The organism is Paraburkholderia sp. MM6662-R1 (genome assembly GCF_050436245.1).
Classification (GTDB): domain Bacteria; phylum Pseudomonadota; class Gammaproteobacteria; order Burkholderiales; family Burkholderiaceae; genus Paraburkholderia; species Paraburkholderia tuberum.
Window position 1 is genome coordinate 971,411 of sequence record NZ_JBNDLV010000001.1, and the last position, 115,343, is coordinate 1,086,753.

85 protein-coding genes and 5 pseudogenes (2 of these 90 running past the window's edge) are annotated in these 115,343 nt (G+C 62.8%); 43 read left to right on the forward strand and 47 right to left on the reverse strand.

The annotated features are described in order from the left end of the window. Positions 1-902 carry the 3' end of a hybrid sensor histidine kinase/response regulator gene (locus OKW39_RS04670; RefSeq protein WP_429562173.1) on the forward strand. Its footprint begins 2,527 nt before the window's first position, so only the last 902 of its 3,429 coding nucleotides appear in the window; the start codon falls outside the window, past its left edge; it ends in the stop codon at positions 900-902. 10 nt (positions 903-912) lie between these two features. Beyond that, positions 913-1,872, forward strand: coding sequence for a response regulator (locus tag OKW39_RS04675; protein ID WP_429336631.1), 960 nt, complete (start codon positions 913-915; stop codon positions 1,870-1,872). Positions 1,873-2,095: 223 nt separating this feature from the next. On the opposite strand, the gene OKW39_RS04680 is transcribed toward OKW39_RS04675, so the two are convergent. Then, positions 2,096-2,842: a response regulator gene (locus OKW39_RS04680; RefSeq protein WP_429336224.1), complete on the reverse strand. Its 747-nt coding sequence runs from the start codon at positions 2,840-2,842 to the stop codon at positions 2,096-2,098. 634 nt (positions 2,843-3,476) lie between these two features. Here OKW39_RS04680 and OKW39_RS04685 point away from each other — a divergent pair. Beyond that, positions 3,477-4,223, forward strand: coding sequence for a response regulator (locus OKW39_RS04685; RefSeq protein ID WP_429336223.1), 747 nt, complete (start codon positions 3,477-3,479; stop codon positions 4,221-4,223). Positions 4,224-4,757: 534 nt separating this feature from the next. Here the strand turns inward: OKW39_RS04685 and OKW39_RS04690 are convergent. From OKW39_RS04690 to OKW39_RS04730, 9 genes are all read right to left on the reverse strand, one after another. Continuing rightward, positions 4,758-5,117, reverse strand: a complete 360-nt coding sequence (locus OKW39_RS04690) for a hypothetical protein (RefSeq protein WP_429562174.1) — start codon at positions 5,115-5,117, stop codon at positions 4,758-4,760. Between the two features lie 10 nt (positions 5,118-5,127). Beyond that, positions 5,128-5,574: a glycine zipper domain-containing protein gene (locus OKW39_RS04695; protein ID WP_090804059.1), complete on the reverse strand. Its 447-nt coding sequence runs from the start codon at positions 5,572-5,574 to the stop codon at positions 5,128-5,130. Between the two features lie 119 nt (positions 5,575-5,693). Continuing rightward, a complete protein-coding gene (locus OKW39_RS04700; RefSeq protein WP_429563452.1) occupies positions 5,694-6,155 on the reverse strand; it encodes a MipA/OmpV family protein in 462 nt (153 codons plus the stop codon). A 421-nt stretch (positions 6,156-6,576) separates the two neighbouring features. Then, complete coding sequence (locus tag OKW39_RS04705) at positions 6,577-7,995, reverse strand: efflux transporter outer membrane subunit (protein ID WP_429562175.1); 1,419 nt, start codon at positions 7,993-7,995, stop codon at positions 6,577-6,579. Beyond that, the gene (locus OKW39_RS04710) at positions 7,992-11,144 is read right to left on the reverse strand and encodes an efflux RND transporter permease subunit (protein ID WP_429562176.1); all 3,153 of its coding nucleotides are present in this window, start codon (positions 11,142-11,144) and stop codon (positions 7,992-7,994) included. The genes OKW39_RS04705 and OKW39_RS04710 overlap by 4 nt, the downstream gene beginning before the upstream one ends. Continuing rightward, complete coding sequence (locus OKW39_RS04715) at positions 11,141-14,215, reverse strand: efflux RND transporter permease subunit (RefSeq protein ID WP_429562177.1); 3,075 nt, start codon at positions 14,213-14,215, stop codon at positions 11,141-11,143. The genes OKW39_RS04710 and OKW39_RS04715 overlap by 4 nt, the downstream gene beginning before the upstream one ends. 12 nt (positions 14,216-14,227) lie before the next feature. Further along, on the reverse strand, positions 14,228-15,226 hold the full coding sequence (locus OKW39_RS04720; protein WP_429562178.1) for an efflux RND transporter periplasmic adaptor subunit: 999 nt from the start codon (positions 15,224-15,226) through the stop codon (positions 14,228-14,230). Between the two features lie 265 nt (positions 15,227-15,491). Further along, entirely contained in the window at positions 15,492-16,793 is a 1,302-nt protein-coding gene (locus OKW39_RS04725) for an ATP-binding protein (protein WP_244144873.1), read from the reverse strand. Between the two features lie 475 nt (positions 16,794-17,268). Next, a complete protein-coding gene (locus OKW39_RS04730) occupies positions 17,269-17,586 on the reverse strand; it encodes a hypothetical protein (protein WP_429336218.1) in 318 nt (105 codons plus the stop codon). 337 nt (positions 17,587-17,923) lie between these two features. Between OKW39_RS04730 and OKW39_RS04735 the strand changes: the two are divergent. Beyond that, positions 17,924-18,166 (forward strand): annotated as a pseudogene (locus OKW39_RS04735) (transposase); the annotation flags it as partial. A 216-nt stretch (positions 18,167-18,382) separates the two neighbouring features. Here OKW39_RS04735 and OKW39_RS04740 read toward each other — a convergent pair. Next, positions 18,383-18,571 carry a hypothetical protein gene (locus OKW39_RS04740; RefSeq protein ID WP_429336217.1) on the reverse strand — a complete coding sequence of 63 codons (189 nt, stop codon included), beginning with the start codon at positions 18,569-18,571 and terminating at the stop codon, positions 18,383-18,385. A gap of 574 nt (positions 18,572-19,145) precedes the next feature. On the opposite strand from OKW39_RS04740, the gene OKW39_RS04745 reads away from it, so the two are divergent. The 13 genes from OKW39_RS04745 (at position 19,146) to OKW39_RS04805 (ending at position 36,956) form a co-directional block, all read left to right on the forward strand. Continuing rightward, the gene (locus tag OKW39_RS04745) at positions 19,146-19,649 is read left to right on the forward strand and encodes a hypothetical protein (RefSeq protein WP_429562179.1); all 504 of its coding nucleotides are present in this window, start codon (positions 19,146-19,148) and stop codon (positions 19,647-19,649) included. Continuing rightward, the gene (gene otsA, locus OKW39_RS04750) at positions 19,646-21,079 is read left to right on the forward strand and encodes an alpha,alpha-trehalose-phosphate synthase (UDP-forming) (protein WP_429562180.1); all 1,434 of its coding nucleotides are present in this window, start codon (positions 19,646-19,648) and stop codon (positions 21,077-21,079) included. Before OKW39_RS04745 ends, otsA begins: the two co-directional genes overlap by 4 nt. A 175-nt stretch (positions 21,080-21,254) precedes the next feature. Next, on the forward strand, positions 21,255-21,617 hold the full coding sequence (locus OKW39_RS04755) for a hypothetical protein (protein WP_429562181.1): 363 nt from the start codon (positions 21,255-21,257) through the stop codon (positions 21,615-21,617). Between the two features lie 500 nt (positions 21,618-22,117). Then, complete coding sequence (locus OKW39_RS04760; RefSeq protein WP_429562182.1) at positions 22,118-24,490, forward strand: DUF2345 domain-containing protein; 2,373 nt, start codon at positions 22,118-22,120, stop codon at positions 24,488-24,490. A gap of 4 nt (positions 24,491-24,494) precedes the next feature. Next, positions 24,495-26,987 (forward strand): M23 family metallopeptidase, encoded by a 2,493-nt coding sequence (locus OKW39_RS04765; protein ID WP_429562183.1) that lies wholly within the window; start codon positions 24,495-24,497, stop codon positions 26,985-26,987. Then, positions 26,987-27,586, forward strand: coding sequence for a hypothetical protein (locus tag OKW39_RS04770; protein WP_184060555.1), 600 nt, complete (start codon positions 26,987-26,989; stop codon positions 27,584-27,586). The genes OKW39_RS04765 and OKW39_RS04770 overlap by 1 nt, the downstream gene beginning before the upstream one ends. Positions 27,587-27,605: 19 nt before the next feature. Continuing rightward, entirely contained in the window at positions 27,606-28,385 is a 780-nt protein-coding gene (locus OKW39_RS04775) for a hypothetical protein (protein WP_429334227.1), read from the forward strand. A gap of 96 nt (positions 28,386-28,481) precedes the next feature. Further along, the gene (locus tag OKW39_RS04780) at positions 28,482-28,742 is read left to right on the forward strand and encodes a PAAR domain-containing protein (RefSeq protein WP_429562184.1); all 261 of its coding nucleotides are present in this window, start codon (positions 28,482-28,484) and stop codon (positions 28,740-28,742) included. Further along, positions 28,742-30,019 carry a hypothetical protein gene (locus OKW39_RS04785; RefSeq protein WP_429562185.1) on the forward strand — a complete coding sequence of 426 codons (1,278 nt, stop codon included), beginning with the start codon at positions 28,742-28,744 and terminating at the stop codon, positions 30,017-30,019. Before OKW39_RS04780 ends, OKW39_RS04785 begins: the two co-directional genes overlap by 1 nt. Continuing rightward, entirely contained in the window at positions 30,000-33,560 is a 3,561-nt protein-coding gene (locus OKW39_RS04790) for an ImcF-related family protein (RefSeq protein WP_429562186.1), read from the forward strand. Before OKW39_RS04785 ends, OKW39_RS04790 begins: the two co-directional genes overlap by 20 nt. Beyond that, positions 33,557-35,416 carry a type VI secretion system baseplate subunit TssF gene (gene tssF, locus OKW39_RS04795; protein ID WP_429562187.1) on the forward strand — a complete coding sequence of 620 codons (1,860 nt, stop codon included), beginning with the start codon at positions 33,557-33,559 and terminating at the stop codon, positions 35,414-35,416. The genes OKW39_RS04790 and tssF overlap by 4 nt, the downstream gene beginning before the upstream one ends. Next, entirely contained in the window at positions 35,416-35,931 is a 516-nt protein-coding gene (gene tssJ / locus OKW39_RS04800) for a type VI secretion system lipoprotein TssJ (RefSeq protein WP_429562188.1), read from the forward strand. Before tssF ends, tssJ begins: the two co-directional genes overlap by 1 nt. 191 nt (positions 35,932-36,122) lie before the next feature. Then, on the forward strand, positions 36,123-36,956 hold the full coding sequence (locus OKW39_RS04805; RefSeq protein WP_429562189.1) for a hypothetical protein: 834 nt from the start codon (positions 36,123-36,125) through the stop codon (positions 36,954-36,956). Positions 36,957-37,158: 202 nt separating this feature from the next. On the opposite strand, the pseudogene OKW39_RS04810 reads toward OKW39_RS04805, so the two are convergent. Beyond that, positions 37,159-37,776: pseudogene (locus tag OKW39_RS04810) on the reverse strand (transposase); the annotation flags it as partial. 96 nt (positions 37,777-37,872) lie between these two features. Here OKW39_RS04810 and OKW39_RS04815 point away from each other — a divergent pair. From OKW39_RS04815 to OKW39_RS04830, 4 genes are all read left to right on the forward strand, one after another. After that, positions 37,873-39,425, forward strand: a protein-coding gene (locus tag OKW39_RS04815) for an IS3 family transposase (protein WP_244168772.1) whose coding sequence is annotated in 2 segments (ribosomal slippage) — positions 37,873-38,335 and positions 38,335-39,425 — 1,554 coding nt in all. Because the reading frame shifts where the segments join, the coding sequence is not laid out codon by codon here. Positions 39,426-39,661: 236 nt separating this feature from the next. Next, positions 39,662-39,883 carry a hypothetical protein gene (locus tag OKW39_RS04820; RefSeq protein WP_184044188.1) on the forward strand — a complete coding sequence of 74 codons (222 nt, stop codon included), beginning with the start codon at positions 39,662-39,664 and terminating at the stop codon, positions 39,881-39,883. A 334-nt stretch (positions 39,884-40,217) separates the two neighbouring features. Continuing rightward, positions 40,218-41,342 carry a mechanosensitive ion channel family protein gene (locus OKW39_RS04825; RefSeq protein ID WP_429562190.1) on the forward strand — a complete coding sequence of 375 codons (1,125 nt, stop codon included), beginning with the start codon at positions 40,218-40,220 and terminating at the stop codon, positions 41,340-41,342. Between the two features lie 256 nt (positions 41,343-41,598). After that, on the forward strand, positions 41,599-42,843 hold the full coding sequence (locus tag OKW39_RS04830; RefSeq protein ID WP_429336205.1) for a cation:proton antiporter: 1,245 nt from the start codon (positions 41,599-41,601) through the stop codon (positions 42,841-42,843). Between the two features lie 94 nt (positions 42,844-42,937). Here OKW39_RS04830 and OKW39_RS04835 read toward each other — a convergent pair whose 3' ends face one another. Continuing rightward, positions 42,938-44,578 (reverse strand): peptidoglycan D,D-transpeptidase FtsI family protein, encoded by a 1,641-nt coding sequence (locus tag OKW39_RS04835; RefSeq protein ID WP_429562191.1) that lies wholly within the window; start codon positions 44,576-44,578, stop codon positions 42,938-42,940. A 563-nt stretch (positions 44,579-45,141) separates the two neighbouring features. On the opposite strand from OKW39_RS04835, the gene OKW39_RS04840 reads away from it, so the two are divergent. After that, the gene (locus OKW39_RS04840; protein ID WP_429562192.1) at positions 45,142-45,549 is read left to right on the forward strand and encodes a BspC domain-containing protein; all 408 of its coding nucleotides are present in this window, start codon (positions 45,142-45,144) and stop codon (positions 45,547-45,549) included. 71 nt (positions 45,550-45,620) lie between these two features. On the opposite strand, the pseudogene OKW39_RS04845 reads toward OKW39_RS04840, so the two are convergent. Both OKW39_RS04845 and OKW39_RS04850 read right to left on the reverse strand, forming a co-directional pair. After that, a pseudogene (locus OKW39_RS04845) lies at positions 45,621-45,843 on the reverse strand (putative Na+/H+ antiporter); the annotation flags it as partial. A 389-nt stretch (positions 45,844-46,232) separates the two neighbouring features. Then, the gene (locus tag OKW39_RS04850) at positions 46,233-46,982 is read right to left on the reverse strand and encodes a peptidase S11 (RefSeq protein WP_316251978.1); all 750 of its coding nucleotides are present in this window, start codon (positions 46,980-46,982) and stop codon (positions 46,233-46,235) included. 1,761 nt (positions 46,983-48,743) lie between these two features. On the opposite strand from OKW39_RS04850, the gene OKW39_RS04855 reads away from it, so the two are divergent. The 5 genes from OKW39_RS04855 (at position 48,744) to OKW39_RS04875 (ending at position 59,172) form a co-directional block, all read left to right on the forward strand. After that, the gene (locus OKW39_RS04855) at positions 48,744-49,256 is read left to right on the forward strand and encodes a hypothetical protein (RefSeq protein WP_429562193.1); all 513 of its coding nucleotides are present in this window, start codon (positions 48,744-48,746) and stop codon (positions 49,254-49,256) included. Between the two features lie 788 nt (positions 49,257-50,044). Then, positions 50,045-50,890: an IclR family transcriptional regulator gene (locus tag OKW39_RS04860; protein ID WP_090804023.1), complete on the forward strand. Its 846-nt coding sequence runs from the start codon at positions 50,045-50,047 to the stop codon at positions 50,888-50,890. A 432-nt stretch (positions 50,891-51,322) separates the two neighbouring features. Next, entirely contained in the window at positions 51,323-52,684 is a 1,362-nt protein-coding gene (locus OKW39_RS04865; RefSeq protein ID WP_429562194.1) for an MdtA/MuxA family multidrug efflux RND transporter periplasmic adaptor subunit, read from the forward strand. Between the two features lie 23 nt (positions 52,685-52,707). Further along, positions 52,708-55,842, forward strand: a complete 3,135-nt coding sequence (locus OKW39_RS04870) for an MdtB/MuxB family multidrug efflux RND transporter permease subunit (RefSeq protein WP_429361704.1) — start codon at positions 52,708-52,710, stop codon at positions 55,840-55,842. Positions 55,843-55,845: 3 nt separating this feature from the next. Next, positions 55,846-59,172, forward strand: coding sequence for an efflux RND transporter permease subunit (locus OKW39_RS04875; protein ID WP_429562195.1), 3,327 nt, complete (start codon positions 55,846-55,848; stop codon positions 59,170-59,172). A 17-nt stretch (positions 59,173-59,189) separates the two neighbouring features. Here the strand turns inward: OKW39_RS04875 and OKW39_RS04880 are convergent, their stop codons facing one another. From OKW39_RS04880 to OKW39_RS04890, 3 genes are all read right to left on the reverse strand, one after another. After that, a complete protein-coding gene (locus tag OKW39_RS04880) occupies positions 59,190-59,654 on the reverse strand; it encodes a hypothetical protein (protein ID WP_090804017.1) in 465 nt (154 codons plus the stop codon). Positions 59,655-59,721: 67 nt separating this feature from the next. Then, a complete protein-coding gene (locus tag OKW39_RS04885) occupies positions 59,722-60,285 on the reverse strand; it encodes a peroxiredoxin (protein ID WP_429562196.1) in 564 nt (187 codons plus the stop codon). Between the two features lie 171 nt (positions 60,286-60,456). Beyond that, positions 60,457-61,821, reverse strand: a complete 1,365-nt coding sequence (locus OKW39_RS04890) for an EAL and HDOD domain-containing protein (protein WP_429562197.1) — start codon at positions 61,819-61,821, stop codon at positions 60,457-60,459. A gap of 290 nt (positions 61,822-62,111) precedes the next feature. Here OKW39_RS04890 and OKW39_RS04895 point away from each other — a divergent pair, with 290 nt between their 5' ends. Both OKW39_RS04895 and OKW39_RS04900 read left to right on the forward strand, forming a co-directional pair. Further along, complete coding sequence (locus OKW39_RS04895) at positions 62,112-63,926, forward strand: putative bifunctional diguanylate cyclase/phosphodiesterase (RefSeq protein ID WP_090804014.1); 1,815 nt, start codon at positions 62,112-62,114, stop codon at positions 63,924-63,926. Positions 63,927-64,021: 95 nt separating this feature from the next. Then, positions 64,022-65,479, forward strand: coding sequence for an HDOD domain-containing protein (locus tag OKW39_RS04900; protein WP_187612028.1), 1,458 nt, complete (start codon positions 64,022-64,024; stop codon positions 65,477-65,479). A gap of 100 nt (positions 65,480-65,579) precedes the next feature. On the opposite strand, the gene OKW39_RS04905 is transcribed toward OKW39_RS04900, so the two are convergent. From OKW39_RS04905 to OKW39_RS04975, 15 genes and pseudogenes are all read right to left on the reverse strand, one after another. Next, the gene (locus OKW39_RS04905; protein WP_429562198.1) at positions 65,580-66,956 is read right to left on the reverse strand and encodes an EAL and HDOD domain-containing protein; all 1,377 of its coding nucleotides are present in this window, start codon (positions 66,954-66,956) and stop codon (positions 65,580-65,582) included. Between the two features lie 250 nt (positions 66,957-67,206). Next, entirely contained in the window at positions 67,207-68,001 is a 795-nt protein-coding gene (locus OKW39_RS04910; RefSeq protein WP_090804009.1) for an ABC transporter substrate-binding protein, read from the reverse strand. Between the two features lie 146 nt (positions 68,002-68,147). Next, the gene (astE, locus tag OKW39_RS04915) at positions 68,148-69,230 is read right to left on the reverse strand and encodes a succinylglutamate desuccinylase (RefSeq protein WP_429562199.1); all 1,083 of its coding nucleotides are present in this window, start codon (positions 69,228-69,230) and stop codon (positions 68,148-68,150) included. Beyond that, entirely contained in the window at positions 69,214-70,554 is a 1,341-nt protein-coding gene (gene astB / locus OKW39_RS04920) for an N-succinylarginine dihydrolase (RefSeq protein WP_429563453.1), read from the reverse strand. The genes astE and astB overlap by 17 nt, the downstream gene beginning before the upstream one ends. Positions 70,555-70,566: 12 nt before the next feature. Next, a pseudogene (gene astD, locus OKW39_RS04925) lies at positions 70,567-72,031 on the reverse strand (succinylglutamate-semialdehyde dehydrogenase). Beyond that, entirely contained in the window at positions 72,028-73,071 is a 1,044-nt protein-coding gene (astA, locus tag OKW39_RS04930; protein WP_090804003.1) for an arginine N-succinyltransferase, read from the reverse strand. The pseudogene astD and the gene astA overlap by 4 nt, the downstream one beginning before the upstream one ends. Continuing rightward, positions 73,068-74,120: an arginine/ornithine succinyltransferase subunit alpha gene (gene aruF / locus OKW39_RS04935; protein WP_429563454.1), complete on the reverse strand. Its 1,053-nt coding sequence runs from the start codon at positions 74,118-74,120 to the stop codon at positions 73,068-73,070. The genes astA and aruF overlap by 4 nt, the downstream gene beginning before the upstream one ends. Before the next feature lie 67 nt (positions 74,121-74,187). Further along, positions 74,188-75,423 (reverse strand): aspartate aminotransferase family protein, encoded by a 1,236-nt coding sequence (locus OKW39_RS04940; RefSeq protein WP_429336191.1) that lies wholly within the window; start codon positions 75,421-75,423, stop codon positions 74,188-74,190. A gap of 157 nt (positions 75,424-75,580) precedes the next feature. Then, a complete protein-coding gene (locus tag OKW39_RS04945; RefSeq protein WP_429562200.1) occupies positions 75,581-76,624 on the reverse strand; it encodes a GlxA family transcriptional regulator in 1,044 nt (347 codons plus the stop codon). A gap of 28 nt (positions 76,625-76,652) precedes the next feature. Continuing rightward, on the reverse strand, positions 76,653-77,444 hold the full coding sequence (locus OKW39_RS04950) for an ABC transporter ATP-binding protein (protein ID WP_090803998.1): 792 nt from the start codon (positions 77,442-77,444) through the stop codon (positions 76,653-76,655). A 91-nt stretch (positions 77,445-77,535) separates the two neighbouring features. Next, complete coding sequence (locus tag OKW39_RS04955; protein ID WP_184044231.1) at positions 77,536-78,249, reverse strand: ABC transporter permease; 714 nt, start codon at positions 78,247-78,249, stop codon at positions 77,536-77,538. Between the two features lie 5 nt (positions 78,250-78,254). Next, positions 78,255-78,944, reverse strand: a complete 690-nt coding sequence (locus OKW39_RS04960) for an ABC transporter permease (RefSeq protein ID WP_090805677.1) — start codon at positions 78,942-78,944, stop codon at positions 78,255-78,257. A 355-nt stretch (positions 78,945-79,299) separates the two neighbouring features. Further along, positions 79,300-80,253, reverse strand: a complete 954-nt coding sequence (locus OKW39_RS04965; RefSeq protein WP_090803995.1) for a patatin-like phospholipase family protein — start codon at positions 80,251-80,253, stop codon at positions 79,300-79,302. A 59-nt stretch (positions 80,254-80,312) separates the two neighbouring features. After that, entirely contained in the window at positions 80,313-80,864 is a 552-nt protein-coding gene (bamE, locus tag OKW39_RS04970) for an outer membrane protein assembly factor BamE domain-containing protein (protein WP_090803993.1), read from the reverse strand. A 499-nt stretch (positions 80,865-81,363) separates the two neighbouring features. Continuing rightward, positions 81,364-82,965, reverse strand: a complete 1,602-nt coding sequence (locus OKW39_RS04975) for a rhodanese-related sulfurtransferase (protein ID WP_184062057.1) — start codon at positions 82,963-82,965, stop codon at positions 81,364-81,366. Positions 82,966-83,290: 325 nt separating this feature from the next. On the opposite strand from OKW39_RS04975, the gene OKW39_RS04980 reads away from it, so the two are divergent. Further along, the gene (locus OKW39_RS04980; RefSeq protein ID WP_429562201.1) at positions 83,291-84,286 is read left to right on the forward strand and encodes an LLM class flavin-dependent oxidoreductase; all 996 of its coding nucleotides are present in this window, start codon (positions 83,291-83,293) and stop codon (positions 84,284-84,286) included. Between the two features lie 126 nt (positions 84,287-84,412). Here the strand turns inward: OKW39_RS04980 and OKW39_RS04985 are convergent, their stop codons facing one another. Continuing rightward, positions 84,413-85,204 carry an SDR family NAD(P)-dependent oxidoreductase gene (locus OKW39_RS04985; RefSeq protein ID WP_429563455.1) on the reverse strand — a complete coding sequence of 264 codons (792 nt, stop codon included), beginning with the start codon at positions 85,202-85,204 and terminating at the stop codon, positions 84,413-84,415. A gap of 357 nt (positions 85,205-85,561) precedes the next feature. Here OKW39_RS04985 and OKW39_RS04990 point away from each other — a divergent pair, with 357 nt between their 5' ends. Continuing rightward, complete coding sequence (locus tag OKW39_RS04990) at positions 85,562-85,762, forward strand: hypothetical protein (RefSeq protein ID WP_090803988.1); 201 nt, start codon at positions 85,562-85,564, stop codon at positions 85,760-85,762. 51 nt (positions 85,763-85,813) lie between these two features. Here OKW39_RS04990 and OKW39_RS04995 read toward each other — a convergent pair whose 3' ends face one another. Then, on the reverse strand, positions 85,814-86,731 hold the full coding sequence (locus OKW39_RS04995; protein WP_429562202.1) for a LysR family transcriptional regulator: 918 nt from the start codon (positions 86,729-86,731) through the stop codon (positions 85,814-85,816). A 129-nt stretch (positions 86,732-86,860) separates the two neighbouring features. Between OKW39_RS04995 and OKW39_RS05000 the strand changes: the two genes are divergently transcribed. Then, a complete protein-coding gene (locus OKW39_RS05000; RefSeq protein WP_429562203.1) occupies positions 86,861-87,793 on the forward strand; it encodes a DMT family transporter in 933 nt (310 codons plus the stop codon). Positions 87,794-88,081: 288 nt separating this feature from the next. Here OKW39_RS05000 and OKW39_RS05005 read toward each other — a convergent pair whose 3' ends face one another. The 6 genes and pseudogenes from OKW39_RS05005 to OKW39_RS05030 form a co-directional block, all read right to left on the reverse strand. Next, positions 88,082-89,212: an IS110 family transposase gene (locus tag OKW39_RS05005; RefSeq protein ID WP_090803864.1), complete on the reverse strand. Its 1,131-nt coding sequence runs from the start codon at positions 89,210-89,212 to the stop codon at positions 88,082-88,084. 287 nt (positions 89,213-89,499) lie between these two features. Next, positions 89,500-89,775 (reverse strand): annotated as a pseudogene (locus OKW39_RS05010) (alpha/beta fold hydrolase); the annotation flags it as partial. Positions 89,776-90,209: 434 nt separating this feature from the next. Next, the gene (locus OKW39_RS05015; protein WP_429562204.1) at positions 90,210-92,468 is read right to left on the reverse strand and encodes a filamentous hemagglutinin N-terminal domain-containing protein; all 2,259 of its coding nucleotides are present in this window, start codon (positions 92,466-92,468) and stop codon (positions 90,210-90,212) included. 61 nt (positions 92,469-92,529) lie between these two features. Next, positions 92,530-94,082 (reverse strand): IS3 family transposase gene (locus OKW39_RS05020; protein WP_244168772.1). Its coding sequence is split into 2 segments (ribosomal slippage): positions 92,530-93,620 and positions 93,620-94,082, totalling 1,554 coding nucleotides; the frame shifts between segments, so codons are not numbered across the junction. 540 nt (positions 94,083-94,622) lie between these two features. After that, positions 94,623-94,946, reverse strand: coding sequence for a hypothetical protein (locus OKW39_RS05025; RefSeq protein WP_429562205.1), 324 nt, complete (start codon positions 94,944-94,946; stop codon positions 94,623-94,625). 402 nt (positions 94,947-95,348) lie between these two features. Beyond that, positions 95,349-95,552, reverse strand: coding sequence for a hypothetical protein (locus OKW39_RS05030; protein WP_429562206.1), 204 nt, complete (start codon positions 95,550-95,552; stop codon positions 95,349-95,351). Between the two features lie 547 nt (positions 95,553-96,099). On the opposite strand from OKW39_RS05030, the gene tnpA reads away from it, so the two are divergent. From tnpA to OKW39_RS05055, 5 genes are all read left to right on the forward strand, one after another. Further along, complete coding sequence (gene tnpA / locus OKW39_RS05035) at positions 96,100-96,555, forward strand: IS66-like element accessory protein TnpA (protein ID WP_429354897.1); 456 nt, start codon at positions 96,100-96,102, stop codon at positions 96,553-96,555. Beyond that, positions 96,552-96,908: an IS66 family insertion sequence element accessory protein TnpB gene (gene tnpB, locus OKW39_RS05040; RefSeq protein ID WP_165572787.1), complete on the forward strand. Its 357-nt coding sequence runs from the start codon at positions 96,552-96,554 to the stop codon at positions 96,906-96,908. The genes tnpA and tnpB overlap by 4 nt, the downstream gene beginning before the upstream one ends. 92 nt (positions 96,909-97,000) lie before the next feature. Next, a complete protein-coding gene (gene tnpC / locus OKW39_RS05045; RefSeq protein WP_429562207.1) occupies positions 97,001-98,596 on the forward strand; it encodes an IS66 family transposase in 1,596 nt (531 codons plus the stop codon). Positions 98,597-98,693: 97 nt separating this feature from the next. Further along, the gene (locus OKW39_RS05050; RefSeq protein WP_429563456.1) at positions 98,694-99,575 is read left to right on the forward strand and encodes a phosphoribosyltransferase-like protein; all 882 of its coding nucleotides are present in this window, start codon (positions 98,694-98,696) and stop codon (positions 99,573-99,575) included. After that, a complete protein-coding gene (locus OKW39_RS05055; protein WP_429562208.1) occupies positions 99,575-100,234 on the forward strand; it encodes an NADAR family protein in 660 nt (219 codons plus the stop codon). The genes OKW39_RS05050 and OKW39_RS05055 overlap by 1 nt, the downstream gene beginning before the upstream one ends. Before the next feature lie 497 nt (positions 100,235-100,731). Here the strand turns inward: OKW39_RS05055 and OKW39_RS05060 are convergent, their stop codons facing one another. Beyond that, positions 100,732-101,844, reverse strand: a complete 1,113-nt coding sequence (locus OKW39_RS05060; RefSeq protein WP_429562209.1) for an alpha/beta fold hydrolase — start codon at positions 101,842-101,844, stop codon at positions 100,732-100,734. 476 nt (positions 101,845-102,320) lie between these two features. Here OKW39_RS05060 and glgC point away from each other — a divergent pair, with 476 nt between their 5' ends. The 5 genes from glgC to OKW39_RS05085 all read left to right on the forward strand — a co-directional run bounded on the left by glgC (position 102,321) and on the right by OKW39_RS05085 (position 108,495). Beyond that, positions 102,321-103,583 carry a glucose-1-phosphate adenylyltransferase gene (gene glgC / locus OKW39_RS05065; RefSeq protein ID WP_090803975.1) on the forward strand — a complete coding sequence of 421 codons (1,263 nt, stop codon included), beginning with the start codon at positions 102,321-102,323 and terminating at the stop codon, positions 103,581-103,583. A gap of 128 nt (positions 103,584-103,711) precedes the next feature. Beyond that, complete coding sequence (gene glgA, locus OKW39_RS05070) at positions 103,712-105,172, forward strand: glycogen synthase GlgA (protein WP_184032883.1); 1,461 nt, start codon at positions 103,712-103,714, stop codon at positions 105,170-105,172. Positions 105,173-105,440: 268 nt separating this feature from the next. Then, positions 105,441-106,307, forward strand: coding sequence for a pyridoxal kinase PdxY (gene pdxY, locus OKW39_RS05075; protein ID WP_090803972.1), 867 nt, complete (start codon positions 105,441-105,443; stop codon positions 106,305-106,307). 145 nt (positions 106,308-106,452) lie between these two features. After that, the gene (locus OKW39_RS05080) at positions 106,453-106,914 is read left to right on the forward strand and encodes a hypothetical protein (RefSeq protein WP_429562210.1); all 462 of its coding nucleotides are present in this window, start codon (positions 106,453-106,455) and stop codon (positions 106,912-106,914) included. Between the two features lie 429 nt (positions 106,915-107,343). Then, positions 107,344-108,495: a branched-chain amino acid ABC transporter substrate-binding protein gene (locus OKW39_RS05085; RefSeq protein ID WP_090803969.1), complete on the forward strand. Its 1,152-nt coding sequence runs from the start codon at positions 107,344-107,346 to the stop codon at positions 108,493-108,495. A 58-nt stretch (positions 108,496-108,553) separates the two neighbouring features. Here OKW39_RS05085 and OKW39_RS05090 read toward each other — a convergent pair whose 3' ends face one another. Both OKW39_RS05090 and OKW39_RS05095 read right to left on the reverse strand, forming a co-directional pair. Further along, positions 108,554-110,482 carry a DUF3857 domain-containing transglutaminase family protein gene (locus OKW39_RS05090; protein WP_429563457.1) on the reverse strand — a complete coding sequence of 643 codons (1,929 nt, stop codon included), beginning with the start codon at positions 110,480-110,482 and terminating at the stop codon, positions 108,554-108,556. Positions 110,483-110,669: 187 nt separating this feature from the next. Beyond that, the gene (locus OKW39_RS05095) at positions 110,670-111,332 is read right to left on the reverse strand and encodes a hypothetical protein (RefSeq protein WP_090805671.1); all 663 of its coding nucleotides are present in this window, start codon (positions 111,330-111,332) and stop codon (positions 110,670-110,672) included. A 343-nt stretch (positions 111,333-111,675) separates the two neighbouring features. Between OKW39_RS05095 and OKW39_RS05100 the strand changes: the two genes are divergently transcribed. Continuing rightward, the gene (locus tag OKW39_RS05100) at positions 111,676-111,810 is read left to right on the forward strand and encodes a hypothetical protein (RefSeq protein WP_279613323.1); all 135 of its coding nucleotides are present in this window, start codon (positions 111,676-111,678) and stop codon (positions 111,808-111,810) included. Positions 111,811-112,088: 278 nt separating this feature from the next. Here the strand turns inward: OKW39_RS05100 and hutG are convergent, their stop codons facing one another. The 3 genes in view from hutG to hutI are tightly spaced (at most 51 nt apart) and all read right to left on the reverse strand, a layout consistent with a single transcriptional unit that may run on beyond the window. Further along, positions 112,089-112,901 carry an N-formylglutamate deformylase gene (hutG, locus tag OKW39_RS05105; protein ID WP_429562211.1) on the reverse strand — a complete coding sequence of 271 codons (813 nt, stop codon included), beginning with the start codon at positions 112,899-112,901 and terminating at the stop codon, positions 112,089-112,091. Between the two features lie 51 nt (positions 112,902-112,952). Further along, positions 112,953-114,338 (reverse strand): formimidoylglutamate deiminase, encoded by a 1,386-nt coding sequence (locus tag OKW39_RS05110; protein ID WP_429562212.1) that lies wholly within the window; start codon positions 114,336-114,338, stop codon positions 112,953-112,955. Positions 114,339-114,353: 15 nt separating this feature from the next. Continuing rightward, positions 114,354-115,343 carry the 3' portion of an imidazolonepropionase gene (hutI, locus tag OKW39_RS05115; protein WP_429562213.1) on the reverse strand. 240 nt of this gene lie beyond the right edge of the window, so 990 of the gene's 1,230 nt are visible here — the last part of the coding sequence; the start codon falls outside the window, past its right edge; its stop codon occupies positions 114,354-114,356.

Sequence of the window (115,343 nt, forward strand, 5' to 3'; positions counted from 1 at the left end):
CCGGCCCCGGAATTCCTCCGGCCGAGATGGAGCGCCTGTTCCTGCCGTTCGAGCGAGGCGAAGCGGCGCATGCGCACGATCACGGCGCGGGACTGGGGCTCACGATCTGCCGGCTTCTCACGCAGGCACTCGGTGGCAGTCTGGAAGTGGACAGCGAGGTCGGGCGCGGCACGCGCTTCATCGTGCGACTGTTCGCGCCAGCAGTGAACAGCGCAGCCGACGCGCGCACTGAACTCGCGGCGATCCGCGGCTATACCGGGCCGAAGCGCGCGATTCTCGTCGTCGACGATCTCGCGGATCAGCGCGGCATCGTCGTGCAACTGCTGACGCCGCTCGGCTTCGACGTCGCCGAGGCGGAGAGCGGCCCCGACGCGTTGCGCTGGCTGGCGACACACAGCGTCGACGTGATCATCATGGACATCTCAATGCCGCTGATGGACGGCTACGAAGCCAGCCGGCTGATCCGCGAAAACCAGTTGTCGAACGCCCCGATCGTGCTGCTTTCGGCTAATGCATTTGCCGACGATCGGGAACGCGCGAGCGCGACCGGATGCGCCGGATATCTCGTGAAGCCGCTCCAGATCAATTTGTTGCTCGACAAGCTCGCGCAGTTACTCGTGCTCGACTGGATCGCATCCGAGCCGTCCACGTCCGCGCAAGCCACGCCGCCCGTCAGGCACGCGTCACTGGACCTCGCGTGGCCGAAAGCGGTGCTCGAGCGGCTGCGCGCACACCTCGAAGTCGGCTACCTGCAAGGCGTGATCGAACAACTCGACTCGGCGCGCGCGACCTGGCCCGCGCTACAGGAGCAGATCGACGTGTTGCGCGCTTTGGCGGAACGCTTTCAGCTAAGGGAGCTTGAGCATGAACTCGACCGACTGTCTCGCGCCGCGGACGTCTGAGGCGCGCGCGATGAACTCCACCGATGCGTCGCCCGAGTGGCTGCGCGAGCGTCCCGTCGTGTTGATTGTCGACGACACGCCGGACAACCTCGCATTTCTCTCCGATACGCTTCAGGCACATGGTTACGCGGTGCTGGTCGCGCTTTCGGGCGAAGATGCGCTCAAGCGCCTCGCACGCGTGACGCCCGACGTCGTGTTGCTCGACGCGATGATGCCTGGCATGGATGGCTTCGAGACCTGCAGCCACCTGAAGCAGGACGTTCGCCACGAACATCTGCCCGTGATCTTCATGACGGCATTGACGGAAAGCGAGCATGTGGTGCGCGCGTTTCGCGTCGGCGGCATCGACTATGTGACGAAACCCGTGCGTCCCGAGGAGGTTTGCGCGCGCATTGGCGCACACGTGCAGCGCTCACGTGCGCAACTCTATGCGCACGCGGCACTGTCGCTCGATGCGCGGGCGGCGCTGATCGTCGGCGCCGATGGCGCGATCCGCTGGCAGAGTCCGCAAGCGGCACGGCAAATTTCTGCCTACCGGGCCAGCCACGCCGATGACCTCGTGCAAGCGGTTGCGCACCCCATGTTGCCGCCGCTGTTGCGCGACTGGTTTGCGGACTGGCTCGGGCGCGGGAGTCCGGCCGGCGCCGTCCTCGAATTCACCGCGGGACACGTGCGGCGTTCTGCGAGCGCAACCTCCGCTCCCGATCCTGGAGAGTGGATCCTCACCCTCAAGGAGACCGATGACACTGTGCACAGCAGCGCACTCGCGGCGCGCTTCAATTTGACGGCGCGCGAGGCCGAAGTGCTGCTCTGGGTCTCTCGCGGCAAGACGAATCGCGATATCGGCGACATTCTCGGCATGGCGCCGCGCACGGTGAACAAGCACCTCGAACATCTGTTCCGTAAGCTGCACGTCGAAACGCGCGCGGCTGGCGCTGCGCTTGCGATCAAGGCGCTGGACAGGGCCTGACATAGCTGAACGGTCGCGCAAGCGATGACGGAAACTACCCTGCCTTGTTGTTTTACCCGAGCAGCCGCGGCACGCTCGACGCTTCGTCGGGAGCCACACGAGTTGCGGGAGTTGCAGCGCAAGAGACCCGATGAACGCTGTAGCCACGGCGTTGCGCGCGGTGTACACGGAAAGCAGAGGAAGCGGCTTGAATGTCACTTTCGAGCGTCCAACAGGTGACGCTTTAGTTTGAGGTTGCAACGAGCATGTAGCCGAGGCCCCACACCGTGCGGATATGTCGGGGCGAGCTTGCCTCTGTCTCAATCACCTGTCGTAAGCGAAGTACTTGCACGTCAACGCTGCGGGCACTCGCCTCATATTGAGACCCACGCGCGCGCTCTATCAGATTTGCGCGGCTTACGGGACGGTTTGGCGTCTCCGCAAGCGCACACAGGAGACGCATTTCAGCTGCGCCGAGTTCGACGATGCCCGCTTCGTCCGACATCAATTCTCTACGCCGAACGTCCAGCCTGAAGGCGCCGAACCGCAAGCATTGCGACTCGCCTGCGAGCAGCATCTCGCCCCGCACGTTTTGCAGGCGCACCTGAAACTGCTGCCGACGTAACATCGCCCGAACCCGCGCTATCAGCTCGCTCGGCAGAAACGGTTTCGCGAGATAGTCGTCGGCGCCAATCTCCAAACCTACGACCTTGTCCGCGGGATCGCCACGCGCTGTTAGCATGAGGATGGGGATTGTCTCTCTCCGAGCACGCAACCGACGGCAGATGGACAGGCCGTCTTCGCCTGGCATCATGATATCGAGAATCAACAGGTCGAACGGGTAGCGCTCGATCAAAACGTCCAACTCAATGCCTGTCTTCACCGCGCGCACCGAGAAACCTTGTGCCGTCAGAAAGCGTTGCAGCATATTGCGGATTTCAACATCATCGTCAAGCACGATGATGCGACCGGTTGGCAGATCATCTGACATGTGATTAAGCAGACACCTCTAATAACGCCTGTCTTTTAGTTCCTGTTTCCGATGCTACGCGGCGAACCGCTTGGCTTTGCTACAGCCGTCACGTGCCTCGGTGGGCGGCGACAATCTCGTCGAAGCGGGCTGCGCCGGGCGGCCTGCCGGCCTGCAGTTGCGCCTGCACTGCTTACCAATCCGCTTGATGTCTGCGGCGATACGTTGCACCTCAGACAGTACCAGTGCGGCATGCAGTTCCGTATGGTTCGACGAACGGAATATACAAGGATTTCCGCACTGGATGTGTTGGAGAGGTATGTCAAAAGATGTCATCGATTGTGCTGGCCACAACACTGACTGGCGAAAGCCCACGACCGCCCGGCGCCACCCTATGTACCGGGCATGCCATCCTGACTGCTCATATTACAGCGGTCGCTCGTGGTCAGCGAGAAAGCGAGCGCACCCGTGCGTTTGCGGACAGAAAAACAGGCCCCGTCGATGACATTTCCTGACATGATTTGCTAACACCTGGCGTTATGAAATTCGCCTACATTTCTTCGATCGATCGTGTGCTGCAGCTTCTGCGATGCGCTCGCATTGCGGTTAGTCGCGGCCCCGGTCATCACTCGTTTGTGAGCGTTATTCTCTTCCTATGTCAGCTCAGATTCTTCTAATCGACGACGACGCCGAATTGTGTGATGCGACTCGCCGCTACCTGGTAAGGTGGGGTTTCGACGTGTCAGTGCTACATGACGCGCGTTCGCTCGAACACCGGCTCAAACACGAACGCCCGGACCTGATAGTGCTCGATCTTATGATGCCGGGCGTCGACGGCTTGACGGCACTACGTAGGTTGCGCGCATCAGGCGACGACATTCCAGTCTTGATGCTCACCGCCCGCGCCAACGAAGAGGACCGCATCGCTGGCCTTGAATTGGGTGCCGATGACTATCTCCGCAAACCGTTTAACCCGCGTGAGCTGGTAGCACGGATTCAGTCAGTGCTGCGGCGCCAGCGCGCCGTCCCCGATGCGGGCATTCCCCAACGACGGCAACCTTACACATTCGGCGCGTTCACGCTGGACTTTCAGTCGCGCACTCTGAATAGCGGAGAGACGTCTCTTACCTTATCTGCCAGTGAGTTTGCGCTGCTGCAGATTTTCGTTAATTCTCCCATGTGCACACTCACCCGCCGGCGTCTGCTCAAGTCACTTCATGGCGCGGAATCCGAGTCCGCCGATCGCGGCATCGACGTTCAGGTCTATCGTCTGCGCCGCATCGTGGAAACTGACCCGTCGACACCACGATTCATCCAGACCGTTCGCGGGTGCGGATACATCTTCGTGCCGGACCTCGAAGAGCATGCTGCCGGCACATCGACTCACCATTCGCATAACTGAGGTCTCTGGTTGCCCTCATGCTGCTGTTGCGCCTTTCGCGGAATATGCGCTTATTGCTTCGAGCGCGACCAGTCGCCAAACTACTATACGGTAGCAGCGGCCAAGTGGTGACCACCGCGAACGCCATGGCAAGGGTAATCGAAGATAAGTCGAGCGCCGGCTCACTGACTCACTCAGATAGACGATTTTTGAGCGGCCGTTATATCCTGGTCGCTATCCGTGAACTGGACGCAGTTGCGCATCGTCCCTGCGGCGAGCTTCGGACAGGATGCAAAGCGGCCGCTATGCATCCCGCCCGCCCCCGGGGCGGACACGAATAGACTCAGGTCAATAGTACGCGGGAGCGACGATCAGTGGCGGTCGAGGGACTACAACCAGTGGCCGGGCCATTATTGGACGACCCACCGGAACGACTACACAGCCGCTCCGGAGCGCGCAGCAGCCCCATCTTTCGACGTGATGAGGCGACCCGATGGGACATATTCAATACACGGTTAAACCACCCGAGGGTATTGAAGCTTGCCTTGCAAGCGCTTACTGCCGATGCTGCGCAGCGAACTGCTCGATCTGCTCAAGCGTCACGTACCCTTGATGCGTAGTATCGATCTCATCGAAATGGGCTGCGACGCGCGGCATACCTGCCTCCGCCTGTTCTTTCGTGAGCTTGCCGTCATGAGTTGCATTCGCGGCAGTAAAGCGCGCTTCCAACATCTGCTGCATGCTGCTCTGCGCGAACGCGGACGACACGGCGAACGTTGCAGCCAGAATAATGAATAAACGTTTCATCAAAGACTCCGTTAAGAAATGAATGGCGTGCACGGAATAGCCAGGGGACAAAGCTCCACCGAAGATTTCCAGCCGGCAGAATTCCAGGTCAAGCCATGCCACGACCATATGAGCGAAATCAGTACGGTGCGTAGTAGTAAGGTGGGGGGGCGCCATAGATTACGGCGCGGGGCGGCACGGGGCGTACAGGCACGACGATCGCTGCCGGACGAGGTGTTTCGATCGTATCTCCCTTTGCCGTGATGCATTGCGCGTACGCGTTGTCGTATTGCTGCTGCAACGACGCTTCGGTCTGATTGTGCTGCGCCGAGCCCGTCATGCTGCCGAGCAGCAGTCCGGCACCCGCACCGATTGCGGCGCCGGCACCGGCGTTGCCTGCCCCGGCGCCGATCAGAGCCCCGGCCGCAGCGCCTCCAGCTGTGCCGACGGCGGTAGCAGCAAGTCCGGAGGTTGCCGCCTGATGCGAGACCGCCGCCGGATTCACGACCTGCGTCGCGTAGGTGCGGCAGCTATAGTCGTCCTGCTGGAACTGGTTGAGGGTCTTGCCGTTCGCTGGGACCGCCATGACGGTAGGCGCACTCGGCGGCGTAACCGCACACCCCGCCATGCCCAACCCAACAGCGAGGCTGACAAGCAGTGGCGCGATACGAGTCGATGTCAGATTCTGGTTCATTGATAGTGCTCTCAAGATGATGCGGCGCGAAGTAAGCGCTCAGAAGTGGTAAGCAGCGCCCACCGATCCAAATAGTGCCAGCGCGCGAACGCACCGAAGTCGAAGGACGTTGCGATATCTCCGATGCCGTTGAGCACCGCCGCATAGTCCTGGTTGCGGCCCAGCTGAACGCCGATCAGCGGGCCCACCGCAACACTCGGCCCCAACGGGTAGGCGACGCCGCCCGTGAGCCCCTGCACGAAGATTGCCCCGTTCAACAGCGACAGCATGGGCAACGGCAGCACACGATGGGACTTGCTGCCTTCATAGTTGGGCAATGCGGTCACGTTGATGTTCACGCTATTGCCCGGCGACGACTGCGCCAACGCTGGTGAGTAAGGCAGGCACTCAGTGGCGATGACGGCGAGCGCGCCCAGCCACCGTCGTGTGCGGCCTCGCTTGAGAACCGCGGCGACAAAGCGATAGTCATGCATGTTCAAGCCCATCTATCGATGGTTGCCCGGAGAACCGCAACGCCCACGCTGATATCAATCGCCAGGGACCCCGCAGGCGCCTTGCCAACAGCCATAGAAATTGCCGCACTGGCAGCAGACACGAGAACAATTTTAAATTTCACTGCACACTCTCCATGTGATGGATTCGCCCCACTGGCGAACCCCGCATGACACAGCCGCCAATGTAGAGAACCTCTGCGCTACATGTTGTTGGAAATGTGTTCCATGTCATGTCAAGCCACGTCGCGGGGAAGCGATACCGCACGAGTGGACATAACAGGGCCTTGCACGCAGTTCGAGACACGGACTTTGAAAAACGGTCGTGGGCGCTACCGGACTCTGGACCGCGCAGATCGGCGGACGACGTCACAACGGCGCGCCCGCCATCATGGGATCGAGCCTAACTCTTCGACGACATCCAGCCGCCGCCGAGGTTTTTCACCAGCCCAACGCCGCTTTTCACCAGTGCCCCCTGCGTGTCGTTCAGGTTCTGTCTGGCCGTCAGTAGCGTCACTTGCTGAGTCAAATCGGACTGCTCGCTCGCGGTTCCGGCCGTCAGTTGCGCGGCGACGCTCTCCAGCAACTGCCGGTTGCGCTGGTAAATGTCGGCAAACGCGTGCTCCTGCTGGCGCAGATGGTTCAGCGACGACAGGCTGTCTTCCACGTTCTGGAACGCCGTGAGCACGGCTTCGCGGTAAGATGCGACGTCTTCGTCATAGGTCGCCTGCGCCTTGTGCACGGCGGCCACGCGGGCACCACCGTCAAACAGCGTGGCGGCAAGTGAGGGACCGAGCGACCACATCCGGGTCGGCAATGAGAACAGCGTCGCGAAGGTGTTGTGTTGCACGAGACCCTGTGCCCGTAGATCGAGGTCGGGAAAGAATGCGGCCTTCTCTACCCCAATAAGCGCGTTCGCAGCAGCAGCGGTGCGTTCCGCGCTGACCACGTCAGGCCGTCTTTCCAGCAACGCAGACGGCAGCACGGATGGCACCTCGGGCTCGCGAAACACATAATCGAGCCGCGGTGCAATCGACAACGAAGCCGGCGGCACACCCGTGAGCGCCGCTATTGCGTGCTCGTCCTGCTCGCGCGAGGTCTGTGAAATTTGCAGGTTCGCGACAACCGCCTCCTGCGTGTCCTGCGCATACAGCAGATCGACTTGCGACGCGGTCCCCTGTGCCAGCGCTGCGCGCGTGATCGCGAGAATCCGCCCGTTGACCGCCTCCTGCTGCCGCAACAGGTCGATGTCGATATCAAGCTGGCGGATGTCGAAATAGTCGGTCGCCAGCGTCGCGGCAATCGACAAGCGCTCGCCGGCAAGCGTCGCATCCGCGCTCTGCGCGTTCGCCTTGCCCGACTCGATCTGCCGGCGCACGCCGCCCCACAGATCGACTTCCCAACTCGCGTAGGCCTTCGCGTATTCCGCCGTCGTGCTCGAGCTGTGCGAGGCCGACGCGTCGACACCGAGCGTCGGAAACAAGCTCGCCCGGTCTGCAGCGACGGTGGCCTGCGCGAGCCGATAGGCGGCCGCCGCGCCTGCAATCGACTGATTCGACTGCAGCGCTGCGTCGACGAGCCGGGACAGCTCGGGATCGTCGTACGCGTCCCACCACCGGGTTGAGAGCGAAGCCTGCGGATTGGGCGCCGCAAGTCGCCACTGTGTGCCCGCTTCCTTGAACTGCGTTGGAATCGCTACGGCCGGCTGGTGATAGTCCGGGCCGACCGCGCAGCCCGAAAGCCAAAGCGTGGCGCCGAGTGCACAGACGCAGCAGCGCATGCCGACCGACACGGCCGACAGGTATCCGATGGGCGATGTCATGCGTGTTTCCTTCGGCGCCGCAACCGCTGCGAAGCCCGATCGAGCCAGAGATAGATGACAGGGGTGGTATAGAGCGTGATGACCTGGCTGAACACCAGACCGCCGATGATCGAGATACCGAGCGGCTTGCGGAATTCGGATCCGTAGCCTGACCCCAGCACGAGCGGCAGCGCGCCGAAAATTGCGGCGACCGTCGTCATCATGATCGGACGGAAGCGGATCAGGCCCGCGCGCACGATCGCCTCCTCCGGCGGCAGTGCATGCTGACGCCCTTCGGCAATCGCGAAGTCGATCATCATGATCGCGTTCTTCTTCACGATGCCGATCAGCATCAGCACGCCGATCAACGCGATGATCGACAGCTCCGTGTGAGTGAGCAGCAGCGCGATCAAAGCGCCGACGCCCGCAGAAGGCAGCGTCGAGAGAATCGTCAAAGGATGAACCAGATTCTCGTACAGCATGCCGAGCACGACGTACACCGACAACAGCGCGGCGAGGATCAGCAGCGGCTCGCTCGCCATCGACTCACGAAACGCTGCTGCCGTGCCCGCGAACGCGCCGGAGATACTCGCCGGCATTCTGAGCGCAGCGACGGCCTGACTGATCTGCTGCGTCACGGGTCCGATCGATGCACCGGGGCGCAGATTGAACGATACGGTAATGGCGGGGAACGTAGCCTGGTGATTGATCGAAATGGCGCTGGGGCCGGTCGAGAACCGGGCCATCGCGGCGAGCGGCACCAGCGCTGAACCGTTCGCCTGGGCCGCGGCCGACGGCGTAGCGGCGCTTGCGCCGGTTGCCCCCCCGGCGGCGGTCGTCGACGCGCCGCTCGTGGCGAGCGTCGGGCTCGCCGGAACATGGATGTCCTTCAGTACCGAAGGACTTGTCCAGTACTCGGGTGCCACCTCCATCACGACGTGATATTGATTCGCGCTCCCGTAGATGGCCGAGACCTGCCGTTCGCCGAACGCGTCATAAAGCGCCTCGTCGATATCTTTGAAGCTCACGCCCATTCGCGCGGCGCAGTCGCGGTCGACGTCGATGCCGACCTGCATGCTCTTGTCCTGCTGGTCGGTGTTGATGTCGGCCAGCGCCGGCATCTTATGCATCTGCGCGACCAACTTCGGCACCCATTGATCGAGTGTCGCCTGGTCGTCCGCAGTAAGGGTGTACTGGTACTGCGCGGCGCTCTGTCGGCCACCGGCCGCGAGGTCCTGCAACGACTGCAGATAGAGCTGTGTCCCCGGCATATCGGCAAGCCGTCGGCGCACCTGAGCGATCACCTGATCGGCCGTCGCGCGACGCTCACCCAGGGGCTTGAGCGTGACGAACAGCAGTGCGTTGTCGAGCGCGTTCGCTCCCCCCACGAAGCCACCCACGAACGCGACGTTCGGATTCTCCTGCACCGCCTTGTTGACCATCTGGAACTGATGCTGCATCTCGTGCCAGGAGATGCTTTGCGACGCCTGCAGCGTGCCAAGCAGCAGCCCCGTGTCTTCCTCCGGGAAGAAGCCTTTCGGAACCACGGTGAACAGCCAGAGGTTCAGCACGAACACCAGCACCGTCACGCCACCCATCAATAGCGGATGCCGGATGACCCAGCGCAACGACGTGCCGTACAGGCGAGAAAATCCGCTCTCGTGATGCTCGTCGCCGTTCCCGGCTTGCGGTCCTGCGCGCAGGAAAATGCTCGTCAGCATCGGCGTGACCGTGAGCGAAATCAGCATCGACATCACGATCGCAACGGAAAGCGACACCGAGAACTCACGCAGCAGCCGGCCCATCAGGCCACCCATGAACAGCAGCGGGACGAATACCGCGATCAGCGAAACGCTGATCGAAAACACCGTGAAGCCCACTTCCTGCGCCCCTGCGAGTGCCGCCTCGATGGGCCTCTTGCCGCGCGCCAGATGCCGCATGATGTTTTCGACGACGACGATTGCATCGTCGACCACGAAACCGGTCGAAATGGTCAAGGCCATCAGCGAGAGGTTGTTCAAGCTGTAGCCAAGGACGTACATGACCCCGAACGTACCCAGCAGCGACAGCGGTACGACGATCGCCGGAATGAGCGTCGCGCGCCAGCTGCGGAAGAACGCGAACGTGACGGCCGTCACGAGCACGATGGATACAAGCAGCGTCATTTCGACGTCGAGCAGCGAGCCACGGATCGTCTTCGTGCGGTCCACCGAAATCGCCAGCTTGATGGACGACGGGATCGCCGCTTCGAGCGCCGGGAGTTCGGCCTTCACGTTGTCGACGGCGTCGATCACGTTCGCGCCCGGTTCCTTATAGAGGACCAGCAACACGGCCGGCTTGCCGTTCGACAGGCCGTAGTTCTCAAGCTGCTCGACATCCTGACGTACATAGCCGAGGTCCGACACACGCACGATGTTGCCGTTGTTCTGCCTGACGATCAGCCGTCCGTAGTCGGCGGGCGAATACAGCATGTCGTTCGCGCCGATCGAATAGTTCTGCCCGCTCGCCGACATCGATCCCTTGGGCAAATCGACATTCGCATTCCCGATCGTGCTGCGGATTTGCTCCAGACTGATGCCGTAGTGGCTCACCCGATCTGGATTCAGTTCAACCCGCACCGCCGGCAGCGCGGCGCCGCCCACCACCACGTTGCCCACGCCGGTTGTCTGCATCAGCTTCTGTTGCAGCACCGTCGACGCGGCGTCGTAAAGCTGGGCTGGCGTGGCCGTGTCGGAGGTCAGACTGATCACGAGGATGGGCGAATCCGCGGGATTGACCTTGCGATACGTCGGGCTGCCGTCCATGTTGGGCGACAGGTTGGTTTTCGCCGCGTTGATCGCGGCCTGCACGTCGCGTGCCGCGCCGTCGATATTCCGGCTCAGGTCGAACTGCAACGTGATCTGCGTTTGCCCGCGCGAGCTGACCGACGTCATCTGGGCCAGGCCCGCAATGTGGCCGAACTGCCGCTCGAGCGGCGTCGTGACCGAGGTGGCCACCGTCGTCGGATCGGCGCCGGGCAGTTGCCCCTGCACCAGGATCGTAGGAAAGTCGATTTCGGGCAGCGGCGCAACCGGCAGCAGCCTGAATGCCAGGATACCGAACAACGCAAGGGCGACCGCCAGCAACGTCGTCGCGATGGGCCGCCTGACGAATGGGCCAGACAGGTTCATTGCACATACTCCGTTACGATCGGCTCGTCCGCGGCAAAGCGTCTTTCCAGACGATGCATCGCCAGATAGATCACCGGCGTCGAGAACAAGGTCAGCAACTGGCTGACGCACAGGCCGCCGATAATCGCGATGCCAAGTGGATGCCTCAACTCGGAGCCCATGCCGGAGCCGAACGCGAGCGGCAGTGCGCCGAACAGCGACGCCATCGTCGTCATCAGGATGGGACGGAAGCGCTGTTCAGCCGCACGCCGGATCGCAGCGTGTGCGGACAGGCCGTGGTTGCGCTGCCCGTCCAGCGCGAAGTCGATCATCATGATCGCGTTTTTCATCACGATGCCGATCAGCAGCACGATTCCGATCAGGCCCATGATGTCGAACTGGGTTCCGGTCATCAGCAGCGCCAGCAGCGCGCCAAGCGCCGCCGAGGGGAGCGTGGACAGGATCGTGACGGGATGAATGAAGCTCTCGTACAGGATGCCGAGCATCAGATAGACCACGATCACGGCAGCGGCGACCAGGTACCCTTCGCTCGCCAGCGACGACTGAAAGGTCGCGGCCGATCCTTCCAGCGACACCTGGACGGACTGCGGCAACCCTATCTGCTCCTTGACCCGCTCAAGACGGGCGATCGCCGTGCCGAGGCTGTATCCGGGAGCGAGATTGAACGACACGTCCGCATACGGGAACTGGCCCTTGCGATCAATCCGCAACGGCACCGGCATCACCTTCATCGTCGCCATCGACGCGAGCGGCGCGAGGCTGCCCGACGACGTATCGACATAGAGTCCTGAAAGCAGATGCGCAAGGTCGTCGGCGTTGTTTCTCGCGACCAGCACCACGTGATACTGGTTCAGCTGCGTGTAGATCGTCGACACCTGGCGCTGACCAAACGCGTCGTACAGCACATCGTCGATCGCCTGCGGCGTGATGCCAAGGCGCGACGCGGTATCGCGGTCGAACGTGAGTTGCACCTGATTGCCTGACTGCATCGCCTCGCTCTGCACGTCGGCAAACGCCAGATCGCCGCGCAACGCGCCAACCAGCTCGCCAGTCCAGCGAGTGAGCAGCGCCGGATCGGTCGACTGCACGCCGAGCCGGTAGCTCGTCGTCGAGACGGTGTCGTCGAGCGTCAGATCCTGCACCGGATGCAGAAACAGGCGCACGCCCGCGAGGCCTGCGGTGTCATCGGTCAGTCGGCGAATCACCTCGTCGATGCGCGCTCGCTCGCCCTTGTCCTTCAGATTGATCAACAGGGTGCCCTGATTGATCGTCGGTCTCGTCTGGTCGATGCCGACGAACGACGAGAGACTTGCGACTGCCGGATCGCGTGCGATCCGGTCGACGACCTGCTGCTGTTGGCCGATCATGCGCTGGAACGAAATGGTCGGCGCGGCCTGCACGACACCTTCGATCAGACCTGTGTCCTGCTCGGGAAAGAAGCCCTTCGGCATCAGCATCAGCACGACGAACGTCAGCGTGGCCGTCAACACCACCGATGCGATCGTCAGGCGCCGATGCGACAACACCCAGTCGAGACCGCGTATGTACCTGCTGTTGAGCCGGTCGAAAAAATCGACCCGATGCGAGTGTGGCTGCGCTTTTAACATGCGCGAGCACATCATCGGCGTAAGCGTCAGCGACACCAACGCCGACAGGACGATCGCGACCGACAGCGTCAGCGCGAACTCGCGGAACAGGCGCCCGACCACGTCGCCCATGAACAGCAACGGGATCATCACCGCAATCAGCGACACGGACAACGAGACGATCGTAAAGCCGATCTCCTTCGCACCCTTGATCGCGGCCCTCAGGGGCGTTTCCCCAGCCTCGATGTAGCGCGTAATGTTCTCGATCATTACGATCGCGTCGTCGACGACAAAGCCTGTCGCGACAGTCAGCGACATCAACGTGAGGTTATTCAGCGAAAAGCCGAGCCCGTACGCGACCGCGAGCGTGCCAACGAGCGAAAGCGGCACGGTGACAGCGGGAATCACGGTAGCGGGCACATTGCGCAGGAATACGAAGATCACCATCACGACGAGCGCCACGGCGATTGCCAGCTCCGTTTCGACGTCGGCAACCGACGCGCGGATCGTCTTCGTGCGATCCGTCAGCACGGCGACCTTCACCGATGCGGGCAAGCTCGCCCGCAGTTGCGGCAACAGCTTCTGCACGCTATCGACCACATCGATCACGTTGGCGCCCGGCTGCCGCTGGATGTTCAGCACGATAGACGGCGTGCTGTTGGTCCACGCCGCCTGTTGCAAATTCTCGGCGCTGTCGATCGACCTGGCGATCTGCGCCAGCCGAACCGGTGCGCCTTGCCGGTACGCGATGATCAGGTCGCGATAGTCCGCCGCCGATTGCAGCTGGTCGTTCGCGCCGATCGAATACGACTGGTATTTTCCGTCGAGACTGCCCTTCGCCTGGTCAACGTTGGCACTGCCGAGCGCGGTACGCACGTCGTCGATCGACATGCCGAGTGCGTTGAGCGCGCCGGTATCGGTCTGCACCCGCACGGCCGGCCGCTGACCGCCGCTGATCGTGACGAGGCCCACGCCTGAAATCTGCGAGATCTTCTGCGCAAGCCGGGTATCGGCCAGGTCCTCGATCTTCGTCAGCGGCAGCACGTCGGATGTCAGCGACAGCGTGAGCACCGGGGGGTCGGCAGGGTTGACCTTGCTGTAGACAGGCGGATACGGCAGATTAGCCGGCAGAAAGCTCGACGACGCATTGATCGCGGCCTGCACTTCCTGCTCGGCGACGTCGAGCGAGAACGACAGATCGAACTGCAACGTGATCACCGATGTGCCGTTCGAACTCGTCGAGTTCATCGCCTTCAGCCCCGACATCTGGCCGAGCTGTCTTTCGAGCGGCGAGGTGATGGACGAACTGACCACATCCGGGCTTGCGCCGGGATACTGCGTGTAGACCTGGATCGTCGGATAGTCGATTTCCGGTAGCGCCGAAACAGGCAGCAGGATGTATCCCAGCACCCCGGCCAGAAACAACGCGATCATCAACAGCGCGGTCGCAATGGGTCGCTCGATAAAGATTCGTGAAGCGTTCATCGTCGGCTCCGCTCAGTGCGCCACGACTTTCACGAGCGAGCCGGTATCGAGCCTGTCTGCACCGTCGGTCGCGACCCGCTCTCCTTCCTTCACCCCGCCATCGAGAATCGCCGTGTCGTCGCCTTTTACCGGTCCGGTCTTCACGTTGCGCAATGCCACTGCGCCTGCGCCGCCGATCACGAAAACGAAATCGCCGTTCGCGCCATGCTGGATTGCCGTAGTCGGCACGACCGGAATCCGCTGCAGCGTGTCGACCTGCATCCTGACATTCACGAATTCGTTCGGAAACAGCCCGCTGCCGGAATCGGGGAAAACGGCCTTGACGTTGATCGTGCCGGCGCTCGTATTGACGAGGTTGTCGACCGCAAGCAGCGAGCCCTTCGCGAGCAATGATTTGCCGTCACGGTCATAGGCCAGCACCTGAACCTTCCCGTGCGACATCGCCCGCCGGATCCGTCCCAGGTCGTCTTCCGGCACCGAGTAGGTCACGGTCGCCGGCTGCAGTTGCGTAACGACCGCGATACCGGTCGTGCTGGTGCTGCTCACGTAGTTGCCGGGGTCGACGAGGCGCAGGCCCACGACGCCATCTACGGGAGATGCGATGGTGCAATAGCCGACCTGAACCTGCAGATTGTTCACGTTGCCCGTGTCCGCCAGCACGGTGCCTTCGTCCTCCTGGACGGTAGCAACTTGCGTATCGAGCGTCTGCTGCGTAATCGAGCCCGCTTTGATCAGCTGCTGATAACGTTGCAGGTCCAGTTTCGCGTTTGCGAGTACAGCCTGGTCATGACGCAGCGTACCCTGTGCCTGCAGCAACTGCGCTTCGAGCGCCCGCGAATCGATGCGTGCAATCACCTGTCCTTTCCTGATCGTCTGCCCCTCGCTGAAATCGACGGAACGCAGTATCCCGTTGACCTGCGTGATGACCGTGACGGTACGTGTCGGTGTCACGGTGCCGAGCGAGTCGATATAGACAGGAACATCGGTAACCGAAGCCGCAACCGCGCTCACGGGGATCGGATCTGGTGCGACAGCCGTCTGACGGTGACCGTGAGCCTGGTGGAACCACCCAACGGCCACGACGCCGGCCATGAATATACTAAGTATCGCAAAGTATCTTGTAAGGTTTTTCATCACACAACCATGAAAAATGGCCATCTCATCAAATGCTCACGCTGCCCTGCCAGCCCCTTTGGGCGGTGCTCGAGCATCACATTAAGTCGAAGGCCGTGCGACACCGCGACGACGGCGCAGTCATCGCGCCGACAAGCGCCCATTAAGGAATGGGAATTTGCACCACGGCCTTGAGTCCGGACGGCGCATTCTGGAAGAGATCGAGCGTGCCGCCATGCTGCTGTGCGACGTGCTCCGCTATCGCGAGGCCGAGGCCGCTCCCGCCCTTTCGATCCGCCTCTGAGCCGCGCCGGAATGGTTGCTTTATTAACGACAGAAGCTCTTGAGGCAGGCCCGGCCCCCGATCCTCAACCGCAATCGTGACACTTCGCGCGTCCACGGTAGTCCGGACTGCGAGCCCGACCTGACCGTACACGACCGCGTTTTGCATCAGGTTCATCAATAGGCGCTGCATGCCGACCGGTCGGAACACAATAGGTGGCAATTCCGCGAGCGACAGTTCGAACGTGCGACCGAGACCTGCATAGTCGGCGGCGAGCTGTTCGATCAGCGCGTTCAGATCGCCGTGCGTCGCCGGTTCGCTATCCCACCCACGGGCGAAATCGATAAACTGCTGGACGATCGTGTCGATCTCCTCGACAAAGCGTTCCGCACTGGCGGCCGGGGCCTCGAATGACTCCGGTGCGAAGATGGCCATGCGCAGCTTGGTCAGCGGCGTGCGGATATCATGCGATATGCCCGCAAGCATTTCGGCGCGCGTCGCTTCGAGATCTTCGAGCGTCGACGCCATCCGGTTGAACGCCTCCGCTACTGTTGCCAGCTCGCGCGGGCCGCTCACGGGAACCGCTTCGGGCCAAACGCCACGCTCGATGGTGCCGGCAGCGCGCGCCAGCCGGCGCAGCGCCTGTTCGACCGGCCGGTGGATCAGATAGGCCCCAAGAGCAGGAAGGGTGGCCGCACTTAACAACAGGCCGATCAGCGCCCAAGGCAGCGTACTGCTCATGGCCGACGTTCCACGCAGCGCCACCCAGTACCGCACGTCCTGCACATGGAGACGCACCCAGATCCGGTGCCCGTCGCGCTCCCAGCGAAGCTGTTCGTCCGGGGCGAGTTCCGATGCCAGTCGACCGAAAAAGCGGTGCGCCATGTAGTCGGGAGGCAACCCGTCGCGAGCCTGTGGCGGCGGCAGTTCGCCTTGGGGCGCTCCGTTCATTTCGAGCAGTTGCCGGTTTCGCTCGTCGTCCGGCAGGACTGACAACAGCCGGTCCAGGATCCGGATCTGCGATGCCACGAGCGCTGCGCCATCGTCAACTCTTGGCTTCTGGATAAAGTTCAGATAGACGGCAAAGACCAGGATCTGACTTGTCAGCATCAGTACAATCAACAGCAATACGTTGCGCGCGAAAAGGGAACCCCGCCATACCGACATACCGCTTCCTTTCATCTCGCTCTCTCGATGACCTGCTACGCAGGTATACATAAAACAGTCAGATGCCTTTTGCATTCGATTGACCGGCCCCGGGATCGCAGCGGGTCCTCTGCATCCTTGCCCGGGAAAGGCACTCATCCACTTGCGCGGTCATGCCGTACAGCGCGTCCAAAAGGATGGCGGACGAATAACCATAGCGTCGCGCGAGCTCCGCCAGGTTCATTAGCGCCGCATACGGCACTGTGCACTGCTATGCCAAGCTGTTAAACGATGGTGAATTATCGCTGCGGGGGACAATCGTTTGGGTGCACGTCCATTCAGCCTCATGCACCCTCCAACCGTAAGTGCACCGAGGACGCCCAGCAGCACAAAGTCGGCAACCATTAGACCGCGGCGAGCAGCGTTGGCGCCGAAGCGATGTGCAACATGGCTTTGCTGCTTTGATGGACCGGGGTGATGTATTGCACGAGACGGGTTCGGCGCAGGGATTTCACGACCAGTGACCGGCCACCCAAACCCCACCTACCCAGTGACCAGGCATCCAGACGCGACGCGGCATGACGACGACCGCCATGGGAGGTGGGGGCGCTGGCGCAACCGTCACAACCGGTGCGACTGCCGCCGGCACGGCGGCTGCTGCGTAACCGTTTTGCACGACCACGGTCGGCGGCGCATAGACAGGTGTCGCCGGAACGACAGCGACGGGGGCCGGCACGGCGACACCGACGACCACGCCGGCGAATGCGGAAGCAGTCATGGATGTGAGCAAAGCCCCACCCACCAGCATGGCAAACGTTCGAATTTTCATGAGCATCCTCCTTTACACAGAGGGCGCACGAAGTGGATCGCGCGCCGAGAGAAGAGAATGTACAGAGATCGCGACCTCAAATCTGTTGGAAAGGTGTGTCAAAAGATGTCACTTTGGCACTGGCGGGTGCATGACGATGATTGATTGCTCATGTAGCACTACGACACCTATCCGCCCCTGTTGGGACGAGGATATGGAGTTCTTTTCGAACTTCACAGCTACTGCTGCTGATCGCATGGCGGCGCCAGAAGTGGCGCCGAGAGAATTCGGACAGGTCGGTAAGTGGAAAAGCCGGGACGTGAGTCGGTCATCATGGCCGGCAACAAGGAACCAGAAGATGACGAAACGCAACCGACGGACACACTCACCGGCGTTCAAGGCAAAGGTGGCACTCGCGGCGCTCAAGGGCGACAAGACGCTGGCCGAGCTGGCCCAGCAGTTTGATGTGCATCCGAACCGGATCACGGACTGGAAGAAGCAACTGCAAGAGCGTGTTGCCGAAGTGTTCGAGACGGGCCAGACATCGGCCAAGCCCCCGGTCGATGTGAAGGTGTTGCACGCGAAGATCGGGCAATTGACTCGTAAGCGGCTCAGCTGGGCCGTTCGTCCCGTTCGTCCATTCGCGCGCGTGTGAGGCATGATGGCGAACTCGAGCTGGCGGTCAACACGCAGATCAGCCTGAACTCGCTGACAGCCTCGTGCCCTTGCGCCTGCCGGACAGCCAGTTGCTCGCGCACGACGAAAGCTCGGTCGACGTCGACGGGATCTGAATGCGTTGCTTCGATCCGATGCCTAATCAATTTCTCTGGGGCTCGGAAGCCACGCATTCGGCGCTCAACTCGGCGTTGCCGGCGGCGACGACCAACGCCTCGTGAAAGGCTTCGTCGAGTGCCACCATCTCGCGGCCACCGCGAACGCGCTGTTCGCGCACGCTGAAATAAACATGGTCAGCGCGCGATGAGGGAGATTCGGTTGTGTCTTTCACGCATGAGCCTAGAATTAACGGGTCTTTTCGGCAGTGACTATCGGCTAGCCCCAAAACATATGTCGAGAAGCTGGGTAATACGGATGCTGAAAAGCTGAGGGCGCATGGAGTACTCCGCAGTCCGGGGCGCGCCAGGCGCGCTTCTGGGCCTTCGGCGACGTCGATGAGATCGCCGGAGTGGCTGTCATGCTGGCTTCGTCGGCGAGCGCAAAACTGAACGCGAAGGGAGTAACTCTCCATGAAGACCGAAATATCCAGCGATCACTCGCGCGGGCTACGTGACTTGGCGAACGACGCTCTGCCGAGATGAATCGCCGAAATGTATGGGACTGGCTGATGTCCTTCCCAAGGATCCCATTACCGAGAGGTTGACGCATGATCGTGACGCCATCCTTCCCGATTAGCGAAGCAGCAAGGCGCGAAAGTAGTCGAGACTAACGACCAGGACGACGATTCCACCGAACGATTTGTCTGACTCGGATATCCGCTTGCTCAGGGCTATGCTGGGCGTGCCCAAACGCAATGGGGAAGAATAGGGATCACTGATATAAAAGCCCGCGTGCGGATCGTCTCGTTGAACGATGAAGTATTTTTGACTCGCCACACTTACCTGTTCAGGCGTCGCATCATCCGAGTCGAGCAAAACGCGACCCGAGCGATCGACGACCAGGACGGTTCCAAGCGATCCCGCGGTTGCCATGCGATCGAAAAGAACCTGCCGCCGTACCGCCAGCGGCAAGGTCATGATGCGAGGTTGCCGCAGCCGCTCGATGAGCGTTTGCAACGACAATTGATACAGTGCAAAATTTCTCTCGATGTCCCGCTCTGCAATCAGGGCGATATTGCGAAGGTTGATTCGAGTAATTCGCCGTTTGCCAAGCGTGAAGTGAACTTCGCGGCTTTGAATAGCGCTGACACTACTGTGTTACGATTGCTTACACACTGTAGTAAAGAACGGACGCTTGGTAAAGGCGGTTTTGTCCTCGCGACAAGCGGTAGCGCTGGGCAAATCGGACCTGCTGATAACACGCTCACGCCCTTGCCTTGCGCTGCGGTATCCAACCGGGGGATTGAGTGAGCCGTCTTGTTGTTGTTTCGAATCGCACTGCTGACCTCCGGAAGGCCGCAGCGGGAGGTCTCGCTGTAGCGGTAAAAGAGAGTCTGCAACAGACAGGTGGGATGTGGTTTGGCTGGAGCGGCAAGATTCGCGACGCGGCACCCGAATCTAACAGCGAGACCAGCGTCAAACTGCAAACAATCGGGAACATACAACTGGCGACGCTTGACCTGAACCAGCAGGATTACGATAGCTACTATCTGGGATACGCGAACGATGTCTTATGGCCGGTATTCCACTACCGGCTGGACCTTGCGAATTTTGATGTACGATTCGCAGCAGGGTACCGGCGGGTCAACCAGCTGTTCGCGCGAGAGCTGCTACCGTTGCTCAGGCCCGACGACATCATCTGGGTCCATGACTATCACCTGATCCCCCTTGCTGCCGAACTCAGAGCGATGGGGTGCGGCAACCGGATCGGATTCTTTCTGCATGTCCCGATGCCACCGCCTCTCATCATGGCGGCCATTCCAGAGCACGAATGGCTCATGCGTTCACTATTCGCCTACGATCTGGCCGGCTTCCAGAGCGAAGCGGATGTAACGCATTTTACGCACTACGTAGAGTCCGAAGCCGGTGCTGACGCGCTACCCGGCGCACAGCTTCGGGCCTTCAATCGCACGTTGCGGGTCGGGGCGTATCCGATAGGAATCGACGTCGATGAGTTCGCCGCTCTCGCGCAGGACCGGGAGGGTGTCGAAATGTTCGATCGTATGCGACAGGAGTACTCCCGACGCCGCCTGCTTCTCGGCGTCGACAGGCTGGATTACTCAAAGGGTCTACCGCAGCGCGTGCACGCGTTTCGTGAGCTTCTCGCGAACTACCCCGAGAACCGCAACAGTGCAACACTCATCCAGATCGCGTCCCCGAGCCGGGAAGACGTGGGTGCCTATGACGATCTGCGCCGCGAGATGGACAGCCTCTGCGGCGCGATAAACGGTGACTTCGGCGAACTTGACTGGATGCCGGTTCGTTATATTCATCGCAACGTCGCCCGTAAGCGGCTACCGGGACTATATCGCGCAAGCCGCGTCGCGCTTGTCACGCCACTGCGCGATGGGATGAACCTGGTCGCCAAGGAGTTTATCGCCGCGCAGGACCCAGGCGATCCCGGCGTGCTGGTTCTCTCCCGATTTGCCGGCGCAGCGGAACAATTGAAAGAAGCTCTTCTTGTGAATCCGTACGATACGCACGGGACAGCGCAGGTCATTCAGCGTGCGCTGACGATGTCAATCGAAGAACGGATCAGTCGTCACGCAGCATTGATGGGGCGGATCCGCCAGTTCGATGTGCACTGGTGGAGTTCGAGTTTTCTGAGGGATCTCTCGGCTGCTGAGCGCAGTGACGACCGTGAACCGGTGCTGGGACATTCAGCCGATCGCGCGAGCTAACCGACGGCGATTGGCGCATCGTGCCGCCCTACGCCGACGACGCAATCGGCTCGAGTACCCACGCGACATCGCGTTGCAGCCCCGCTGAAGAGCACATGCAGACTCGGGCCTGCCGGTTTGGTGTTGCACCGGTTTTCCAGCCCTGTCATGTGCCCGCTCACCCACGCTCATAGGTGTGACCGGGCCATCCTTAACCATAACCCGGACCGCGTATGACCAAAGCTACCAGGCAACAGCCTTCTTCCCGCCCGCCCCCCCCGTAGATGCGCTTCAGTATGAACGTCTCGCGCTGGCTGCCTTCCATCTTTGTGAAAGGCAGGGACAGCAACTTCAACACCTGATTACGCTTGCGACTTCATTGTTCCGGAATCCTTCTGTAACGCCTGAGGAAAGACACGACCGGCGGAATCTGCTTGAGGTCATGATCCATATCGGCGAGGACTACAGGCGCATGAACAATTGCGATCATGAACTGTTCACGGTTCTGGCGCTCGACGCCAAGGGTATTCCGGACCGCAATCCAATGAAGGCGGCTTGATGCCGCCTTTTTCAATTGCACGGCGAGAAGCAGACGTTTATTCGTTTTGCATATTGTGTCTGCATATGTTGTCACGCGCGTCCATCAGATAAATCATGTGCCTCCCGACCCGACCCGACCCGACCCGAACGAAACGCGCGAGGAGATGCTGGCCATGATTGAGCGCATCGCCGAACTTCTGGAGGCGCGCGCTCGCGGCGACGCCACGCTTCTCTCTACCACACTGCGCTATCACGAGCAGCAAGGCTGACCGTTTCCCGCGCGCGATCGACTCGCATGCGTCGTTCGCCATTAGGTGTTGCTGCACCCGTTTATCACGCATTTCCATCTCGAAAAAGCAAAGGATTCCGATTTAACGATCATTCACAAAATCGTTGGCAATTTCGCACAGGGTGAGTGGAGTGATTGACGGGCAGCGGGTACCGCCCTAGATTTTTTCGGTTGAAGGTTGCTGATGCAACAGTTGTGCCTCGTTTCTTTAACCATACAGGGATGTGTGGATGAATGCTGTCACGAAGAATTTTACCGCCGCGCTCAGCCACCCGAGCGCGCGCCTGACCCAGCACCTCAGGATCTGGATCGGCTCCCAGCCCCATGACCTCGACGTGCTCGATTTCAAGGCCAGCGGCGGCTTCTGCAAGGACTACCGCGTCGACGTCACGGTTACGTCGCCACGGCTGGAGATCGACGGCAAGCAGTATGTGGGCCGTCGCGCGGGCCTGCAGATCGACGAGCAGGCGGCGGTGCCCTCGGTGAGCTACGTGCAGCCCGTCAGTCACGACGCCGCCACCTTCAACGGCGTGGTGACGAGCTGGAAGCGCATCCGCACGAGCCGCGACGAGTCGGCTTACCAGATGCGCATCGAGCCGCGCTTTGTGGCCCTCTGCAAACGCATCATCAAAAGCGACACATTTAAAGATGTGACGTTGCAGGAGCTGATCACCCAGGCGCTGGTCGACCGCAAGAATTTCGATGCCTTCGATGTCGAATTCCAGATCGAAGGGCTGCAGGAGAAGATGGAGCAGGTGGTGATGCTGGAGGAGTCGCTCTGGAATTTCATCGCCCGCCATTGCCGCCGCCTCGGCGTTTTCTGGTTTTACAAGCAGGGACGCGGCAAGGATGGCAAGCTCGACACCATCGTGTTCGCCAACAATCCGCGCGCCTATATCCGCTCGGTCGACGTGCCGCTGCTGGATGCCTCGGGCCTGCACGCGAGCTGGCACGAAGCGGCCCAGGCCGTGCATGAGCAGCGCGCGCTGGTGCCGGCCACCATCGAACTGTGGGAGCGCAACTACTGCACGCCGGACGATCCCCTTCGCGCCACGGCGAATGTCTCCATCGAAACGGATGACCGCTCGTCGTTCGGGCAGATCAGTCGCAGCGTCGAAGGCCATCTGACGCCAGCGCAGGGCGAAGCATTCGCGCAGACGCGGCGCGATGAGCAGATCGCGCGTCAGGCGACGCTGGCGGGCAGGACCGACGCCAAGGGCATCGCGGCGGGCGTGGTAATGAAGCTCACCAATGCGAAGATGCCGAGCGCCGAATACGGCTTCGTGATCACTTCGTTCAAGATGAAGGGCAGCCGCACCAAGCCGGCCTATACGCGCTTCAAGGCGATGCCGGCGAACCTGACCTACCGGCCGAGGTTTGACTTTGAGCGGGACTGGCGTTTTCTGCCTGGTCCCGCCGTGGGCGTGGTCACGACGAGCGACTCCGCCCCCTACGGCGACATGGACGACCACGGGCGTTATAGCGTGCTGCCGAAGTTCCTGCAGGACTCGGGCAACACCGACAACAAGCTGCTGAAGCTGCGCCTGCTGCGTCCGTCATCGTCCTACCAGGGCGGCTTCCACTCGCCCCTGCTGCCGGGGACCGAGGTCCTGCTCGACGCCGAAAATCGCGACGTGGACCGCATCTACATAGCGGGGGCCATGCACGACTACGCCCACCCGGACGTGGTGCGCGGAGACCAGTCGCTGTTTAGCTATGCCATCTGGCGCTCGCCGCTGCTGGGGGCCGAGGTCATTTTTAACGATCTGCAGGGCAAGGAAAGCGCGCGGATCGCGACGGTGTACAGCCAGTCGGCCGTCAATCTCGGTTATCTGCTCAACAGCAAAAAGCTCCTGCGGGGTGAAGGGTCCGAAATGACGACCCAGGGCTGGGGCACGATGCGTGCGGCGAAGGGACTGTTCCTCTCGGCGGATGCGGCGGCCGCAGCCGATACGCCGCACCTCGACATGCCCACCGCCGTCGCGCAGCTCAAGGCGGCATTGCAGCGCGTGACGGACCTTGCGGCGGCGACGGCGCAGGCTGGGGCCGACCCTGCCGACAGGGCCACGCAGGCGGCGCTGCTCGACGGGCTGAACCAGTTGCGCGACGCGGGGCTGCTCGCGAGCGCCCCCGGTGGCATGGCGTTCGTGACGCCCAAATCGATGCAGCACTCGGCGGGGCAGAACGCGATCGTGACGGCGGGGCAGGACATGGACGTGAGCGTCGTCCAGCGCCTGCGCATGGCGGTGGGCGGCATGATCTCGCTGTGCGCGCACAGGCTCGGCATCAACCTGACTGCAGCAAAGGGCAAGTTCACGGCCTCGGCGCTTACCGACGGGATGGACCTGTTCGCGCAGAAGCAGTTGCGCGTCGCCAGCGAAAGTGCGGATGTGCAGGTGTCGGCGAGGTCGAAGATCACGCTCAACTGCGGCGGGGCCTCGGTTGTCATGGAGGGCGGCGACATCACGTTCCACTGCCCCGGCGCATACACCATCAAGGCCGCCTCGTTTACGTTTGTCGGCCCCGACAACGTGCCGACCCAGTTACCGTCCCTGCCGAAAAGCAGCCTGAAGATTTCCGACCCGTATTCGTCATCCCACTGAAGCCATGATCATCAGCCCTCCCTTCCTTCCCGCGTCGGGCCTGACGGCCAGCGACGCGTCGAAACCGGACCCCATGATGGACCTCGTCGACCCGTTCGAGATCGGCCATCACGGGGTCTGGCCGGTCACCTTCGACCGGCGTTCTCATTGCGGCATCCATCTGAACCCGGGTGAGCAGACGGAACCTGTCCGCGCGATCGCCGATGGGGAAGTGGTCGCGTACCGGGTCTGCAAGAACGGCATTTCGGACGGCACCACCAATTCGACGACCGGGCAACCGGAGCTGAATTCGAATGCCGGTTTCGTCCTGCTCCGGCACAAGACCGACACGGGCGACGGACGCACGATCACGTATTACTCGCTCTACATGCACCTGCTGGACATGATCAACCAGGAGCACATCGTCCCCCAGCCTAACGATCCGCCAGAGACCGGCTCGGCGAATGCGCTGCCCCGATGGCTACTCGATACGGCAGGGGGCAAGGATGGGGTGGTCCAGGCGGGCGGCACGAAGAAGGTGTATCGCAAGGACATGCTTGGCTATGTCGGCCAGCATCAGGGCGTGGCACATCTGCACTTCGAAGTCTTCATGGCGGACGGCGATTTCACGACCTGGTTCGACAAGGTACAGATCGGCGTGAAAAAGCCAACCCAGCCGACCACGGGCGACTATTGGGGGCACAGCTATTTCATCATTTCCGGCCCGCAGGAGTTCTATCCCCAGCCGGCGGGCATGGATGAGAAGTGGTTTCCCAAGGTGCAGGGCGGCTCGCTTGGCGCAGGCGACACGCTCTATGTCGAGGCGTGGTTCAACAAGGGGCAGCGCTTTACGCGGGCGTGGATCGATAACGGCGATAGTGGCAACGTGACGCTGCTCACGCCGGACCCGGTCGCAGACCCCTATGACAGCGGCACCGACAGCCACCACAATCCAAAGCGCTATGAATATGATCTGTATGAGCGTGCAATGGCGCTCTATCCGACGTGCCCGAGCGATGGCTACGAAATGCTTCGGTTTGGACGCATTCTCTCGGACCATCCGACGCTGACGGGGACGGCTTGTGCCACCTGGATCGCAGTGCCGTTCGACGGGAACGGCACGCTGGGCTATGTCAACATCGCGCCGGACGCGATCAAGAAGTTGTCTGACGCGGATTTCCCGTTCTTTACGGGGTGGCAAAAGGTCGATGGCGACAACACGCCGTTCAACGATGCGGGGCGATGTGATTACGCCACGCTTTGCGGGCTGACCGGCATTCAGGATTCACTGCCGTCGGCGCAACCGCTCGAAGCCGACCCAAACAACAACAATGAGGTCAACCTTCAGCTTGCCGGCTACGTGCAGAACACGGACGGCGTGGATGAAAAGCTCCGTGGGATGGTGTTCAAGGCGCGCAGCGAGTGGGATCCGTCCAACAACGACGAACGCTACAAGGACCTGAACGATCCGTACGGCTTCTTTGGCAAGCAGAAGGATACCAACCCCGATGGGTACGCCAAGTTCACCGATTTCCTGAGCAAGTTCCAGTTTCTGGACAAGACGCCGCTCGTCGGGCAGAAACTCTGGTTTTTTCATCCGTTGGCGCTTATCCGGCATTTCAGGAAGTGTGGGTGGCTCTCGGCAGACGAGTTTAGACAACTCCTTCCAAAAGAAGTACTTCGGGAGAGGACACATCACGCTGTTTACTATGAGACAGTGAGCCATACGCAGAGCCGGAGGTATTTTGCAGAGAACAGCCTTATACCGCTTAACTATGCATTAAGAAAATATAATTTGAGCACACCGTCCCGAGCGTCAACTTTTTTTGGGAACTCAGCGGAGGAAACGGGATGGTTTGGTTCCCTCTATGAAAATAATGCCGGTGAGTGGTATCACCCTTGGGATGGTCGGGGCTTTCTTCAACTTACTGGCCCGGAAAACTACATGCACTATTGGGACTTTAGGGGGCGAAAGAGCCAAATATCCGATGCGACGCGAGTTAGACTAAAAGAGAGCTATCGTAACGCGAGTAACAGCCGATCTAACGCTGCACATTATCTGTCTGATTCCGTTAGCGGTGTAACGGCGCAAATGATTGCGTGGCGAGCGCAAGTTTCTGCGAACTCGATGCCTCCTTCGGATGAAGATGTAATCGCGCCATCAGATAGCGCGGGATTCTATTGGATTTTTTCTGGCATGGGTGTTTACGCCGACAAGCAAATTGCCCTCGAACGGCGAGGGGTTGCGGCGACACGCCCACCCGTCCACCACCAACAGAATTCGAGTAGTCCGCCAGTTAGCAAAGTTTACTATCATTGTGCCTCATTTAGAGATGCATCGGCGGCGGTCAATCTCCCGGCGGCAGTTGGGCATCCAGAGAGGCCATTCAATGGGTATATCGCGAGATGCGTAGGCTACGCTCAAGCGCTAGCCGTCTTGGGGGATATGTTTTTCCCAGATGCGCAAGGTGCAATGACATTGGGATTTCCAGAAGGGCGCGAGCCGAGGAGAAGTTGATGGTCAAATCTAGTGCTGCTTTGAGGGCTGTCTTCGGGATATGTATCTATTTCTCGCTGGGATTTTCGGCGCATGCCGGTCAAGAAATAGTTTATGTCGATATGGGGGGCGGGTGTCATATCGGCATTGAAGATATTTATGAAGGGCATTTCTCAAGCAAGATGCCACTGAAAGCGGGATATTGGACAGACACTCCACCACACAAAACTGATATGGAAAATTTTGGTGTCCCGTTTGAGTGCCAAATTTTGGATGGTTCCACGGTTGATCAAGTTTCCATGCGATTTGGCGCAGTTCCCGATAAAACGGCAGACGAGGGTTGGTCAGTCTATTACGAGTCTGATGAGGATCGCGATAATTTGCACAGTTTGACTAAAGTCTATGCATTGAAGGCGGTAAATGCGAGCGGATTTTATATGGTGCAGGATGATAACGATGGTGATGAAGCTACACGCCAACGTTATTTCTCGTATTGCCTTTTCCACGATCATTCGGCGGTTTGCGGTTCCCGATCTGTTACGCGCCTACAAAACCCGCGGGGTAGTATCTTGCCCGAAATTGTTAATATTTTGAAATCTGTAAGATTTGTCGACAATTGATAATATAGCGGGGTGATGTATGACGGCCAAGGTAATCGCAAAAACACTTATTTCAATCGTATTTCAGACCTTTTTTCTGGCAGCATGGTCGAATGTGCTGGCAGACGAGGCTTCTCCTATGCTTGCCGATCTTGGTATTAATGAGGCATACAACGATTGCAGATTATTTGTATTTGACAATAAAAATGATGGGGTACTCTTTTCTAGTGTGAGTCACTTTTCTAACTTGTCAGAAACCTATGGGAATCACGATGTACACGATCAATGCATAGTAGGGCTAAGGTCTAAAGTGTTAATGCCTATGTCGTCAACCGACGCCCATCAGGATGGAGAATTTGTGAATATCATGATTGTGCGCGGAGCTTATCTTTCTCCGAGTTATCTTTGCGAAGGAAAGCCCGACTATGACGAATGCTTAGAAAAGGCTGTACTTAATTACAACGGATTTTACGAGGGATATCAAGGTCGCTGGAAAAGGAGGGTCTATAATTTGGGTGATGCTGGAGGCGAGTTGGAGAAGTCCATGTCGGAAACCATTAATGGAACCATACGAAATTCTGATGGAATTACAGTTGTCAGCGAATGGAAGCGTCCGTATCATTTTCCGGATCAAACGGGAAGTGATTTGATAATTTTTGACGTAATAAGACGCACCCCCTTCGGATACGTCTTCGCCGGCGGAAAATACGGTATTGCTATTCCGGTTGACAAAACGGAAGAATCGCAAATAAAAGCCACCGAACTTATCAATCGAGTGATTGATGTTGTTCAAAGTGTTCGCATGAAAAATGGTGGCTGATGCTGTCTAATAAAATTACGGCATTCGCAATGCAAGCGGCATTTTTATTTGATCTTAAAGCGCTAGAAAAATGGAACAGAATGTGTTGGTGACGCGATGACATTTCCCATCCGCAAAGGCGACATACTCGAACACGGCGGGGAAGTGACGGGCGGCTCGCCATGGATGAACTTCATGGGCAGGCCGCTTGCCCGCAAGGGCGACGAGGCGATCTGCGCGCAGCACGGTCCGACTGTCATCGACGAAGGCTACGCGAAGTTCCCCGACCGCGACGGCAAGGAGGTTGCCTTCCATCATTACCGCTGCGCGTGCGGTTGCCGCCTGATCTCGTCGCTGCAGAACGTCAATATCGCGTAATGCCGGTCGATCTTTCTCCTGCCGGACACTCCAGCGCGTATCCGCCAAGGATGCGCTTCTGGCCATGGGCGGTTACCTGCTTCGTCTGTAACGTGTTCGGCCCCGTGATCGTGCTGCTTGTGTGGCCGAAGGGCGAGTCTGCAAACGGCCTCAAGTTCTGGAGCTGGGTGGTGGGGGCGCCGAACGGGTTGTTCCTGGTCCTGCTCGGGTTTGCTCGCGCGGGCTACGAGGCGTTGTGGTATCGCGCGTACTGGCGCAACCATCATCGTGATCGCTGGCTGGCGGAGAAAATCCGATTCGCGCAGCGCCCGCTGCACGTACTCGAGGCAGGCTACTGCCTGCCGCTCGCGCGCAAATCCCTGGCCGAAGTTCTCGCTGGCAAGCAATCGCTCCTGAAGATGCAGAGCGCCCGCCATGGATCGGGCAAGGTCTTGTGCAACCGCTTCGAGGATCATGATCCGCTGCTGGCCGGGCTGCCCATAGCGGGTGAAGAGGAAAGCGAGGGCGACGCAGGCGTGCTGACGGAGACCGCTCCCGCTGTCCAGATGATCCGTGCTGTGCTTGAGCCGCTGGCCGGAAGTATCCAGGCACTAACCCGATACGAAAAGGCGTACTGGCCGCAGGTGCGCGTGCTGGCCGGGCCGAAGATTGCGGGCCTGCGCGTGGCTCAGGTCCGCGACGCGTTGCGGCTGGCGGCGCTGCCGCCGCTTGAGGTACAGATTGTCCCGGCATCTGACGGGCTGCTGGTGGCCGATGCCTGGCTCGATGCGCGCGAGTGCCGTCCGCTTCTCGCCGTCGCGGCAGCGTGGTACGACGATGCCATCGACGAAGGCTGTGCCGAAGGATGCGCTGCAGTGCTCTTCGGCCCCGGCTACTTCAGGCTCCCCCCGGAGGTCAGCCCGAAAGCGGCGCTGCACCGGCCCGTCCAGGGGATCGACGGTGAGGTTGAATACGGCTTCGCGAATGCCGCCATATGGGGCAAGGCCAGTGCAGCAGCAGTGACGCGCGCGTGGATTACGCGCCCGGTTGAGCACTGCGACCGGGCTCTGGCTGCTGCCGGTTTTCAGGCCGCTTCGAAGGATGCCGCGCAGTGCCGCCTGGATCGTATTGTTGGCGACGCCGGCGCAGCCAACGGCCTGCTGGCGATTGCTGCGGCCATCGAGGCTGGCGCAGCAGACGGCCCGCAACTGGTTGTCGACGGTCTGCAGTCGGCCATCCTCCACGTCATACCCGCAGAACAAACCAACGCTTCCACGCATGACGACTCACAAAAATAACCTGCAGTACACGGAGCCTGAAGCCGCCGCCAGCAAACCGGCGCCGAGCCGTGCGGCGATCTGGGGCATGCCCCTCGCAGCGCTCGTCCTCGCCATCGCCGCACTCCTGCTGGTCTGGTTCGGGAGTGACCGCCTTGGCATCGCGGATGGCGCGCCTCGCACGCGGCTATTGATTGGCATCCCGATCGTGCTGGTCATCATCGTGATCGCCCATCTGTTCGCGGTATCGACAGGCGCATACGGCGGGGCCGCCAGACTGTTCCGCTCTGAAACCGGCGATCACGCAAAGGCAGCAAAACCGCTCAAGCGCGATGTGCGGCTGCAGCGCGTGTATGAGGAGCTACGCATCTCGCACGGCTGGCGCTGGCAACGCCGCCTGCGCTGGCTGCTGGTGAACGGCCCGGACGAACGCATCGATCAGGTGGTGCCCGGTCTCAAGCAGGCGGGCGTCATGCACGTGGACGAAACCATCCTCGTGCATGTGTCGCCGGACGGGATCGAGGCGGCGAAGTGGCTCACACAGATCCGGCAACTGCGCCGCCGCTACCCGGTTGATGGCGTCGTTCATGTCGCACGCGCGGACGATACGGATACCGAACTGCCCCGTGCACTTTCGGGCATCGCCACTGCGCTTGGCTGGGCCGCGCCCGTTACGTTCCTGCATCCGGTCGAGGCGCACGGTAGCCCGTCGGAGCGCTTCGATGCCGTCGGCACCTTCATGCCGAACGAGTGGCGCAGGCAGGCGCAGGAGGCCGCCGCCCTTGCGCCGGAACTGCTGAACGAGGTCGAGCAGCGGTCTGCGGACGCGGGCGTACACCTTTGCACCCGCAACAACCTCCGGATGACCTGGCTGATGGAGATCTCGCAGTACGTCGGCGACCATTGCGAGCGCATCGTCGATGGCCTTCGGCGACTGGCTGCATCGAACTGGCTGCGCGCGCCGCTTGCGGGCGTCATGTTCGCGCCGGTTTTTCCGGGGCCGACCGTCGTACCGGTGCCGGTAGCCAACGGCGATGGGACGCCCGGCGAGCCTGTCGACATGCCACCAGCAATAACCGTCATGCGCGCACAGCCCGCCGCGTTGCTGCCGGTATGGCGCGAGATCGCGGCGGGGGCGCCCAACTACCGGGGCCGGCGCGTCGGCTTCTACTGGCCCAACGCGCTCGCCACGCTCGTCACGGCTGCGGCGATCCTGTGGTGCGTATGGATGACGGTGTCCTTCATCGGCAACCGGCAGTTGATGCGTGAGGCCAGTCAGACAGCGCAGGCCGCTGTCGATGCAAAACCGCAAACCGCCGAGGCCTGGCGAGCCCAGCTCGCGCTCCAGCAGCTGATGGAAAAGCTTGCGTACCGTCGGGAACATGGCGCGCCCTGGTACCTGCGCGCGGGCGTTTCTTCGAACGACGCCCTTCTCGCTGCGATGTGGCCGCCATACCGTATCGCCACGACCCGCAATCTGCAGGCGCCGGTCGTGCAAACCATCACCGACCTGCTGAAGGCTGCGGGCGAAGCGCGGGCCGACGCGCTGCAGTCACAGGAGGCTCGCGGCAGCACCTACAACGCGCTCAAAACGTACCTGATGCTTGGAGACCCTGCCCGCGCCGACGCCGCATTTCTGCGCCGCTCGCTTGTCGCGTTGTGGCGACGCCCGGTGGACATGCCCGAGGGCGAGCGCGACGACACGGGCCGCCGACTCGCCGCGTTTTACGCCGACCACCTGAAGGCCCACCCCGAATGGCGCATCACACCCGACGCGAGCCTCGTGAGCACGACCCGCAACATGCTGGTGACTCAGATGGGCCTCGCATCGGCCGACGACACGGTGTACCAAAGCATCCTCGACGAGGTCAAAGGCAAGTACGCTGACGCATCACTCCAGACGTTGCTCAACGGCGCGGACGCGCAGGGGCTTTTCAGCACGTCGCAGGCGGTGCCTGGCATCTACACGCGCGCGGCGTGGGACGGCATGATCGCGGACGCGATCGACAGGGCCGCAAGCGAGCGACGCGTGAGCGGCGACTGGGTGCTGACCGGCGCGCAGCCATCGCAGACCATCGGCAATACGCTCGCACAGGGTGCGGTCCACACCGATGCCGCGATCGACGAAAAGCGCGCGGCGGAGCAACTGAAGCAGCGCCTCACCGCGCGCTATTTCGCGGAATACACAGCGGCCTGGCAGACCATGCTCAACAGCCTCCAGTGGCAGCCGGCATCCAATCTGAACGGCGCGATCGACCAGCTCACCCGTCTCGCCGACGCGCAGACCTCGCCGCTGATCGCGCTGATGAAGTCAGTGCAGTATCAGGCGCAGGCGGGACGGCCGTCGCAGGCGCTGACCGACACGCTGGTGCGTAAGGCGCAAAGTCTGATCGGCAACGACGACGACGTGCAGAGACCGACCGTCAGTCCGCTGGACAAATCATTCGGTCCGCTGCTCGCGCTGATGGGTGAGACCGGTGTTGCGGCGACGAACGGCGCAAACAGCAAGGCGGGCGCGTCGGCGAACGTCGCGCTCAGTGGCGTCAGCCTGTCGCGCTATCTGACGGCGGTCACCACGATGCGACTGAAGCTGCAGCAGATCGCAGGCAGTCCCGACACACAGGCGATGGCGCGCTCGCTCGCGCAGGCGGTCTTCCAGGGCAAGCTCTCGGAGCTGTCTCAGGCGCGTGACGATGCGGCGCTGACAGCCGCAAGTCTCGGCTCCGCATGGGCAGGCTTTGGCAATGCGGTGTTCGCGCAGCCGCTCGAAGCCGCGTGGCAGACGATCCTGCAACCGGCGGCGGCCAGCCTGAACGAGGCGTGGCGCGCGAGCGTGGCCGCACCATTCAACGCGACGATGAGCGGACGCTATCCGTTTTTCGACACGCAGGCTGATGCGTCTTTCGCCGAACTCGGCCGCTTCGTGCGTCCCGACACTGGCCTGGTCGCCCGTTTCATCTCGACGCAACTCGCGGGCGTACTCAAGCTCGAAGGCGATCACTGGACACCGAACGAACTGGCACCACAGGCACTCCAGTTCGATCCGAAGTTCCTTGCAGGCCTGCGCCAGCTCTCGACGGTCGGCGCGCAACTCTACATAAAGGGCGATGCCAACGAGCGCTTCGAGATGATGGCCTTGCCGACGCCGAACGTCACGCGCTCGGAACTGTCGGTCGACGGCAAGCAGATCGTCTACTTTAACCAGCAGGAAAGCTGGACGCCGCTGGCCTGGCCCGGCGACGGGCTGAACGGGCATGCGGGTCTGACGTGGCAGACACTCAACGCGGGCCTGAGGCAGGCGTTCGATTCGACGGGCGACTGGGCATTCCTGCGCCTGCTCGCAAAAGCCGAGGTGAAGCAGCTGGACAGTACCCGCTACCAGCTCACGTGGAACGACGCAAATGGCGACCCGTTGCGCTACGTGCTGCGCACCCAGGTCGGAGCCGGTCCGCTCGAACTGCTGAAGCTGCGCGGCTTCCAGATGCCCGAAAGGATTTTTGTTGTCGGCAAGGCTGGTGCCGCACCGATGCTTCCTCCCCTGCCACCGGAATTGCAACCATGACCGCACCCTGGAAGAAAAACCCGACTGAGCAGGAGAATCCGTTCCTCAGGTACTACGACGAAGAGATGCGCTACCTGCGCGAGGCAGGCCGCGAGTTGGCGCAGGCGCAGCCTGACGCCGCGCGTCGCATGGGGATGCTCTACGGCGAACCTGAGGGGGCTGTGCGCGCGGTGAACGAAGCCTTTGCATTTCTCTCGGCGCGGCTACGCATGAAGCTCGACGACGGGATGCCCGAGGTGACCGACGCGCTGCTCGATAACCTCTATGAGCACGCGGCGCGCGCTATTCCGTCGCTTTCGATCATCGAATGCACGCCGCTGAACCGAACGGGCGCAACTGCGGTGCCGATCCCCGCCGGAGCCGTCGTACGCTCAACGCCCGTCGGTCCCGATAAGGTGCAGTGCGTGTACCGGACGACGCAGCCCGTCGAGCTGTTACCGCTCTCGGTAGAGGATGCCGTCGTCGCCGTACGTGCCGACGGGCGTACGGTGATCCGCCTGACGTTTGGTCTCTGGCTCGGGGAGCAGCGCGAGCGCATGGACCTGTCGCGTATCCGCCTGTACCTGCATGGCGACCGGCCCGCTGCGGCTACGCTATACGCGGCGCTGACGCGGCAGGTTGCGTCAATCGGGCTGCGTCTGCCGTCCGTACGGGACGGCGCCTTGCAGCCGCTGGACGGGGTGCATGTCGAGCCGGCAGGCTTCGGCCCGTCGACGCGGCTATGGCCAGTCACAGACGCGAAGCGCGACGGGCAACTGGACCGCGAGCAGACGATGCTGGAGTATTTTGTGTTCCCGCAAAAGTTCCACTTCGTCGACCTGTGCGGGTTCGATGCTGCGGCGCTGCCGGCGGGTGAAGCGCAGATGACCTTCGAGATTGAACTCGATGCCCGGATGCCTGGCGACTATCCCGTCAGCCGCGAGAATTTCCGCCTGTTCTGCACGCCTGTCATCAACCTGTTTGAGGTCGATGCGTTGCCGTTGGAACCTGTCGGCTGGCACGACAGGGAGCACTGCATCCGCGTACAGCCTGGCATCGCCTCTCATGTCGAGCCGTACGATGTACTCGCGGTGATCGCCGCCGAGCCGGAGGACAGCGCACGGCACGACTACCGGGCGTTTACGAGTTTCCGGCATCGCGGCTGGGCGTTGCGTCACGAAAAGCCTGAGCGCTACTTCCATACGTCGACGCGTTTCGGTCCGCTTGGGCGGGAACTCTGGGTCACGCTGGCGGGGCAGCTATGGGCCGGAACGTACCGGCACGCAGAGAACGACGAGGACCGTCCTGATCCGGACCGCTACCTGACGGTACGCGCGCTCGCCAATAACGGGCGTCTCCCGCGCATGGCGCTGGCCGAGGCGACGATCACTGAAACCGTATCGGACTTCACCGGGATTGCATCGGTGCGCAACCTCACGGCACCGTCCATGCCGCTCTATCCGCCGCGCTATTACCCGGGCTACGACTGGCGCGTATTGGGGCACTTTACGGCGGGTGGCGGGAACGAACTGAACCGGATCCATATGGAGGGCGCACCGGCGCTGCGTGAGACGCTGGAACTCTACGACTGGACGCCAGACGACGGGGTCTCGCGTCGTATCGACGCGATCAGGGACGTCCGTTTCTCCGAGAAGCAGAAGGTGGAGCGGGCATACGTACAACGTATTGCGTGCGCATATGTCGAACTCGATCCGACCGCGTTCGACGGGCCGGGCGATGCTGCGCTATTCGGCGAAGTGCTCAATCACTTTCTGGGGCGCTACGCGAGCCTTCATGTTTCCATGCAACTGGTACTGAGCATCGGTGGCAAGGAGACGGTCTATCCTCGCATCGACTTCGAGGGAGCACCTTTGTGATGAGTGTCTGGATTTTGCGGGGTGCGCTCGGCGTGGGCCTCGCGCTGGCCGTCTCGGCGTGCGGGACCTGGCAGTCGGTGAAGGACGGCACCGTGGATGTCACACGCGCGGTGTTCGAGACGAAGGTCAAACAGATGAACCTCGTGGTGACGGCACGCGGCGCACTGAACGAGGATGTGCGTGGCGCGTCACTTCCGGTTGTGCTGCGCATCTACCAGTTGAAGGACGACAAGCCTTTCGTCACAGCGACCTACGCGCAACTGCTCGCGGGCAACGAGGCGCTGAAGGCCGCGACGCTCTGGAGCCGGGACGTGACGCTGGGACCGGGGCAGACATTGAAGATCTCGGAGCCGATCGGCGACGCAGTGAACTACGTGGGCGTGGCGGCGTTCTTCCTCGATACGGCCAACACCGAATGGTCCGTGCTCGTGCCGAAATCACAGTGGAAGAAGACCGATCCAGTGAGGCTGCTGGCAGTGGACCGCACACTGCAAATTGACGCGGAGCATCGATGAGGCTTCTGTACAGCCGGATGGTGGCCGTTACCGGGTAGTCAGTTGCATGTGTAGAAGGTAGGACTTGGTTCGACAGACGACGTGAGGTCGTCGATCTCAGTGCGGCCGCTTTCGGTCACTCAACCAGTCCCTATATAGTTGTAGTGAAGCGGCGAATGTTTTTTTGACTTTGTGAGAAATTCGGGGGAAGTATGCGCGACGAGTTGATGACCGAAGCGTTGTGTTGGGAACTCGAAAAGATGATCACGGTAGAGTACGCACGTGCAGTAAGGGCTACCGAGGACTGGGTTTTCTACTGTCCGCACGAGATCTGCCTAACGAACGTTCACACCCGAACGTGGAAAAATACATATTTCGCCGCTCGCCCCAGACACGTCAGCGGATGTCCGGATGAGGCGCCTTCGTCAGAGTCCTCCATAATTCCCGGTGCACCGAAGCGCAAACCTGTGCAAGTCAGGGAGAAGCCAATACCCAACCTGCTGGGGCCACAGCCTGCGCTAAAGCAAAAGTCCCGCGCCCCAACAAAAGAAGAACTCTTGCAGCTGTCCCGGGCGGTGCGACATATTCCAGCGCTATACCCGGGCACGCTGGAAGAAGTTGTTGACGCCTGGATCCGGATTGCGCCAAAAGAACGAGACCAACGAGCACTGACAATTGGCAATCAGGAACTGACCTACAAGAGTGCCTTTAGATTCCTTGGTGGGGCTTGTGACGACGTAAACTCGCTTGATCCCTACCGACAGATCATTTTCGGCGCCGCGACTGTAGAGAGATGGAAGCAGTGGATTCTAGTGAAAAGCAGAAAGAAGTTCTCGGCCGGAGAGGCAACGGTGCCTCTGCGTCTGGCAGTGAAGCAAGACGAGGCGCCGTGCTGGCTCCCAGAACTTGTCGATCGGCCGGCGACACTCTTCTGGCATGGCGTGATACCCGAGTTGGGCGCGAAGAAGGATGCGTACCGGTTTGCGGTCGATTTCGACTTGCTTCATGCAGGGTTCACCGTTCGGGCCGAGCATTTGATGCCGTGAACCCCCACCTCGCCAATCAAGGCGATCGGAAGTGGTTTCGATATAAGGTGGGCTAAGGCTTGGAGTCCAGAAAAATAGGGGAGATTCTTGCCGATGCAGAATCTCCCCACTTTTCACACCTACTCGGGCCGGTTCTTTTCGCGGGCCGCTTTCAGGATGCGAACCGTCGCCGTCAGAGTCTCCCGATCCGGCACAGAACAAGCAACACGTCGCGCCATGCGTCCTTCGACTCGCGATAGCCGTCGGCGATCGCCACGCGCTCCTTCGTTCCATCCGGCTTCACGCCGATGATGACCAGCAGCCACTGGCCGTCAGAATCGTCAGTGCGCAGTCCGGTATGAATGCCGTCGGCCCACCAGTAGAACCAGCGCGCGCCTGACAGGTCACGCCGGTTCCATAGCAGGTGCTCCTCGGCCCATTGCGCCTTCAGGCGGCTGACCACGTTCGGTGAAAGCCCTTTAGCCTGTTCACCCAGGAGCACGCTGAGCGCCTCACTCATGTTGCCGCTCGATACGCCGCGCAGATAGAGCCACGGCAACGCCGCCGACACACGTGGTGACTTGCGGATGTATGGCGGCACAATGTTCGAATTGAACTTCACTCCCGAACCTGAGCGGTCGCGTACCTTCGGTACCTTGACCGGAACCGGACCGATCGCCGTGACGACCTCACGCGCCGGCAGATAGCCGTTGCGCACCACGGCGCGCCGGCCGTCGAGCGTCTTCACGTTCCCGTACTGTTCGAGCAATGTCGCCAATTCTGCCTCGATCGCTTGCTGGATGATCTGCCGCGCGCCTTGCTGGATCAGCTCATCAAGGCTGCCGACGTTTGCTGCTGCTTTACCCCCGGCGTCAGACTACTTGTCGTGTTATCTGAATCTTATAGACATGGTCCGGGGGCGGTAAAATCAGGGTGAATGAAAGCCTACTCAGCAGAAAGAAAAGAAGCGCTGGTGCGTCGCATGATGCCGCCGGAAAACGCGTTGGTCTCAGCGCTGGCCAGAGAAACGGGAATTACCGAACAGACGTTGTACACGTGGCGCCGACAGGCGAAAGGACAAGGGCTGGCCGTGCCGGGCGATGGGAAGAATCCCGAGGGATGGTCTTCGGAAGACAAGTTTGCAGTAGTGCTGGAAGCCGCCCCGCTCAACGCAGCGGAGCTGGCCGAGTACTGCCGGCGCAAAGGACTCTATCCCGAACAGATCGCGGCGTGGCGAGCGGCCTGCCAGGCAGCCAACGCGAATGCCACCGAGCAGGCACGCGAGCAGCGCCACCAGTCGAAAGACGACAAGCAGCGCATCCGGCAGCTCGAGAAGGAATTGCAGCGCAAGGAGAAGGCGCTAGCGGAAGCGGCGGCGCTGCTGATTCTGAGAAAAAAAGTCCAGGCGATCTGGGGAGACAAAGAGGACGATTGATCAACGTCCCGGATCGCCTGTTATGTATATCGTTGATACGCGAGGCGGCGCAGTCAGGCTGCCGGCTGGAGAAGGCTTGCGACGAGTTGGGCGTGAGCCTGCGCACGTTTCAGCGCTGGGTCGGTGACGGTGACACGGTACGTGCTGATGGTCGTACCACGACCGAACGGCCGCCGCCGGGCAACCAGTTGAGTGAGGCTGAACGGCAACAGATTCTTGAGGTAGCCAATAGTGCGGAGTTTGCCAGTCTGCCGCCCAGCCAGATCGTGCCGAGGCTGGCCGATCGCGGCGTGTATGTCGCATCGGAATCGAGCTTTTACCGCGTGCTGCGCAGCGCCTCGCAGCAGCACCATCGTGGTCGTGCGCGCAAGCCCTCGACCCGGGTAGTGACCAGTCATTGCGCGACGGCGCCCAATCAGGTCTGGTCGTGGGACATCACCTGGGTACCTGCGGCGGTCAAAGGACAGTATTACTACTGGTACATGATGCTGGACGTGTTCAGCCGCAAGATTGTCGGTCACGAAGTGCATGAGGCCGAATCGGCAGAACTGGCCGCGTTGCTGATGCGGCGTGCCAGTCTGGCAGAGGGCCTGGCAGGACGTCCCCTGGTGCTGCACTCGGATAATGGCAGCCCGATGAAAGGTGCGACGATGCTTGCCACCCTGGAGAACCTGGGGGTCGTGGCCTCGTTTAGCCGACCACGCGTGAGTAACGACAACCCGTACGCAGAGTCGCTGTTCCGGACCTGCAAGTATCGGCCCGACTACCCGCGCAAGCCGTTCGGCAGCGTTGATGAGGCGCGGGCCTGGACGCAGCAGTTCGTGCGCTGGTACAACCATGAGCACAAACACAGCGGCCTCAAATTCGTCACGCCGGCCCAGTGTCATAACGGCGTGGCGAATGCAGTTCTTGCGCAACGTGAGATCGTTTATGCGGAGGCCAGGCAGCGCAATCCACGGCGTTGGTCCCGATCGACGCGCAACTGGAAATTGAAGGATGAAGTCTGGCTCAATCCGGAGCGCATGCAACCGGAAGAACTAAAGCAGTGCGCATGAGGTGACGCGACAAGTACGTTGACAACCGCCGTTTACCGTCGTTCGTTTCTTCCGTAAGCTTCTTCATGGTGGTGGATTCCGGTTCGCTGGTTCGTTACTCTCGACAAGCAACATTCTCAGCTAACCGCCACCGCCTTCTCAAATCCCCGCCTCATCCCCATACACCACTTCTGACGATAACTCATCAGACTCTTTGCGTGACAACTGATGTAACAAACGAATGTTGAGGTGCCGCGATGCAGTACGAATATGGAACATTTCACATCGATTGCCGGGCGCACCGCGCTAACGATGGTCGTTACGTTGCGAGAGCCAGAATCAGTCGCGGACCGGGCGACGCGGAAGACCGCGTCGAAACGCATGATTCAGGTGATATCGATTCGTTCGCCGACGAGGCCGATGCCATATCTTGCGCGAAAGCGTGGGCTATCAAATGGTGCGACGAAAACTGGGACTGAGCCGCGCACGGCGGTTCCGCATACTTGACGATGGAGACCGACATGGCTGAGCGGCGAGAGCAGCTTGACGAGTACAACGGCTTCGTCGTGCTGGCCAAACCAGCCTGAATGCATCGGGTTTCTCAGGAAATGCACGACACTGGATTTCTAAAGAGGTGAGCCGGACGAGCGCCCGGGCCGCGCCAGATCGAGTCAACGGGGAATGCGCATCCATGCCACCGACTCGAGCTGATTGGGGAACTATCTTCCTGGAGGCCTGACAGACCGGTACGAGCGCTTACACCGCTCACGTCTATAAGTTCCGTCACGCGGATTCAATTGGGGAGGAAAATCGATGAAAAAGTGGCTCGACCTGAACGCGTTTCTGGGTATCCCTGCCAGCGAGTGGGTCTATGCGGCGATCGCGATCATCGTCAGCTACCTGGCGTTGATCTATCTGCTGAAGTTCGCCATCACGCGCCTTTCGATGCTGTCCCAACGAACGTCAACCCGTCTCGACGATATGCTGGTTCAGGTCATTGAAGGCACGCACCGGCTTACGCTACTCGCGGCAGCAGCGCTGGTCGGCACGAAGTTTCTGACATTGCCGGACAGGTGGGACGCCCGTCTTGGCCATCTCTGGTTTCTCATCATCGGTTTTCAGCTGGCCCTGTGGATAAACCGTGGCGTGACGCTATGGACCGAGAGGCGGCGGGAAGCGACAGAGACGCTCGCCCACAATCCGGTCATCACAACCATGCTGTCGTGGACGTTGCGCGCGCTGCTGTGGTCCGTTCTTATGCTGGCGGTGCTCGCCAACATGGGCGTGAACATCACCGCGTTTGTCGCGAGCCTGGGTGTGGGTGGTGTTGCCGTCGCACTCGCGGTACAAAGCATTCTGAGTGATCTTTTCGCCTCGCTGGCCATCGGACTCGACAAGCCATTCGAGATTGGCGACTTCATCGTCTTCGATGAGATTGCCGGGAGCATCGAGCACATCGGACTCAAGACCACGCGCATCCGGAGTCTGAGTGGAGAACAGATCGTTTGCAGCAATACCGAACTGCTGAAAAACACGATTCACAACTACAAGCGAATGGCCGAGCGGCGCATTCTGTTCAATTTCAGGGTGACATACGATGCGAGTCCCGAGCAATTGCGCGCCGTTCCTGCCATGGTACAGAAGGCAGTCGAATCCGCCGGAAAGACCCGCTTTGATCGTGCGCATTTCAAGGGGTTCGGCGACAGCTCGCTCGATTTCGAAGTCGTGTATTACGTCACCGATCCCGCCTATAACCTGTACATGGACATACAGCAGGGAATCAATCTCGAGTTGATGACGCAATTTGGTAGACGGGGTATTGAATTCGCTTTCCCGACGCGCACGCTCCACGTCGTGAACAAGCAACAGGCGGAGGACGGTGCAAAGAGGTCATCGTTCGCGCCGCACGCGGAATTGGCTACTCGAGAGGCACAATAAACGCTTCCGAATACCGCCTGGGCCGTTCCTGAGCGTGTTCGGGTTTATGCCTGGGACAGGATTTCAGGCGCCTGGCTGCCCCACGCGTCTGCCGGATGACCTGTTTGGCAACCGCGCATACTCCCGTTTCCCAAGGCACGGCTGGAGTCCGGATGCAGAAAATTCAACATAGATTTCCCGTGCGAATCCGATCACCTGATCCAGCGCCGCCGGTCCGCTCAATCCAGCCCAGAACCTTCATCCCCCACCACGCCGCATGCTCGACATCATTGCTATCTGTCTGGTCGTCACCGCGCTACTGGCGTATGTGAATCACCGCTTTCTGAGGCTTCCGACGACGATCGGCGTCATGGTAACGGCGCTCGGACTCTCCCTTGCGATCGTTGGACTGGACAAGCTTGGCGTCGCGCACGGTCTGCGCGTTGCAGAAGAGCATCTCGTCAACTCGATCAATTTCAGTGAGGTGCTTCTGCAAGGCATGCTGTCGCTTTTGCTGTTCGCCGGCGCGATGCATGTGGATTTACGCAAGCTGAAGGCTTTCCGGACCCAGATCATCAGTCTGGCTGTGCTCAGTACGGCGACCTCCACGCTGCTGATCGGATTCGCCATGTGGAAACTGCTCCCCCTTTGCGGAGTCGAACTCGCGCTGCCCTTCTGCCTGCTGTTCGGCGCCCTGATTTCGCCGACGGACCCCGTCGCGGTGATGGGCATCCTGAAGTCCGCAGGCGCGCCCGAAGGCCTGAAGGTGGTCATTACTGGAGAGTCGCTCTTCAACGACGGCGTCGGGGTCGTGCTTTTCTCTCTGCTGCTCACGATGGCCAGCACGGGCGTCACTCCATCCGTCCAGACGGGGTTGGCTGCATTTATCCTGGAAGCCGGCGGCGGCCTGCTATTCGGCGGCGTCGTAGGCTATCTGACATATCGGCTGCTCAAAAGCGTCGACCATTACCAAGTCGAGGTCCTGATGACGCTCGCATCGGTGATCGGCGGCTACGCGCTCGCTAATCATCTGCATGTCTCCGGGCCACTCGCCATGGTGGTTGCGGGCGTGATGATCGGCAACCGCGGCCGCGCCGACGCGATGTCCGAGACGACCCGGCGATACGTGGACATGTTCTGGGAGTTGATCGATGAGATTCTGAATGCCGTTCTTTTTGTATTGATCGGCATGGAGGTTCTGCTCGTCGAGTTCCCCGGCAGGATACTACTCGCTGGCGCCGGTGCGGCACTGATCGCACTGCTCGCGCGACTGGTTTCTGTGGGACTGCCTGTCATGCTGCTTGGGCGGGCGTCCCGGCTACCGAAAGGAGCGTGGAGTGTGCTTACATGGGGCGGGCTGCGTGGTGGCATTTCCGTTGCACTGGCACTATCGATTCAGCCTGGACCGGGGCGCGACATCGTCCTCGCGTTGACGTACTGTGTGGTCGTTTCGTCGATCCTGGGTCAGGGGCTCACGGTTGGCTGGATTATCCGTCGGGCAGCAGGCGTCAAGGAAGAATGAAAACGGTCCGTATGCGGTGGCCAGTTACGACAAAAGGATTGCCATGCGTCGACCGCTAACGACAGCGCGTGAGACGCGATCTCGAGCATATCGTCTATGTGACCGGCCCTGGATTGTCATGCACAAATTGTGCGCCAGGATCATCAGGCGTCACGCCCAGAAGATTCATGGTCTTCGCCGCGATATCCGAGAAGGCAGGTCCTGCGACTGCGCCGCCGAAATGCGAGCCCACGTGGGGCCGGTCGATCGACACCGCGATGATCACCCTCGGATGTTGTGCCGGGACAATCCCAACGAACGACGCCCGATACTGACTGCGGTCGTAGCCGCGCGCGGTCCAACGATATGCGGTTCCGGTCTTGCCTGCGGCCGTATAGCCCGGTACGGCTGCCTGTGGTGCTGTACCGTCCTCGGACACCACGGACTCAAGCATGGTGAGCACTTCCGCCGCGACGCGTGGCGAATAAACGCGTCGACCATGCGCCGGCATACCATGTCGCGGATGAATCGTAGCGGGTACAAACAGACCTTCATTGCCGAACACCGTGTACATTTGCGCCAGTTGCAGCAACGACGCGGACAGACCGTAGCCGTATGACATCGTTGCCTGCTCGATCCGCCGCCAGTTCTGGTAAGGACGCAGCGTGCCGGTTGCTGCGCCCGGCAACCCCGCGCGCGGCACCCGACCCAGCCCGACAGCACGGAAGTTGTTCCACATGTCGTGTGGCTTCATCAGCAGCGCGATTTTTGTCGTGCCCACGTTGCTTGACTTCTGCACGACGCCGCTAACCGTCAAAGTGCCGAAGTTCTTGTCGTCGTGAATCACGGCCCCGTCGAGTCGCAGCCTTCCACCGTTGGTCGGTACCACGGAGCGAGGCGATACCTCATTGCGTTGCAACGCCAGTGCGATCGTCAGGGGCTTCATGACCGAGCCCGGCTCGAACACATCGGTGACAGCGTAGTTGCGCATCGCCTCGCCCGTTCTTCTGCGGCGGGTGTTCGGATCGAAACTCGGCCAGTTTGCCATTGCAAGAATCTCGCCAGTGTGTGCGTCCAGAACGATCGCCGAGCCTGAATGTGCATCGGTGCGCTCAACGGCATCACGCAAGGCTTTGAAGGTTGCGTACTGGACGGGCTCATCGATGCTGAGCGTCACGTCCTTGCCGGCGATGGGACGTTGCAGCGCAAGCGTATCGATGACCTGCCCTTGAGCGTTTCGCAGCACGCGGCGCCTGCCATTGCCACCGGTCAGTAGGCGATTATCGACTTTTTCAATGCCCTCCAGACCATTACCGTCGACGCCAGCGAAACCGGTGACATGCGCCACAATGCTGCCTTCCGGATAGTAGCGACGGTAATCTGGTTGGGCATAAACGCCCGGCACATCGAGAAGCATCGCCCGCTGCGCAACATCCAGGGGCACCTGCCGCTTGAGGTAGACAAATGATTTGTGGGACGCCGCCATTGCGCCGATCCGGTCCGCGTCAATGTCGAGCAACTTACCCAGTGCAGATGCCTGGTCGGACGAGACCGTGTCCGTGCCGTCCGCATCCAGCCATAACGTGCGCGTCGGAAGGCTGACCGCCAGCGCTCTCCCGTCGCGGTCGAGAATGCGTCCACGCGTCGCATGAATGCTGAACTCGCGCACCTGTCGAAGTTCCCCCTGCTTCTGATAAAACCTATCGTTGATCCCCTGCACCCACGCCGCTCGCGCAGCGAGGACGAGAAATCCCAATGAGAAAGCCGCTCCCAGCGCGTGCGAACGCCAACGCGGCAGCGCATGTGGTCTAGTCGAAATTGGAGAAAAATTGATGGACCTGGAGCGGAAACGCATTGAGTGATTTCAGAGGAGATGACCTTCGCCGCCTGGACGGGAACGACCGCCAACATGGGCAGTACGAGGAAGCATCTGAGCCTAGGATCTCCGAAATACTAGCACGAGCCCCTCTGCGCTCGATCTCTACCGCACACAGCCTTTCACAAACGACATATAGATGTGATCTGTCGTCCAGCTCAGTCGCGCCCGAGTAAATGGGTGCACCTTCAAACACATCATGCGTTCGTGAGCACGATGTGAGCATGGCGCATCCAAATGCCGCGGCAAGCATCCAGTTCCTTCTCGTTCGGCGGTGATGCGAGTATCGCTCCGCTCCGGCAATCCCGACTCGCAGCACTGCTGCGTAATTGTCGTGGGCATCCCCGCTTCGGGCAAAGCGTGCAGAAAGCCGGTTTAAGGCTGCGTGTATACTCGCGGTTTGTTGCCCTATTGATAAGTGCCCCCTGCGGGCTTGCTACCGAATGAAGGTTATCACCAGTCTTTTTTTTCTCGTCGTATGTTGCTGGACCTATCACCTGGCTCATGCGCAACCGAAACCCTTACCACTAGCCGACTACGCCTTTCTCAGACGCATCCATGTTCGCGAAGCGGTCGTAAATTGCATCGCGGCGTTCGACCAATGGGTTCGAACCGGGCAGCGCTACGATTCAATTATCGTCTCGGCGGGCAATGCGTTACACGCAAAAGTATTGCCCTGGAGAGGCGCGCAAGAATCAGGGCAATCGGCAACACTCGATGCAACGGTAGATATGCCTGCAGTCGCCAAGCTTCGACAAAAGTATGTGTGGATTCCCGTCACGGCTTCCTGTGGTGTCTGGAAGAAGCACGTCGTTTCCTTTTCACTTAGGCCTAGAGAGCGACGCCCATAAAGCGCACGCTGGCTGCCGTTGCACTCGAAGCTTTTAACGACTTTACTGGTAGTCATGCTTGTCCGAGCGCGTCAGCGCGATTGGCAAGGCGTCTGCAGAAAAACGAATGCTACACACGCCGTAGCAGTCGGAAGAATGGGGCTGGCCAGCAGCCAGAGGGCACTGACGGATTCGTCAGAAAATCCCCGTCGCACAAGGATGATCTCGGCCGGACTGGGTGCGTTGGCGATGACCGTTAGCCCTCCCCCTGATCACCGCGCCTGCAACCAGCAGATATCTGGCTTCATGCGATAGCCTGCCGCCGATCTCGTGCCCGTTGTCCTAGCCGACACTCGCATTCTTTCCTTGACGCTCTGTCAAATTAGCCATCACTCGCCGGGAAGCCGATAACGTCACGTGGTCGATCGAAGATTCGGATACCGCGAAGCTGCGAACGTCAGGCACCTAACATAGTCAGCGACCAGCGTTCGATCCTTCAACAACATCGCAATCCGGGCGTGCGGCAAAATCCACCTGCCGTCGCTAGCTCGCGAAACTTGTTTCATTGACACACCGCTGGAATAACGGTTCGATCGCCGACCCGAGCTTTGAGGCCGCCGCGCAAAACCGCGCAAATCAGTCAACGGTGGGCGTTGCGAAACGCAACCTCGGCGACGGACGCAACGCCCCAGCGCGTTGCGCGCTCAGCGGTGGCGCATGGTTCGGATCCAGCGCCGCAGCTCGATCGCGTCCTGAAAGTGCGCGTGCGGATTCGGAGCGCCGAGCAGCACGATCACCATCATGTGTCCGCTCACCGGCGTCATCACGATCAGGCAATGACCGGCCTCGTTCGTAAAGCCTGTTTTTTGCAGCGCAACGTGCCATGACGCGCGATGCACGAGCGGATCGGTGTTGTGATACATCAGCGGGCCGTCGCCGCCAAGAACGACTTGCCTATGGGACGTCGAATACGCTTGTATCTTCGGATACCGGTACGCGGCGCTTGCGAGTTTCACCAGATCGCGCGCGCTCGATACGTTCTGCGGCGACAGTCCGGTCGGATCGACGAAATGGCTGTGAGTCATATGCAGACGCCGCGCCTTGAGATTCATCGCTTTGACAAAGCCGGCACGTCCGCCCGAATAATCACGGCTCAGCGCAAATGCCGCGCGATTCTCCGACGACATCAGCGCGATATGCAGCATCGTTCGACGCAGCAGCAGCGAGCCGACCGGCAGGCGCGAGCGCGACCACTTCAAGCGGTCGACATCGGCGTCCGTGATGCGTGACGGCTTGACCAGCGAGCGTTTCGAGTCGATCACCACCATTGCGGTCACAAGTTTGGTCAACGACGCAATCGGGAGGCGCTGATCCGCATGCTTCATATACAGCGCGCGCCCGGTCGTCAGATCGACGACCATCGCAGCGCGCGCGAGCACCGCGGGTTTCGCCACGACGCGTTTGATATGACGGGCGCGCGCCATCGCCGGACCGGCGAATAAGGAGAACAAAACTAGGATCAGAATGCACGCACGCATGTCCCGACGCTCACGAAACATCTGCCGGACGTATTGCCTGCTGCGCGAGCCGGGCGCGCCCGGTCCGTGGCAGCGGGAGTGGCGGCGAGCAAAGCGCCGGAGCATCCGTCGCGTGGACGCAAGGGGTCGAACGGAAAAACAGGAGTTTGCCGGTGCGTGCTGCCGGCACTTCGAATGTGGGAAAACTCATGAAGGAACGGCGGGAAGCGGTGATATTGAACGACGGCGACTCGGCTCGCGTGCCGTCACGAATGAAGAGAGGCCGGACCCGATGCCAACTTTGCATGGCCAGGCCCGCCACGCTCATTCGCGCTACGCATGCGTCGCGAAGCTCGGGCTTGTTCGGATACCGCTGTCGGTGCGCTTGCCTAACATCTGTCCGCATGCCTTCGGGGCGACCGTGTCTTCGGAGGGGTAACCGTAGAGATCGAAACTTAAGCGAAACTTAAAACGTCAATCGATTCACAGGGTCGGCACCGCGAAAGCGAAGCCCGGGGTCAAGCGTGAGAACTCAGTAATGGGCAGCGTGCGCGTTCCGCAACCGGCCCGGACGGCCCGCCGCGGCAGCGAGGTAGGTGATCGGTATCACCTGCCGCGAATATAGGACACTCCGAAAACAAAAGGATGCCCACCCGAGACCGGCGGGATCATCGTGGCTGGCTGAGCCCCCCTTCCAAGGTCGAGCGCGCCGTGCCAATCGTGGCTTGAGCAGTTTCCTCTAGTGTGCGTTCACGACGAGCGTCCGTTCGTTGCTGTGATGAGGTGAGTAGACCCGGGGAGTTGCACCCCGAGCCTCTCGCAGAACCGAACGTGAGCCTCTCGACTCATTCGGCTCCCGTTATCCAACCGATACCCCTACGACACGCCAGTGGACAAACAACCTGGGGTGGGCGAAATTCATCTTGCGTAGCCATTCCGCACTACATCGCTTGCGCTGCCGCAGCCTCCTGTACTTTCGTCGAGCCCACCGCATAAGCCGTAGGTCGATGTAGCCGAAGAGGCTGTGCATCGCCGCCCGGTAGAACATCAGTATGAACAGGCTGCCTTGGGTTATTACAAGCTCGATGCATCTGAGCCGAGGATCGCATCGAAGGTAGCGTACTGTGAATGGATGCTTGGCCACGACGAAGAGGCATTCAATCGCCTCATGTCGCTTGGCGAAGAGCTTGACGCAGATGGTGTAGGCCTTCTGAGCGAGTTGATTCGTACTCGCTATGGTGACAAAAATCGTAGTGCACACATGGAGGCGATTTGGCCGCGCCTTAAGGCCATTACGACGGCTGATTCCGTACCGCTTTTGGCTGCCGAGGCACGCGCACGTGGTTTGTGGCCTGGAGACGCTGAAAATCGCGAACAGAGGCGCCGAGAAATCGAGAGGCTGCTTTCTCTTCACCCGACCAGTCAGCGCATTCGCCTAGAAGTTCTTAACGAGTTGCGATGCTCCGACTCTCCGGCAGAGGAACGATACGCATTGTTGCGCGGTTGGAACAGTAGCGACCTAATCCCGAGGTTCCAATGGGAATCTGCTTGTGTGGGCTGCTGAAGTGCGAAAATTCGACGAGGCAATCGATTACCTCCGCCAACTGGAAAAGAGAGAGCGTCAGAGCGCACGCCCATCACAGAACCTACTTCTGAATATCGACCTCGCGCGGTGCGATATCACAGTTCGCTCTGCTGATGCTCCCGATTTTATCTGGCTACGATGCAATTCTGAGCGGCACTACGCTCGACGGCGAAAATAGCGCGCGCGTTGTTCATGCAGCACTTGCGGCCGCCTGCAGTTTCGCCCCGGAACGGGTTGCCGAGCTGTGCGATGGTTTGCTCAATGCACTCAAATCAACCGAGTATGGATTCCCGATCGATGCTTCAGCGCTGTTCAACGAGTCGTATCCCGTCAGTGGTCAAGAATGGGACGACTATGCCCATACTTGGCCGTGCGGCAACCTCTTTCCCCATCGAGATATTCTTCTCGCAACTACACAAGGCCACGCGAACGCGTTCCTCCGCGCCGCTTTCGCCGCGTCAAAAATTAACGAAAACTATATGGACGACGATGTAGAACCGGAACTCCCAGCGGGATTCTGGGATGACATCGTAGCGCTTATTGGAAATAGTACAGGAGATGATTCTGAGCTCGGTGGCAAAACTTTTGCCACTCCAAAAAAATGCCGCTCGCGCGCATCGCCATAGTCCCAACTGGACTGCGTTAGGGCAGTCTTGGATAAAATCCGAGATACTTCGCAGCCCCGATGACTATGCCGTCACTTACGGATGGCTGACCCTGAAGGCAGCGACACGAACCGCCACCTCTGCACGGACCTTTACCTCTGGAGTTCTCAAGCAATTGCGCGATAGCGCAATTGAGTCGCCCCAAGCGTATGACTTGGTTGAACCACTCGTGGAAATCCGCATTCGCGCTCGTGAATCTCGGCGTTGAGACAAAGTGCTCCGGTTTGCATCGCCGAGGCAGAGCTCCAATCTGTGACCATTAAAATTGGCGCATTGCACAATAAGAATACGCGTCGCCGCAGACTTTGTTGCATCTGAACCGCTCTCCCTCACTTACCGCAAACTTTGTTGTGCACCCATAACAACAAAAAAAAGCGTCACGTTGCCGTGACGCCTTAAAAAGTTCTAGCCATTCCGAGGGCCGTGCTAGAACCTGAGAGAAGGTCATTCGAAAGGCGCAAGCGCATTGGACGGGCAATCGATCCTGGATTTCGGGATTTTTCCGCTCGCGCGCACAAAATGCAGCGGAGACAAGCGACTTTCGAAATGCGGTTCCATTTTTTATGGTTATGCTGACTAAGTCAAGCAAAAAGATGTAGTCGGCCATCGATCGGCAATTTCTTCCGATACAATGATTTTTCTTAAAAATGTATGAATGGGTGCCCCGGTTTGGAGATGTCCCTGCCTCTGTGAGCGGCCATCAACAGGTTGGCGCACGAACAATTTGAAATGCTGTTCCAAAAAAACGCATGAACCGATCCACTCCCAACCAACCCGTCGCCGCCAAGGTCACCGCCAGCAAAGACCGAGACGGCCCGGGCGATGAAGTCACCGCGCTCGCGCGCGGCCTGACCGTACTGCGCGCCGTCGCCGCCGCACACGCACCACTCAGCAATCGCGAACTCGCCGAGTTGACCGGCATCCCGAAGCCCACCGTGTCGCGCATCACCGCGACGCTCGTGGGCACAGGTTTTCTGCTGCGACTACCCGACAGCGAGCGCTTCGTGCTGACTTCGTCGGTGCTCGAACTGAGCAACGGCTTTCTGCGCAACTTCGACATCCGCTCGCGCGCGCGGCCGTTTCTGATCGAACTCGCGGAACGCACCGCGTTGTCGGTGCATCTGGCGGTGCGCGACCGCTACGACATGGTCGTCATCGACGCGATCCGGCCGCGTTCGGCGGTGCTCGTGTCGCGACTCGAAATCGGCTCGCGCATGAGCTTGACGCGCACCGCCGTCGGCCGGGCGTACCTCGCGGCGCTCGCGCAACCGGACCGCGACCGTCTGCTGGTCGGCCTGCAGACGGCCGAAGGTGACGATTGGGGCTATATCGGCAGCCGTCTCGCAAGCGCGATCCAGGACACCCTCGAGCGCGGCTTCGCAATCGCCACCGGCGAGTGGTACAACGGGCTGAACGCGATCGCGCTCGGCTTCGTCGGGCCGTCGGGCGAGCGCTACGCAGTCAATTGCGGCGGCTCGGCCGACCAATGTCCGCGCGACTGGCTGATCGCGCGCGCCGCGCCCGCGCTGCTCGAATGCATCGACAAGATCGTCCTGGAGATCGGCGGCACGCCGGGGCGCCGGCTCGACGAATAAGCCGTCGGCGGCAACGGGCGCCAAACGGCGCCCCGCGCGGATCGAACGCGGCGCCAGCCGCCCGTGATCTGCGAGAGTGGCGACGGCGGCCCGCCCTCGCCCGACGATGCGCCGACATGCTGTAACCTTCGTAATCAACCGAAAAATACGCGGCTGGACTGTTACAGACGCCGCAACGTACGATCACGCATCCCGTTGCGGGACCGCGCGCCGCGAGCCGTGAGCGTCGTCGAACCGGCCGCGTCCAGCCGTGATGATTCCGCATTGCGTTAACATCCCTGTCCCGCGCCTCGGGTAGCATCGCGCTGAACATTGCGCGGCGCCCGCCGCCACGACCGCCTGACATGCCGCCCATGTGCCGGCCCACCGCCCTTCGATGGCGGCGACCGCATCGGCGGCTCACATCATCAAGCCAGCCACCCGACCGAACCGATGGACGAACAACAAAAGCACCCGGAAACCGAACGCCCTGCCGCTCCCCAGCCGTCCGCGAACGGCGCGCAATCGAGCGCGCCCGGCGCGGTGAAACGCCACCGCGGCCGCACCGTCGCGCTGATCGTCGCGGCGCTGGTCGTGTTCGGCGTCGTGCTGTGGCGCTGGCATCCGTGGGGCGGGCCCGGCAGCGGTGCGAGCGCGCCGGGGGCGGCGAGCGGCGCGCGCAGCGGCCGCTTCGGCCGCGGCGGTCCGAACGCGATGGCCAACATGGCGCAGCCGGTGCACGTCGCCGCCGCGACGCAGGGCGAGATGCCGGTCGTGCTGACCGCGCTCGGCACGGTCACGCCGCTCGCCACCGTCACCGTGCTGCCGCAACTGAGCGGCGTGCTGCAGGACGTCTATTTCAAGGAAGGCCAGATGGTCAAGAAGGGCGACGTACTGGCCCAGATCGACCCGCGCCCGTACGAAATTTCGCTGCGCAACGCCGAGGGCACGCTGGTGCGCGACGAGGCGCTGCTCGCCACCGCGCGTCTCGATCTGAAGCGCTATCAGACGCTGCTCGCGCAGGACTCGATCGCGAGCCAGCAGGTCGACACGCAGGCGTCGCTGGTGCGGCAATACGAAGGCACGGTGAAGTCCGACCAGGCCAACGTCGACAGCTTCAAGCTCGACCTTGTGTACGCGCGCATCACCGCGCCGGTGTCGGGACGCGTCGGTCTGCGTCAGGTCGACCCGGGCAACTACGTGACCTCGGGCCTCACCAACGGCATCGTCGTGATTACGCAGCTCGATCCGATCAGCGTGTTGTTCACGACTTCCGAAGACAATCTGCAGCAGATCATCCAGCACACGCAGAACGGCGAGTCGCTGTCTGCCACCGCGTACGACCGCAGCAACACGCATCCGCTCGAAGTCGGCTCGCTAAAGACGATGGACAATCAGATCGACACGACCACCGGCACGATCAAACTGCGCGCGATCTTCGAGAACAAGGACAACGGCCTGTTCCCGAACCAGTTCGTCAACACTCGCCTGCTCGTCGATACGATCAGGAACGCGGTGATCGTGCCGACCTCGGCGGTGCTCAACGGCTCGATGGGTACCTTCGTGTACGTCGTGAAGCCCGACAACACGGTCACCGTGCGCCAGGTCAAGGTCGGCCCGGTCGACGGCGAGCGCACCAGCATCCAGTCGGGCCTCGCGGTCGGCGAGCGCGTCGTGATCGACGGTTCGGACCGGCTGCGCGAAGGCGCGAAGATCACGATTCCGGCCGAGCGGCCGCGTGGCGCGTCCGGCGCATCGGCCGCATCCGGCGCGCACACGCATCGCGGCCGGCACGCGGCGCAAGCATCGCAATAAAGTAAAGGCACGGCACTTACCGCATGAATCCATCCCGCGCTTTTATTCTGCGTCCTGTCGGCACCGCGCTGCTGATGGCGGCGATCATGCTGGTCGGCCTCGTCGCGCTGCGCTTTCTGCCGCTGTCCGCGCTGCCCGAGGTCGACTATCCGACGATCCAGGTGCAGACCTTCTATCCGGGCGCGAGCCCGGACGTGATGACGTCGTCCGTGACGGCGCCGCTCGAGAGGCAGTTCGGGCAGATGCCGTCGCTGAACCAGATGTCGTCGCAAAGCTCGGCCGGCTCGTCGATCATCACGCTGCAGTTCAGCCTCGACCTGCCGCTCGACATCGCCGAGCAGGAGGTCCAGGCGGCGATCAACGCGGCGGGCAACCTGCTGCCGTCCGACCTGCCCGCGCCGCCGATCTACGCGAAGGTCAACCCGGCCGACGCGCCGATCATCACGCTCGCGATCACGTCGAAGACACTGCCGCTCACGCAGGTGCAGGATCTCGCCGACACGCGTCTCGCGCAGAAGATTTCGCAGGTCGCCGGGGTGGGTCTCGTGAGCCTGTCGGGCGGCCAGCGCCCGGCGATCCGCATTCAGGCGAACCCGCGCGCGCTCGCCGCGTACGGCCTGAATCTCGACGACCTGCGCACCACCGTCTCGAACCTGAACGTCAACACGCCGAAGGGCAATTTCGACGGTCCGACGCGCAACTACACGATCAACTCGAACGACCAGTTGACCGACGCCGACGAATACAAGAGCGCCGTGGTCGCGTACAAGAGCGGCCGTCCGGTGATGCTGACCGACGTCGCGAGCATCGTGGCGGGACCGGAGAATACGAAGCTCGGCGCGTGGGTCGACAACACGCCCGCGATCATCCTGAACGTGCAGCGCCAGCCAGGCGCGAACGTGATCCAGGTGGTCGACAGCATCAAGGCGCTGCTGCCGCAGTTGCAGCAGTCGCTGCCCGCCGCGCTCGACGTCGAGGTCGTCACCGACCGCACCACGACGATCCGCGCGTCGGTGCGCGACGTGCAGTTCGAACTGGCGATGTCGGTCGTGCTGGTCGTGCTGGTGATGTACCTGTTCCTCGCCAACATCTACGCGACGATCATTCCGAGCCTGTCGGTGCCGCTGTCGCTGATCGGCACGCTCGCGGTGATGTACCTGTGCGGCTTCTCGCTCGACAACCTGTCGCTGATGGCACTGACCATCGCCACCGGCTTCGTCGTCGACGACGCGATCGTGATGATCGAGAACATCGCGCGCTACGTCGAGGAAGGCGACACGGCGCTCGAAGCCGCGCTGAAGGGCTCGAAGCAGATCGGCTTCACGATCATTTCGCTGACGGTCTCGCTGATCGCGGTGCTGATTCCGCTGCTCTTCATGGGCGACGTGGTCGGGCGCCTGTTCCACGAATTCGCGATCACGCTCGCGGTGACGATCGTCATCTCGGCGGTCGTGTCGCTGACGCTCGTGCCGATGATGTGCGCGAAGCTGTTGCGCCACACGCCGCCGCACGACAGTCACCGTTTCGAGGCGAAGGCGCACCGCTTCATCGACTGGGTGATCGCGCGCTACGCGGTCGCGCTCACGTGGGTGCTGAACCGTCAGCGCTCCACGCTGGTCGTCGCGGTGCTCACGCTGGTGCTGACCGGCCTGCTGTACGTGTTCGTGCCGAAGGGCTTCTTCCCGGTGCAGGACACCGGCGTGATCCAGGCGATCACGCAGATGCCGCAGTCGGTGTCGTTCGCATCGATGGCCGAGCGTCAGCAGGCGCTCGCCGACCAGATCCTGAAGAACCCGGACGTCGAAAGCCTGACCTCGTTCATCGGCGTGGACGGCAGCAACATCACGCTGAACAGCGGCCGCATGCTGATCAACCTGAAGCCGCGCGACGACCGCAGCAATACCGCGAGCGAGGTGATCCGCCAGTTGCAGAAAGACGTCGCGCATATTCCGGGCGCGTCGCTCTACATGCAGCCGGTGCAGGACCTGACGATCGACTCGACCGTCAGCCCGACGCAGTATCAGTTCATGCTGACCGATCCGAACATCAGCGAATTCACGACGTGGGTGCCGAAGCTGGTCGACCGGTTGAAGCAGTCGCCCGAGCTCGCGGACGTCGCGACCGATCTGCAGGACAACGGCCGCTCGGTATTCATCGATATCGACCGCGCGACCGCCGCGCGCTTCGGCATCACACCGGCCACGATCGACAACGCGTTGTACGACGCGTTCGGCCAGCGCATCATTTCGACGATCTTCACGCAGTCGAACCAGTACCGCGTGATTCTCGAAGCGCAGCCGACGATGCAGCACTACACCACGTCGCTGAACTCGATCTACCTGCCCTCTTCCACGTCGACGGGCGGCCAGGTGCCGCTGTCGTCGATCGCGAAGTTCATCGAGCAACCCGCGCCGCTGCTGGTCACGCATCTGAGCCAGTTCCCGGCCACCACGGTGTCGTTCAACCTCGCGCCGGGTTCGTCGCTCGGCGCGGCGGTCAAGGCGATCCAGCAGGCCGAGAAGGACGTCGGTCTGCCCGCGTCGTTCCAGACGCGCTTCCAGGGCGCGGCGCTCGCGTTCCAGGCGTCGCTCGCCAACGAGCTGTTCCTGATCCTCGCGGCGATCGTCACGATGTACATCGTGCTCGGCGTGCTGTACGAGAGCTTCATCCATCCGATCACCATTTTGTCGACGCTGCCGTCGGCCGGCGTCGGCGCGCTGCTCGCGCTGCTGATCACCGGCCACGATCTCGACATCATCGGCATCATCGGCATCGTGCTGCTGATCGGTATCGTGAAGAAGAACGCGATCATGATGATCGACTTCGCGCTCTACGCCGAGCGCGAGGAAGGCAAGCCGCCGCGCGAGGCGATCTACCAGGCGTGTCTGCTGCGGTTCCGGCCGATCCTGATGACCACGCTCGCCGCGCTGCTCGGCGCGCTGCCGCTGATGCTCGGCACCGGCGCGGGCTCGGAGCTGCGCCGGCCGCTCGGCATCGCGATCGCCGGCGGTCTGATCGTGAGCCAGCTGCTGACGCTGTTCACGACGCCGGTGATCTACCTCGCGTTCGATTCGCTCGGCCGCCGGCTGCGCGAGCGCTTTAACCGCGGCGATTCGTCCGGTAGCGCCACGCCGCCCGCCACCGATGCAGGGAACTGAGCGATGAACCTGTCGCGTCCGTTTATCTCCCGTCCGGTCGCCACCACGCTGCTGGCGATCGGCATCGCGTTGTCGGGGGTATTCGCGTTCACGAAGCTGCCGGTCGCGCCGCTGCCGCAGGTCGACTTCCCGACCATCTCGGTGCAGGCGACGCTGCCGGGCGCGAGCCCGGAGACCGTCGCGACAAGCGTCGCGAGTCCGCTCGAGCGGCATCTCGGCTCGATCGCCGACGTCACCGAGATGACGTCGCAGAGCTCGGTCGGCTCGACGCGCATCACGCTGCAGTTCGGCCTGAACCGCAACATCGACGGCGCCGCGCGCGACGTGCAGGCGGCGATCAACGCGGCGCGCGCCGACCTGCCCGCGAGCCTGCGCAGCAACCCGACCTACCACAAGGTCAACCCGGCCGACGCGCCGATCCTGATTCTCGCGCTGACGTCGAGCACGCTGACGGCGGGCCAGCTCTACGATTCGGCCGCGACGGTGCTGCAGCAGTCGTTGTCGCAGGTGCAGGGGGTTGGCGAAGTGGATGTCAGCGGTTCGGCGAATCCGGCCGTGCGCGTCGAGTTGCTGCCGCACGCGCTGTCGCATTACGGCATCGGCCTCGAGGACGTGCGCGCGGCGCTCGCCGCGGCCAATGCCAACAGCCCGAAGGGCTCGATCGAGTTCGGCGAAAACCGCGTACAGCTGTACACCAACGACCAGGCGAGCAAGGCGTCGCAATACAAGGACCTCGTCATTGCCTATCGCAACGGCGCGCCGGTCAAACTCTCCGACATGGGCGAAGTCGTCGATTCGGTCGAAGATCTGCGCAACCTCGGTCTCTTCAATGGCAAGCGCTCGGTGCTCGTGATCCTGTACCGGCAGCCGGGCGCGAACATCATCGAGACCGTCGACCGCGTGAAGGCGATGCTGCCGCAACTGCACGCGTCGCTGCCCGCCGACGTCGACATCGCGCCGACCTCGGACCGCTCGACGACGATCCGCGCGTCGTTGAGGGATACCGAGCGCACGCTCGTGATCGCGGTCACGCTCGTCGTGATGGTGGTGTTTCTGTTCCTGCGCAACTGGCGCGCCACGCTGATTCCGAGCGTGGCCGTGCCGATCTCGATCGTCGGCACGTTCGGCGCGATGTACCTGATGGGCTTCTCGATCGACAATCTGTCGCTGATGGCGTTGACCATCGCGACCGGCTTCGTCGTCGACGACGCGATCGTCGTGCTCGAAAACATCTCGCGCCACATCGAAGACGGCGTGCCGCGCATGAAGGCCGCGTTCATCGGCGCGCGCGAGGTCGGCTTCACGGTGATGTCGATCAGCATTTCGCTGGTCGCCGTGTTTCTGCCGATCCTGCTGATGGGCGGCATCGTCGGGCGGCTGTTCCGCGAGTTCGCGCTGACGCTGTCGCTCGCGATCGCGGTGTCGCTGGTCGTATCGCTGACGCTCACGCCGATGATGTGCTCGCGCCTGCTGCGCGAGCCGCACGAGAAAGAACAGGAAAGCCGCTTCGGCCGCTGGCTCGAACGCGGTTTCTCATCGATGCAGCGCGGCTACGAGCGCACGCTCGGCTGGGCGCTGCGGCATCCGCTGCTGATCGTCCTCGTCCTGCTGCTGACCATCGCGCTGAACATCGCGCTCTACATCATCGTGCCGAAGGGCTTCTTCCCGCAGCAGGATACGGGGCGCCTGATCGGCGGCATCCAGGCCGACCAGAGCACGTCGTTCCAGGCGATGAAAGGCAAGTTCTCGGAGATGATGGCGATCGTCGGCAAGAACCCCGCGGTCGACAGCGTGGTCGGCTTTACCGGCGGCCGGCAGACCAACTCGGGCTTCATGTTCGTGTCGCTGAAGTCGAAAAGCGAGCGCAAGCTCTCCGCCGACCAGGTGATCCAGCAGCTGCGCGCGCCGCTCGGCGACGTGGCCGGCGCGCGCACGTTCCTGCAGGCGGTGCAGGACATTCGCGTGGGCGGCCGGCAGTCGAACGCGCAGTATCAGTTCACGCTGCTCGCCGACTCGACGCCCGATCTGTACAAGTGGGGGCCGAAGCTCACCGAGGCGCTGCAGGCACGCAAGGAGCTCGCGGACGTGAACTCCGACCAGCAGCAAGGCGGTCTCGAAGCGATGGTGACGATCGACCGCGCCACGGCATCGCGCCTCGGCATCAAGCCCGCGCAGATCGACAACACGCTGTATGACGCGTTCGGCCAGCGCCAGGTGTCGACGATCTACAACCCGCTGAACCAGTATCACGTCGTGATGGAAGTCGCGCCGCAATACTGGCAGAGCCCGGAGATGCTGAAGCAGATTTTCGTCAGCACGTCGGGCGGCAGCGCGAGCGGCGCGCAGACCACCAACGCGCCGGCCGGCACCGTGACGTCCAGAGCGACCAGCACGTCGACCACGACGAGCGCGGCAACCGGCGGCATGGCCGCCACCACCGCGACGAGCGCGGCCAGCATCGCAGCCGACTCCGCGCGCAATCAGGCCATCAACTCCATCGCGGCGAGCGGCAAGTCGAGCGCGTCGTCGGGCTCGGCGGTGTCGACCGCGAAGGAGACGATGGTGCCGCTGTCGGCGATCGCGAGCTTCGGGCCGGGCACCACGCCGCTATCGGTCAATCACCAGAGCCAGTTCGTCGCCTCGACGATCTCGTTCAACCTGCCCCCGGGCGTGTCGCTGTCCACCGCCACGCAGGCGATCTACGACACGATGGCCGAGATCGGCATGCCCGCCACCATTCACGGCAGCTTCCAGGGCACCGCGCAGGCCTTCCAGCAGTCGATGTCCGACCAGCCGATCCTGATCCTCGCCGCGCTCGCGGCGGTGTATATCGTGCTCGGCATCCTGTACGAGAGCTACATCCACCCGCTGACGATCCTGTCGACGCTGCCGTCCGCGGGCGTGGGCGCGTTGCTCGCGCTGCTGCTGTTCAAGACCGAGTTCAGCATCATCGCGCTGATCGGTGTGATCCTGCTGATCGGCATCGTGAAGAAGAACGCGATCATGATGGTGGACTTCGCGATCGACGCGTCGCGCAAGGGAATGTCGTCGCGCGACGCGATCTACCAGGCCTGTCTGCTGCGCTTCCGGCCGATCATGATGACCACCTTCGCCGCGCTGCTCGGCGCGTTGCCGCTCGCGTTCGGCAGCGGCGAAGGCGCGGAAATGCGCGCGCCGCTCGGTATTTCGATCGTCGGCGGGCTGATCGTCAGCCAGATGCTGACGCTCTATACGACGCCGGTCGTCTATCTGTACATGGATCGCATCCGCGTGCGCTGGGAGGCGAGAAAGGCACGCCGCGCGGGTGGCGCGGCGCCGACGTCGTCATGACGTAGTGAAGGTGGCGCTCACAGCTTCTGCTCGATGGCCAGCGAGAAAATCCGCTGCCATCGGCGCGCCGCCCGCTCGTTCGACATCGGCACGAGCCACTCGCCGTGCCGCGAGTCCTTGACCTTCAGCGCGAGCCGCGCCTGTGCGTCGCGGCCCTGTGCTTCAGCGCCGAGCAGATCGGCGAAGATATACGCGCCTTGCTGGTCGCCGACGCGAATCTCGCAGAGCCGCTTGGCCGCCGCGAGCCGCACCGAGCCCCAACTGCCCTTCAATTCGTGCGTCCAGTCGCCGTCGCGCACGTTCGGCGCGACTTCGCGGCGCCGCTGCCGCCAGTACGCGAGCGCACCGGCGATCAGCAACGCAACCAGCACTGCCACACCCTCCGCCACCGCCAGCCCGAAAGCGGCCTGCAGCGCATAAAAGGCACGCACCGCGCCGTACCCCAGCGCGATCAGCGCAATCAACGCAACGACAATCGGCATCGCAAGCTCATCCGGCAAATGGTTTTAGTCGGCTAGCGCGGGCAAACGCGACGGCGCGTTCGGCCCCTCACTGCGCCTTATGCGCGGCCGACCACTCCTTGAGCGCGTTCAGCGTGTTCTCGACATGCTTGTCGGGCGACAGGCTCGTGTACTCGTAGATGATCTTGCCGTCGGGCGAGATCACGTACGACACGCGATTCGCCATGCCGGCCTTGAACGGCATGGCCGCGTCGTACGCATTGATCACCTTCGCGTCGGCGTCGGCCGCGACCGGGAATTTGCTGCGGCATTCGCTGACCGAAAACTTCGTCAGCGTATCGATGTTGTCGTGCGACACGCCGATCACCGTCGCGCCGTACTTCTTGTATTGGTCGACCGCATCGGCGAAATCGTGCGCCTCGATCGTGCAGCCCTTCGTGAACGCGGCCGGATAGAAGTACAGCACGACCGGGCCCTTCTTCAGTTCGTCGGCGAGCGAATACGTGTAGGTCTTGCCGCCGAGCGAGGCCTCGGCGGCAAACATCGGCGCCGTATCGCCGGGCTTCAGGGTTGCCGAGGCGAGCGGCGAATGCATTGCGAATCCGAACGCCATGACGGCGGCCAGTACCGCCGGTATGTGTTTTGTCTTCATCTGCTCCTCCACGCGTGAGCGCACGCAATTGATCGGGTCCATCGGAGACAGCTTCGGCCGACATCACAGGCCGTCGCTGAACTTTCTATTGGACCACGGATGCGCACGCGGCGTGGGTCGTCGCCCGGATCACAAGCGAATCGAAAGGGTGCGGCGCGCGAGCTCGACGCCTCAAACGCCCAATTCGGCCACGTGCGCGCCGAACCACGCCGCCGCCGACAGGTTCAGCTCCGACAGCACGTCGGGCGTCAGCGCGTGTAAGCCCGCCGCCGTCGCGACCGGCGCCGCGTCGCCGCCCTCGCCCGCGACCTCGGCGATCAGCAGCAGCGCGCCCAGTTCGCCCTTGCGCGCGACGATCGCGTCGCGAATCTGCGGCGCCAGGCCGAGTTTCTCGAGCACCGCGTCCGGCGTGCTGTCGAGCACGATGTGCACGAGCGAAAAAATCCCGGTCATGAACGCGGCGTCGGCGAATTCGCCGTCGGCCGGACGCAGCCAGTTCGCGGCGAGTTCCATGAAGCGCGAGCGCGTCGCCGCCAGTTGCACGAGCGGATCGGCGCGCCACGGCAACTCGCCGGTGTCCGAGTACAGCAGCAGTTGCGCCCAGCGTGCGATCTGCCGCGTGCCGGTCGCGATGATCGCCTCGCGCAGCGACGCGATGTTGCGCCCGAGGCCGAATGCACTCGAATTGACGAGCCGCAGCAGTTGCACGACCACGCCCGGATTGACCTTCAGCTCCGCCTCGAGCTCGACGATGCCGGCGTCGCGCGACAGCAGCGCGAGCAGCCGCAGCAGGCCCGGACGCAGCGAGCGGTTGCGCGGCGCGGCCAGCACCTGCGGCCGCGCGAAGAAGTAGCCCTGGAACAGATCGAAACCGAGCTCGTGGGCGAGCGCGAAGTCCTCGCGCGTCTCGACCTTCTCGGCGAGCAGCGTCTTGCCGTGGCCGCGCAGCGTCGACGCGAGCTGCGCGACGGTGCGGCGCGGCGTCTGCAGGAAATCGATCTTGACGATGTCGGCGTACGGCAGCATCGCGCTCAGCTCGTCGGACAGATCGTGCACGTCGTCGAGCGCGACCTGGAAGCCGGCGCCGCGCAACTCGCCGAGACGACGCGCGAGCGAGGCGTCGTAGCGCACGGTTTCGAGGATTTCGAGCACGAAGCGCTCGGGCGGCATCAGATGGACGATGTCGCTAAAGAGCAGCGCGCGATCGATATTGACGAAGCCGCGATGCTGGCCGAGCACGGCGGGTACGCCGATTCCGCCGATCGTGCGCGCGACCACCTGCGCGGTGGCCTGCGTGTCGTCGCTGATTTCGGCGTAGTTGTACGTTCCGGCACGGAACAGCAGCTCGTAGGCGTGAAGCGCGCCATCGCGATCGAGAATCGGCTGGCGGCCGACATAGACATACTGCGGGGCAGCGTCCAGCCCCCCGTGCTCACGATAGCCGGCCGACGCGCCGGCGAGGACATCACGCACCTCGACGTCCCGCGAGACGGGCCGTGGGGCTCTGGCGGACCTGACGACGGGGCGTTCGGACATGGATCATCAGTGCAAGGTTCGGAAAGTCTATGCAGCGCGACGTCATCAGCGTCGCCAAATAAAGGGGATTCGCCGTATTAACGGCCGCGAGGCGACGTCACTTTAACCGAATCGTCCCGGCGACGGCGCCGGGCTTCTCCTTACCAGATGTTTTTCTCCACGGGCCGCTAAAGATTTCCCCGCATGCGTCGTTATCTCGTTCTGATGGGGCGGCCTGCTATCTCCTGGCCGCCCGGAGCGGCGGACAAGCAGCCCCGCCTGCGGACGAACCCAGGTTGCCAGCGACAAACATGGAAGCGAACACGATCACCGCGCCCCGCCGGGGCTCCTTGCGCACGGTCATCGACCGGCTGTGGGCGTTCGGCCGGCGCGAGGACGACGACCAGCCGAGCAGCGCGAACCGCCCGCCCCCACTGGAACAGGTGGTCGGCGCGGTCGATCTGCTCGCGCACGTCGACGATGCGCTGCGCTTCATCTACGTGTCCGACGCGAGCCTGCGCTTCATCGGCTATCACCGCGAATACCTGAAAACCGCGACGCTGCACGATCTGGTCGCGCCCGCCGACGTGCCGCGCCTCGACGCGCTGCTCAAGCTCGCGGCGGCCTCGGGCAACATCGAGAAAGCGACGCTCGGGCTCGTCAAGTCGCTGACCTATCCGATCACGGTCGAGCTGCGGGTCGTGCGCAGCAGCCACGACGGCGTCGACGGCTACGCGATCGCCGGCTTCGACGTGTCGTCGTGGCGCGCCACCGAAGAGCGCCTGACCCAGGCGCTGCATCTGGACCGGCTGACCAGCCTGCCGAACCAGTCGGGCTTGCTGCACGCGTTGCTCGACGCGCAACAGAAGGCCGACGCGCACGGCACGCCGGTCGCGCTCTTGCTGCTCGATCTCGACGACTATCAGCGCGTGAATCGCGCACTCGGCTACGACGCCGGCGACGAGATGCTGCGCGACACGTCGCGGCGGCTGTTGAACATGACGAGCCCGAACGAAACGATCGCGCGCGTCGCCAGCGACGAGTTCGCGATCCTCGTGAAGCCTGCCGCGAGCCGCACCGACGCGGCGGCGGCCGCCGAAGCGCTGGCGCGGCGTCTGTTGACCGCGATCCAGCAGCCGTACGTGTTCAAGGGTCAGCAGGTGCACCTGTCGGCCAGCATCGGCATCGCGCTGTACCCGGACGTGCGCCACGCCAACGACACCGGCGGCCACGACACGCACCTGCTGCGCTGGGCCGACCACGCGCTGTTGCAGGCGAAGGCCGCGGGCGGCAACACGCTGGCGTTCTACGTACCCGACGACAACCCGGCCGACGCCGAGCGCCTCAAGCTCGAGGCCGACCTCTACGACGGCGTACGCAACGGCGAGTTTTCGCTACACTTCCAGCCGATCACGAGCAGCCGCACGCGGGGCGTGGTCGGTGTCGAGGCGTTGATTCGCTGGACGCATCCGGTGCATGGCCTCGTGCCGCCGTCGATGTTCATTCCGCTCGCGGAGTCGATCGGGCTCATCAACTTTCTCGGCAACTGGGTGCTGAAGGTCGCGTGCATGCAACTGATCCAGTGGGACGCGAAGGGCATCTCGCTGCAGTACGTGGCCGTCAACGTGTCGCCGCAGCAGTTTCGCGATCCGCGCTTCAAGGACTCGGTGCGCGAGGCGATCGAGCTGACCGGCATCGATCCGCGCCGCCTCGTCTTCGAGATCACCGAAAGTCTGCTGATGCACGATCCGGCGCACGCCAAAGGCTTGCTCGAAGAGCTGACCGCGATGGGCATCCGCTTCGCCGTCGACGACTTCGGCACCGGCTATTCGAGCCTCGCGTACCTGCAGCGTTTTCCGCTCGCGAAGCTGAAGATCGACCGGAGTTTCGTGGAGAATCTGCTAACCTCGCGAAACGATCAGGCAATCGTTAGCGCTGTCGTCGGCCTTGCGCAGACGCTCGACCTCGAACTGGTAGCCGAGGGCGTCGAAACGGAAGCGCAACGCGCGTTGCTCACCGAGATGGGCTGCGATCACATTCAGGGCTGGCTCGTTTGCAAGGCGCTGCCGTCCGAGGAACTCGCGCAGCGCTTCGAATCGCGCGAGCTTCAGTTGCACGGCGCGTAACGGGCGATGCAGACACGACGCCCAGGCAGCGCAACAAGCCGGCTCACGACCGGCATGGCATTCACTGGAACACGTATGGCTTTTGCGGGACTCACATGGTAAAGGCGGCAGTGCTCGACCGGCTCTGGACGCGAATGAGCGAGCGCGGCGATTTCCCTATGCTGTCGCAATCGCTGCGCACCACCATGGCGGCAGTGACCAACGACGACCTCGACTTCACCGGCCTCGTGCAAGTGGTGCTGTCGGACTTCGCGCTCACCCAGAAGGTGCTGCGCCTCGCGAACTCGGCGATGTACATCGCGTTCGGCGGCAACATCACGACCGTGTCGCGCGCGCTGATGGTGCTCGGCATGGATGCGGTCGGCCATCTGGTCGTCGGTCTGAAGATCGTCGATCACTTTCATCAAAGCGCGCCGCGCCGCATCGACGCGAAACTCGAACTGAACCGCACCCTGCTGTCGGGCTGCGTCGCGCGCAAGCTGACCGAGCGCGGCGACCTGCGCGCCGGCGAGGAAGCGGTGGTCTGCACGCTGATGCGGCAGATCGGCAAGCTGCTGGTCGTGTTCTATCTCGACGCCGAATGGGACCAGATCCGCCGCCACATCGACGGCGGCGCACTCGAAACCGATGCGTGCGTGCTCGTGCTCGGCGTGACGTTCGATGAAATCGGCGCCGAAGCCGCGGTGCGCTGGCGCCTGCCTGACACGATCCGCTCGGGCATGGGCGAGTTCGATCCGGAGGATGTGACGCAACCGCGCCAGGTGCAGTGGCTGCGCGCGATCACCAATTACTCGACCGCGGTCGCCGACGTGCTCACCCAGCAGAACATGCCCGAGGGGGAGCGCGAGGCACGCATCGGCGAACTTGCGCACGAGTACAGCAGCGCGCTGAACACCGACCCCGAGGTGCTGCTGCAGATGAGCGTCGCGCTATCGCGTGAGGATGGCGGCGACAGCGTAATGCGCGAGATCGTCGAGTTGCGCGCGAATGCCGATGCGATCGCGCGCGAGGCGCTCACACCCGAGGCGCGCATCGAGATCGGGGTGAAGGATCTGCGCGGCCTGCCCGAGGGCAGCCCGCTCGCACCGACGCTCGCGATGGCCGCCGAGACCGTGCTCGCGGCGCTCGGCTTCTCGCGCACCGTGGTGTACGTCAAGCACAGCAGCGGCACGTTCAAGGCGCGTCTCGGCTTCGGGCCGAAGATCGACGCGGCGCTGCCGCGGCTCTCGTTTAGCACCGCGTTCGAACCCGACGTATTTCATCTCGCGATCGCGAACTCGGTGGGCATCTTCATCGAGAATGCGCGCGATCCGAAGATGGTCGCGCGGCTGCCCGAGTGGTTCCGGCGCTCGTTCGACGACGCGCGCGCGTTCGTGCTGCTGCCGATCGTCGACGAAACCGATCAGACGGTCGCGCTGCTCTACGGCGACTGGTCGCATACGCAGGAGGCGCGCCGCATCTCGCAGAAGGAGATGAGCGTGCTCAACGAACTGGCACGGGAGTTAGGACGTTTTTTCGGCCAGGGGCAGATGCGGGAAATGGAGACGATGTGAAGACCTGGCGTGATCGTTGATCACGCCGCTTCACGTCGATCCTTTCCGTGTTTGCCCGCAAACGATTTTATCCGGGCACCGTGTGGGGCTTTTACCCCACTCAATCCTCGATCCGCTCGAGCCCTTCCGCGCCGCGATCCGCGACGCCAGCCCATGCGCCGGCCGCGAGACCCATCTGCGCCACCTCTTCCACGGTCAACGGAGCAAGACGCTCGCATAGCGTGGCGACGCGCTCCCATGCGCCGCCTTCGAGCGCTTCGACCGCGCTCAACAGCAGACCCAGCCTGCCCTCGCGATGCAGGATCGCGGCCTGGATCGGTCGCGACAGCGTAAGGATGTTCAGCGTATTTTCGAGCGAGCCGCCGAACACCGCATCGACGAACGAAAACACACCGGTCAGGAAGGCCGCATCGGCTTCGTCGCGGCCCGCCTCGGGCATGCGCTCGATCGCGAGTTCCATGAAGCGCGCGCGCGTGGCCGCGAGTTGCAGCAGCGGATCGTCCTCCAGCGCGACCTTGCGGCCGTCTGCGTAGAGCAGCAGCTGCGTCCAGCGCGCGATGCGGTCGGTGCCGGTCGCGTTGATCGCGTCGCGCAGCGTCGTCACCTTGTGACCGACCGCGAGGCCGCTCGAATTCGCGAGCTTCATCAGATGCATGACGAGCACCGGGTTCAGCTTCAGCTCGGCTTCGAGCTGCGCGACCGTCGGGTCGCCCGCGAGCAGTTGCAGCAGATTGAGCAGCGCGTGGCGCGGCGCGCTGACGCGGCGCGTCGCCGAGCTTTGCGCGCGCGCGAAGTAATAACCCTGGAAGCGGTCGAAGCCGAGCTCGTGCAACGTTTCGAAGTCGGCCTGCGCATCGACACCTGATGCGAGCAGCAGCTTGCCAGCCGACTTCAGCACGCTCGCGAGCTTCGGCAGCAGCGCGCGCGGCGTGCGCGTGACGTCGATCTTGACGACTTCGGCGTACGGCAGCAGCTTCGCGAAAGTCTCGTTGGGCTGCGTGACGTCGTCGAGCGCGAAGCGGTAGCGGCGGCCATGCAGATACACGACACGCGCGATCAACGCGTCGTCGACTTCGAGCGATGAAGGCAGCTCGAGCATGAAGCGCTCGGCGGGCAGTCTCAGGATCGCGTCGTCGAGCAGCAGCTCGCGGCTCACGTCGACGTAGGCGGGATGGCCGGTCAGCGCGCCGCGCACGTCGCCCTGCACGAGCCCGCGCACGATCGCGCGCGCGACGCGTTGCACCGGCGTGGGCGCGCGGCCCGGCAACGCGTCGGTTTCGGGAGGGAGATCGGTATTGGCTTGCGGGGCGGTGAGGTCCGCATCGGCGAGCGGCAGCTCGGGCGCACGCACCTTGATCTCATAGCCGCACAGCATGCCGTCCCGATTCAGAATGGGCTGCCTTGCGTAGCTGGCGGTGAGCGACGCGTCGTCGGTCGTGCCGCTGTGGCTCAGAGTCTCGATTGCGATGGTGGTCATTCCAGTCCCCCGCTCGGCGCCGCTGGCGCCTGGCCGCTATGTTCTGTTTTTCGCTGCACGTTGGCGCGTTTCTGTGACGTTGCAAGCTCCGTCGCGCGCGGCAGTGTGCGTCGCAATTTTATCGCAGCGTCATTGGGCACGAACAGGCTTACGAGGCAATATCTCGAAATATTTGCTGAACGTTTGCGACACGCGTGCAGAAAGCAAAACGGCCGCAACGCGCGGCCGTTTTGCACACTTCGATGCATCGTTACTTCAGCACGACTTTGACGTCGAAGTATTTGGCGGCGAGGCGGTCGATCGTGCCATCCGCCTTCAGCTCCTTCAACGCGCCGTTCAGCGCATCCTTCAGTGCCTTGTCGTTCTTGCGCACGCCGTAGCCGACACCCGCGCCGAGCAGCTTGTCGTCGCTGACGGCCGGACCGGCGAACTCGAAGCCCGCGCCCTGCGGCTTCTTCAGAAAGCCCTTCGATGCCGCTTCGGCGTCCTGGAACGACGCATCGAGACGTCCCGACGCGAGGTCCGCGTAGATCTGGTCCTGCGTCTGATAGGGCACGACGTCGACCCCGGCCGGCGCCCAGCGCGCCTTCGCATAGGTTTCCTGGATCGTGCCCTGCAGCACGCCGACGTGCTTGCCCTTCAGCGATGCGGGCGTCGGCTGCAGAGCGCTGCCCTTCTTCGCGATCATCTGGTTCGGGATCGTGTAGATCGGATCGGTGAAGTCGATCGCCTGGCGACGCTGGTCGGTGATCGTCATGTCCGAGTTGATCGCGCTGAACTTGCGCGCTTCGAGCGCCGGGATCAGGCCGTCGAACGAGTTCTCGACCCACACGCATTTGGCCTTCAGCTTCGCGCACACGGCATTGCCGACGTCGATGTCGAAGCCCTGCAACTCGCCAGCGGGCGACTTCGATTCGAACGGCGCATACGACGCCTCGACGCCGAAGCGCACTTCCTTGATCTCAGCCGCCGACGCGGTGCCTGCCGTCAACACCGCCGTCGCGACCAGCGCGAGCGCGGCCAGGTTGGGCCAATTCTTCTTCATTACGGATGTTCCTTTACGGTGTGGACTGAAACGGAGCCGATTCGGCGCGCACAGGCGGATTACGCCCGCCGCGCTTCGGACTCGCGCGGCCGGCGTGACCCGTAGATGCGACAGCCGCGAAGCCGGCGATTGTACATGGAACCTGTCTAGACAAGCCTGGACAGCGTATCGGCGGTGGTGTCGACGACGAGCAGACCGGCGCGCAGGCCGGGCTTGACCGTCGGGTTCGGAAACACGATGCGCTCTTCGTCGCGCTGCACCGTGTATTGATAGTCGCCGTCGCGCGCCAGCAAGCTGCCCTTTATGAGCGGCGTGAAGTTCGGTACGTCCGGCGCGAGCAGCAGTTCGAATGCGTCGCTTTGCTTGGTCAGTTGATCGACGACGGTGAACACACGCGGCAGAGCGGCTTGCGCGTCGGCTCGCGTGTTGGCTCGCGAACCCGCTCGCGTGCCGGCCAGCAGCGCGCGCACCGCGAGATCCGCGCCCTCGAAGCGTGTCAGGTCGTTCTCGCCGAACGGCCGCACCTTGCCGAGTTCGAGCGTGCACGCAGCAGCGCCACACGCTTGCGCGGTGAAGTGCGAATAGGTGTTGCCCTTCGTCGTGTGCAGCAGCACCGCGCTGATACGCGCGTCGCCGAGCCATTCGAACATCGCGCGCGAAAACGGCTTGCCGGTATGCGGCAACAGCGCGAAGCGCTCGAACACCGACGCGCGGATCGCCGTATGCATGTCGATATGCCAGCGCGCGCCGGGCGCGGCGGACGCGTCGGCGAAAAAGCGCGTCGCGGCCTGTTCGAGCGCGGCCGCGCGCGGCGCCTCATGACTGTGCGGCAGTTGCAGATGACGGCCGCTGAACAGCCGGTTCAGATCGTCGTCGCGATAGCGGCCGCCGTCGCGCATCGCCTCGATGTTGCCGAGAATCACGAGCAACCGGCATGCAAGCACGGCGCGGCCCTGCGCGATATCGGCGACGATGCGCGACAGCAGTTCGATCGGCGCGGTTTCGTCGCCATGCACGCCGGCCGACACGAGCACGCTACGGATGTCCGCGTGCTGCTCCGCGGGCTCGATGACGAGGACACCGTCGCCCTGCCACGTCCAGCGCACGCCGTTCGCACACGTGCCTTGCGCCTGCTGCGCGGCAGGCCGGGACCCCGCGAGCGTCCACGCGAGAAAATCGTCGAGCATCGCGCTCGGGGCCGCCATCGGGTGCTCAGCGCTGGAAGTCATACAGCGAGCCCAGAGCGAGGATTTGCGTCAGCTCATCGAGCGCGGAGCGCGACTCGACCAGCAGCTTCGGATCGGTGAGATCGGCGGGTGCGAGACGATCGCGGTAGTGCGTTTCGATCCACGCATCGAGACGGCCGAACAGCGTGTCGTCGAGCCACACACCCGGCGCGACCGCGGCGCGTTCGGTGTCGTCGAGTACGACGCGCAGACGCAGACATGCGGGCCCGCCACCGTTCTTCATGCTCTCGCGCAGATCGAACACGAGCACTTCGTCGATCGGACCGCTGTGCGCAGTCAGCTCATCCAGATACGCGGCCACCCGCGGATTTTCGCGGCATTCCTGCGGCACGACCAGCACCTGTTTGCCATCGGGCCGAGTCAGCAGTTGGCTGTTGAACAGATACGACGTCACCGCATCGGCGACGCTCACCTGAGCGTCGGGCACTTCGATTACGTTGAACCCAGCGTGCAGGCTCGCGAGCTTCGCGCGCAGCTCGTCGTACACCGCCTGCTGCTCGACGAACGCGAGCTGATGGCAGAACAGCGTGTTGCGATTGCCGACCGCGATCACGTCGTTATGGAACACACCCGCGTCGATCACTTCAGGGTTCTGCTGCGCGTACACGGTCGCCGCTTCCTGCAAGCCATGACGATGCGCGACCGCGCGGCTCGCCTCGAACGTCTGGCGCGCCGGATAGCGCTTCGGTTCCGGCCCGCGACGATACTCGCTGCGGCCATACACGAAGAATTCGACACCGCGCGCCTTGTATTGCTCGCAAAAGCGCGTGTGATTCGCCGCGCCCTCGTCGCCGAGCGCGGGCGTGCCGGGCAGCGCCTCGTGCACGACGAAGCGGTCGGTGTCGCTGAACATCGCGCGCAGCGTGCGGCGTGTCGACTCATGTTCGATCGCGCGATGCAGCTTGCTGCACAGATTGGCCGGCGTGAAATGCACGCGGCCGTCGTGCGTATCCGCGGACGGGCTCACCGTCGCCGCGTTTGCGGTCCACATCGCCGAGGCCGAACTCGCCGCCGCGAGCAGTTCGGGCGCGTTGTTCGCGACGCGCGCGATCACCGAAGCATCGTCGCCGGAAAAACCGAGCTCGCGCAACAGACGCATCGACGGACGCTCCTGCGGCGGCAGCACGCCCTGATGAAAGCCGAGGTCCGCCAGCTGCTTCATCTTGCGCAGACCCTGGCGCGCGGCGGCCTTCGGATTCGCGACCGACTTCTCATTGTTCTGCGACGCGACGTTGCCGAACGACAAGCCCGCGTAGTTGTGAGTCGGGCCGACCAGACCGTCGAAATTGGCTTCAGTGGCTTGCAGCATCGTCGATCCTTAGAATTGAAGGCCCGGCGAGACGCTCGCGGGCTATGGTCAGTTGCGCGCTCTCGACCGAGGCCATTGGGTATGCGCAGTAGTCGGCCGCATAGTACGCGCTCGGCCGATGATTGCCGGAGCGGCCCGGCCCGCCGAACGGCGCTCCTGAAGAAGCGCCATTGGTCGGCCGGTTCCAGTTGACGATACCCGCGCGAATCGTGCGCTGGAAATGCGTCCACAGCGCTTCGTCGTCGGCGAGCAGGCCCGCCGAGAGACCGAACTCCGTATCGTTCGCCCGTTCGAGCGCGTCGTCGAAATTGCGGTAGCGGATGATCTGCGCGAGCGGACCGAAGTGCTCCTCGTCGGGCAGGTCCTTTACGTCGGTCACGTCGAGGATCGCGGGCGTGACGAAGCCGAGTTGCGGATCGCGCTGCTCCATTTTCAGCAGAGCCTTCGCGCCGCTCGCGAGCAGACGCTCCTGCGCGCCGATCAAACGCGAGGCCGCGCGCGCCGACACCACGGCGCCCATGAACGGCTGCGGCTTGGCGTTGTATTCACCGACGCCGATGCGCGCGGTCACTTCCGTCAGGCGCGCGAGGAAACGCTCGCCGAACGCATCGTCGGGCACGAAGATGCGGCGCGCGCACGTGCAGCGCTGCCCCGCCGACAGAAACGCCGATTGAATCGTGTGGTGCACGGCGGCGTCGAGGTCCGCGACCGGGCCGATCACGAGCGGATTGTTGCCGCCCATTTCGAGCGCGAGCACGATCTCCGGCCGTCCGCCGAACTGTTTGTGCAGCAATGTTCCGGTATCCGAACTACCGGTGAAGAACAGTCCGTCGATCTGCCGGTGATTCGCGAGCGCGATGCCGGTGTCCTTCTCACCCTGTACGAGATTCAGCACGCCGGCAGGCAGCCCCGCGTCGCGCCAGATCTGCACGGTCAGCGCCGCGACGCCGGGCGCGAGTTCGGACGGCTTGAACACGACCGCATTACCGGCGATCAGCGCGGGCACGATATGCCCGTTCGGCAGATGGCCCGGGAAGTTGTACGGCCCGAACACCGCCACCACGCCATGCGGACGATGCCGCAGCACTGCGGTGCCGTCGGCCATCGCCGAGCGCTTTTCGCCGGTGCGTTCGTTGTAGGACTGAATCGAGATCTCGACCTTCGCGGCCATCGAGCCCGCTTCGGTGCGCGCTTCCCACAGCGGCTTGCCGGTCTCGCGGCCGATCGCTTCGGCGAGCGCTTCCTTGCGCTCTGTCACGAGCGCGGCGAAGCGGCGCACCACCGCGCAGCGCTCGTCGAGCGTCAGCGCCGACCATGCGGCGAACGCGCGGCGCGCGCTACGTACCGCGCGATCGACCTCGTCCGCCGACGCGCTGTTGCCTTGCCACACCACCGCGCCCGTGCCGGGATTGCGCGATGCGAATACGGGTCCTGTGCCGGCGGCCCATTCGCCGTCGATGAAAAGCTCGCTCATGATCGTCCTTGTTTGTGTTTCAACGGCAGCACCCGCAGCGGATCGCCTGCCTGCACGCGAAGCGCGTCGGCCTCGGCCGCGCTCAGGCGGCACACACCGTTGCGCGGCACGCCCGCCACGACGCCAACGCGAAAATCGCCGAGCGACGTATTCGATACCATCGACTTCGGCCCGTCCTGCGCGGCTTGCTCCGCTGCTTCGCCAATTTCAGCCGCCACCAGCACGCTTTCGCGCACCGTGCGCAAATCGGCGATATGGCATTCGAGCACCGGACCCGCGTCGAAAATATCGACGTGATTCTCATAGCGCAGCCCTTCGGCCTCGAGCATGCGGCGCGCGGGAATCGTGTCGTTATGCGTGAGGCCGACGCAGCGCTGCGCCTCTTCCGGCAACAGTTCGACGTACACCGGATAGCGCGGCATCAGCTCGGCGAGAAACGCCTTGCGGCCGTGCGAGCTCAGATAGTCGGCCGCGTTGAAATCGATCTGGTAAAAATGCGAGCCGACCGCGCGCCAGAACGGCGACGTGCCCTGCTCGTCGAAATGGCCGCGCAACTCCGCGCACAGACGCTGCGGAAAACGCTCGCGAAACTGCGCAAGAAACATGAAGCGCGAGCGCGACAGCAAGCCGCCGACGCCGCTCGTGCGATAACGCGGGCTCAGGAACAGCGAGCACACTTCCGCATAACCGGTGAGGTCGTGCGAGATGTTCAGCGCGTGCATGCGCGTCCAGATGCCGAGGTCCTGGCTCGCGTGCACGACCGTGCTCACGCGATAGTTGTAGAACGGCTGCTGCAGACCCACCGCCGTTTCGATACCGCAGACGCCGGCCACGTCGCCGGTCGCGGTGTCTTCCATCACGAAGAAATAACCGGCCTCGTGCGGCGCGGCCTGATCTTCCATCGTGCGGCGCGCGCGCTCGACACGCGCCGCGAGCGCATCGCGATCCGGTTTGAAGGTGGTCAGGCCCGGCCCGGTTTCCTGCGCGAGCCGCATCAGCGCATCCACATCGCCTCGTTGTACTACGCGAACGACGATCATTGCGCTTCTCCCGATTGTTCATCCTGCGGCTGATGCAGCGGCACGCAGCGCACCGCATCGCCTTCCCGTACGCCGAGCGCGGCGCGCGCCGCCTGTGACAACCCGGCGCCCGACTCCTTGCCGGGCGCGAGATCGCCGAGCACGCAACGGAACTCGCCGGCGGCGCCGTTGTGCGCGATCAGGTACGTTGCGCCGTGCGTCGCGGGGGCCTCGCGCACGACGCGCGTTTCGTTGTGCTGCACGCTGACACTGCGATCCACCTGCGCGGTCAGTACCGGACCCGCGTCGAAGATGTCGACGTAGCGATCCGTCTCGAAGCCTTCCTCGAGGTGAATCTCGTAGGCGAGCAGCGCGTTCGCGTCCGGCTCGCCGAGCACGCGCTGGGCCGCCTCGGGCAACAGCGGGACATACACGGGATAGGTCGGCATCACTTCGGCGATGAAGGTGCGGCTACGGCCGCCCGATTCGACTTCGATGTCGGCGAAATTGCGGCCGAAAAACTTGCGCCCCACCGCTTCCCAGAACGGCGATACACCGTTTTCGTCGGTCACGCCGAGCAGCAGCGAGAACACCTCGGGCGTGAAGCGCTTGCGATTCGCGGCGATGTACATCATCCGCGCGCGCGACATCAGTTGCGCGGCCGCGTCGCCGCGCAGCGACGGGTCGATGTAGTAGCCCGCGAGCCGGCTCTTGCCGGTCAGCTCGTGCGACATCGTCAGCGCGTGAATCTTGCGATTCACGTGCAGTTCGCGCGACGCATGAATCAGCGCGTCGTTGCGAAACACGTAGAAGGGGTCCGCGTAACCGGCCGCCGCGACGATGCTCGCGGTGCCCATCAGCTTGCCGGTCTCCGAGTCTTCGAGCACGAACAGATAAAACTCCTCGCCCGGAAAATCGACCTCCGCGCGAAACGAGTCTTCCGACAACGCGACCCGCGCTTCGAGCGCGCGCCGGTCGTGCGGCAGGGAATGCAGCACCGGCTGCGCGGTGCGCGCCATATGCTCGAGCGCATCGAGATCGGCAAGGCGGCCTGGACGTACGAAGAGCATCATCGTTCCTGTTGAATGTGACGCATGATCCGCTGCATCAGCGTGGGCGTGCGGGACTGCCTGAACATCAATGCGACGCCGCCTGCGCGTTCGCGCCGACGAGTTCGCCGAAGGCCGTCTCGAGGCGCGCGAAACCTGCGGCCATGTCGTCGAGCGGCATGATCAGCGACGGCACGAAGCGCAGCACGTCCGGACCCGCCATCAGCATGATCACGCCGTGCTGGCCAGCCGCGGTGACGAAGTCCTTCGCGCGGCCCCGGAACGTGTCGTTCAGTTCGGCGCCGATCAGGAGACCCTTGCCACGCACTTCGGTAAATAGCCCGAAGCGCTCGTTCAGTTTCGCGAGATGACCCTTGAGCACTTCGCTGCGCGAGCGTACGCCTTCGAGCAGCTTCGGGTCGCTGACGAGTTCGACCACTTTTTCCGCGATCGCCGAGCCGAGCGGATTGCCGCCGTAAGTCGTGCCGTGCACGCCGACCTTGAAGTGCGCGGCGAGCTCTTTGGTGGTCAGCATCGCGCCGATCGGGAAGCCGTTGCCGAGCGCCTTCGCGGTGGTCAGGATGTCCGGCGTCACGCCGGTGTCCTGGTACGCGTAGAAGAAGCCGCTGCGGCCCACGCCGGTTTGCACTTCATCGAAAATCAGCAGCGCGTTGTGCTGGTCGCACGCTTCGCGCAGCGCCTTCAGGAACGCCGGATCGGCCGGGATCACGCCGCCCTCGCCCTGGATCGGCTCGACGATCACCGCGCAGGTCTGCGCGCCGATCGCCTTCTTCGCCGCTTCGATGTCGTTGTACGGCAGATGCGTGATGCCGGCCGGCACCGGGCCGAAGCCTTCCGAGTACTTCGGCTGGCCACCGACGCTGACGGTGAACAGCGTGCGGCCGTGGAACGACTGGGCGAACGAAATGATTTCATCTTTCTGCGCGCCGTGACGGTCGAACGCGACCCGGCGCGCGAGCTTCAGCGCGGCCTCGTTCGCCTCGGCGCCCGAATTCGCGAAGAACGCGCGGTCGGCGAACGTGAGGCTTTCGAGGCGCTTCGCGAGGCGCAGCACCGGCTCGTTCGTGTAGCCATTGCCGATGTGCCACAGCTTGCCGCCCTGCTCATGCAATACCTTCAGCAGCTCGGGATGCGCATGACCGAGCGCGGTGACGGCGATGCCGCCGGCGAAGTCGATATAGTCGCGGCCTTGCGTGTCCCACACGCGCGAGCCGAGACCGCGATCCGGTACGAAGGCGGCGGGGGCAAACACCGGCACCATGACTTCGTCGAAGGTCTCGCGTGTCACAGTCAGGTCGTTCATGGCAATTCCTTTTACGGGTGACAGGTAATACAGCTAGTGTAGGAAACCGCGCGCGGCACGTCTTGCGCATACGCGACGCTTTCTATGAGGTTCCGCGCGTCGCGGCTGTCGAGCTTTGCGCTGAACTTGCCGCGGTTTCGCTTTCAGATGGCTTGCATCAATCGAGCTCGGGCCGCTCGATCAGCGCGGCCGGCCGCGGCTCGCTCGCGCCGCCGTGCGCGCCGCTCTGGCGGTCGATCCAGTTGCGGCGATCCTCGCGCGGGGTGACGCCGAAGCGCTCCCGATACGCATTCGAAAAGTGCGCCGCCGACGCAAACCCGCATGCGAGGCTGATCTGCACGACGGATTTGCTGGTGCGCTGCAATTGCGTGCGCGCCTTCGACAGCCGCAGCCCCAGATAGTATTTGGACGGCATCGAGCCGAGATACTGGCGAAACAGGCGCTCGAGCTGCCGCCGCGAGACGCCGACGAAGCCGGCGATTTCATCGGTGGTCAGCGGGTCCTCGATATTGCCTTCCATCAGCAGCAGCGCGTCGTTCAGGCGCGGGTGGCGCTCGCCCGGCGCGGTCACGAACGGAATGCGCTGACGCTCCTCGCCCGCGCGCAGCACGCCTACGCCGAGCGTATCGGCGATGCGCTCCGCGAGTTCGGGCCCGTGCTCGCGGCCGATCATCGCGAGCATGAAGTCGACGGTCGCCTGGCCGCCCGCGCAGGTCGCGCGATCGCGATCGATTTCGAAGATCTGCTGCGTGACGATCGAGCGTTCGAACTGTTCAGAGAACTGCTGATAGGTTTCCCAGTTCACGCTGACGCGATAGCCGGACAGCTGCCCCGCCATCGCGAGCCACCACACGCCGTGGTGGATACCGGTGACGAGCGGCGTACGCTGACCGACGCGCGCGAGGCTCGCGAGAAACAGCCGGTAGTCGGCGAACTGCTGGAACCGCTCGCTGACGATGATCAGCCAGTCACACGCGATCGCGTCGCCGAACGCGGCATCGGCCGGCCATTGCGCGCCGCCCGCGAGCGGCACCGCGCGGCCGTCCCACGAACATACCTGCACGCGATACAGCGCACGGCCGTCGATTTCATTGGCTAGACTGAGCGCGTCGACGATCGGCCCGACGCCCGACATCGACACGGGCGGCAGTGCCACGATCGCGACCTGGGTCGTGCGAGCCGGGGTGGACGTGCGGGCCATCGGGTGTCCGTGAAAAGCGAGCCGCGCGTTACTTGAGGCTGCCGGACAGGAACTGCTTCAGGCGCTCGCTGCGCGGCGCGCTCAGCACCTCGGCGGGATTGCCCTCTTCCTCGGTGCGGCCCTGGTGCAGGAACATCACATGGTTCGACACATTGCGCGCGAAGCCCATTTCGTGCGTGACGACGATCATCGTGCGGCCTTCCTCGGCGAGCTTCTGCATCACCTTCAGCACTTCGCCGACCAGTTCGGGGTCGAGCGCGGAGGTCGGTTCGTCGAACAGCATCACGTCCGGGTCCATCGCGAGCGCGCGCGCGATCGCGACACGCTGCTGCTGGCCGCCCGACAGATGCGACGGATACTGCTTCTCGAGACGCGGCGCGAGCCCGACCTTCTCCAGATACTCGCGCGCCCGGTCCTCGGCCTCCTTGCGCTTCAGACCGAGCACATGAATCGGCGCTTCGATCACGTTCTCGAGCACGTTCATGTGCGCCCACAGGTTGAAGTGCTGGAACACCATCGCGAGCTTCGTGCGGATGCGCTGCAGCTGCTTGTGATCGGCGACTTCGAGATTGCCGGCGCGATCGGTCTTCGTCTTGACCGCTTCGCCGTCGACGATGATCTGCCCGGCGTTCGGCCGCTCGAGAAAATTGATGCAGCGCAGGAAAGTGCTCTTGCCCGAGCCGCTCGCGCCGATGATGCTGATCACGTCGCCCTTGTTCGCGTTGAGCGACACGCCCTTGAGCACTTCGTTGTCGCCGTAGCTCTTGTGGATGTCCTGTACGGCGAGCTTGCAAGCTTCGGTTTGAGTGGTATGGAGCAAGATGCTCTCCCAGTGAGAATACGGATCGGTCTGGTGCGGACGCCGCCCTGCCGAAGCTCGAGGCGCCCGATGCTATGTCGTCAACGCGCGCTCAGTGCGTGCGCACCGCGAGATGCGCGAGCCAGCGACGCTCGGCGCGCCTGAACAGCGCGACGAGCGCGAACGACACCACGAGATAAATCAGCGCCGCGAGCCCGAACGCGTTGAACGACTGGTAGGTCGCCGAGTTCGCGTCGCGCGCGACCTTCAGGATGTCGGGCACCGTGGCCGTGAACGCGACCGTCGTCGCGTGCAGCATCAGGATCACTTCGTTACTGTACAACGGCAACGCGCGGCGCAGCGCGGACGGTATCACAATGCGCCGGTACATCGTGAACGCGCTCATGCCGTAGGCACGCGCCGCCTCGACTTCGCCGTGCGAGGTCGAGCGGATCGCGCCCGCGAAAATCTCGGTCGTGTACGCGCAGGTGTTCAAGGCGAACGCGAGGATCGCACAGTGAAAGCCGCTGCGAAAGAACGCGTCGAGCAAACTGTGCGAACGCACGAACGCGAGACTGTACACGCCGGTGTAGATCAACAGCAGCTGGACGTAGAGCGGCGTGCCGCGAAATACGTAGGTGTACAGACGTACCGGCGTCGACAGCCAGCGCTTCTTCGACACGCGCGCAACCGCGAGCGGCACGGCGCACACGAAGCCGATCGCGATCGACGCGACCAGCAGCCACAGCGTGACCGCAAGACCCGACAGGCGTTGCCCGTCCCAGAACAGATACGCCTTCCAGAATTGATTGAGGATGTCGATCATGACGCTCAGAGCTCCGCGTGTCGCACGCCGATCGAATAGCGGCGGTTCAGCCAGATCAGCACGAGGTTCGATACGGTGGTGATCGCCAGATAGATCAGCGCGGCGACGAGGATGAAGAAGAACATGTTGAAGGTGCTTTTGCCCGCGTCCTGCGCGGCCTTGACGACGTCGGCGAGACCGATGATCGACACGAGCGCGGTGGCCTTCACGAGCACCTGCCAGTTGTTGCCGATGCCGGGCAGCGCGAAGCGCATCATCTGCGGGAACAGGATGCGCGTGAACACGCGCACGCCGCTCATGCCGTACGCGCTGCCCGCTTCGAGCTGGCCGCGCGGCACCGCGAGAAAGGCGCCGCGAAAAGTCTCGGTGAAATACGCGCCGTAGATGAAACCGAGCGTCAGCACGCCGGCCACGAACGGATCGATGTCGATCTGCTCGATGCTGAACATGTCGGTCAGATCATTGAGCCAGATCTGGATGCTGTAGAACAGCAGCAGCATCAGCACGAGGTCGGGCACCGAGCGGATCAGCGTCGTGTAGCCGGTCGCGATGACCCGCAGGGGCCGGTTGAACGAGAGTTTCGCCGCCGCGCCCGCGAGGCCGAGCAACACAGCGGCCGCCAGCGACAGAACGGACAGCTCGATCGTCTGGAGCGTGCCGGCGAGCAGCACGGGACCAAAGCCGTATAGGAACACGCGTGTCTCCATCCAGGTTCGTTGTATTGGCGCGGATGGCGGCGGCTTCATGGGCTGCTCGCTGCTCCGGCATGGCGCGGAGTCTCGCAAGCTGAAATCAATTTCTCAAATACCGGGCGGGTGGTTTGCTGCGACGCAACATGACACTTCGACGCACGACGGAACCCTCGTAGCGCTTGGTTTCACGGCGGTTATCGTGTTGTCGGGCGCGCCGCGCGCGCCTGGCCGTGCGGCGATTTCGCAAGTTTCGGGTCGCTTTTTCGATAGGCCGCGCCGACGGCGGTGGCACCGCCCGATCGCGTCGCGCCGTTGCATCAGCGCGTTCACGCCGGCTCCGACGCCTGACAGCTCGCGCTCAGTCGAGCCCGAGCCGCGCGCGAATCGCCGGCAGCATCTGCTCGACCGCCTCGCGCCCTTCCTCGATGGCTGGCGCCGCACGATGAAAATCGAAGATGCCCATGCCGCCGAGACGCGGCTGGATCAGGATATCGGCCGGTTCGCCAGCGAGCCGGCTGCGCGTGATGCGCACCTGCATGATGTCGATGCTTTGCGCGATCGAGCTCAGCATCGACGGCACCTGCGCGCTTGGCTTCGGCGGCACGCGCACGTCGTCGGTGGCGCTCGCCTCCGCCGGCGCGAGCCAGCGCGGCCATGGCTTGCCGTTGCGGCGCAGCGCGACGGGCGGCGGTGCGGTGGGATCGAGCGCGGGCGTTTGAATGACCGGGCCGCCAAAATCGCGGCCGTTCAGGATGTCGTTGTTCAGATCGATCGCGATCACGCAGTCCGCGCGCATGCCCCGCGCGACCGACACCGGCACAGGATTGCTGAGCCCGCCGTCGACGAGCCACACGCCGTTGTGCCATACCGGCGTGAAGATGCCCGGAATCGCAATGGATGCGCGCACCGAGTCGATCGTGCTGCCGTCCTGCAGCCAGATTTCGCGGCCGGTGTCGAGTTCGGTCGCGACCGCCGCGAACGGCATGTGCAGTTGCGCGATCGAGCGGCCGGCGAATTTGTCGGCGAATAGCTGGATCACCTTGCGCCCGCCAAGCAGGCCGCCCGAGATGCGCAGATCGAGCAGCCGCACCACGGTCTGCCACGTGAGACGCGACACCCACTCCTCGAGCCAGTCGAGATCGCCGTTCGCATAGACCGCCCCGACCAGCGCGCCGATCGACGTGCCGCACACGACGTCGGGCCTGATGCCCGCGTCTTGCAGCGCGCGAATCGCGCCGATATGCGCCCAGCCGCGCGCGGCGCCGCCCCCCAACACCAGCCCGATCCGGCTGTATCGACGTCGACGTATCATGCCTACCCCGCTTTTTCGGCCCGCTTATCCGGCCGTCTTCTGATCGACATTGCCCCCGCCTATCGCCCGCGGATCACGTCCGAGCGTGACGTGGTGTACACCCTCTGGTTCCGGTCGAAGTGAACGTTGAAGATGCCTTCTTCGGTCACGCCGCCCTCGCGCCATTTCCAGCTCCACACGGTTTCCGGCTTCAGCGGAAACACCGCCACCTGTCCAGGCTTGCCAAGCAAGCGCCGCACCTCGTCCTCGGTCATGCCCGAGCGAACCTGCGCGAAGTTGTCCGCGGTCAGCACCTGCGTGATCGCCTGCAGCTTGCCGTCGCGATCGATGTCGACCATGTAGGTGTTCAGGCCTTGCGGGCCGCGCGGATATTCGAAGCGCTTCGAGCCGTCGGTGAAGGTGCGCGTGGTCTCGGGCTTGCCCATCTGCGCGAGGATTTGCGCTTCGGTCGTGACGCCCGGCGTCATGTTCTTGAGCAGCAACGCGTCCGGTTTGACGGCGTTGAAAAAGTCCTTGAGTTTTTGCACGGCTTGATCGCTCTGCTGTTGGTCGCAGCCGGTCAGCGCAAAGCACGCTATCAGTAGCGTGACGCCCAGCGGTTTGAGGCTCACTTCGGTTCCTGTCCGGATGTGTGGGATCTGTCGTCGCGGCGCCTGGCCGGTCTGTAGTGTGTACTACAAGGATAACCGCGCACGGAGAAAACCGCGAGGAACGTGTTGCGCGCAGCGCTAATGGATCGGCTGAGGTCGGCTGAGATGGGCACGCCAAAAGCAAAAAGGCGACGCTGTATACAGCGTCGCCATGTCGGTCGATAGGATCAACCGGAAGTGACGGCGGCTCATTGGCCGCCTTGCGCGAAGCACCGCGGACGACGCGCAGCGGTCTGCTCCAGACGAAGCGATGAGCAACCTTGGCTACTCACCTTGCGCCATCGCCGAATGACAAACCGCTGCCTTTTATGGCCGCCCTGGTCCCTCGAAAAGCCTTCCAGATGCCGCTAATTTAAACGCATCGGAGGCTTTCGACGAGAGCGCGTTTACACCGAATCGGCAGAAGATTCGCGTGGCGCAAGAGGGGTGCCGGATGGCCGGCCCCTGGATGGCCGGCCCATCAAATCACACGAAAGCCGTGCGTGCCGTCGCGCGCGAGTTGCGCGACGAGCCCATGCTCCCACTCCAGATACGCGCTCATCGCTTCACGCGCGTTCTCGGTGCCCTCATACGGCCGCTGATAACGATCGATCCGCGGCGACGCCATCCGCGTGCCGCCCGACTCCACCGGCAGGCCCGCGTCGATCCACGCGATCGTGCCGCCGCGCAGCACCTGCACCGGCCGCCCGGTCGCCGCGGCGAGCTCCGGGGCGACGAAGCGCGCGAGCACGTCGCTGCCGCACGTGAGCACATAGCGCTTCGCGTCGGGCAGTGTGCGCAGCGCGTCGGCGAGCTGACTGCGGATCACGAACCACGCGCCCGGAATATGCCGCCTCAGATAGTGCGTGCTGCTCGTGAAGTCGAGCACGACGGTTCCCGTCGACTGCAGCAGCGCGGCGAGCTCGGCCGGCGCGATGTCGTCGACGTCGGGCGGCGTGACCGCGTTGCGCGCCAACGGCGCCATGCCCTTCTCGGCGAAATCGGCCGCCGTCAGGCCATCGACCACGTACACCTCTACGTTCATCTGCGCGAGCCACGATGCGGTCATGTTCGCGCGCACACCGTCGCTGTCCGCGAGGATCACGCGCGCGCCGCGCACCGTCACGAACAGGTCGGTTTCCTGCACGAGCTGGCCGCCCGGCGCGCTGCGAAAACCGGGCACATGGCCCGCCTCGTATTCCTCGGGGTTGCGAACGTCGAAGCGATAGACGGTACGCATCGCTTCGTCGGCCCAGCGGCGCGCTTCGTCGCGCGACGTGCGGCGCACGCGCGCCCGGTCGGCAAGCGCGCGCGCGCCGTCTGCCGCGGCGAGACGGGAAGCGTCGTCGACCGCACCTTCGACACGCCGCGCGCTGCCGTGCGCGAGCGGTTGACCGGCGAGCGTCCAGCCCATCGTGCCGTTGCGCAGCGCGGCCACCGGATTCGGCACGCCCGCGTTGATCAGCGACTGCGCGCCGATGATGCTGCGCGTGCGCCCCGCGCAATTGACGATGATGCGCGTGGCCGGATCCGGTGCGAGCTGCCTGGCGCGCAGCACCAGCTCCGCGCCCGGCACGCTGATGCTGCCGGGGATGTTCATGATCTGAAACTCGTCGAAGCGGCGCGCGTCGAGCACCACGACATCGGCCTCGCGATCGAGCAGCGCCTGCACCTGCTGCGCGGACAGCGACGGCGTATGACGCACGCTTTCGACCAGTTCGCCGAACGCCTTGCTCGGCACGTTGACATCCTTGAACAACTCGCCGCCCGCTTCGCGCCAGCCTTGCAGGCCGCCTTCTAGCAAGGCGACGTTGGTATAGCCGAGTTCGGCGAAGCGCTCGGCCGCACGCCTCGCGAGGCCTTCGCCGGCATCGAACACGACGATCGGCACGGCCGGGCGCGGCAGCCGCAGCGGCGCGTCGAGTTCGAGCCGCGACAGCGGCAGATTGGCGGCGAACAACGGATGACTGCGCGCGTGCGGATCTTCCTCACGCACGTCGACGAGCGCGATCTCCTCGCGGTCGAGCAATGCGTGGGACACGTCCTGGAATGACCGGGTACGAAACTCTTTGACGACATTCATGGGATCGGGAACTCCTTCGCTACATTCCGGATGTCCGGCAACGGGTCGCGTCACCGCACCGATACTTAACCGTACACTCGAATTCCGATCGGCGCACGGTCACTCGCTGGATTGCTTATTCGGGCGCACTGCGAATGCGAAGCACCGCCGCACGAACACGCTACGCACGCGCAATTTCCGCGCCATGGGTCGCGCCTCAGTGCGCCTCATCGGTCCTGCCGACCCTTCGGTCGACAGGGGCATCGCCGCGCCGCCAGCAGAAAAGGCGCCGCTTTGCCACAATGCCCCATCGCGCGAAAGCGCCGCCCATCGCAATCAACAGACAATGATCCCCTTCTCGGTTCTCGATCTTTCGCCGGTCACCGCGAGTGCCACGCCGGCTGACGCGTTCAGGAACACACTGTCACTCGCGCAGCACGCGGAAAAGCTGAACTACAAGCGTTACTGGCTCGCCGAGCATCACAACATGATCGGTATCGCGAGCGCGGCGACCTCGGTCGTGATCGGCTACGTGGCCGGCGGTACGAAGACGATTCGCGTCGGCTCCGGCGGCATCATGCTGCCGAACCATGCGCCGCTCGTGATCGCCGAGCAGTTCGGCACGCTCGCGTCGCTGTATCCGGGGCGGATCGATCTCGGCCTCGGCCGCGCGCCCGGCACCGATCAGACCACCGCTCGCGCGCTGCGCCGCGATCTCCAGGCGAGCGCCGAAACCTTCCCCGACGACGTCGTCGAATTGCAACGGTATTTCGCCGAGCCGGTCGCGGGCCAGCGCATTCGCGCGGTGCCGGGCGCGGGCCTGAACGTGCCGCTGTGGCTGCTCGGTTCGTCGCTGTACAGCGCGCAACTGGCCGCGGCGCTCGGGCTGCCGTTCGCGTTCGCGTCGCACTTCGCGCCCGATTACATGATGACCGCGCTGCAGGTGTATCGCACGCAGTTCCGGCCGTCCGCGACGCTGGCGAAGCCCTATGCGATGGTCGGCGTCAATCTGTTCGCCGCCGCCACGAACGACGAAGCCGCACGGCTGTTCACGTCGCTGCAGCAGCAGTTCATCAATCTGCGGCGCGGCACGCCGGGACAATTGCAGCCGCCGGTCGAGCGGCTCGACGCGTCGGAGATGGAGTTGAACAACGTCGCGCGTGCGCTCGCCTGCACGGTGCTCGGCGATCGCGACGCAATCCGCGAAGGTCTGCAATCGATCATCGAGCAGACCGGCGCGAACGAGTTGATGCTGACCGCGCAGATTTACGATCACGCCGCGCGGCTGCGCTCGTTCGAGATCGGCGCCGAGGTGCGCGATGAAATGATGGCGGCCAGATAAGCGGTTCGCGAACCGATCGGCGGACACGGCGACGCACGAAAAAAGGGCGGCTCATGGCAAGCCGCCCTTGTCTTTGCACTGAGTTGGGGCCGGTCGTGTGAGAAGCCGGTCCGATGCCTTCGGGGTCTAGAAGGCGCTTTTTATAACGCCCCCGTCGGCCCGCAACGCGGCTCCCGTCGTGGCCGACGAAAGCGGACTGGCGATATAGGCCACGAGCGACGCGATTTCCTGCGGCGAACCAAATCGCTTGATGAGCGAGGTGGGACGGACCTTCTCGAAGAACTCTGTTTCGAACGCTTCAAACGATTTGCCGTCGGCCTTGGCAAGGGTCTCCACGAATTCACCCACTCCCCGCGATTTCGTCGGCCCCGGCAGCACGCTATTGACTGTAATGCCCGTGCCGGCAACCGCTTCGGCGAGCCCCCGCGAGACCGCCAGCTGCGCGGTTTTCGTCATCCCGTAGTGGATCATTTCAGCGGGAATCTGCACTGCGCTTTCGCTCGAAATGAAAATGATGCGCCCCCAGTTGGCCTGCCTCATCGCAGGCAAAAACAGGCGAGCGAGGCGTACCCCACTCAAGACATTGACGTCGAAGAACCGCTGCCAGTCCGCATCGGGGATCTCTTCAAACGGCTTGGGCTCGAAGATGCCCAGGTTGTTGACCAGAATTTCCACGTCCGGATAGCGTCGCGCGAGCTCTTCTGCTGAAGCGGCCGTACTGAGATCGCCCGCAAATCCCTGCACGTCGCTGCCCGTCTGCGCTTTCAGCCGCGCGACCACGTCGTCCACAGATGACTGGGAGCGGCCGTTCACGATCACACGAGCGCCCTCCTGCGCCAACGTGCTGGCGATAGCGAAACCGATGCCGGCTGTGCTGCCGCTCACCAGTGCGAGCTTGCCTGTCAGGTTCAGGTCCATGGGTGATTTCCTTTCAATGGATGAATTAAAAATGGCGACATCGGAACTTGAACGTCGGATGCCGCCAGGAGGTTCACGTACGTGTAATCGATGCGCCACCATCGACCAGTGAGGCGGTTCGGTCAAGAACGCCTGCGATTCGTTGCTGTTGTAGGAGAAGGAAAGCAAGGCCATGTCAGCAATTTTCCAACTTCGTTTGGCTAAGTGATGGTGGCGCCCAAACTCGCATCATCGCGATTCACTGGGGATGCGCGCTCCGCGCAGATCACGCCCGGATGGCATGACATGTGCGTTGTGTGCTGCAAGCAGCCGGCCGCTTAAATGTTTGTACAACCCTCTTGTTCAAGGAGACACATCATGAACACGCTGACCATCGACGACATCCAGAACGCTGCAGAACTTGATCACCAGGAGATGACCAGAATCCAAGGCGGCCGGATGAAACTACCCGGCCAGCACATCGGCTCGATCCTCACGTCCGCTGATGGCGACCCTGTCGGCGTCTATGTCGACGGCGTGCTGCAAAACTCGGTCACCGACGGCTTCTACCACGGCTGACAGCAAAGGAGGCGCGCAGCCCTGCGCGCCTGATGCCGTCGGTGTGGCAGCCTACCTGTCGTGAAGCTGGCTCACCAGGTAATCGATGAGCGCACGTGCTCGAGACGGTAAAAAACGGCTCGACGGATAAAGCAGCCAGACCGGTCCCATATATGTACGGGCCTCGAATTCCCAGTCGGTCAGCACCCGGACAATGCCGCCCCTCGAAATCGCCTGCGCAGCAGCAAAATCGGGCAAGCTCGCAATGCCCAGCCCATGCAGCGCAGCATCCAATCGCGCGCCCGCATCATTGGCGATGTATCGCCCCTTCACCTCGACCGACTGTGTCTCAGAGTCGCGGCGGAAATGCCATCGATTGTCGTCGACCGTCTCCCCTAGATACATGCATGCATGCCGAGCAAGGTCATGCGGCTCGGCCGGTGTCCCCCGTTCCGCGAGATAGGCAGGTGACGCGCATAGAACCCATTTGACCGCTCCAAGTCGCCGGGCAGCAAGGCCTGGCGGAGGCGAACGCGTGAGTCGGATCACCATATCGACATCGTCACGTAGCGGATCGACTTCGTGGTCGGCAAAGACCAGATGGACATCCACGTCGGGCCACATGCGCAGAAATTCGGGAACAAGCGGATGGATGACAGATCTCGCATATGAAATCGGCGCACTGATGCTGACCTTGCCTCGCGGATCACCCGTCACTTGTCCAGCGACGTCGACGGCACCCGACGCTGCGCCGACCATATCCCGGCAATACCGGTAGATCTGCGCGCCTGAATCCGTCAAACGGATGCTACGGGTCGAGCGCTCAAGCAACCGCGTGCCAAGCGAATCCTCAAGGCGCTTGATCTGCCGACTGACAGTCGACGGTGTACTGCCCAGTTGCCGCGCGGCAATGGAGAAGTTGCCGGCGTCGACGACCCTCGCAAACGTCGCCATGTCGGGTAGCAACGCAAAGAGTTCATTGGGATTCATCGCGACCCTCGCACGCGCACCAGTCATTTGTGCATCTCAAACATAAAAGATGTTCCACTGAGCCTGATTATATTTATCAATGCAATACCTGACAATTTGGGCCGTTCGAATGAAAACAGAAGGTCCGTCATGTCGAAGCAAAAGAGCGCGTTGTGGATATCGGACCTCATGCTGCTTGCGGTCGCGATGGTGTGGGGCACCAGTTATGGGGTCGTGAAAGGCGCGCTCACGATCTATCCCGTGCTCGGTCTGCTGGCGTTGCGCTTCGGGCTGACGTTCCTCGTGTTGTCGCCGGCGTTGCGCTCGCTCCGACACGTCAAAGCGTCCGCGTTGCTGGGTGCGCTCGGCTCCAGTGCAATCCTGCTCGGCATCTTTTTGGCCGAGACTTTCGGGATAGCGCACACACGCGCGTCGAATGCGGCGTTCCTTATCAGTCTGTGTGTCGCGCTTACGCCGCTGGTCGAATGGGTGTTGCTACGACGAAAGCCGTCGAGTGGCGAATGGATCGCCGTGGGCCTGTCGCTGACGGGCGCCGCGTTCGTGAGCGCAGGCGTGATCATTCCGACCGCGGGCGACGCGCTGATTCTTCTTGCGGCGTTACTGCGTGCGCTGATGGTGTGCGTGACCAAGCGTGTGATGCGCGAATCGGAACTTGCTCCGCTGTCGGTGACGGCGGTCCAGGCAGGCGTCGTTGCATTGGGCAGTGTCCTGGCGGCGTTCGTGCTGCCGTCACAACATTGGGATGCGCTGCCGTCGCTCAGTGGGCACGGTGACTTCTGGGCGAGCATCGCTTACCTCGTGCTCGCCTGTACGTTGTTCGCTTTCTTCGCACAGAACTTTGCCGTCAAGCGCAGCAACCCAACGCGCGTCGCTTTGCTGATGGGAAGCGAGCCCGCGTTCGGCGCGCTATTCGCATACGTATGGCTCGGTGAGCATCTTTCTGGCTGGGCATGGTTTGGCGGAGGTCTGATGGTACTTGCATCGGTGCTGGCGGCGGTTCCGTTTAAAAGGGACGCCAACGCGGCGCTTGAAATGCATCCCGCCACTTCGGTTGACGGTTGATATGACTCCGCTTGTCAAGAGGGGATCGGTTTTGGGTTTTGAGCTGCCATCTGAATTTCCTGAGGGCGACGTAGCAGTAAATCTCGACGGTGGATCATGCTGATATCCGCGGGTTGGTTACCGCATTACAGAAGTCCGCCCAGCGAGCCTGCCGCTATCTAGTGCCGCAAGTCGAATCAAATCCGTTGCCTAACCGTCTCGCGGGTTGCTCGGGTGCCGGGCTACGCCGCTTTCAGGAAACTCTTGCTCGGGTGGTGAGGTTGATTTACTTGTTGCTCAAGGGTTCGGTCACGCCATGCGCACCTCGGGCCGTACGGAGAGCGACATGGCGAGCTGGCTGATGTCCCAGATGAAACCGGCGAGTTCGCGAGCGACCGCGACCACCGCAATATTCTTCTGCTTGCCGCGCGCGAGGAGCTTCCGGTAGCGCCGGCACAGGCGCATCTGCGCGTCCCAGGCGCGGTCAACGATGGGCTTGGGGATGCCTTCGTGGCGGCGCTGGATTTCGGGGCTCACGCGGGCCGGATGCTGGTAGCTCCAGGCCGCTTCCACCAGCAACTTTCTTGCATAGCTGTTGCCGTTCTTGGTGATGCTGCCCTGACGGCGCTTGTCGCCCGACGAGTGTTCGGATGGCGTCACCCCCAGCCAGGCCATCAGCTGGCGCGGGTGGGCGAAGCGTGACAGATCCCCGAGCTCAGCGAGCATGCCCACTGCCGTGGTGAACTGCACGCCGCGCATCGTCTGCAGGCCCAGCACGGCAGGATAGAATCGCCAGTTGACGACAGCCTCGCGCAACGCGGCCTCCAGCCGGTCGCATTGCGCCAGGCGATCCTCGATCGTGCGCCGATACTCCTCGAACGCCAGTTGCTGCCAGACGCTGTCGAAAGCATAGGCGCTGAGCCAGCGCCGGTGCGCAGGTCCCCAGTCGGCGCGGCCGGCATAGCGCACGCCATGCAAGAGCAGAAAGGCCTTCAGCCGTTGCCGCGCACGCTTAAGATCGTCCTTGGCGCTGACCCACGCGCGAGCCAGATCGCGGAATGCTTCGTCTTCCACGCTTGGCACGTACACCGCTGACAGGTCGCCGGCGCGCAGCGACCGCACCAGCTTGATCGCATCACGCCGGTCAGTCTTGACCCGATCGCCCGGCTTTTTCGGAATCAGCGACGGCGCGCACACCAGGCAGTCGAATCCCTTCTGCACGAGCTGACGATAAAGTCCATAGCCGCACGGGCCCGCCTCGTAGACGATGCGGATGTGCCGCGCCTTCGATTGCAGGCGCGTACACAGCCGATCAATATCCGTCTTCGTCGTGCCAATCTTGCCGAGCAGTTCGACCTCGCCTGTGCCCAGCGCATAGGCAACCGTGATCGAATCCTTGTGAACGTCGAGCCCTACGTACAGTGTGATATCTTTTTCCACGCTGGCCTCCGTGATGGATATCGCCGGGTGTGGCCCTGTCCACACCGTGCGGCTCTGGCAGAAATACTAACCCGCGTTTGAGTCCTCGCGGCGGGCCAGCCTCTACCTCGCGGAGTCATACTGACTAGGCTGTCTTCAGGTCGCAAGCAATTCCTGGCCGACTAGAGCCTGTCCGCAAGCGTCCTCCGTGGAAATCCGCGAAGGGCCATAAAGTAGCTACCAGGACGTTTCGCCTGGCGGTGAACGACGCAGGAGTACGGTAGCGAGACAGAAAGCCGTTTGAACGCTCAACGATTGGTCGGCACCGCCGCGAGTCCATCGAGCAGTGCCTGATGAAACGCTTCCGGGTCCTGCATCTGCGGCGCGTGACCGAGCCCCGCGAACTCGACCAGCGTCGCATGGGGAATCGCCTTCGCGGCCGCGCGGCCCAATTCGGGGTAATGGCCGAGCTTCGCGCGCACCTCGGGCGGCGAGGCGTCCTTGCCGATCGCCGTCGTGTCCTTCTGGCCGATCAGCAGGAGCGTCGGCATGCTGAGCTGGCCCAGCTCATAAAAAACAGGTTGCGCACAACGGTCATCACAATAAACTTTTCGCCGATGCCCCCCCAAATTCCTATCCCATAAGGCTTTGAGCGGAATACAGGTGTGCCAGAGGCAGCAAAATGCTTGTTCGCGGATCTCCCGGGAAAGGCGCTTCCAGACCCATCTCGGCCGCTCGCGCTTTCGCCGACCGAATGGCGGTTTGCGGAGTACCTCGGTCGTCCAATTGATCGGTGTCAGGCGGATAGTTGGCCGGATCTGCTTCGCCAACGAACGTTCGCGAATCCCGGCCATGCGGACGGGTACCAAGACGGCTTTCGGTCGTACGCTCCGCGTGAATCGGTGCATGTCATCCGGAAGGAAGAACGACCACGGCAAGCCGAAACTCGCGAAAAACTCGTCTGCCGCATCGCGAGACGCGTCTGACGCTCATGCAAGCGTCGGTGCGGTGGTATGGCTCACTGCCCGGTGACTTGCCAGGTCAGGACGGGGTGCGTGGCCCCGGGCGGCATCGTCCAGGCGCCACTCGGACCGAAGTCCCAGCCGACAAAACTTGCCGGGGCGCTCATCTGGGCCGTAGTGAGCCCGTTCGATGCTGGCAGGTTGCCGCCGCTCGACGACTGTCCCGTTGTCTGTACGTTCCAGTAGACGTCGCTCCCAATGCCAACGCAGCCGTAGTAGGCGCAGATGCCGCCGACGAAGATCGAGGCCGAACTCACGGGACCCGTCGCGAAGGACTGTGTGATCGTTCCGTGGTCGCCGTTGCTCACCGCGAGTCCTCCTGCGTACCCGAAAACGTTATCTGCGGTGACTGATCCGGTTGTGTATGACTCAGTGATCGTGCCTTCGTTACTGATGACCAGCCCGCCGGCAACACCAGCCCGGACGGTTGCGCTGCTGCCCGAGCGCGCGATCAGCCCGTAGTTAGTGGCGACAAGTCCGGCGAACCAGTCGGTTGAATCGCTGGTCTCTGAAACAATGGCCCCGGATGTAAAGACGTTGGCGACCATTCCGTAGTTGTAAACGGCCAGTATCCCGGCGTAGGAAAGATTGTTAGCCGTTGTGCTGACGTTCGACTTGACGTTCACGTCGCGCACGACACCGGTTGCGCCAATCTCACCAAAAATCGCGACATCGCTCGGCAAGACGTTGGAAATCGTATGCCACATACCGTCGAACTGGCCCGCGAAAATGAACGCGAGTGTTGTGAACGCGACATTGCTCCCATCGATGTCCTTGCCGAGTGCGTAGTTGCCGGCAAGATCGTTCTCGATGCTCTGCAGGTCCGTGACCGAATTGACGAGTTTATAGCCGGTTATCTGCGTCACGAGCCCGCTGTAGAGCGGCACGCTCCAGGCCGCATTGCCGACAAGCGTGCCGGGGCTGTAACTGCCGTTCATATCGTAGAGCGTGCTGACGATGCCCGTACTTTTCGACCAGTCGATGGTGCCATTGTTGATGACGCTGCCGCCGTTATCGATGCCCGAAGCGTCGGAGCGCAAGGCCAGATTGCCCGCACCATTGTTCGCTATCGTCGTGCCCGTCGTCACGGAGACGTTGTGGTACGCGGCAAGCGTGAGCGAAGCCGGACCGCTCCAGCTCAGGCTCGAAGCAATGCCCAGGTCGCCCGTTGCGCCGTTCGCGCCTGTGGTCGTGACATCGATCGACGTGCCCGCGTTCAGGCTGCGCTGCAACGCGCGCGCGGCGGCATCATCGATCGTGAAAGCGGGCGTCAACAGGTTCCATTGGCCCGCGTGAACGGCTGCATGCCTGCCGAATGCGAGTTGCGCCGCTTGCGTGTCGACCGTTCCGCCGCTGCCATCCGCGTTGCTCGCGGAGATCTTGCCGAGTTGACTGACACGGCCGCCATCGGCGACGAGCCACACGTGACCGTCACGATCCGCCGTGCCCGTCGCGCGGATGCGCGTGCCGCCGCCAGCAAGCGCATAGACGTTCCCATCGGCGGCCTGCAGGCTGATCTGCGCGGCGTTTATGCGCCCTTTGTTGGCCACGGTACCCTGGCCGCCCGTCTGCACGAACACCTGTCTGCTGCTGCCCGAATCCTGTAACAACACCTGTTCGCCTGCAGCCAGTTCGGCCGTACCGTTGGGTGCTGTGATAGTGCCCGCGTTGATCACGGCGTGTCGCGCAATCAGGAACACATCGCCGCTGCTCGAACTGATCTTGCCGAGGTTGATCACGCTTGCGCTCGGGTCGCCCGACAACGTTAGGGAACCACCGCCCTGCATGAACGCGTCGTTGCAGACATCGAGCGTTGACGCGACGAATCGGCCTCCCGTGCTGATCACGCCCGATGGCCCCACGACGATGCCTTGCGGATTGATCACATACAGGCTGCCCGTCGCACTGAGCCTGCCGAAGATGGCGGACGGCGAGCCGCCCGTCACGCGGTTCAGCGTCGCGCCCGAGCCGTTGTCGAACGTCACGCTGTTGTTCCTGCCGATCGAAAAACTGTTCCACTCGATCACGCCGCGCGTCGAACCCGGTTGCGTGATCACGAGGCCGTTGGCCTGGCTTGCTATCGCGCCCGTGCCGGCCACGTAAGTGCCGCCTTGTGGAAGGGTGCCCGCTGCGAGCGCCGCATGTGCAAAGGACAGACCGGTGAGCGAACTGCCGATGACGAGCCACATGCGTGCGTTTGACTGCCGACGATGCAGTGCGCGTCGCGTGCGCCGAGGTAGTTTTGGACGTGACATACCCCCCCCCTTTCCGCGTGGGGCGCGGAACGGCGGTTGTCAACGTACTTGTCGCGTCACCTCATGCGCACTGCTTTAGTTCTTCCGGTTGCATGCGCTCCGGATTGAGCCAGACTTCATCCTTCAATTTCCAGTTGCGCGTCGATCGGGACCAACGCCGTGGATTGCGCTGCCTGGCCTCCGCATAAACGATCTCACGTTGCGCAAGAACTGCATTCGCCACGCCGTTATGACACTGGGCCGGCGTGACGAATTTGAGGCCGCTGTGTTTGTGCTCATGGTTGTACCAGCGCACGAACTGCTGCGTCCAGGCCCGCGCCTCATCAACGCTGCCGAACGGCTTGCGCGGGTAGTCGGGCCGATACTTGCAGGTCCGGAACAGCGACTCTGCGTACGGGTTGTCGTTACTCACGCGTGGTCGGCTAAACGAGGCCACGACCCCCAGGTTCTCCAGGGTGGCAAGCATCGTCGCACCTTTCATCGGGCTGCCATTATCCGAGTGCAGCACCAGGGGACGTCCTGCCAGGCCCTCTGCCAGACTGGCACGCCGCATCAGCAACGCGGCCAGTTCTGCCGATTCGGCCTCATGCACTTCGTGACCGACAATCTTGCGGCTGAACACGTCCAGCATCATGTACCAGTAGTAATACTGTCCTTTGACCGCCGCAGGTACCCAGGTGATGTCCCACGACCAGACCTGATTGGGCGCCGTCGCGCAATGACTGGTCACTACCCGGGTCGAGGGCTTGCGCGCACGACCACGATGGTGCTGCTGCGAGGCGCTGCGCAGCACGCGGTAAAAGCTCGATTCCGATGCGACATACACGCCGCGATCGGCCAGCCTCGGCACGATCTGGCTGGGCGGCAGACTGGCAAACTCCGCACTATTGGCTACCTCAAGAATCTGTTGCCGTTCAGCCTCACTCAACTGGTTGCCCGGCGGCGGCCGTTCGGTCGTGGTACGACCATCAGCACGTACCGTGTCACCGTCACCGACCCAGCGCTGAAACGTGCGCAGGCTCACGCCCAACTCGTCGCAAGCCTTCTCCAGCCGGCAGCCTGACTGCGCCGCCTCGCGTATCAACGATATACATAACAGGCGATCCGGGACGTTGATCAATCGTCCTCTTTGTCTCCCCAGATCGCCTGGACTTTTTTTCTCAGAATCAGCAGCGCCGCCGCTTCCGCTAGCGCCTTCTCCTTGCGCTGCAATTCCTTCTCGAGCTGCCGGATGCGCTGCTTGTCGTCTTTCGACTGGTGGCGCTGCTCGCGTGCCTGCTCGGTGGCATTCGCGTTGGCTGCCTGGCAGGCCGCTCGCCACGCCGCGATCTGTTCGGGATAGAGTCCTTTGCGCCGGCAGTACTCGGCCAGCTCCGCTGCGTTGAGCGGGGCGGCTTCCAGCACTACTGCAAACTTGTCTTCCGAAGACCATCCCTCGGGATTCTTCCCATCGCCCGGCACGGCCAGCCCTTGTCCTTTCGCCTGTCGGCGCCACGTGTACAACGTCTGTTCGGTAATTCCCGTTTCTCTGGCCAGCGCTGAGACCAACGCGTTTTCCGGCGGCATCATGCGACGCACCAGCGCTTCTTTTCTTTCTGCTGAGTAGGCTTTCATTCACCCTGATTTTACCGCCCCCGGACCATGTCTATAAGATTCAGATAACACGACAAGTAGTCTGACGCCGGGGGGGAATGGCTGCCGACGACCAGCAGAGCCGACCGGAAACGCGATAGTCGCAGCGTCTGAAGAATAGCCGCTCGGGTCGCCGACGCATGCCGATATCTCTGCGTTTTGCGCCTTCTTCGCCTTTTATTCTGTGCGCTGTGGCCGCCTGGCGTGTACCGGCATCTCCGGATGCTTTTACGAAATCAACGCGAAACTGCGCCACGACGCGACCGGGTTCTGCCAGTCGCCTGTGACACGTGCTGTGGACAGCCTATGGCGATGGACGATACCGGCGCTCGTGTCCCAAAGGCCAAGGACCGTTTGCAATGCGGAGCCGACGTCTGAACGTCTGTCTAACGGGAGGGGCGAATGACGCTTGATGGCCGGTACTGACCGTGCTACAGGTGATTCTGCGGGCGTATCTCGCCGTTGAAAACATTATCTGAGGGACGCAGCTACTACAGCGTCAAGGCGTGCGAGTCTTCAGTGCTACTTTTCCGCCTTTTTCCCCTCGTCTGCTGTACGTAGTGCTGCGTTAGCTGTGACCAGCAGTTTCGCATCGTGGTCCTGGACTGCAGCGTCAACCGTGTCGAACGCTTTCTTCAGATCCTTTTGTGCCAGCTTTGTCGCGCTTCCATTTTCCAAAACGGTTTCGGCTTCCTTTCTCAGGCGCTTAACTAGTTTCGCGGCGCATCGGGTGTCGAGCGTCCCATTGATGACGAACTCACTGATGTAATTCGCCAGCGCGGCCAGCGTCGCAGCGGTCGACTCATTCGCGCCGCTCTTACCGCTCGTTTCGGACTTCTTGCTCATCAGGACTCTCCCGTTAGGACACACTTCCGCGATGCAGGACCAACGCTACGCTCACGGCCGGTGTCGCATGAAATGGTGACGGTTTTTTTGGATGAAGAGGCGCTGTCATATCGCAACGTTCGGATATCGGTCGATTGTTGCCGTGGGGATATGGGCGCGGTACCGCGGGGTGAATTTTGGTTTGCTACAGAATTGCTACAGCTGGAGTGAGCGGCTATATCTGGCGTCCTTGGGTTTGTCATTCCAACCTCTGAACTATCGCCCACGTGAAGGGCAAAGCAACCTTGAAGGTCCCAGTTCGACCCAGAGCGGTCCGTCAGCTTTCTCGATAGCAGTCGTTCCGGTATAAACGAGGGAGCATTCGGGCGCGTCGCATCAGCGCGGAAGCCCGGCCCCCGCATCCTACAGTCGCAGTTCGAGGGCACGCAAAGTCTCCAGCGGACTGCCCTGCAACCCGAGGCCGCGGTGCGCCGGCGCATCGGCACCTTGGGCATTGATGCGAATCAAGGGCTTGCGTGCAAGCCTTTCCCCGAACCGGTGAACCGTCGGCACCGCTTCCCCGGTGCCTCGCTCGATGATCAGGCACGTGACCCAGATGCGTACCATTCATGGGGACTCGCACGTTGCCGGTCAACGTGCTCACCGATCCACTGACAGTCTTGAACATCAGGATGGTAGGCCGAGCGAATGCACCACACGCATCTCACCGCAGCAACGCGTTACTTGCGGCTGTGGTCGCGACGTTCACCTGCGGGCTGAAGCGGTCCGCCGACCAAACTGCGGTCGAGCAGGGCGCCGTGCACTGCATCGCATTGCATGAATGGACCTGTGACGCTCCACCACGTTGGTTGCTGGGAAACCGGCCTCTTCCATACTAGTTGTAATTTTTCAATTGACCAGATGGTAATATTCTCAGACAAGGGTTTCTAAAAGCAAAAAGAGAGAAAGGGCCATATGAACGAGCGAGACCAAGTTTTATATTCCATTGCGGCGCGAATCTGGGATTACCGGTCCGATGAACTGGGCACGCCGACGCCTGCACACGTAGCCAGATGGATTGCACAATTCGTAAGCGCTAGTTTTCACGCACCTAGCTTCTGCCTTTGAGAAGGTCCACGATTGCGTCCGCAACCCAAACTTGCGGACGCAATCCATGACCGAGAATGACCTGACCTTTTTGCCCTTGCGGGTGACACGCGTTGGTGTCGGCGGCAAGCGCAGTTTCCACCCGTCAGACAAGCGACGACTGGTCGACGCCTGCCTGCAGCCAGGCGCATCGCTGTCTGGCCTCGCCCTGAAGGCTGGGGTGAACGCCAACCAGTTGCGCAAATGGGTTCGGCTGCGCGAACAGTCGACTTCCTCCGCGAGATTCAACACTGCTGTCGGGTTGTCGGCCTTCGTGCCGGTCGTCGCGATCGACGACGCGGCGCCGACGACACATGTTGCGCAGCCGACGCCTGAACTGGATCGCGCAGATCTGTCGCCACCGGCGACACAAGCTGCGCGCCTGTCGGCCAGATTGCCCAACGGTGTAAAGCTTGAGCTCGAATGCTCAGGGCGCGACGCCGCACTGGTGAGCGCGATGATTGCCGCACTGAGAGCCCAATGATGTTCCGGTTCGAGGCGAACATTAAGGTCTTCCTGCATCGTGAGCCGATCGATTTCCGTGCCGGTATCAATAGCCTCGTGGCACTGGTCGAGCAGTCCATGCAACTCGACCCATTTGCACGTGCCGTGTTTGCCTTCCACAATCGCAGACGCAACCGGGTCAAGTTACTGTTCTACGAGCGCACCGGCTTCTGGCTGATGCTGCGGCGCCTCGAGCAGGACCACTTCGTCTGGCCACGTCGGCAACAGGCTGTGATCGAGTTGACGACCGAACAGCTGCATTGGCTCCTTGAGGGCATTGACGTTGACGCAGTGCGCCGCCATCCGGCACGGCGGTACCGTCACGCGAGCTGAACGCCGGGCGTTCCCAGTAAAAACAACGGGCGGGTGGACGGTTACAAATTCCCGTAAACCCGTCGCGCGCAATCATTCGCTATCCTGGGAGCATGAACGAAGACGACTTCTCCCGATTGCCGTCGGTCGCCCAGGCCTATATCCGTGAACTCGAGGCACGCAACCGGCAGCTGGGCGAACGGATTGCCCAGTTGGAGGAGCAGTTCCGCCTGGCGCAGAGCAAGCGCTTCGCGCCGAGTAGCGAGAAGCTCGGGGCTCGTGTCTTCGACGAGGCCGAACAGATCGCCGCCACCGACCACGACGACGATGACGCCGGCGATGCCGAAGGCACGTTCGCGCTGCCCGATACTGGCCTGCCAGATGTACCCGGGGCGGCACGGAACAGGCCCGGACGCAAACCACTGCCGGCGCACCTGCCACGTCAGCGCATCGAATACGACCTGCCCGAAGAGCAGAAGATCTGTCCATGCTGCGCACACGCACTTCACCGCATGGGCGAAGAGGTCAGCGAACAGTTGCATATCGAGGTGAAGGCGTCCGTGCTGCAGCACGTGCGCTTCAAGTACGCGTGCCGCCACTGCGAACGCCATGCCGAACGCACGCCGGTGATCACCGCACCGATGCCAGCGCAGCCATTGCCGGGCAGCAATGCCAGTGCGGCGATGATCGCCACCGTTACTGCCGGCAAGTATGTCGACGGGACACCGCTATACCGGATGGCTCACGCACTGGCGCGCGCAGACATCGAAGTCGGACGTGGCACGCTGGCAAACTGGATCATCCGGCCCGCTGAACTGCATTACCGCCGGCTCTATGAGGCATTGCGCAAGACGCTGCTGTCGCAGCCGTTGATCCATGGCGACGAGACAACGGTGCAGGTGCTCAAGGAGCCCGGCAAGACCGCGCAGAGCACATCGTATATGTGGGTCTACCGCAGTGCCGAAGACTGTGCGGAGCCGGTCGTACTGTTCGACTATCAGCCGGGGCGGGGGCAGGAATATCCTCAGGCATTCCTCGCCGGCTATGAAGATCTGCTGATGACGGACGGATACGCCGCCTGGCGTACGCTCGAAGGACCAACCCACTTCGGCTGCCTGGCTCACGCCCGTCGGGCCTTCGTCGACGCGCTCAAGGGCATGAAAAAACCCGGCGGCCGCGCCGGGCAGGCATTGGAATACTTCAAGGCGCTGTATCAGGTCGAGGCGCTGGCCAAAGCCGATATGCCCGAAGGCGAGACGCGCGTTGACTACACATACCGGCTGCGCCAGCAGCACAGCGTGCCACTACTCGAAGCGTTCAGAAAGTGGCTGGACGAACAGGCGCCGCAGGTTCTGCCAGAAAGCCTGCTGGGCAAGGCAATCTCATATACACGCAACCAGTGGACGTATCTCTGCCGCTACGTGAGCGACGGGCGTGCCGCCGTCGACAACAACGTCATCGAGCGCGACATCAGACCATTCTGTACAGGCCGATCCTCATGGCTGTTCAGTGACACTGTTGCCGGGGCGAAAGCGAGCGCAATCGTTTACAGCCTGATGCTCACGTGTCGAGCCTGCAATGTCGAACCCTACGCATATCTCGTGCATGTGCTGACCGAATTGCCGCAACGCGCACCGGATGCCGATGTCACAGACCTGCTGCCCTTCAACTTCGCGAAGCTCACGGCTGCAGCACGCAACCCCGTTTGATTTGACCAGCGCATTGGCGCGAACTTCACCAATCGACGCGCTGTCGTGAGACGCCATCTCCCCACCACCCAGGGACGTCAATTCCGTGTGCTGGATCGTGCGCTTACCACAATTCGACCCTGCGGTGCAACAGCCAATCCTTGCGGAAATGGATCATGTGTTGGCGCGTAGCTATGTGCCGCAAGCTGAAATCGACCAGTTTCTGTCCATCGTAGCGAACTCAGCAAAGTTGGCTGGTCCCAATCCGAAAATGTTTTGGAGTGGAGTTGACTTCCTTGACGTTTCCGCCGCGGGTAGTAGCCAACATTGGATGTTGCAGCGATTTTGGAACGTGCTGCGTCAACTGTTTGGAGAGCGGACCGCGGTCCCACGGACCAACACGTTTATTTATCTAGACGATTTCTCGTTTACGGGCAATCGGATACTCACCGATTTGACCGCTTGGATCGAGACAAAGGCGCCCCCGCAGGCAACGGTGCATATAGTCGTCATTGGCTACCACGCATCCGGCAAATACTACGCGGACACGCAACTGGCGCAACGGGCGCAGAAGGCGCAAAAGAACATAACGTTTAGATGGTGGAAGAGCATCGGAATTGAAGACAGGCTTTCCGAGACCAATTCAAGTGATGTCCTTCGCCCAACTTCCATACCAGCGGATTGTGGCGTCCAAGATTACGTCGCCACGTTAAAATATAAGCCTAGACTTCGGACGCCGGGCAACATTGGTGGACTGAAGCTTTTTTCATCTGAAGCGGGTCGCAATCTGCTGGAACAGGAGTTCCTTCGAGCAGGGGTCCGGATTCGGGGCATGTGCCCAAATTTGGGCATCTATCAGCGACCATTGGGAAACATGGTCTTGGAATCACTTGGATTCGGTGCGATGACGGTGACCGCTCGTAACTGTCCAAACAATGCTCCTCTTGCTCTTTGGGTTGGCGATCCGTGGTATCCGCTATTCCCTCGTCGCACCAACTAATGACTGAGCACGCTGAAAACATCCGTTCCTACTCCAGACACGAATCGGTCGTCTTTCGGAAGACAAACGAGGAGTATGGTGGGCTTTCGAACATGGCTCCCAACTTTCCGTTGCTAGTTGCGGGAGTACGGATACGCACGTCTGAAGCGCTTTACCAGGCGTGCCGCTTCCCGCATCTGCCCGAAGTTCAACGGCTTATCCTTGAACAGACTAGTCCTATGACGGCGAAGATGAAATCAAAGCCGTATAGACCGCAGTCGCGTGAGGACTGGGATGCAATCAACTTCAAAGTCATGCGCTGGTGTCTGCGGGTCAAACTTGCGGAACATTGGGAGGCATTCGGGGACCTGTTGCTCGCAACCGGTCAGCGAGACATTGTGGAAGAGTCCTCCAAAGATGCTTACTGGGGCGCGTTACATATCGGCAATGGCGTCTATCGCGGTGAAAATGTATTGGGACGCCTACTGATGCGTCTACGAGAGCGATTAACGAAAGAGCCCGAAGCGCTGCGGACAGTTGAACCTCTACCTATTCCGCAATTTCTCCTGCTGGGTAAGAGCATTGATACCGTTACCGCTGACGCACCAGTTGTAGATCGAACGGCGATGATGGCAAGGGCTGCGAGACTCGAATATCTGCGGAAAAAAAATGGTGATTAACTTGGAATCCGTAGCGCGAGAGAGATCTACAAAGACGGATTCGAACCGCAGGAAGTTGGAGTCTCTGGCACCACGAAAATGAAAGACAAACGACTGACCACCACTGCGAATCGATCCTTGCTGGTCTTGTTACGTTGATTGCCGACTCCAAGTCTCCTAGCGACACAAGGCGGCCTCGTGTCGGTCTGGTATTTAAGATAGCTGAGCAGTGCGACGCCGCATTGAGGCTTATCAATGTAGACCCATGCGGCGACGCACGTCCGCTCGATGACCGAAGAGTTGATTGCGCTGAAGATGCTCGAACTGGACGATAAGCTAGGCCAGATTGTTTTCAATTTCCGGGGGAGTGTCGAACGTCCGGTTCTGGCCGACTGCCGCCTATCCGCAGCCGGCCCTCTCCGGAACGCCGCGACGGACCGCAAAATAGCCCCAGGCAGCTTCGCTTAACGGAGAGCGACGCTGGACTATGGCGGCGCGACAGAAACCCACATAATCGATCAACGGTTTTCCGGCGCCGCTGTCAGCCCCTCCAACAGCGCCTTATGAAACGCCTGCGGGTCCTGCATCTGCGGCGCGTGACCGAGCCCCGCGAACTCGACCAGCGTCGCATGGGGAATCGCCTTCGCGGCCGCGCGGCCCAATTCGGGGTAATGGCCGAGCTTCGCGCGCACCTCGGGCGGCGAGGCGTCCTTGCCAATCGCGGTGGTGTCCTTCTGACCGATCAGCAGCAGCGTCGGCATGCTGAGATGGCCGAGCTCATAAAAAACCGGTTGCGTGTAAATCATGTCGTAGAGCAGCGCGGAATTCCACGCGACGATCTGCTTGCCCGGCCCACGATACATGCCCGCGAGCATCTGCACCCACGGTTCGTAGTCCGCGCGCCATTGCCCCGCGTAATAGGTCGCCTGTTCGTAGCGGCGGATGCCGTCGGCGGTGGTCTTCAGCTCCCGCTGATACCACTGGTCGACCGACAGCGACGGCACGCCCTTCGCCTTCCAGTCCTCGAGTCCGATCGGGTTCACGAGCACCAGTTGCTGCGTTTCGCGCGGATACATCAGCGCATAGCGGACGGCCAGCATGCCGCCCGTCGAATGGCCGACCACCGTCACCTCGCTGACGCCGAGCGAATCGAGCAGCGCATGCGTATTGCGCGCGAGTTGCTGGAAGCTGTACTGGTAATGCTCGGGCTTGCTCGATTTGCAAAAGCCGATCTGGTCCGGCGCGATCACGCGATAGCCGGCATCGCTCAGCCGGCGAATCGTCGCGTCCCACGTCGCCGAACAGAAATTCTTGCCGTGCAGCAACACCACGGTGCGGCCGTTCGCATGCGCGGGCTTCACGTCCATGTAGGCCATCTGCAAAGGCACGCCCTGCGAGGTGAATTCGAAGCGTTCGACCGACGCCGGGTAGCTGAAGCCCTGCAGTTCCGGACCGTAGGCCGGGCCGGAATCGTCGAGGGAAGACGCGGCCGCGGCGCTCGCGACGGCCGGGCTCGCCTCGCCGACCGGCACGCCCGCCTGCGTGGCGGACACCGCGACAGACGCCGCGCACAACATGGCGCAGGCGCAGACACTCGACAGGGCAAGCAGGAATGGGCGGTGAAGATTCATCGGGATGCTCTGCAAAAAACGCAATAGGGATGCACGAGGCAGGGAGCGCACAATTCTACGATGCGCCGCCGAACTCCGCCGCCAGTCGCGCACTGCGGACACGGCACACGGCCGCGGCGAGATGGCATGCATATTGCGCCTCCTGGGCTCAAGCATCGTCCGGACGCGACCTCGTGGCCAATGTGTTGCGCCGCACCGAAAAACGCGCCGTAACAGGCGATCGTTTGAGGATGATCCGCCACGCGGCCCTCGCAATAAACATTATTCGCTCGCGTCCAATCGGTGCTAGAACTGACTGACGGACCCGCGAAAACAGGCAGCGAAGAACGGCAATGCGGCACGACTGCCAGGCAGCCCGAATCATCAGCGCAGAGGAAGCGACCAGATCACCCCCGGGGGTATATCAATCAAGCAACCATCTTGCATGCGGTCGGAGCGAGTGCTGAAGGACTCACTCCGATCGACAGGAGACAAATATGAATACTCCGGCACGGCTGAACGACTTACAGCGCACTACCCTCGCGATCGTCCTCGCCGGCGGACGCGGTACCCGGCTCGGCCCGCTCACGAACAAGCGCGTGAAGCCGGCGGTGCACTTCGGCGGCAAATACCGGATCATCGACTTCGCGCTGTCCAATTGCCTGAATTCCGGCATCCGCCGCATCGCGGTGGTCACGCAGTACAAGGCCCATTCGCTGCTGCGGCATCTGCAGCGCGGCTGGAGCTTCCTGCGCGGCGAGATGGGCGAGTTCATCGACCTGTGGCCCGCGCAGCAGCGCGTCGAAGGCGCGCACTGGTATCGCGGCACCGCCGACGCGGTGTTCCAGAACCTCGACATCATCCGCTCGATCCGCCCGAAGTACGTAGTCGTGCTCGCGGGCGACCACATCTACAAGATGGACTACACGCGCATGATCGCCGATCACGCGGACAGCGGCGCCGACTGCACGGTCGGCTGCATCGAGGTGCCGCGCATGGAAGCGGTCGCGTTCGGCGTGATGGCCGTCGACGAAAATCGCCGCGTGACAGGCTTCGTCGAAAAACCGGCCGACCCGCCTGCGATACCCGGTCGCCCCGACACGGCGCTCGCGAGCATGGGCATCTACGTGTTCAGCGCCGACTACCTGTACACGCAGCTCGAAGAGAACATCGCCGCGATCGATACCGATCACGACTTCGGCAAGGACATCCTGCCGCGCGTCGTCACGCGGGGCGTGGCGATCGCGCATCCGTTCAGCATGTCGTGCGTGTCGTCGGACCCGAGCGTCGAGCCGTACTGGCGCGACGTCGGCACGATCGACGCGTATTGGGCCGCGAACCTCGACCTCGCCTCGACGATACCGACGCTCGACCTGTACGACGAGTCATGGCCGATCTGGACATACCAGGAACAGCTGCCGCCCGCGAAGTTCGTACGCGACATGAAGGGGCTGCAGGGCTCGGGCAACAATCTGATCGTCTGCGGCGGCTGCGTGATCTCGGGCTCGCAGATTTCGCGCTCGGTGCTGTCATCGAACGTGAAAGTGAGTTCGTTCTGTAATATCAATGAGGCAGTGTTATTGCCGCAGGTCACGGTCGGCGCGAGTTGCCGCCTGCAGAAGGTCGTGATCGACCGTGGCTGCACGATTCCGGAAGGCACGGTGATCGGCGAAGACCCGGCGCGCGACGCCGAGCGCTTCTATCGCACCGACGAAGGCGTCGTGCTGGTCACGCAGGAGGCGTTGCGCGAGCATCCGTAGTAGCGCGCCCACCGATGCCTGGCCGGCGGCCACGCGCCGCCGGCCAGGCATCGCCCGGCTTCGCCCGAACCACCGCTGACTATTTGCCGACCCCGAGCAACCCTGCCACCCCGACAGAGACCCGGCCTATGACGATTCGCGCCCTGCACGTCGCAAGCGAGCTGTATCCCCTCCTCAAAACGGGCGGTCTCGCCGACGTCGCGGGCGCGCTGCCGTCCGCGTTGATCGAGCGCGGCGCCGACGTGCGCGTGCTGCTGCCGGGCTTTCCGGCCGTGCTCGCCGGCCTGCGCGATCTGCAGCCGGTCGCGCAACTGGGCAGCCGCTTCGGCGCGCCGAACGTGACGCTCGAACGCGGCACGCTGCCCACCAACGGGCTCGCCGTCTACGTGATCCGCGCCGCGTCGCTGTACGATCGCCCCGGCAACCCGTATCTGAACGACGAACACGTGCCGTACGGCGACAACGCGCAGCGCTTCGCGCTGCTCGGCTGGGTCGCCGCGCAACTCGCGCAGCAAACGGACCCGACGTGGTCGCCGCAGATCGTCCACGCGCACGACTGGCACGCGGGGCTCGCGCCCGCCTACCTGAAGGCCGCCGAACGCGAGCACGGCCGCGCGCCCGCGCGCAGCGTGTTCACGATCCACAACCTCGCCTACCAGGGGATTTTTCCCGCGCATCAGTTCGGCCTGCTCGGCCTGCCGCACGATTTCTTCAACATGCACGGCGTCGAGTTTTATGGTCAGCTATCGTTCCTGAAGGCGGGGCTCTACTACGCCGAGCGCATCACGACCGTCAGCCCGACCTATGCGCGCGAAATCCAGACGCTCGCGCACGGCGGCGGGCTCGATGCACTGCTGCGCCATCGTGCGCACGATCTGAGCGGCATCCTGAACGGCGTCGACTACACGGTGTGGAATCCCGCCACCGATACGCTGCTCGCGACGCACTACAGCGCGTCGAGACTGGCGGGCAAGCTCGCCTGCAAGGAAGCGCTGCAAAAGCGCTTCGGCCTCGCGCAGAGAAGCGACGCGCTGCTGTTCGGCGTCGTCAGCCGGCTGACCGAGCAGAAAGGCCTCGATCTGCTGCTCGGCGCGGTGCCCGAGATCGTCAAGCGCGGCGGGCAACTGGTCGTGTTCGGCACCGGCGATCCGGCGCTCGAGAATGGCCTCAGGATGGTCGCGCAGGCGCATCCGGAATCGGTCGCGGTCGAGCTCGGCTTCGACGAAACCCTCGCGCATACGATCATCGCCGGCAGCGACGTGGTCGCGGTGCCGTCGCGCTTCGAGCCGTGCGGGCTCACCCAGCTCTATGCGCTCGCCTACGGGTCGCTGCCGCTCGTGCACTGCATCGGCGGTCTCGCGGATACGGTCGCCGACGCATCGCTCGAAAACCTCGCCGACGATTTCGCCACCGGCTTCGTGTTCGAACGCTTCGATCCGAAGGGACTCGCCTCGGCGATCCGCCGCGCGTTCGCGCTGTACGGACGCCGCACCGAATGGAAGGCCACGCAGCGGCGCGCGATGCGCCAGGACTTCGGCTGGGGCGCGTCGGCCGACCGCTATCTGGCCTTGTATCGCGAACTCGTCTGAAGCATCCGCCGCACGTTGAACTGTCAGCTTTCGTTAATCTTCACGCGCGTTTGATGGTTCGGCGCAACAGCACGGGGACGGATCAACTCGCGGCTGTCAAACTCCTGTATCGTTTGCTGGCTTGCCGGCTATGCAGTTCGTGGGTTTTTCCTGCACCATCTGTATCAGGCATGTCTGCCGCACGGCGCCCGGGCCATCGGCCCGCCCGCGCGAGCCTCCCCTTCCAGTGTTTTGTTGACCGCGCATGACCGGTTGCGCGAGCCTTACCATGACGAAAAACGTTCTGAGCATCCAGTCCCATGTCGTGTTCGGTCACGCCGGCAACAGCGCGGCCGTGTTTCCGATGTGCCGGCTCGGCGTCAACGTGTGGCCGCTCAACACCGTGCAGCTCTCGAATCACACGCAATACGGGCATTGGAGCGGCAGCGCGATCGACGCATCGCAAATGGAAGATCTCGTCGACAGCATCGGCGCGATCGGCATGCTGCCGCGCTGCGACGCAGTGGTCTCCGGCTATCTCGGCACGAAGGAACAGGCGCAGGCGGTGATTGACATCGTCAAGGCCGTGAAGGCGGCCAATCCCCGCGCCTGGTACTTTTGCGATCCGGTGATGGGCGCCACGGGCGGCTACAAGGTCGAGCCCGGCATCCAGGAATTCCTCGTGAAAGAAATGCCGCAAGTCGCCGACGGGATCGCGCCGAATCACATCGAATTGCAGCGCCTCGTCGGTCGCGAGATCGAGACGTTCGAGGAAGCCGTCACCGCGTGCCGCGAGCTGCTCGCGCGTGGGCCGAAGCTCGTGCTCGTCAAGCATCTGCTCGATCGCAACAGTCCCGCCGACCGCTTCAACATGCTCGTCGTCACCGAACGCGAAGCGTGGATGGGACAGCGTCCGCTCTATCCGTTCGCGCGCCAGCCGGTCGGCGTCGGCGATCTGACGAGCGCGGTCTTCGTCGCGCGCACGCTGCTCGGCGATTCGATCCGCTCGGCCTTCGAGCACACGCTCGCCGCGGTCAACGCGGTCGTCAAGGCGACCTGGCAGGCCGGACGCTATGAACTCGAACTGGTGGCGATGCAAAATGAAATCGCCCAGCCGCGCGAGTGGTTCGATGCGTGGGTCGCGGAAACGGCTTAGATAACTTAGACACGTCGCTCGTTGCCGAGCCCCCTCGCCAGCACCCTGCTGGCGGCCGTCCTATAATGCGTGCCGCGTGGACCAGGGCTTGCGCCCTCGCGCCATGGCATTTTCAGCATCCGGCATTCAGCAGACGAGGCATTCGATGGACGGTCATATCCGCAGCGAGCGGGAAGAATTTTTTGAGCAGTTGTGCATCAGCATCGACGCGGACGAAGCGCACGAACAGGAAGCGATCGAGTTCTTCGAGAACCAGTTCGACCAGCCCGACTTCGATCCCGCGCAATGGCTCGATATCGCGCTCTACTACTCGGCCGCCGTCGCGCGCGGCATCGTCGACATGGTGACGGCCGACGACAAGGCACGCAGCAACATCGCCGAAATCATCGCCGACAATCTCGACATCTCGTACGGCGAGGACGACTGCCAGCAGTTCGCCGAGACGATCGAATTCGCGCTGAACAACGGCGTGCCGGTCGATCTCGACGTGGTGCTCGACGGCTGCCAGCGCGCGATCGACGATCTCGACACGTGGGCCGACGAAGACACGAAGGCGCCGCTTTTGCGTCTGCGTGAAGAGCTGCTGCGCCAGCAAGGCGAGCGCTAGGCAACAGGCTCGAATCTCCTCCGACACCGCAACACCGCAACACCGGCCGGCGCGCTCGCGCCGGCTTCTTAAGCATATGCCGTAATCCGCAGCCCAGGCGGACCTTCGCACGGCAAGCCAGCTTGCATGCCTCACGCACGCTCCATGCGCACCACATGCACCACATGCACCTGTTGCCGCCTATGCCGAAATGCTCATCCAAAACGCCACGAATTGCCAAGACGACGGCAATTTGGCTTTCTATATTCGCCCCAGATTGACGTCGCGAACACGCTGCGAGGCTCAACGCCAGTGCGCGTATTCCAGCATTGTGAGCGGCGAGCGATCCTTCGTAGTCTTGCGATGCGCGAGGGCTTGCCTCGGCCTCACGTGTCGTACCGCTTCGCTGTCGTACCGCTTTCATAACAACCGTCGATGCAAGGAGAGACCATGAGTCTTCGCAACACGCTGAAACCGCTGGCCATGCTCGTGGGTGCGATGTTTGCCGTCGCGCCTGTTGCCAGTTTCGCCGACGACCTGCCGGTCAAGATCGGCTTTGCCGCGCCGCTGACGGGCGCCAATGCCGGCTACGGCAAGGATCTGGAAAACGGTGTGCGGCTCGCGATCGACGAAGCCAACGCGCAGAAGATCAAGATCGGCGACAAGGTCGCGCATTTCGAGATCGTCTCGCAGGACGACCAGGCCGACCCGCGCGTCGGCGTGCAGGCCGCGCAGAAGCTGGTCGACTCGGGCGTCGCGGTGGTCGTCGGCCACTTCAACTCGGGCACGACGATCCCGGCCTCGCAGGTCTACGAGCAGGCTGGCATTCCGGTGCTCGATCCCGCCGCGACGAATCCGATCATCACGGGCCGCGGCTTCGCGAACACCTTCATGGTGATTTCGACCGACGCGCAGAACGCCGGCAATGCGGGCGCCTATGCCGTCGACGTGACGAAGGCCAGGCGCATCGCGATCATCGACGATCGCACCGCGTTCGGCCAGGGCGAAGCCGACGAGTTCGAGAAAGCCGTGAAGGCGCACGGCGGCAACATCGTCGCGCGCGACTACACCGACAACCACGCGGTCGACTTCAGCACGCAGATCACCAAGTTCAAGGGCGCCAATGCGGACCTCGTGTTCTTCGCCGGCCTCGACAGCCAGGCGGCAGGCTTCGCGCGGCGCATGAAGCAGCTCGGCCTGAACGCACAGTTGGTCGGCGGCGGCGGCGTGATGGACGAGGACTTCATCAAGCTCGCGGGCGATGCGTCCGACGGCGCGATGGCTTGGGAATACGGCCGCCCGCTCGCGCAACTGCCGGGTGGCAAGGACTTCAACGCGAAGTTCAAGAAGCGCTTCGGCGCGGACGTGCTGTCGTATGCGCCGTTCGGCTACGACGGCGCGTGGGTCGCGATCAAGGCGATGCAGCAGGCCAAATCCGACTCGCCGAACGTGTACCGTCCGGCGCTCAAGTCGATCGACTACGACGGCGTGACCGGCAAGATCTCGTTCGACAGCACCGGCGCGTTGAAGAGCGGCGCGTCGACGCTGTATCAGGTGAAGAACGGCGCGTGGGTGCCGGTCGTGACGAAGAGCGGCACCTAAGCTCCACGTCCAGTAGATCGTCGCGGCCCTGCCCGGCGCGTGGCCGGCGCGGGGCGCGCTACTGCCGCGCGCTCGCCGCCCGGACGACCACCTCGGCATCGAGATCGCGTTCGATGCGCACGAGGGCGTCGCGAATCGCCGCGAATTCGTTTGGCGTACACATCTGATGGCCGAACGCGGCGCGCAGATGCCGGTTGACCTGCAACGTGCGCGTCGCCGGATCGAAGACGTAGTGCGACGCAAACGTCAGCAACGGGTCCTCGACCGTGCTGTCGGTCGGCAGGTCGGTCACGCGCACGAAGCGCGGCAAGCTCATTTCCAGCGTTTCATCGAACTCCCCGCCGATGCACGCCCACGGCTGCGTTCTGACGGGCTCCGCGAGCCACGCCTCGACCTGCGAGCCCATGCCGCCGGCGAGGCTCGTGAGCGCCCGCACGGCAGTCGTGCCGTCCGGCCAGATCAGATGCGGCACGCTGCCCTGCATCGACGTCGCGAACGGACCGCCGGTCACGGCGACGTCGTCGGTCTGCAATTGCGCGGAGCCGTGCAAGCCCGTTTGCAGCAGACGCCTGGCGGCAAGCTGCTGCGCGCCCTCGCGCGTCGCGCGGCGGAACGTGTTGCGTTCGAGCTCCGCGGTATAGCCCCGATCCTCGACGCGGTACGCATAATGTGCGGTGCCGTTTTCGTCGATGTCGATCTGCACGCGCGCCTTGCGTTCGCGCCGTTGAGTGGCCGGCGTGCGCGCGAGCACGCCGTCGTCGACGAGCAGCACCGGCCGGTCCATGACGCCGCCAGGCAGATAGCCGAACGCGGTGCCGCCCGCCGTCGTGTCCGCGAATTGCGCCAGCTCGGGAATCCAGATGATCGCGTGATTGATCGCGCTCGCGCCGTAGCCGGGGACCTCGGGCAACGTGTAGTACGGACCGAGATTGAGCAGCACCGGCTCGCTGCGAATGCCGGCGGCCGCGAGCAGCGCGCCGTATAGCGCGACGTGGTCCTTGCAGTCGCCATAGCGGTTGCGCAGGATGTCGGCCGCCTTGTGCGGAATCGCCGCCGTCTCGCCGAGAAAAAGCGCGACGTAGCGGATGTTCAGACGCATCCAGTCGTACAGCGCGCGGGCTTTGTCGCGGGGATCGGTAAGGCCGGCCGTCAGTTGCTTCGCGAGACCGATGATCGCGGGATCGTCGCGGGTCGCGTCGTTCTCGGCGGGACCGCGATAGCGCGCGGCGAAGCTCGCGAAGTCCGGCACCGTCGACACCATCAGCCGGTCGCCCCAGTTCGCGTAGCCGACCGCGCCCGCTTCGAGCCGCGCATAGGGGCCGTGCCGGTAGTCGAACTCGTAGCGCGTGCGGCCGTTCGCGGTGACGGGCGGCATCGCGACGTAGCCGCGCGCATCCGCATAGAGCGGTACGTCGGCGGGAAGATCGAAGATCAGACGCTGCTCGTCGACGGGCTCGAGCGACGGCTCGACCAGATAGGCGAAGGTGCCCGCTTGCAGCGGCTTCGCGCGGGTCTTGCGAAATTCCAGGTGCACGCGCGAGCCGATCGTGACGCCGGGGAAGATCACGGTGCGCAACACACCGTCCTCGAAGCTCGGCGCGCCGGACGAGCGGGGCTCCTGCACGTCGCGGATCGCCTCGGGACCGACCGCATGCGCGGTGCCGTCGGGGTCGATCGTTTCGGCGGCCAACTGTTGCACCTGCTCGATGTCCTTGTTGAACCACACGTAGCGTTGCGCGATCTCGTCGACGCCGCTGGCCGTGTCCGCGCGCATCAGCGTGTCGTCGTGTTCCTCGACGGAACCGTCTTTCTGGATCACGAACAAATGGACGTCGCGCTCGATCGTCGCAGGGGCGCGTTCGTTGGTGGAGGTGACGATTTCGCCGGCTGCCGCGCAAAGCGGCAAGGCAATGCCGCTCGCGGCGGATAGCGCGGCAAGCAACGCCGCGGCGCGCACGCCGCGCACGCGGCATGCGCGCCCGATCATCGCGATCGACGTGTGCGCCAACGTGACGACGACGTTCCCCAAGATCCACCTCGGCCAGGTTCGTGTCGTCGTTGTAGCACATCGCCGACCCGTGCGTTTCGGGCCGGGGTCGGCGTTGCCGCGTCGAGCTCGAGCGGCATTGGAGTCACAGGCGCTCCCGCGACGCAGCGGCCGGCGTCGATCGTCTTCACTCGCCGTCGTCGAGCTGGCTCAGCAGCGCCTGCAGTTTTTCCACGTGCCGCAGCAGCATGTGCCGGTGCTTGTCGATCTGTTCAAGCCGGCCCTCCAGGTCGGCTTGAATGCGGTCGTCGAGTTCGGCCGCGGCCATTACGTCCTCGACCTTCGCGCGCATCGATGCGAGCTCCACCGGCGCGTGCAGCAGATGCCGCTCGAAGCGCCGCACTTCCTGCGTCGCGAGATCGCGCACCTTGCGAAAATGCGCATGACGGCGGTGCGCTTCGACATCGAGCGTTTCTTCCTCGAGGCGTCGCGCGGGCGGCGGCTGCCCAAAAATCGGCTCGGGCCGCAACACCGTCTTCTTGCGCACCGGATGCGCGGTGCCCCGAAAGCGCGCGAGCGGCTGCTCGTTGTCGATCGCCTCGCGCGCATTCGGCGGGATCTCCTGACCGGTGTGCGGCACGTTCATCCAGCCGCCCGGCAAACCGGTGACGGCCTCGACGCCGCGCACGAATTCCTCGCTGAATTCGCGTTGGCCCGACAGCATCAGCTTCAGGTAGCTCGCGGAAAACGTCATCATGCGCGCGAGCCGGCTCGCGGCGCCGACCTCGCTGGTCAGCAACACCAGGTTCGCGCGCCAGACTGGCAGCAGCAATTCGTCGGAATCTTCCATCGCTGGGTCTTCCATCTTTTCGCCTGATGAATCGATGACCGCATCGCGCATGTCATCGTTTTGAAAGGGTCGTCGTCTCGCGGTGTCGCGTGCAATGCCGCTATGCCGCTTTGCGTGCGGGGGGGGCCCAGATGTCGAAGGTACACATTTGACACGGTACGCACCGGCCAATTCAGCGCAAAGCGCGTTAAAACAGGGCTTACGACACATCGCGTGTTGCATCGACACACGTATTTGCGCGCCGGTCCTATCCGCGGCCGCTTGATGTGGCATGCTTACACGCCGATGCGGCACGCGTCGTGCCGCATGGCTTGCTCCACAACACTGACTTAAGGGTTTCGTAATGAAGAAAATCGTTCTCGCCATCGCCGCAGCCGTTGCCACCCTGAGCGTGATCGTCCCCGCTCAGGCCGATGAGCATCACCACGAGTGCCATAAGGTGCGCGTGCATCATCATTGGGAAAAGCGCTGCCACTAATGGCGGTGAAACCGTGTCCGAGGGACGCGGTGCACATCAAAAAGCCCCGCTTTCGCGGGGCTTTTTTTCATGGCGCGCCGCGTCTTGAAACAGCCGGCGCACGATACGCTGTGCGCGCTCGACGCTCAAACCATTCCATATGAACGCGCCCGCACGCAATCACGGACACATGCTGTTACACCTTCGCGATACGCTGACCGATGCGGGCCGACGCGGACCGCGATGCCGCGCGTTCTTGCAGCAATCGTGATCCGCGTGGTGAGAAAGGAATACCAGCTTCAGGCGGATTTCACGCGAGCGAGCGCCGTCGTTACCAGCGCTTCGAGCAGCGGCGCGACCTTCGCGGCGAGGTCTTCATCGTATGCATAAGGCAGGCGCTCTTCCATGTACGTGATCTGCGACAGCTCGAGTTGCACCGCATGCACGCCCTGCTCGGGCTGCCCGTATTGCCGCGTGATATAGCCGCCCTTGAAGCGGCCATTCGCGATCGCCGTATAGCCGCCGTGGCGCCCGACCAGCGCGGCCAGCTCGTCAGCCAGGCCCGGCGCGGCGCTCGCACCGTTAGACGTGCCGAAGTTGAAATCCGGCAGACGTCCGTCGAAAAACCGCGGCACGCGCGAGCGGATCGAATGCGCTTCCCACAGCAGCACCTTGCCGTGCTTCGCCTTCAGCGCCGCGAGCTCGCCGGTCAGCGCGTCGTGATACGGCTTCCAGTAAGCGTCGCGACGGCGCGCGATTTCGGCGTCGCCGGGCAGATGGCCGTCGCGATAGAGCGGCTCCTTGTCGAACGTGTCGACCGGCAGCAGACCCGTAGTGTCCTGCCCCGGGTACAGGTTCGCGCCGTCGGGCGGACGGTTCAGGTCGACCACGTAGCGCGCGTAGGTCGGCGTCAGGATCGACGCGCCGAGGCGCTTCGCGAATGCGTACAGGCGATCGAGATGCCAGTCGCAATCGTCGGTGCGTTGCGCGACCGGAGTCATCGTCACGGCGATGTCGGCGGGGATTTGCGTGCCCAGATGCGGGATCGAGATCAGCAGCGGCAGGCTTCCCCGATGCAGCGAGAAAACCGGCGTGAGGTTCGAAGCAGTCATGTCAGTCCGGAATCAGTGGGATCGGAGAATCAGTTCGGCGGGTCATGGCCGTTATTTGAGCAGTTCCGCGAGCGCCGCGCGATAGCGCGCATAGGCACCCTCTTCGTCGCGATGCCGGCGATCGTCGACGACCTTGACGCCGCCCGCGTAGACGTCGCGGATCGGCGTATCGCCGCGCTCGCAGAATACGACACCTGACAGCCACGCCTCGCGCTCATGCCCAGCGATGCTCGTATGGTCGGCGTCGAGCACGAGCCAGTCCGCGCGACGGCCCGGCTGCAACGCGCCGACCGCGCGGCCGGCCGCACGCGCGCCGCCGTCGAGCGCGGCCGCGTACAGACGATCCGCGACATGCGGAGCTTGCGCCGACGCCAGCACGTTGCGCTGCCGGCGCATCAGACGCTGGCCGTATTCGAGCAGACGCAACTCGGCGCGCCAATCGACACCGACATGGCTATCCGAGCCGACGCCGATGCGGCCGTGCGCGTCGAGATAGTCTTGCGCGGGAAAAATGCCGTCGCCGAGATTGGCCTCGGTGGTCAGACACAAACCCGCGACCGCGCCGCTCTTCGCGAGCGCGAGCGTTTCGTTCGCATCGACGTGGGTCGCGTGCACGAGACACCAGCGGCTGTCCACATCGAAACGATCGAGCAGCCATTGCACCGGCCGCGTGCCTTCGGTTTCGAGGCACGCGTCGACCTCGGCGGTCTGTTCGGCGATATGGATGTGGACAGCCACGGTTGCGTCGATGCCGCCGAGCAACGTGCGCAGTGACGCCTCCGAAACCGCGCGCAGCGAATGCGGCGCCACGCCGTAACGCAGCGCCGCATGTTCGGGGCGCGCGGCGCGTAGCGTGCCGAGCAGATCGAGCAGGCTCTCAGGCGTATTGATGAAGCGCCGCTGATCGTCGCGCGGCGCGCGCGCGCCGAAGCCGCTGTACTGATACAGCACCGGCAGCATCGTGATGCCGATACCGCTCGCCGATGCCGCGTCCACCACGCGTTGCGCAAGCTCGGCCTGATTCGCGTAGCGCTGGCCGTCCTGCGCGTGGTGCACGTAGTGGAACTCGCACACCGACGTATAGCCCGCCTTCAGCATCTCGATGTAGAGCCACTGCGCGACGCTCGCGAGGCCTTCCGGCGTGATGCGCGCGGCAAAGCGATACATCAGGTCGCGCCACGACCAGAAGTTATCCGTCGCGTTGGCGCGATATTCGGTGAGCCCCGCCATCGCGCGCTGAAACGCGTGCGAGTGAAGATTCGGCATGCCTGGCATCAGCGGGCCCGCCGCCTTCGGCACCCCCGCCGGCGCCTCGGGTTGATCCGTCGTGACCGCGGTCAGCGTGCCGTGAGCGTCCCATTCGAGCAGCACGTTGCGGCGCCAGCCCTCAGGCAGATACGCGTCAGCGGCGAACAGCGATTGATTGGATTGCGTCATCTCTCAGGTTCTAGTTCAGGTCACACGCGACTCGCGCCGCGTATAGACGGTTTCGCCCGCGCGCACGACGCGCGCGCAGAGCGGCCGGCCAATCCAGTAAGCGAGCTCCGCCAGCGAATCGACCGACCACACCGCGAAGTCGGCCGCGCGACCGACCTGCAGCGCACCGTGCCGATCGCTCTTGCCGAGCGCGCGCGCAGCGTGCGTGGTGACGCCTTGCAGCACCTCGGGCACGGTCATGCGAAACAGCGTGCTCGCCATGTTCATCATCAGCAGTAACGAAGTCGCCGGTGAGGTGCCCGGGTTGCTGTCGGTCGAGATCGCGATCGGCACCTCGTAGCGCCGCAGCAGTTCGAGCGGCGGCAACTGGGTCTCGCGGATGAAGTAGTACGCGCCCGGCAGCAGCACCGCGACGGTGCCCGCTTCCTTCATCGCGGCGACGCCGGCTTCGTCGAGAAACTCCAGGTGATCCGCCGACAGCGCGCCATGCCGTGCCGCGAGCGCGGTGCCGCCGCCGTTCGACAACTGCTCGGCGTGCATCTTGACCGGCAGCTCGTAGCGCGCGGCCGCGTTGAACACGCGCTCGCTCTGTTCCAGCGAAAAACCGATGCGCTCGCAGAACACGTCGACCGCATCGACGAGGCCTTCGTCCGCGAGCGCGGGCAGCATCGTGTTGCAGACTTCGTCGATATACGCGTCCGCTCGGCCCGCGAATTCAGGCGGCAACGCGTGCGCGCCGAGAAACGTCGTATAGACCGTGACCGGATAGCGTTCGCCGAGTTGCCGCGCGACGCGCAGCATCTTGCGCTCGCTCGCGAGATCGAGGCCGTAGCCCGATTTGATTTCGATCACCGTCACGCCTTCGGCGAGCAGCGGTTCGAGCCGCGCGGCCGCTTGCGTGAACAGCGACGCTTCGTCCGCGGCGCGCGTCGCGCGCACCGTCGACACGATGCCGCCGCCCTGTCGCGCGATTGCTTCGTAGCTGACGCCCGCGAGCCGCTGCGC

Bases quoted from the DNA above. Each gene is read 5' to 3' on its own strand.
- OKW39_RS05090 (WP_429563457.1), bottom strand. From the start codon at position 110,482: ATGATCGGGCGCGCATGCCGCGTGCGCGGCGTGCGCGCCGCGGCGTTG.
- OKW39_RS04690 (WP_429562174.1), bottom strand. From the start codon at position 5,117: ATGGTCGTGGCATGGCTTGACCTGGAATTCTGCCGGCTGGAAATCTTC.
- astA (WP_090804003.1), bottom strand. From the start codon at position 73,071: ATGATCGTCGTTCGCGTAGTACAACGAGGCGATGTGGATGCGCTGATG.
- OKW39_RS05080 (WP_429562210.1), top strand. From the start codon at position 106,453: ATGGACGGTCATATCCGCAGCGAGCGGGAAGAATTTTTTGAGCAGTTG.
- OKW39_RS04880 (WP_090804017.1), bottom strand. From the start codon at position 59,654: ATGCCGATTGTCGTTGCGTTGATTGCGCTGATCGCGCTGGGGTACGGC.
- OKW39_RS04985 (WP_429563455.1), bottom strand. From the start codon at position 85,204: ATGGACCTGAACCTGACAGGCAAGCTCGCACTGGTGAGCGGCAGCACA.
- OKW39_RS04785 (WP_429562185.1), top strand. From the start codon at position 28,742: ATGCCGGTCGATCTTTCTCCTGCCGGACACTCCAGCGCGTATCCGCCA.
- OKW39_RS04820 (WP_184044188.1), top strand. From the start codon at position 39,662: ATGCAGTACGAATATGGAACATTTCACATCGATTGCCGGGCGCACCGC.
- OKW39_RS04790 (WP_429562186.1), top strand. From the start codon at position 30,000: ATGACGACTCACAAAAATAACCTGCAGTACACGGAGCCTGAAGCCGCC.
- OKW39_RS05085 (WP_090803969.1), top strand. From the start codon at position 107,344: ATGAGTCTTCGCAACACGCTGAAACCGCTGGCCATGCTCGTGGGTGCG.
- OKW39_RS04855 (WP_429562193.1), top strand. From the start codon at position 48,744: ATGCTCCCGATTTTATCTGGCTACGATGCAATTCTGAGCGGCACTACG.
- OKW39_RS04760 (WP_429562182.1), top strand. From the start codon at position 22,118: ATGAATGCTGTCACGAAGAATTTTACCGCCGCGCTCAGCCACCCGAGC.
- OKW39_RS05000 (WP_429562203.1), top strand. From the start codon at position 86,861: ATGTCGAAGCAAAAGAGCGCGTTGTGGATATCGGACCTCATGCTGCTT.
- OKW39_RS05015 (WP_429562204.1), bottom strand. From the start codon at position 92,468: ATGTCACGTCCAAAACTACCTCGGCGCACGCGACGCGCACTGCATCGT.
- OKW39_RS04700 (WP_429563452.1), bottom strand. From the start codon at position 6,155: ATGCATGACTATCGCTTTGTCGCCGCGGTTCTCAAGCGAGGCCGCACA.
- OKW39_RS04865 (WP_429562194.1), top strand. From the start codon at position 51,323: ATGGACGAACAACAAAAGCACCCGGAAACCGAACGCCCTGCCGCTCCC.
- OKW39_RS04840 (WP_429562192.1), top strand. From the start codon at position 45,142: ATGAAGGTTATCACCAGTCTTTTTTTTCTCGTCGTATGTTGCTGGACC.
- OKW39_RS04955 (WP_184044231.1), bottom strand. From the start codon at position 78,249: ATGATCGACATCCTCAATCAATTCTGGAAGGCGTATCTGTTCTGGGAC.
- OKW39_RS04680 (WP_429336224.1), bottom strand. From the start codon at position 2,842: ATGTCAGATGATCTGCCAACCGGTCGCATCATCGTGCTTGACGATGAT.
- tssJ (WP_429562188.1), top strand. From the start codon at position 35,416: ATGAGTGTCTGGATTTTGCGGGGTGCGCTCGGCGTGGGCCTCGCGCTG.
- OKW39_RS04885 (WP_429562196.1), bottom strand. From the start codon at position 60,285: ATGAAGACAAAACACATACCGGCGGTACTGGCCGCCGTCATGGCGTTC.
- astE (WP_429562199.1), bottom strand. From the start codon at position 69,230: ATGACTTCCAGCGCTGAGCACCCGATGGCGGCCCCGAGCGCGATGCTC.
- OKW39_RS04685 (WP_429336223.1), top strand. From the start codon at position 3,477: ATGTCAGCTCAGATTCTTCTAATCGACGACGACGCCGAATTGTGTGAT.
- OKW39_RS04995 (WP_429562202.1), bottom strand. From the start codon at position 86,731: ATGAATCCCAATGAACTCTTTGCGTTGCTACCCGACATGGCGACGTTT.
- OKW39_RS04900 (WP_187612028.1), top strand. From the start codon at position 64,022: ATGGTAAAGGCGGCAGTGCTCGACCGGCTCTGGACGCGAATGAGCGAG.
- OKW39_RS04825 (WP_429562190.1), top strand. From the start codon at position 40,218: ATGAAAAAGTGGCTCGACCTGAACGCGTTTCTGGGTATCCCTGCCAGC.
- OKW39_RS04695 (WP_090804059.1), bottom strand. From the start codon at position 5,574: ATGGCGGTCCCAGCGAACGGCAAGACCCTCAACCAGTTCCAGCAGGAC.
- glgA (WP_184032883.1), top strand. From the start codon at position 103,712: ATGACGATTCGCGCCCTGCACGTCGCAAGCGAGCTGTATCCCCTCCTC.
- OKW39_RS04940 (WP_429336191.1), bottom strand. From the start codon at position 75,423: ATGAACGACCTGACTGTGACACGCGAGACCTTCGACGAAGTCATGGTG.
- OKW39_RS04860 (WP_090804023.1), top strand. From the start codon at position 50,045: ATGAACCGATCCACTCCCAACCAACCCGTCGCCGCCAAGGTCACCGCC.
- tssF (WP_429562187.1), top strand. From the start codon at position 33,557: ATGACCGCACCCTGGAAGAAAAACCCGACTGAGCAGGAGAATCCGTTC.
- tnpA (WP_429354897.1), top strand. From the start codon at position 96,100: ATGACCGAGAATGACCTGACCTTTTTGCCCTTGCGGGTGACACGCGTT.
- tnpB (WP_165572787.1), top strand. From the start codon at position 96,552: ATGATGTTCCGGTTCGAGGCGAACATTAAGGTCTTCCTGCATCGTGAG.
- OKW39_RS04975 (WP_184062057.1), bottom strand. From the start codon at position 82,965: ATGAATGTCGTCAAAGAGTTTCGTACCCGGTCATTCCAGGACGTGTCC.
- OKW39_RS04895 (WP_090804014.1), top strand. From the start codon at position 62,112: ATGGAAGCGAACACGATCACCGCGCCCCGCCGGGGCTCCTTGCGCACG.
- OKW39_RS04910 (WP_090804009.1), bottom strand. From the start codon at position 68,001: ATGAAGAAGAATTGGCCCAACCTGGCCGCGCTCGCGCTGGTCGCGACG.
- OKW39_RS05110 (WP_429562212.1), bottom strand. From the start codon at position 114,338: ATGACGCAATCCAATCAATCGCTGTTCGCCGCTGACGCGTATCTGCCT.
- hutG (WP_429562211.1), bottom strand. From the start codon at position 112,901: ATGACTGCTTCGAACCTCACGCCGGTTTTCTCGCTGCATCGGGGAAGC.
- OKW39_RS04710 (WP_429562176.1), bottom strand. From the start codon at position 11,144: ATGAACCTGTCTGGCCCATTCGTCAGGCGGCCCATCGCGACGACGTTG.
- OKW39_RS04765 (WP_429562183.1), top strand. From the start codon at position 24,495: ATGATCATCAGCCCTCCCTTCCTTCCCGCGTCGGGCCTGACGGCCAGC.
- OKW39_RS05055 (WP_429562208.1), top strand. From the start codon at position 99,575: ATGACTGAGCACGCTGAAAACATCCGTTCCTACTCCAGACACGAATCG.
- pdxY (WP_090803972.1), top strand. From the start codon at position 105,441: ATGACGAAAAACGTTCTGAGCATCCAGTCCCATGTCGTGTTCGGTCAC.
- OKW39_RS04775 (WP_429334227.1), top strand. From the start codon at position 27,606: ATGACGGCCAAGGTAATCGCAAAAACACTTATTTCAATCGTATTTCAG.
- OKW39_RS05060 (WP_429562209.1), bottom strand. From the start codon at position 101,844: ATGAATCTTCACCGCCCATTCCTGCTTGCCCTGTCGAGTGTCTGCGCC.
- OKW39_RS04780 (WP_429562184.1), top strand. From the start codon at position 28,482: ATGACATTTCCCATCCGCAAAGGCGACATACTCGAACACGGCGGGGAA.
- OKW39_RS04990 (WP_090803988.1), top strand. From the start codon at position 85,562: ATGAACACGCTGACCATCGACGACATCCAGAACGCTGCAGAACTTGAT.
- OKW39_RS04725 (WP_244144873.1), bottom strand. From the start codon at position 16,793: ATGAAAGGAAGCGGTATGTCGGTATGGCGGGGTTCCCTTTTCGCGCGC.
- OKW39_RS04770 (WP_184060555.1), top strand. From the start codon at position 26,987: ATGGTCAAATCTAGTGCTGCTTTGAGGGCTGTCTTCGGGATATGTATC.
- OKW39_RS04675 (WP_429336631.1), top strand. From the start codon at position 913: ATGAACTCCACCGATGCGTCGCCCGAGTGGCTGCGCGAGCGTCCCGTC.
- OKW39_RS04875 (WP_429562195.1), top strand. From the start codon at position 55,846: ATGAACCTGTCGCGTCCGTTTATCTCCCGTCCGGTCGCCACCACGCTG.
- glgC (WP_090803975.1), top strand. From the start codon at position 102,321: ATGAATACTCCGGCACGGCTGAACGACTTACAGCGCACTACCCTCGCG.
- OKW39_RS04890 (WP_429562197.1), bottom strand. From the start codon at position 61,821: ATGTCCGAACGCCCCGTCGTCAGGTCCGCCAGAGCCCCACGGCCCGTC.
- OKW39_RS04945 (WP_429562200.1), bottom strand. From the start codon at position 76,624: ATGGCCCGCACGTCCACCCCGGCTCGCACGACCCAGGTCGCGATCGTG.
- OKW39_RS05095 (WP_090805671.1), bottom strand. From the start codon at position 111,332: ATGGAAGATTCCGACGAATTGCTGCTGCCAGTCTGGCGCGCGAACCTG.
- tnpC (WP_429562207.1), top strand. From the start codon at position 97,001: ATGAACGAAGACGACTTCTCCCGATTGCCGTCGGTCGCCCAGGCCTAT.
- OKW39_RS04730 (WP_429336218.1), bottom strand. From the start codon at position 17,586: ATGAAAATTCGAACGTTTGCCATGCTGGTGGGTGGGGCTTTGCTCACA.
- aruF (WP_429563454.1), bottom strand. From the start codon at position 74,120: ATGCTCTTCGTACGTCCAGGCCGCCTTGCCGATCTCGATGCGCTCGAG.
- OKW39_RS04830 (WP_429336205.1), top strand. From the start codon at position 41,599: ATGCTCGACATCATTGCTATCTGTCTGGTCGTCACCGCGCTACTGGCG.
- OKW39_RS04965 (WP_090803995.1), bottom strand. From the start codon at position 80,253: ATGATACGTCGACGTCGATACAGCCGGATCGGGCTGGTGTTGGGGGGC.
- OKW39_RS05030 (WP_429562206.1), bottom strand. From the start codon at position 95,552: ATGGTACGCATCTGGGTCACGTGCCTGATCATCGAGCGAGGCACCGGG.
- OKW39_RS04705 (WP_429562175.1), bottom strand. From the start codon at position 7,995: ATGACATCGCCCATCGGATACCTGTCGGCCGTGTCGGTCGGCATGCGC.
- OKW39_RS04905 (WP_429562198.1), bottom strand. From the start codon at position 66,956: ATGACCACCATCGCAATCGAGACTCTGAGCCACAGCGGCACGACCGAC.
- OKW39_RS05100 (WP_279613323.1), top strand. From the start codon at position 111,676: ATGAAGAAAATCGTTCTCGCCATCGCCGCAGCCGTTGCCACCCTGAGC.
- OKW39_RS04870 (WP_429361704.1), top strand. From the start codon at position 52,708: ATGAATCCATCCCGCGCTTTTATTCTGCGTCCTGTCGGCACCGCGCTG.
- OKW39_RS05025 (WP_429562205.1), bottom strand. From the start codon at position 94,946: ATGAGCAAGAAGTCCGAAACGAGCGGTAAGAGCGGCGCGAATGAGTCG.
- OKW39_RS04715 (WP_429562177.1), bottom strand. From the start codon at position 14,215: ATGAACGCTTCACGAATCTTTATCGAGCGACCCATTGCGACCGCGCTG.
- OKW39_RS04805 (WP_429562189.1), top strand. From the start codon at position 36,123: ATGCGCGACGAGTTGATGACCGAAGCGTTGTGTTGGGAACTCGAAAAG.
- OKW39_RS04980 (WP_429562201.1), top strand. From the start codon at position 83,291: ATGATCCCCTTCTCGGTTCTCGATCTTTCGCCGGTCACCGCGAGTGCC.